Annotated in this window: 114 protein-coding genes and 3 tRNA genes (2 of these 117 only partly in view); 50 read left to right on the forward strand and 67 right to left on the reverse strand. The window is 67.4% G+C overall.

From position 1 onward, the window contains the following. The 7 genes from HL653_RS01280 to HL653_RS01310 all read right to left on the reverse strand — a co-directional run. A protein-coding gene (locus HL653_RS01280; RefSeq protein WP_171742898.1) for a [protein-PII] uridylyltransferase crosses the window boundary here: on the reverse strand, positions 1-577 show its 5' end (the start). The gene continues 2,222 nt to the left of window position 1, outside the view; only the first 577 of its 2,799 coding nucleotides appear in the window; the start codon lies at positions 575-577; its stop codon lies beyond the left edge, outside the window. Positions 578-666: 89 nt separating this feature from the next. Beyond that, positions 667-1,368, reverse strand: coding sequence for an SIMPL domain-containing protein (locus HL653_RS01285; protein WP_171742899.1), 702 nt, complete (start codon positions 1,366-1,368; stop codon positions 667-669). A gap of 65 nt (positions 1,369-1,433) precedes the next feature. After that, the gene (locus HL653_RS01290; protein WP_171742900.1) at positions 1,434-3,332 is read right to left on the reverse strand and encodes a response regulator; all 1,899 of its coding nucleotides are present in this window, start codon (positions 3,330-3,332) and stop codon (positions 1,434-1,436) included. Between the two features lie 46 nt (positions 3,333-3,378). Continuing rightward, on the reverse strand, positions 3,379-5,529 hold the full coding sequence (gene ligA / locus HL653_RS01295) for an NAD-dependent DNA ligase LigA (protein ID WP_171742901.1): 2,151 nt from the start codon (positions 5,527-5,529) through the stop codon (positions 3,379-3,381). Then, positions 5,516-6,529: an arginine N-succinyltransferase gene (locus HL653_RS01300; protein WP_171742902.1), complete on the reverse strand. Its 1,014-nt coding sequence runs from the start codon at positions 6,527-6,529 to the stop codon at positions 5,516-5,518. The genes ligA and HL653_RS01300 overlap by 14 nt, the downstream gene beginning before the upstream one ends. Continuing rightward, entirely contained in the window at positions 6,529-7,530 is a 1,002-nt protein-coding gene (locus tag HL653_RS01305; RefSeq protein ID WP_171742903.1) for a YdiY family protein, read from the reverse strand. Before HL653_RS01305 ends, HL653_RS01300 begins: the two co-directional genes overlap by 1 nt. Beyond that, on the reverse strand, positions 7,527-8,006 hold the full coding sequence (locus HL653_RS01310) for an RNA pyrophosphohydrolase (RefSeq protein WP_171742904.1): 480 nt from the start codon (positions 8,004-8,006) through the stop codon (positions 7,527-7,529). Before HL653_RS01310 ends, HL653_RS01305 begins: the two co-directional genes overlap by 4 nt. 151 nt (positions 8,007-8,157) lie before the next feature. Here HL653_RS01310 and HL653_RS01315 point away from each other — a divergent pair, with 151 nt between their 5' ends. Both HL653_RS01315 and HL653_RS01320 read left to right on the forward strand, forming a co-directional pair. After that, complete coding sequence (locus tag HL653_RS01315) at positions 8,158-8,571, forward strand: hypothetical protein (protein WP_171742905.1); 414 nt, start codon at positions 8,158-8,160, stop codon at positions 8,569-8,571. A gap of 228 nt (positions 8,572-8,799) precedes the next feature. Continuing rightward, positions 8,800-10,173: a deoxyribodipyrimidine photo-lyase gene (locus HL653_RS01320; protein WP_171742906.1), complete on the forward strand. Its 1,374-nt coding sequence runs from the start codon at positions 8,800-8,802 to the stop codon at positions 10,171-10,173. 126 nt (positions 10,174-10,299) lie between these two features. Here HL653_RS01320 and HL653_RS01325 read toward each other — a convergent pair whose 3' ends face one another. Beyond that, the gene (locus tag HL653_RS01325) at positions 10,300-11,010 is read right to left on the reverse strand and encodes an SDR family NAD(P)-dependent oxidoreductase (RefSeq protein ID WP_171742907.1); all 711 of its coding nucleotides are present in this window, start codon (positions 11,008-11,010) and stop codon (positions 10,300-10,302) included. Positions 11,011-11,167: 157 nt separating this feature from the next. Further along, entirely contained in the window at positions 11,168-12,637 is a 1,470-nt protein-coding gene (gene purF, locus HL653_RS01330) for an amidophosphoribosyltransferase (RefSeq protein ID WP_171742908.1), read from the reverse strand. A 213-nt stretch (positions 12,638-12,850) separates the two neighbouring features. On the opposite strand from purF, the gene hisI reads away from it, so the two are divergent. Next, positions 12,851-13,210 (forward strand): phosphoribosyl-AMP cyclohydrolase, encoded by a 360-nt coding sequence (hisI, locus tag HL653_RS01335; protein WP_171746709.1) that lies wholly within the window; start codon positions 12,851-12,853, stop codon positions 13,208-13,210. Between the two features lie 371 nt (positions 13,211-13,581). Here the strand turns inward: hisI and HL653_RS01340 are convergent, their stop codons facing one another. Further along, the gene (locus tag HL653_RS01340) at positions 13,582-15,639 is read right to left on the reverse strand and encodes a S9 family peptidase (RefSeq protein WP_171746710.1); all 2,058 of its coding nucleotides are present in this window, start codon (positions 15,637-15,639) and stop codon (positions 13,582-13,584) included. Positions 15,640-15,844: 205 nt separating this feature from the next. On the opposite strand from HL653_RS01340, the gene HL653_RS01345 reads away from it, so the two are divergent. Continuing rightward, entirely contained in the window at positions 15,845-16,741 is an 897-nt protein-coding gene (locus HL653_RS01345) for a dienelactone hydrolase family protein (protein WP_216599936.1), read from the forward strand. Between the two features lie 232 nt (positions 16,742-16,973). Continuing rightward, the gene (locus HL653_RS01350) at positions 16,974-18,767 is read left to right on the forward strand and encodes an aminopeptidase P family protein (protein ID WP_171742909.1); all 1,794 of its coding nucleotides are present in this window, start codon (positions 16,974-16,976) and stop codon (positions 18,765-18,767) included. Here HL653_RS01350 and HL653_RS01355 read toward each other — a convergent pair. Beyond that, positions 18,742-18,885, reverse strand: coding sequence for a hypothetical protein (locus HL653_RS01355; protein ID WP_171742910.1), 144 nt, complete (start codon positions 18,883-18,885; stop codon positions 18,742-18,744). The two genes, HL653_RS01350 and HL653_RS01355, sit on opposite strands and share 26 nt — an antisense overlap. Positions 18,886-18,984: 99 nt before the next feature. Here HL653_RS01355 and HL653_RS01360 point away from each other — a divergent pair. Then, positions 18,985-19,059 (forward strand) — tRNA-Thr (locus HL653_RS01360). A gap of 18 nt (positions 19,060-19,077) precedes the next feature. Here the strand turns inward: HL653_RS01360 and HL653_RS01365 are convergent. Beyond that, positions 19,078-19,521 carry a helix-turn-helix domain-containing protein gene (locus HL653_RS01365; protein WP_171742911.1) on the reverse strand — a complete coding sequence of 148 codons (444 nt, stop codon included), beginning with the start codon at positions 19,519-19,521 and terminating at the stop codon, positions 19,078-19,080. A gap of 73 nt (positions 19,522-19,594) precedes the next feature. On the opposite strand from HL653_RS01365, the gene HL653_RS01370 reads away from it, so the two are divergent. After that, positions 19,595-20,398 (forward strand): SDR family oxidoreductase, encoded by an 804-nt coding sequence (locus HL653_RS01370; RefSeq protein ID WP_171742912.1) that lies wholly within the window; start codon positions 19,595-19,597, stop codon positions 20,396-20,398. A gap of 124 nt (positions 20,399-20,522) precedes the next feature. On the opposite strand, the gene argC is transcribed toward HL653_RS01370, so the two are convergent. From argC to HL653_RS01405, 7 genes are all read right to left on the reverse strand, one after another. Then, positions 20,523-21,461 carry an N-acetyl-gamma-glutamyl-phosphate reductase gene (gene argC / locus HL653_RS01375; protein WP_171742913.1) on the reverse strand — a complete coding sequence of 313 codons (939 nt, stop codon included), beginning with the start codon at positions 21,459-21,461 and terminating at the stop codon, positions 20,523-20,525. Further along, complete coding sequence (locus HL653_RS01380; protein WP_367613584.1) at positions 21,458-22,246, reverse strand: NlpC/P60 family protein; 789 nt, start codon at positions 22,244-22,246, stop codon at positions 21,458-21,460. Before HL653_RS01380 ends, argC begins: the two co-directional genes overlap by 4 nt. Before the next feature lie 64 nt (positions 22,247-22,310). Continuing rightward, positions 22,311-22,643 (reverse strand): helix-turn-helix domain-containing protein, encoded by a 333-nt coding sequence (locus tag HL653_RS01385; RefSeq protein ID WP_171742914.1) that lies wholly within the window; start codon positions 22,641-22,643, stop codon positions 22,311-22,313. A gap of 146 nt (positions 22,644-22,789) precedes the next feature. Next, the gene (locus HL653_RS01390) at positions 22,790-24,196 is read right to left on the reverse strand and encodes a M17 family metallopeptidase (RefSeq protein WP_171742915.1); all 1,407 of its coding nucleotides are present in this window, start codon (positions 24,194-24,196) and stop codon (positions 22,790-22,792) included. A 135-nt stretch (positions 24,197-24,331) separates the two neighbouring features. After that, the gene (locus tag HL653_RS01395; protein ID WP_171742916.1) at positions 24,332-24,763 is read right to left on the reverse strand and encodes a cupin domain-containing protein; all 432 of its coding nucleotides are present in this window, start codon (positions 24,761-24,763) and stop codon (positions 24,332-24,334) included. 5 nt (positions 24,764-24,768) lie between these two features. After that, positions 24,769-25,308, reverse strand: coding sequence for a peroxiredoxin (locus HL653_RS01400; protein ID WP_171742917.1), 540 nt, complete (start codon positions 25,306-25,308; stop codon positions 24,769-24,771). A gap of 152 nt (positions 25,309-25,460) precedes the next feature. Next, positions 25,461-26,039, reverse strand: a complete 579-nt coding sequence (locus tag HL653_RS01405; protein WP_171742918.1) for a hypothetical protein — start codon at positions 26,037-26,039, stop codon at positions 25,461-25,463. 149 nt (positions 26,040-26,188) lie between these two features. Between HL653_RS01405 and acnA the strand changes: the two genes are divergently transcribed. Beyond that, positions 26,189-28,864 (forward strand): aconitate hydratase AcnA, encoded by a 2,676-nt coding sequence (gene acnA, locus HL653_RS01410; RefSeq protein WP_171742919.1) that lies wholly within the window; start codon positions 26,189-26,191, stop codon positions 28,862-28,864. Between the two features lie 276 nt (positions 28,865-29,140). On the opposite strand, the gene HL653_RS01415 is transcribed toward acnA, so the two are convergent. The 3 genes from HL653_RS01415 to HL653_RS01425 form a co-directional block, all read right to left on the reverse strand. Further along, the gene (locus HL653_RS01415; RefSeq protein ID WP_171742920.1) at positions 29,141-29,953 is read right to left on the reverse strand and encodes a PEPxxWA-CTERM sorting domain-containing protein; all 813 of its coding nucleotides are present in this window, start codon (positions 29,951-29,953) and stop codon (positions 29,141-29,143) included. Between the two features lie 271 nt (positions 29,954-30,224). After that, on the reverse strand, positions 30,225-30,956 hold the full coding sequence (locus HL653_RS01420) for a PEPxxWA-CTERM sorting domain-containing protein (protein ID WP_171742921.1): 732 nt from the start codon (positions 30,954-30,956) through the stop codon (positions 30,225-30,227). Positions 30,957-31,059: 103 nt separating this feature from the next. Continuing rightward, positions 31,060-31,809: a folate-binding protein YgfZ gene (locus HL653_RS01425; protein WP_171742922.1), complete on the reverse strand. Its 750-nt coding sequence runs from the start codon at positions 31,807-31,809 to the stop codon at positions 31,060-31,062. Positions 31,810-31,935: 126 nt separating this feature from the next. On the opposite strand from HL653_RS01425, the gene HL653_RS01430 reads away from it, so the two are divergent. The 3 genes from HL653_RS01430 to HL653_RS01440 all read left to right on the forward strand — a co-directional run bounded on the left by HL653_RS01430 (position 31,936) and on the right by HL653_RS01440 (position 35,227). Next, a complete protein-coding gene (locus HL653_RS01430) occupies positions 31,936-33,258 on the forward strand; it encodes a dihydroorotase (protein ID WP_171742923.1) in 1,323 nt (440 codons plus the stop codon). A gap of 193 nt (positions 33,259-33,451) precedes the next feature. After that, a complete protein-coding gene (locus HL653_RS01435) occupies positions 33,452-33,772 on the forward strand; it encodes a DUF3297 family protein (RefSeq protein WP_171742924.1) in 321 nt (106 codons plus the stop codon). Positions 33,773-33,910: 138 nt separating this feature from the next. Continuing rightward, positions 33,911-35,227: a cystathionine gamma-synthase family protein gene (locus HL653_RS01440; protein ID WP_171742925.1), complete on the forward strand. Its 1,317-nt coding sequence runs from the start codon at positions 33,911-33,913 to the stop codon at positions 35,225-35,227. Positions 35,228-35,350: 123 nt separating this feature from the next. On the opposite strand, the gene HL653_RS01445 is transcribed toward HL653_RS01440, so the two are convergent. The 8 genes from HL653_RS01445 to HL653_RS01480 all read right to left on the reverse strand — a co-directional run bounded on the left by HL653_RS01445 (position 35,351) and on the right by HL653_RS01480 (position 42,979). Further along, positions 35,351-36,892 (reverse strand): hypothetical protein, encoded by a 1,542-nt coding sequence (locus HL653_RS01445; RefSeq protein ID WP_171742926.1) that lies wholly within the window; start codon positions 36,890-36,892, stop codon positions 35,351-35,353. 55 nt (positions 36,893-36,947) lie between these two features. Further along, complete coding sequence (gene mltG / locus HL653_RS01450; RefSeq protein ID WP_171742927.1) at positions 36,948-37,940, reverse strand: endolytic transglycosylase MltG; 993 nt, start codon at positions 37,938-37,940, stop codon at positions 36,948-36,950. 140 nt (positions 37,941-38,080) lie between these two features. Continuing rightward, positions 38,081-39,340 carry a beta-ketoacyl-ACP synthase II gene (gene fabF, locus HL653_RS01455; RefSeq protein ID WP_171746713.1) on the reverse strand — a complete coding sequence of 420 codons (1,260 nt, stop codon included), beginning with the start codon at positions 39,338-39,340 and terminating at the stop codon, positions 38,081-38,083. Between the two features lie 232 nt (positions 39,341-39,572). After that, complete coding sequence (locus HL653_RS01460) at positions 39,573-39,809, reverse strand: acyl carrier protein (protein WP_171742928.1); 237 nt, start codon at positions 39,807-39,809, stop codon at positions 39,573-39,575. 97 nt (positions 39,810-39,906) lie between these two features. Next, entirely contained in the window at positions 39,907-40,647 is a 741-nt protein-coding gene (gene fabG, locus HL653_RS01465) for a 3-oxoacyl-[acyl-carrier-protein] reductase (protein WP_171742929.1), read from the reverse strand. Next, positions 40,640-41,086 carry a GxxExxY protein gene (locus tag HL653_RS01470; protein WP_171742930.1) on the reverse strand — a complete coding sequence of 149 codons (447 nt, stop codon included), beginning with the start codon at positions 41,084-41,086 and terminating at the stop codon, positions 40,640-40,642. The genes fabG and HL653_RS01470 overlap by 8 nt, the downstream gene beginning before the upstream one ends. Positions 41,087-41,129: 43 nt before the next feature. Beyond that, on the reverse strand, positions 41,130-42,065 hold the full coding sequence (gene fabD, locus HL653_RS01475) for an ACP S-malonyltransferase (RefSeq protein WP_171742931.1): 936 nt from the start codon (positions 42,063-42,065) through the stop codon (positions 41,130-41,132). Positions 42,066-42,145: 80 nt separating this feature from the next. Then, entirely contained in the window at positions 42,146-42,979 is an 834-nt protein-coding gene (locus HL653_RS01480) for an outer membrane protein (RefSeq protein WP_171742932.1), read from the reverse strand. A 283-nt stretch (positions 42,980-43,262) separates the two neighbouring features. Here HL653_RS01480 and rpsF point away from each other — a divergent pair, with 283 nt between their 5' ends. The 3 genes from rpsF to rplI are packed head-to-tail and all read left to right on the forward strand — an operon-like array spanning position 43,263 to position 44,528. Next, the gene (gene rpsF, locus HL653_RS01485) at positions 43,263-43,676 is read left to right on the forward strand and encodes a 30S ribosomal protein S6 (RefSeq protein ID WP_171742933.1); all 414 of its coding nucleotides are present in this window, start codon (positions 43,263-43,265) and stop codon (positions 43,674-43,676) included. A 15-nt stretch (positions 43,677-43,691) separates the two neighbouring features. Further along, positions 43,692-43,916, forward strand: a complete 225-nt coding sequence (rpsR, locus tag HL653_RS01490; protein ID WP_171742934.1) for a 30S ribosomal protein S18 — start codon at positions 43,692-43,694, stop codon at positions 43,914-43,916. A 12-nt stretch (positions 43,917-43,928) separates the two neighbouring features. After that, positions 43,929-44,528 (forward strand): 50S ribosomal protein L9, encoded by a 600-nt coding sequence (rplI, locus tag HL653_RS01495; protein WP_171742935.1) that lies wholly within the window; start codon positions 43,929-43,931, stop codon positions 44,526-44,528. A 189-nt stretch (positions 44,529-44,717) separates the two neighbouring features. Here the strand turns inward: rplI and rimO are convergent, their stop codons facing one another. Further along, positions 44,718-46,058: a 30S ribosomal protein S12 methylthiotransferase RimO gene (rimO, locus tag HL653_RS01500; protein WP_171742936.1), complete on the reverse strand. Its 1,341-nt coding sequence runs from the start codon at positions 46,056-46,058 to the stop codon at positions 44,718-44,720. 50 nt (positions 46,059-46,108) lie between these two features. Here rimO and HL653_RS01505 point away from each other — a divergent pair, with 50 nt between their 5' ends. From HL653_RS01505 to hemW, 4 genes are all read left to right on the forward strand, one after another. Next, positions 46,109-47,245 (forward strand): DUF3089 domain-containing protein, encoded by a 1,137-nt coding sequence (locus HL653_RS01505; RefSeq protein ID WP_171742937.1) that lies wholly within the window; start codon positions 46,109-46,111, stop codon positions 47,243-47,245. Between the two features lie 103 nt (positions 47,246-47,348). After that, positions 47,349-48,065: a ribonuclease PH gene (gene rph / locus HL653_RS01510; protein ID WP_171742938.1), complete on the forward strand. Its 717-nt coding sequence runs from the start codon at positions 47,349-47,351 to the stop codon at positions 48,063-48,065. A 2-nt stretch (positions 48,066-48,067) separates the two neighbouring features. Next, on the forward strand, positions 48,068-48,715 hold the full coding sequence (gene rdgB, locus HL653_RS01515) for an RdgB/HAM1 family non-canonical purine NTP pyrophosphatase (RefSeq protein WP_253718204.1): 648 nt from the start codon (positions 48,068-48,070) through the stop codon (positions 48,713-48,715). Positions 48,716-48,774: 59 nt separating this feature from the next. Next, positions 48,775-49,962 carry a radical SAM family heme chaperone HemW gene (hemW, locus tag HL653_RS01520; RefSeq protein ID WP_171742939.1) on the forward strand — a complete coding sequence of 396 codons (1,188 nt, stop codon included), beginning with the start codon at positions 48,775-48,777 and terminating at the stop codon, positions 49,960-49,962. Positions 49,963-50,096: 134 nt separating this feature from the next. On the opposite strand, the gene HL653_RS01525 is transcribed toward hemW, so the two are convergent. Further along, positions 50,097-51,284, reverse strand: a complete 1,188-nt coding sequence (locus HL653_RS01525; protein ID WP_171742940.1) for a penicillin-binding protein activator — start codon at positions 51,282-51,284, stop codon at positions 50,097-50,099. A gap of 10 nt (positions 51,285-51,294) precedes the next feature. Between HL653_RS01525 and rsmI the strand changes: the two genes are divergently transcribed. The 4 genes from rsmI (at position 51,295) to HL653_RS01545 (ending at position 56,021) form a co-directional block, all read left to right on the forward strand. Then, positions 51,295-52,146, forward strand: coding sequence for a 16S rRNA (cytidine(1402)-2'-O)-methyltransferase (rsmI, locus tag HL653_RS01530; protein ID WP_171742941.1), 852 nt, complete (start codon positions 51,295-51,297; stop codon positions 52,144-52,146). A gap of 10 nt (positions 52,147-52,156) precedes the next feature. Continuing rightward, entirely contained in the window at positions 52,157-52,510 is a 354-nt protein-coding gene (locus HL653_RS01535) for a YraN family protein (protein WP_171742942.1), read from the forward strand. 134 nt (positions 52,511-52,644) lie between these two features. Continuing rightward, complete coding sequence (gene gshB, locus HL653_RS01540) at positions 52,645-53,595, forward strand: glutathione synthase (RefSeq protein WP_171742943.1); 951 nt, start codon at positions 52,645-52,647, stop codon at positions 53,593-53,595. Positions 53,596-53,945: 350 nt separating this feature from the next. Then, the gene (locus HL653_RS01545) at positions 53,946-56,021 is read left to right on the forward strand and encodes a TonB-dependent receptor (protein WP_171746715.1); all 2,076 of its coding nucleotides are present in this window, start codon (positions 53,946-53,948) and stop codon (positions 56,019-56,021) included. Here HL653_RS01545 and HL653_RS01550 read toward each other — a convergent pair. The 3 genes from HL653_RS01550 to HL653_RS01560 all read right to left on the reverse strand — a co-directional run bounded on the left by HL653_RS01550 (position 55,999) and on the right by HL653_RS01560 (position 58,808). Continuing rightward, positions 55,999-57,522 (reverse strand): ABC transporter permease/substrate-binding protein, encoded by a 1,524-nt coding sequence (locus tag HL653_RS01550; RefSeq protein WP_171742944.1) that lies wholly within the window; start codon positions 57,520-57,522, stop codon positions 55,999-56,001. The two genes, HL653_RS01545 and HL653_RS01550, sit on opposite strands and share 23 nt — an antisense overlap. A gap of 241 nt (positions 57,523-57,763) precedes the next feature. Continuing rightward, positions 57,764-58,522 (reverse strand): ATP-binding cassette domain-containing protein, encoded by a 759-nt coding sequence (locus HL653_RS01555; protein WP_171742945.1) that lies wholly within the window; start codon positions 58,520-58,522, stop codon positions 57,764-57,766. Further along, positions 58,515-58,808 carry a 4a-hydroxytetrahydrobiopterin dehydratase gene (locus tag HL653_RS01560; protein ID WP_171742946.1) on the reverse strand — a complete coding sequence of 98 codons (294 nt, stop codon included), beginning with the start codon at positions 58,806-58,808 and terminating at the stop codon, positions 58,515-58,517. Before HL653_RS01560 ends, HL653_RS01555 begins: the two co-directional genes overlap by 8 nt. A gap of 50 nt (positions 58,809-58,858) precedes the next feature. Between HL653_RS01560 and HL653_RS01565 the strand changes: the two genes are divergently transcribed. The 3 genes from HL653_RS01565 to HL653_RS01575 are packed head-to-tail and all read left to right on the forward strand — an operon-like array spanning position 58,859 to position 60,494. Beyond that, on the forward strand, positions 58,859-59,275 hold the full coding sequence (locus HL653_RS01565; RefSeq protein ID WP_171746716.1) for a metallopeptidase family protein: 417 nt from the start codon (positions 58,859-58,861) through the stop codon (positions 59,273-59,275). Next, positions 59,272-59,850: a heme ABC exporter ATP-binding protein CcmA gene (gene ccmA, locus HL653_RS01570; protein ID WP_171742947.1), complete on the forward strand. Its 579-nt coding sequence runs from the start codon at positions 59,272-59,274 to the stop codon at positions 59,848-59,850. Before HL653_RS01565 ends, ccmA begins: the two co-directional genes overlap by 4 nt. Beyond that, positions 59,847-60,494, forward strand: a complete 648-nt coding sequence (locus HL653_RS01575; protein WP_171742948.1) for a heme exporter protein CcmB — start codon at positions 59,847-59,849, stop codon at positions 60,492-60,494. Before ccmA ends, HL653_RS01575 begins: the two co-directional genes overlap by 4 nt. A 57-nt stretch (positions 60,495-60,551) precedes the next feature. On the opposite strand, the gene HL653_RS01580 is transcribed toward HL653_RS01575, so the two are convergent. The 13 genes from HL653_RS01580 to coxB form a co-directional block, all read right to left on the reverse strand. Next, complete coding sequence (locus HL653_RS01580; RefSeq protein WP_171742949.1) at positions 60,552-61,310, reverse strand: THxN family PEP-CTERM protein; 759 nt, start codon at positions 61,308-61,310, stop codon at positions 60,552-60,554. A 37-nt stretch (positions 61,311-61,347) separates the two neighbouring features. Further along, on the reverse strand, positions 61,348-62,313 hold the full coding sequence (locus HL653_RS01585) for a class I SAM-dependent methyltransferase (RefSeq protein WP_171742950.1): 966 nt from the start codon (positions 62,311-62,313) through the stop codon (positions 61,348-61,350). Next, on the reverse strand, positions 62,310-63,539 hold the full coding sequence (locus HL653_RS01590; protein ID WP_171742951.1) for a pitrilysin family protein: 1,230 nt from the start codon (positions 63,537-63,539) through the stop codon (positions 62,310-62,312). Before HL653_RS01590 ends, HL653_RS01585 begins: the two co-directional genes overlap by 4 nt. Further along, positions 63,536-64,945: a threonine synthase gene (thrC, locus tag HL653_RS01595; protein ID WP_171742952.1), complete on the reverse strand. Its 1,410-nt coding sequence runs from the start codon at positions 64,943-64,945 to the stop codon at positions 63,536-63,538. Before thrC ends, HL653_RS01590 begins: the two co-directional genes overlap by 4 nt. A gap of 128 nt (positions 64,946-65,073) precedes the next feature. Beyond that, positions 65,074-65,694: an SURF1 family protein gene (locus tag HL653_RS01600; protein ID WP_253717448.1), complete on the reverse strand. Its 621-nt coding sequence runs from the start codon at positions 65,692-65,694 to the stop codon at positions 65,074-65,076. A 28-nt stretch (positions 65,695-65,722) separates the two neighbouring features. Beyond that, positions 65,723-66,544, reverse strand: a complete 822-nt coding sequence (locus tag HL653_RS01605; protein WP_171742953.1) for a cytochrome c oxidase subunit 3 — start codon at positions 66,542-66,544, stop codon at positions 65,723-65,725. A 32-nt stretch (positions 66,545-66,576) separates the two neighbouring features. Further along, entirely contained in the window at positions 66,577-67,143 is a 567-nt protein-coding gene (locus HL653_RS01610) for a cytochrome c oxidase assembly protein (protein WP_171742954.1), read from the reverse strand. After that, complete coding sequence (locus tag HL653_RS24440; RefSeq protein ID WP_293967586.1) at positions 67,143-67,265, reverse strand: hypothetical protein; 123 nt, start codon at positions 67,263-67,265, stop codon at positions 67,143-67,145. Before HL653_RS24440 ends, HL653_RS01610 begins: the two co-directional genes overlap by 1 nt. Further along, entirely contained in the window at positions 67,262-68,176 is a 915-nt protein-coding gene (locus HL653_RS01615) for a heme o synthase (RefSeq protein ID WP_171742955.1), read from the reverse strand. Before HL653_RS01615 ends, HL653_RS24440 begins: the two co-directional genes overlap by 4 nt. Before the next feature lie 397 nt (positions 68,177-68,573). Further along, positions 68,574-70,127, reverse strand: a complete 1,554-nt coding sequence (locus tag HL653_RS01620) for a methyl-accepting chemotaxis protein (protein ID WP_171742956.1) — start codon at positions 70,125-70,127, stop codon at positions 68,574-68,576. Then, complete coding sequence (locus HL653_RS01625; protein WP_253717450.1) at positions 70,124-70,429, reverse strand: hypothetical protein; 306 nt, start codon at positions 70,427-70,429, stop codon at positions 70,124-70,126. Before HL653_RS01625 ends, HL653_RS01620 begins: the two co-directional genes overlap by 4 nt. Positions 70,430-70,691: 262 nt before the next feature. After that, complete coding sequence (ctaD, locus tag HL653_RS01630) at positions 70,692-72,377, reverse strand: cytochrome c oxidase subunit I (protein ID WP_171742957.1); 1,686 nt, start codon at positions 72,375-72,377, stop codon at positions 70,692-70,694. Between the two features lie 10 nt (positions 72,378-72,387). Next, complete coding sequence (gene coxB, locus HL653_RS01635; protein ID WP_253718206.1) at positions 72,388-73,443, reverse strand: cytochrome c oxidase subunit II; 1,056 nt, start codon at positions 73,441-73,443, stop codon at positions 72,388-72,390. Positions 73,444-73,652: 209 nt separating this feature from the next. Here coxB and pyrE point away from each other — a divergent pair, with 209 nt between their 5' ends. The 5 genes from pyrE (at position 73,653) to HL653_RS01660 (ending at position 77,517) form a co-directional block, all read left to right on the forward strand. Next, the gene (pyrE, locus tag HL653_RS01640) at positions 73,653-74,237 is read left to right on the forward strand and encodes an orotate phosphoribosyltransferase (protein WP_171742959.1); all 585 of its coding nucleotides are present in this window, start codon (positions 73,653-73,655) and stop codon (positions 74,235-74,237) included. Beyond that, a complete protein-coding gene (locus HL653_RS01645) occupies positions 74,237-74,989 on the forward strand; it encodes a pyridoxine 5'-phosphate synthase (RefSeq protein WP_171742960.1) in 753 nt (250 codons plus the stop codon). Before pyrE ends, HL653_RS01645 begins: the two co-directional genes overlap by 1 nt. 121 nt (positions 74,990-75,110) lie before the next feature. Then, positions 75,111-75,512: a holo-ACP synthase gene (gene acpS / locus HL653_RS01650; RefSeq protein WP_171742961.1), complete on the forward strand. Its 402-nt coding sequence runs from the start codon at positions 75,111-75,113 to the stop codon at positions 75,510-75,512. 32 nt (positions 75,513-75,544) lie between these two features. After that, positions 75,545-76,438, forward strand: coding sequence for a signal peptidase I (gene lepB, locus HL653_RS01655; protein ID WP_171742962.1), 894 nt, complete (start codon positions 75,545-75,547; stop codon positions 76,436-76,438). Next, positions 76,435-77,517: an AI-2E family transporter gene (locus HL653_RS01660; RefSeq protein ID WP_171742963.1), complete on the forward strand. Its 1,083-nt coding sequence runs from the start codon at positions 76,435-76,437 to the stop codon at positions 77,515-77,517. The genes lepB and HL653_RS01660 overlap by 4 nt, the downstream gene beginning before the upstream one ends. A 303-nt stretch (positions 77,518-77,820) precedes the next feature. Here the strand turns inward: HL653_RS01660 and HL653_RS01665 are convergent, their stop codons facing one another. Both HL653_RS01665 and rpsU read right to left on the reverse strand, forming a co-directional pair. After that, positions 77,821-78,414, reverse strand: a complete 594-nt coding sequence (locus tag HL653_RS01665) for an FKBP-type peptidyl-prolyl cis-trans isomerase (RefSeq protein WP_171742964.1) — start codon at positions 78,412-78,414, stop codon at positions 77,821-77,823. A gap of 6 nt (positions 78,415-78,420) precedes the next feature. Next, on the reverse strand, positions 78,421-78,627 hold the full coding sequence (gene rpsU, locus HL653_RS01670) for a 30S ribosomal protein S21 (protein ID WP_171742965.1): 207 nt from the start codon (positions 78,625-78,627) through the stop codon (positions 78,421-78,423). Between the two features lie 295 nt (positions 78,628-78,922). Between rpsU and HL653_RS01675 the strand changes: the two genes are divergently transcribed. The 3 genes from HL653_RS01675 (at position 78,923) to HL653_RS01685 (ending at position 81,049) form a co-directional block, all read left to right on the forward strand. Beyond that, the gene (locus tag HL653_RS01675; RefSeq protein ID WP_171742966.1) at positions 78,923-79,483 is read left to right on the forward strand and encodes a (2Fe-2S)-binding protein; all 561 of its coding nucleotides are present in this window, start codon (positions 78,923-78,925) and stop codon (positions 79,481-79,483) included. A gap of 151 nt (positions 79,484-79,634) precedes the next feature. Next, positions 79,635-80,483: an RcnB family protein gene (locus HL653_RS01680; RefSeq protein WP_253717451.1), complete on the forward strand. Its 849-nt coding sequence runs from the start codon at positions 79,635-79,637 to the stop codon at positions 80,481-80,483. Between the two features lie 92 nt (positions 80,484-80,575). Next, positions 80,576-81,049 carry an RcnB family protein gene (locus tag HL653_RS01685; RefSeq protein ID WP_171742967.1) on the forward strand — a complete coding sequence of 158 codons (474 nt, stop codon included), beginning with the start codon at positions 80,576-80,578 and terminating at the stop codon, positions 81,047-81,049. 353 nt (positions 81,050-81,402) lie between these two features. Here HL653_RS01685 and HL653_RS01690 read toward each other — a convergent pair whose 3' ends face one another. The 3 genes from HL653_RS01690 to HL653_RS01700 all read right to left on the reverse strand — a co-directional run bounded on the left by HL653_RS01690 (position 81,403) and on the right by HL653_RS01700 (position 85,067). Then, the gene (locus HL653_RS01690) at positions 81,403-82,350 is read right to left on the reverse strand and encodes an isopenicillin N synthase family oxygenase (RefSeq protein ID WP_171742968.1); all 948 of its coding nucleotides are present in this window, start codon (positions 82,348-82,350) and stop codon (positions 81,403-81,405) included. A gap of 57 nt (positions 82,351-82,407) precedes the next feature. Then, positions 82,408-83,235 (reverse strand): DUF1796 family putative cysteine peptidase, encoded by an 828-nt coding sequence (locus HL653_RS01695; protein WP_171742969.1) that lies wholly within the window; start codon positions 83,233-83,235, stop codon positions 82,408-82,410. A 200-nt stretch (positions 83,236-83,435) separates the two neighbouring features. After that, the gene (locus HL653_RS01700) at positions 83,436-85,067 is read right to left on the reverse strand and encodes a helicase HerA-like domain-containing protein (RefSeq protein WP_171742970.1); all 1,632 of its coding nucleotides are present in this window, start codon (positions 85,065-85,067) and stop codon (positions 83,436-83,438) included. Between the two features lie 189 nt (positions 85,068-85,256). Between HL653_RS01700 and HL653_RS01705 the strand changes: the two genes are divergently transcribed. After that, the gene (locus tag HL653_RS01705) at positions 85,257-85,586 is read left to right on the forward strand and encodes a TonB family protein (RefSeq protein ID WP_171742971.1); all 330 of its coding nucleotides are present in this window, start codon (positions 85,257-85,259) and stop codon (positions 85,584-85,586) included. A gap of 51 nt (positions 85,587-85,637) precedes the next feature. Here the strand turns inward: HL653_RS01705 and HL653_RS01710 are convergent, their stop codons facing one another. The 3 genes from HL653_RS01710 to hflK form a co-directional block, all read right to left on the reverse strand. Next, positions 85,638-87,188 (reverse strand): Do family serine endopeptidase, encoded by a 1,551-nt coding sequence (locus tag HL653_RS01710; RefSeq protein ID WP_171742972.1) that lies wholly within the window; start codon positions 87,186-87,188, stop codon positions 85,638-85,640. A 222-nt stretch (positions 87,189-87,410) separates the two neighbouring features. Next, the gene (gene hflC / locus HL653_RS01715) at positions 87,411-88,277 is read right to left on the reverse strand and encodes a protease modulator HflC (protein WP_171742973.1); all 867 of its coding nucleotides are present in this window, start codon (positions 88,275-88,277) and stop codon (positions 87,411-87,413) included. Further along, positions 88,274-89,347, reverse strand: a complete 1,074-nt coding sequence (hflK, locus tag HL653_RS01720) for an FtsH protease activity modulator HflK (RefSeq protein ID WP_171742974.1) — start codon at positions 89,345-89,347, stop codon at positions 88,274-88,276. The genes hflC and hflK overlap by 4 nt, the downstream gene beginning before the upstream one ends. Positions 89,348-89,418: 71 nt before the next feature. On the opposite strand from hflK, the gene HL653_RS01725 reads away from it, so the two are divergent. Further along, positions 89,419-90,423 (forward strand): Mrp/NBP35 family ATP-binding protein, encoded by a 1,005-nt coding sequence (locus HL653_RS01725; RefSeq protein ID WP_171742975.1) that lies wholly within the window; start codon positions 89,419-89,421, stop codon positions 90,421-90,423. A gap of 113 nt (positions 90,424-90,536) precedes the next feature. Continuing rightward, positions 90,537-90,965 carry a CoA-binding protein gene (locus HL653_RS01730; protein ID WP_171742976.1) on the forward strand — a complete coding sequence of 143 codons (429 nt, stop codon included), beginning with the start codon at positions 90,537-90,539 and terminating at the stop codon, positions 90,963-90,965. 127 nt (positions 90,966-91,092) lie between these two features. Here the strand turns inward: HL653_RS01730 and HL653_RS01735 are convergent, their stop codons facing one another. From HL653_RS01735 to HL653_RS01745, 3 genes are read right to left on the reverse strand one after another with little or no spacing between them, the layout of a single operon-like run. Further along, positions 91,093-91,878 (reverse strand): inositol monophosphatase family protein, encoded by a 786-nt coding sequence (locus HL653_RS01735; RefSeq protein WP_171742977.1) that lies wholly within the window; start codon positions 91,876-91,878, stop codon positions 91,093-91,095. Continuing rightward, entirely contained in the window at positions 91,865-93,205 is a 1,341-nt protein-coding gene (locus HL653_RS01740) for a TldD/PmbA family protein (RefSeq protein ID WP_171742978.1), read from the reverse strand. Before HL653_RS01740 ends, HL653_RS01735 begins: the two co-directional genes overlap by 14 nt. Before the next feature lie 49 nt (positions 93,206-93,254). Then, complete coding sequence (locus HL653_RS01745) at positions 93,255-93,677, reverse strand: winged helix-turn-helix transcriptional regulator (protein ID WP_367613585.1); 423 nt, start codon at positions 93,675-93,677, stop codon at positions 93,255-93,257. Positions 93,678-93,775: 98 nt separating this feature from the next. On the opposite strand from HL653_RS01745, the gene HL653_RS01750 reads away from it, so the two are divergent. Next, positions 93,776-94,342, forward strand: a complete 567-nt coding sequence (locus tag HL653_RS01750; protein WP_171742980.1) for an FMN-dependent NADH-azoreductase — start codon at positions 93,776-93,778, stop codon at positions 94,340-94,342. 91 nt (positions 94,343-94,433) lie between these two features. Here the strand turns inward: HL653_RS01750 and ubiA are convergent, their stop codons facing one another. After that, entirely contained in the window at positions 94,434-95,345 is a 912-nt protein-coding gene (ubiA, locus tag HL653_RS01755; protein ID WP_171742981.1) for a 4-hydroxybenzoate octaprenyltransferase, read from the reverse strand. Between the two features lie 38 nt (positions 95,346-95,383). Here ubiA and HL653_RS01760 point away from each other — a divergent pair, with 38 nt between their 5' ends. From HL653_RS01760 to HL653_RS01790, 7 genes are all read left to right on the forward strand, one after another. Further along, positions 95,384-96,121 carry a 16S rRNA (uracil(1498)-N(3))-methyltransferase gene (locus HL653_RS01760; protein ID WP_171742982.1) on the forward strand — a complete coding sequence of 246 codons (738 nt, stop codon included), beginning with the start codon at positions 95,384-95,386 and terminating at the stop codon, positions 96,119-96,121. After that, a complete protein-coding gene (locus HL653_RS01765) occupies positions 96,118-96,996 on the forward strand; it encodes a DUF2268 domain-containing putative Zn-dependent protease (protein ID WP_171742983.1) in 879 nt (292 codons plus the stop codon). Before HL653_RS01760 ends, HL653_RS01765 begins: the two co-directional genes overlap by 4 nt. A gap of 57 nt (positions 96,997-97,053) precedes the next feature. After that, positions 97,054-98,430 (forward strand): glutamate--cysteine ligase, encoded by a 1,377-nt coding sequence (locus tag HL653_RS01770; RefSeq protein ID WP_171742984.1) that lies wholly within the window; start codon positions 97,054-97,056, stop codon positions 98,428-98,430. 188 nt (positions 98,431-98,618) lie between these two features. Further along, complete coding sequence (locus HL653_RS01775) at positions 98,619-99,068, forward strand: response regulator transcription factor (protein WP_171742985.1); 450 nt, start codon at positions 98,619-98,621, stop codon at positions 99,066-99,068. A 58-nt stretch (positions 99,069-99,126) separates the two neighbouring features. Beyond that, complete coding sequence (locus tag HL653_RS01780) at positions 99,127-99,453, forward strand: hypothetical protein (RefSeq protein ID WP_171742986.1); 327 nt, start codon at positions 99,127-99,129, stop codon at positions 99,451-99,453. A gap of 54 nt (positions 99,454-99,507) precedes the next feature. Then, entirely contained in the window at positions 99,508-100,044 is a 537-nt protein-coding gene (locus tag HL653_RS01785) for a hypothetical protein (protein ID WP_171742987.1), read from the forward strand. A 106-nt stretch (positions 100,045-100,150) separates the two neighbouring features. Continuing rightward, positions 100,151-100,432, forward strand: a complete 282-nt coding sequence (locus HL653_RS01790; protein ID WP_171742988.1) for a winged helix DNA-binding protein — start codon at positions 100,151-100,153, stop codon at positions 100,430-100,432. Between the two features lie 26 nt (positions 100,433-100,458). On the opposite strand, the gene HL653_RS01795 is transcribed toward HL653_RS01790, so the two are convergent. Next, positions 100,459-100,532: transfer RNA gene (locus tag HL653_RS01795), tRNA-Gly, on the reverse strand. A gap of 134 nt (positions 100,533-100,666) precedes the next feature. On the opposite strand from HL653_RS01795, the gene HL653_RS01800 reads away from it, so the two are divergent. Next, positions 100,667-100,752, forward strand: a tRNA-Tyr gene (locus tag HL653_RS01800). A 198-nt stretch (positions 100,753-100,950) separates the two neighbouring features. Here HL653_RS01800 and HL653_RS01805 read toward each other — a convergent pair. Beyond that, positions 100,951-102,183: a RimK family alpha-L-glutamate ligase gene (locus HL653_RS01805; RefSeq protein ID WP_253717452.1), complete on the reverse strand. Its 1,233-nt coding sequence runs from the start codon at positions 102,181-102,183 to the stop codon at positions 100,951-100,953. Between the two features lie 11 nt (positions 102,184-102,194). Then, positions 102,195-103,706 (reverse strand): pyridoxal-dependent decarboxylase, encoded by a 1,512-nt coding sequence (locus HL653_RS01810; protein ID WP_253717457.1) that lies wholly within the window; start codon positions 103,704-103,706, stop codon positions 102,195-102,197. Positions 103,707-104,013: 307 nt separating this feature from the next. On the opposite strand from HL653_RS01810, the gene HL653_RS01815 reads away from it, so the two are divergent. After that, the gene (locus tag HL653_RS01815; protein ID WP_171742989.1) at positions 104,014-104,760 is read left to right on the forward strand and encodes an RNA methyltransferase; all 747 of its coding nucleotides are present in this window, start codon (positions 104,014-104,016) and stop codon (positions 104,758-104,760) included. 165 nt (positions 104,761-104,925) lie between these two features. Here the strand turns inward: HL653_RS01815 and HL653_RS01820 are convergent, their stop codons facing one another. Next, positions 104,926-105,243 (reverse strand): 2Fe-2S iron-sulfur cluster-binding protein, encoded by a 318-nt coding sequence (locus HL653_RS01820; RefSeq protein ID WP_171742990.1) that lies wholly within the window; start codon positions 105,241-105,243, stop codon positions 104,926-104,928. Between the two features lie 74 nt (positions 105,244-105,317). Between HL653_RS01820 and HL653_RS01825 the strand changes: the two genes are divergently transcribed. Further along, the gene (locus tag HL653_RS01825) at positions 105,318-105,962 is read left to right on the forward strand and encodes a DNA-3-methyladenine glycosylase (protein ID WP_171742991.1); all 645 of its coding nucleotides are present in this window, start codon (positions 105,318-105,320) and stop codon (positions 105,960-105,962) included. Between the two features lie 101 nt (positions 105,963-106,063). On the opposite strand, the gene HL653_RS01830 is transcribed toward HL653_RS01825, so the two are convergent. Genes HL653_RS01830 through HL653_RS01840 form a run of 3 tightly spaced genes read right to left on the reverse strand, consistent with a single transcriptional unit; the run spans position 106,064 to position 108,608 of the window. Next, positions 106,064-106,855, reverse strand: coding sequence for an NTP transferase domain-containing protein (locus HL653_RS01830; protein ID WP_171742992.1), 792 nt, complete (start codon positions 106,853-106,855; stop codon positions 106,064-106,066). Then, positions 106,852-107,919, reverse strand: coding sequence for a CDP-alcohol phosphatidyltransferase family protein (locus HL653_RS01835; protein ID WP_171742993.1), 1,068 nt, complete (start codon positions 107,917-107,919; stop codon positions 106,852-106,854). The genes HL653_RS01830 and HL653_RS01835 overlap by 4 nt, the downstream gene beginning before the upstream one ends. Then, positions 107,916-108,608: a TetR/AcrR family transcriptional regulator gene (locus HL653_RS01840; protein WP_171742994.1), complete on the reverse strand. Its 693-nt coding sequence runs from the start codon at positions 108,606-108,608 to the stop codon at positions 107,916-107,918. Before HL653_RS01840 ends, HL653_RS01835 begins: the two co-directional genes overlap by 4 nt. 11 nt (positions 108,609-108,619) lie before the next feature. On the opposite strand from HL653_RS01840, the gene HL653_RS01845 reads away from it, so the two are divergent. The 3 genes in view from HL653_RS01845 to HL653_RS01855 are tightly spaced (at most 2 nt apart) and all read left to right on the forward strand, a layout consistent with a single transcriptional unit that may run on beyond the window. Continuing rightward, positions 108,620-110,056 (forward strand): efflux transporter outer membrane subunit, encoded by a 1,437-nt coding sequence (locus HL653_RS01845; protein ID WP_171742995.1) that lies wholly within the window; start codon positions 108,620-108,622, stop codon positions 110,054-110,056. Next, complete coding sequence (locus HL653_RS01850; protein WP_171742996.1) at positions 110,056-111,267, forward strand: HlyD family efflux transporter periplasmic adaptor subunit; 1,212 nt, start codon at positions 110,056-110,058, stop codon at positions 111,265-111,267. The genes HL653_RS01845 and HL653_RS01850 overlap by 1 nt, the downstream gene beginning before the upstream one ends. Positions 111,268-111,269: 2 nt before the next feature. Beyond that, positions 111,270-112,442, forward strand: partial view of a DHA2 family efflux MFS transporter permease subunit gene (locus HL653_RS01855; RefSeq protein WP_171742997.1) — the 5' portion only. The gene runs 360 nt beyond the window's last position; only the first 1,173 of its 1,533 coding nucleotides appear in the window; it begins with the start codon at positions 111,270-111,272; its stop codon lies off the right edge, out of view.

The raw sequence follows: 112,442 nt of genomic DNA on the forward strand, positions 1-112,442 counted from the left end.
CGTCATACAGCGCCTGATCGCCCCAGATGTAGCGCGCCTCCAGCAAAGCGGTGCGGATCGTGAGATCGCCGTTCGCCATCCGCACCATCTCGTCGATCGAGCGGCTCGAATGGCCCACCTTCAGGCCCAGATCCCACAGCGTGTAGAGCATGGATTCGATCACCTGCTCCGCCCACGCCGCCTGCTTCCAGGGGGTGAGGAAGGCGATGTCGATATCCGAATGGAGCGCCATCTCGCCGCGCCCGTATCCGCCCACCGCCGCCAGCGCGAGCCGCTCTCCCGCCGACGGGTGATGGTTCGGGAACAGCCGCTGCGTGGTGAAATCATAGGCGAGGCGCAGGATCTGATCGGTCAGGAACGCATAGGAGGCCGCGATCTCGTTGCCCGAGCTGGGGCTTTCGGCCAGCCGACGTGCGATCTCATCCCGGCCCGCCGCCAGCGCCTCGCGCAGCACGGGCGTCGCCGACAGGCGCAGCGTCGTGGCATCCGCCGTCGGCAATGCCTCCAGCGCATCGGCGATGGCGCGCCGATCGATGATGGCGCGGCGCGCGGGAAGATGATCGAAACGCGTCGTCATGGGAGCGCCCAGATAGGACCGATGCGGCGGAACGTCATCCTACCGCCGCACCTGTTTACGGATGATTGCGGTCCGGCCTTAGGCCCGCCTCACTGCAGCTCGAACGTGACCTGCAGCGTGATGCCCAGCGTTTCCTCGCCTGGCTCAACCGGGGTGGAATCCGCCTTGGCGCGCAGGCTCATCGCCATCATCGGGCGGATGGGAGACTGGACGTTCGTGGATTCGGTGATCGCCACGATCCGCTTCACGCTCAGGCCCGCCGCGCGCGCATAGAGGTCGGCGCGGGCCTTCGCCGTCGCCAGCGCCTGGGTGCGCGCCTCGTCCAAAGCGGCCTCGGGCTTGTCGACCGCGAAATTGGGCCCGTCGATCTGGTTCGCGCCCGCCGCGACCAGCGCATCGAGAATGCCGCCCGCCTTGGCGATCTCGCGGAAGCGCACCGTCACCTGATTGCTCGCCTGATAGCCGGTCAGCTGCGGCGGCTGATTGTCGACATAGCGATATTGCGGAGACAGGCGCAGCGAAGCGGTGCGGATATCGCGATCGGCGATGCCCGCCTTGCGCAGCGCCGCGATCGTCGCGGTCATGCGGCGCGCATTGTCGGCCATCGCCTGCGACGCCGTCGCCGCCTGCGTGACGACGCCCGCGCCGATCGTGGCCACGTCGGGCGCCCGCATCACCTCGCCCGTGGCCGTAATGTCGAGGCGGGTGCCCGTCAGGCGCGGGCCGTCCTCCGCGTGCAGCGCGGCGACGGGCGTCATCGCGGCGAGCGCGATCGTGGCGTAACGAAACATCCTTCCTCCTTGGCTGGCCGATCGTCCGGCCCCGATCTCCGGGCCCCTTCGGGCCGATGCCGTTTTTATGCGTTGCCGCCGCTGGCTGCCGCCTGAACGGCGTCCGGACCGGCCTTATCGAGCACATCGCGCAGCTTTTGTGCGAGCTGGGCCACGGTGAAGGGCTTCAGCAGCACATCCACGCCCGGCTCCAGCAGCCCCTCCCGCGCGATCGCCTCGTGGGCGTAGCCGGTCGTGTAGAGGATGCGGATGTTCGGCTGCTTCTCGCGGGCGGCCGCCGCCAGCTCGGTGCCGCCCATGCCGGGCATCACCACATCGGTGAAGAGGATCGCATAATCGGGCGACTGCTCGATCAGCGCCAGCGCGGCCACGCCGTCCGGGGCCGCCGTCACGACATAGCCCAGATCGGCCACCGCATCGCGCGAGAATTGGCGGACGCGATCATCATCCTCCACCAGCAGGATACGCTCCCCGCCGCGCACCGGCGCCGGGCCCGCCACCGGCGCCGGCTCGCGCACGATCGCGGGCGCCGCCTCGTGCCGCGGAAGGAACAGCCGGATCGTCGTCCCGTGCCCCACCACGCTCTCGATGCCGATGTGGCCGCCCGATTGCTTGACGAAGCCGAACACCTGGCTGAGCCCCAGCCCGGTGCCCCGGCCGACTCCTTTGGTGGTGAAGAAGGGATCGAAGGCGCGCGCCAGCACGTCCGGCGGCATGCCCGATCCGAAATCGCGCACCATGATCATCACATAATCGCCCGGCGCGGCATCGGGATGCGAGCGGATATAACCCTCGTCCAGCGTCGCATTGCCGGTGCGGATCGTCATGCGCCCGCGCCCGCCCAGCGCGTCGCGCGCATTGACCGCCAGATTGACGATCGCATTTTCCAACTGGAGCGGATCGACGAAGGTGGGCCAGATATCGCCGGCCAACTCCGTTTCCACCTCGATCCCCTCGCCCAGCGTGCGGCCGAGCAGGTTGGACATGTCACCCACCAGCCGGTTGGGATCCACCGCCGCCGGCGCGAGCGACTGGCGCCGCGAATAAGCGAGCAGACGGCTGACGAGCGAGGCGGCGCGCCCCGCGCCCTCCATCGCGCTCGCCAGGCTGCGCTGGAGCCGGTCCGGATCGTCGATCCGGCGCCGCGCCATATCCAGGCTGCCGATCACCACCGCGAGCATATTGTTGAAATCGTGCGCGATACCGCCGGTCAGCTGGCCGATCGATTCCATCTTCTGGATGTGGCGGAGCTGTTCCTCCACCTGTTCGCGCGCGCGCATCTCGCTCTCCGCCGCTTCGGCCGCAGCCCGCGCCTCGCGGTGCGCGGCCTCGATCGACAGGGAGCGGGCCTGCGCCTCCGAGATCGTCAGATAGGCGATCACGACGACCAGCAGCACGGTCGCCACCAGCCCGATCGACAGCAAGGCGGTGCGCTGCTGCGCCTGTTTCTGCCGCGCGGCCAGCAGCGCCGATTCCGTCGCGAACATGCGGCCCAGATGCTGGCGGATCGCCAGGATCAGGGGAAGGCTGCCCGGCTGCGCCGCGCTCAGGTTCATCGCGTAGAGCGGCTTGTGGTCGCGCTCGGCGGACATATGCTCGCCATAGATCAGGCGCTGGCGGATCAGCGGGGCGACCGCGTCGATCTCGCGCAGCTGCGGCTCGTTGTCGCGCAGCAGCTCGCGCAGCTCGGCCACGCGCAGCAGGATATCGTGGCGGCTGTCGCGCATATCGTCGCGCATCGCGGGCTCACGCGAGATCATGTAGCCGCGCAACGCTCCGTCATGCGTGGCCAGCCGCTCGCCCAGCTCCACGATGCGCGTCTGCACCTGCACCGAATGGTCCGCCCAGCGATTGCTGGACGAAACACCGCTGGCGATCAGCAAGGCGATCAGCCCGGCGACGATGACGATGCCAAGGCCCGCCAGCGACATCAGGGGGATCTTGCGCGGCGTCGCTTCGACCATGCTCCCGTTGTGGCTGGAGCGCGTGACGGGCGCAAGCGCGTCTCCGCTATATCCCGGCGGACCTTACGATTTCCGCCCAGCCCGCCTCGTCGATCACCCGCACGCCCAGATCGGCGGCTTTCTTCGCCTTCGATCCCGCATCGGTGCCCGCCACGACCAGATCGGTCTTGGCCGAGACCGATCCCGCCGCCTTGGCGCCGAGCCGCTCGGCCTGCGCCTTGGCCTCGTCGCGGCTCATCGTCTCCAGCTTGCCGGTGAACACCACGGTCTTGCCGGAGACGCTCGACGCCTGCGTCTCGACGATGAAGTCGGGCGGGGACACCTCGGCCAGCAGATCGGCCCACACCTGCACGTTATGCGGCTCGTGGAAGAAGTCCGCGAGCGCGTGGCCGACGGCCGCGCCGACATTCTCGACCCCGATCAGCTCCGCGATCGCCTTGTCCATCCGCGTGCGGAAGCGGCCATCCTCCTCGCCCAACGCGCGCAGGAAATTGTCCCGGAGAGCGATCAACTCGTCCGCCAGCGCCCGGATCGCGGGCAGGGTCGTGTATCGCTTCAGCAGATCGCGCGCGGTGACGATGCCGACATGACGGATGCCGAGCCCGAACAGCAGGCGTGCCGCATCGGGCGCGCGCTTGGCCTCGATCGCCGCCAGGAGATTGTCAACCGACTTCTCCTTCCAGCCCTCCCGCCCCAGCAATTCCTCGCGATGCGCGGCGAGACGGAACATGTCGGCGGGCTCGCGGATCCAGCCGAGCGCGAGAAATTCCTCGATCGTCTTCTCGCCCAGCCCTTCGATATCCAGCGCCCCCCGGCTGACGAAATGGCGGAGCCGCTCGAAGCGCTGCGCCCCGCAGATCAGCCCGCCCGTGCAGCGGATATCGACCTCGCCTTCCTCGCGCACCGCCTCCGATCCGCAGACCGGGCAATGATCGGGATAGACGAACGGCGCGCGATCCTCGTCACGCGTGAGATTGTCGACCACCTGCGGGATCACATCGCCCGCGCGCTGCAGCACGATCCGGTCGCCCGGCCGCACGCCCAGCCGCGCGATCTCGTCCGCATTGTGCAGCGTCACGTTCGAGACGACGACGCCGCCCACCGTGACCGGCACCAGCCGGCCGACGGGGGTGAGCTTGCCCGTGCGCCCCACCTGGATGTCGATCGCCTCCAGCGTCGTCTGCGCGCGTTCGGCCGGGAACTTGTGCGCGATCGCGAAGCGCGGCGCCTTGGCGACGAAGCCCAAACGCTGCTGCCAGTCGAGCCGATCGACCTTGTAGACCACGCCGTCGATATCGAACGGCAGATCGGCGCGCTTCGCCTCAATCATCCGATAATGGCCGACCAACGCTTCCAGCGTGTCGACGCAGGTGAGCAGCTCCGAAACCGGCAGCCCCCAGCGCTCGATCGCGCGCATCACGCCCGTCTGCGTCTCGGCCGGCAGCGCGCTCACCTCGCCCCAGCCGTGGGCCAGAAAGCGCAGCGGACGGCTGGCGGTGACGGCGGGATCCTTCTGGCGCAGCGATCCGGCGGCGGCGTTGCGCGGATTGGCGAAGCGGCGCGCTTTCTCAGGGTCCTCGGCCTCCGCCAGCAGGCGCGCATTGAGCGCGGCGAAATCCTCCTTCGCCATATAGACCTCGCCGCGCACCTCGAACATGTCGGGCACGTCGTCGCCGCTCAGTGTCTGCGCGATGTCCGCGATCGTGCGGACATTGGCGGTCACGTCCTCGCCGGTCGTGCCGTCGCCGCGCGTGGCGGCCTGCACCAGATGGCCCTTCTCGTAGCGCAGCGAGCAGGAGAGGCCATCGATCTTCGGCTCGGCGGTCAGCGCCAGTACGGCATCCTCGGGCAGCGCCAGATAGCGGCGCACGCGCGCGATGAATTCGGCGATGTCCTCGTCCGAAAAGCCGTTGTCGAGGCTCATCATGCGGACGGCGTGGCGCACCTTGCCCAGCGCCGAGGTCGGCTCCGCGCCCACCTGCGCGTTGGGCGAATCCGCGCGCACCAGATCGGGGAACGCCCCCTCCAGCGCCAGATTCTCGCGGATCAGCGCATCATAGTCGCCGTCCGAAATCTCGGGCGCGTCCTGATCGTGATAGAGGCGATTGTGATGCGCGATCTCGGCCGCCAGTTGCTCCAGCCGCGCTGCCGCCTTTTCGCGATCCGTCGACTCCAGGGGCAGCTCAACGGGCGACATGCAGCACCTCATGCCCCGGCCGCAGCGCCAGCGCCTCGGCCGCCTGCCCGTCAATCTCCAGCCCCGCCACCGTCTCCGCCAGCAAGGCGAAGCTCGCGCGGAAATCGCGCAGCCGCCCGGCGGCGAGGATCGAGCGCACGCCCCCGCCCTCGCCAATCGAAGCCACGCACGTTTCGCGCGCCTCGCGGATCGTCTTCAGCCGATCGACCATCACGGTCATCGTCGGCCCGCCTTCGAAAATGTCGACATAACCCTCGTCAATAAAGCCCTCATGCTCCAGCATCCGCATCGCCGCGCGGCCGGTGCCGTGCGGCACGCCGATCACCGCGCGCGCCGTTTCCGGCAGCATCGCCAGATAGATGGGATGGCGCGGCATCAGATCCGCCAGATGCTGGTTGCCGTTCACGGCGTTATAATCGTCCGCCTCGCGGAAGCTCATCTGGAAGAAGCGCCCGCCGACGCCGTCCCAGAACGGCGATCCGCCGCCTTCGTCGATCACGCCGCGCAGCTCCGCGATGAGCTTGTCGGCAAAGCGCGCGCGATGATGCTTGATGAACAGATAGCGGCTGCGCGCCAGCAGCAGGCCGAGCCCGCCGGCCCGGTAGCGCGGATGGAGGAACAGGCCGCCCACCTCGCTGCAGCCTTCCAGATCGTTCGTCATCACCAGCATCTCGGCGCGGAAGCTGCGGCCGAAGGCGGCGCTGTGCTGCGTCAGCGTGGTGCGGCGATAGGAATGGAACGAGCCCTTCTGGCCGGTGCGCGTGATGATCTGCGCGGTGCCGGCGATCCGCTTCGTCTCCAGATCCTCCAGCATCAGCAGATAGACGTCGTCGCCCAGCGCATCCTCGTCGCGCGCATAGGCCGCCTCGGACGCCGCCAGCCGCTCGGCCAGCGCATCGCGATCGGCGGGCAGGTTGGTGAAGCCCCCGCCCGTCAGCTTCGCCATCTCGTACAGGGATTCCAGATCGGCCGATCGCGCCGCGCGGACGACCGCGCGCATCAGAAACCGTAGACCAATGTCGCGCGCGTCACCGTATCCAGCTGGCGGCTGGTGGTGGGCGTCTCGCGCTCGAACTGGAGATTGTAGGAGAGTTTGGCCTTCAGCGCGCCGAGCAGCTTGGTCTCCAGCGCTGTGGTGTTCGATGCGGTCGCATCGTCGCCCTCGAAGAAGAAGGCCGCATCCTGCCGGAAGGTGAGCGTCGGCGAAATCTGCCACATCGCGGAGATCGAGGCACGACCGGCCAGCCGCGTCGTGTTCGCCTCGTCGATATAGACGGTACGGCGGATCGCCGGGCCGCCTTCCAGCGTGATGTTCAGGTTCGATCGGCTGGCGACGAGAAAGCCGACACCCGTACCGAAGGTGCCGCGCGCCTGGATGCCCAGAAAGCGGTCATGCTCATATTGGGCAAGGCCATATGCGTAGCGCGAATCGTTGAACTTGTAATTGGGCTGCCACGCGGCCAGCCAGCGCTCGGTCGTCCGCTCGTGATCCGTATCCTGGAAATCGAGGCGCGCGTTGAACTTCTGGCGCCAGCGTATGCCGTCGCGCTGCAGCTTGGCCGAGGCATAGATGCTGGTCGTGCGCGTGGTGCCGGTGGAGCGCGATCCGCCCGCTTCCAGCTCGCCCTTCCAGATCTGGAGGAAGCTCGCCGCCATGATGCGTGCCTGCTCCTTCTCCTGTGCTTCCTTGCGGACGCCGGCGAGCCTTTCGGCCTGCACCTGCGCCACGCCGTTGATCTCGGCGATATAGGTCGGGAAATTGTCCTTGGCCAAGCCGACCACGTCGCTGATCGTCTTGTCGTTGCCGGTCTTGTACGCCGCCTCGATCATCGTGCGCACGGGCGCGGGCAGGCCCGGCGGCGGCGGGGCGAGCACCAGCATCGGCTGCTCCACCACGGGAGCCTCCGGCGCATAGGGCAGGCGCGGCGCGGGCAGCGTTTCGAACGACAGCTCCGGCCCCAGCGCGCCGGCCAGCGCCATCATCAGGGCAGCACCGCTCATGCCGGCTTCGCCAGATGATCCGCGAACGCGGCCAGCACGTCACGATACAATTGCTGCTTGAACGGCACGATCAGCACTGGCAGCTCCGCCGGCTCCGCCCATTTCCAGGCGTTGAATTCGGGATGCTTGGTGTCGAGGTCGATCTCGTCGTCGCGTCCCAGGAAGCGCAGCAGGAACCAGTGCTGCTTCTGCCCGCGATATTTGCCGCCCCACACCTTCTTCTGCAGATCGGCGGGCAGATCGTAGAGCAGGGGCTCGGCCGCTTCCGCGATCACCGCCACCTTGTCGGCGGGGATGCCCGTCTCCTCCTCCAGTTCGCGCAGCGCGCCCGCCTGCGCGTCCTCGCCGGGATCGAGCCCGCCCTGCGGCATCTGCCAGGCCTCGGCGGTGGTATCGATCCGCCGCGCCACGAAGACCTTTCCCGCCTCGTTCAGGAGCATGATGCCCGCGGCCGGGCGATAGGGAAGATCTCTCATGAAAATGCGCTCTCGCTGACTGGCGTTCTCGTTCGCAGCCGACTTCCCCCATGTCGCCATCACGATCAAGGCCCGTGTCCAGCGGCTCATCGCGCCCGCCATTGCTGGTGGGAAGGCTCGGTCCTAAGGAGCGACGAAAGGAGGGCCGCTCATGCGTCCGGTCGATCTGCTCGCTTTCGTTTTCGCCGGTCTTGCCGCGCTTCCGGCCATTGCCCAGACGCCGCCCCCGGCACCCGTGCCCCAGCGCCGCCCGACCAATCTGCCCGGCGTCTCGCCGCAGGGCAATGCGATCCTCACCAAGCTGGATAGCCAGGGCGATCCCCAATATGCCCAGCTCAAGCATCAGCAGACCGGGCTGAAGGATCAGCTCTCCAACGCGATCATGGTCCCCACGATCGACGTGGACCGCGTCGCCGGCATCATGCGCCAGATGGACGTGGTGCAGGGAGCGATGCGGACCCGCGCGAGCGAGCGCGTGCTGGCCGCGCTGAAAGCCCTCCCCGAAGCCGATCGCGGCCCCTTCCTCCGCGCCATCGCCAAACAGGTCGGCCCGGCAGCGAACTAATCTTCTCCCCTCCCTGCATGACAGTGTTACGTAGTTCGTTCTTTAACTCCGTTTGCACTGAGCCTGTCGAAGTGCCGTTCTTCTTTCTCTCGTGCTTTTAAGAAGGACGGTGCTTCGACAAGCTCAGCACAAACGGGATCATGGCTTTGACGAATTTCGCAACGATCCCTTTCAGGGAGGGGAGGATAAAACCACGCATCCCCCGGCCCCCTCACCCGTTCAGCGCGCATGACAGCCCCCACACTCGTCTGGTTCCGCCAGGATCTCCGCCTTTCGGACCAAGCCGCCCTCGCCGCCGCCGCGAGCGAGGGCCCGATCGTCGCGCTCTACGTGCTGGACGATGACGGCCCCGGCGACTGGCGCATCGGCGGCGCCCAGCGCTGGTGGCTGCACCACAGCCTGACCGCGCTCGCGAAATCGCTCGGCCGCCACCGCATCCCCCTGATCCTGCGCCGGGGCGAGGCCGTCACCGCCGTCACCGCCGTCGCGAAGGAATCGGGCGCCACCCGCGTCCACGCCCTTCGCCATATCGAGCCGTGGTGGCAGGCGGCCGAAGAGGCGCTCGCCGGCACGCTCGATCTCGTTCTTCACCCCGGCCAGCAACTGGCCGACCCCGGCGAGATCCGCACGGGTGCGGGCGGCCGCTACCGCATCTTCACCCCCTTCTGGCGTGCACTCGCCGCCACGTTGCCGCCACCCAAGCCACAGCCCGCGCCGAAACATCTCCACGGCCATGGCGAGATCCGCTCGGATCGGCTGGAGGATTGGGATCTGCTCCCCACGAAGCCGGACTGGGCCAAGGGCTTCGACGTCTGGACACCCGGCGAGGACGGCGCGGCCGAGGCGATGGAGGATTTCGCGGATCGCGTGTCGGCCTACGATCACGATCGCAACATGCCCTCGATCGACGGCAGCTCACGCCTCTCGCCGCATCTGCATTTCGGCGAAATCTCCCCCGCCGCCGTCTGGCACGCCGCGCACGACGCCGCACCGCACTCGGCCGATCCGTTCCTGCGCGAGGTCGGCTGGCGCGATTTCACCGCCAACCTCGTCGATCAATATCCGAAGATCGGCCGCCAGAATGGCCGCGACGCCTATGATCGCCTGCCCTGGCGAACGGGTGCCGCCGCCGATCGCGATTTCCACGCGTGGACCGAAGGCCGCACCGGCTATCCGATCGTCGATGCCGGGATGCGCCAGCTCTGGGCGACCGGCTGGATGCACAATCGCGTCCGCATGATCGCAGCCAGCTTCCTCACCAAGCATCTCCTGCTCGACTGGCGGCGCGGCGAGCGCTGGTTCTGGGAGACGCTGGTCGATGCCGATTACGGCAATAACAGCGTGAACTGGCAGTGGGTCGCGGGCACGGGGATCGACAGCAACCCGTTCGGCCGGATCATGGCGCCGCTCACCCAATCGCCCAAGTTCGACGCCGCCGACTATATCCGCTTATGGGTGCCGGAACTGCGCGACCTGCCCGACACCACGATCCACGATCCGCACGGTGCCGGTTGCGCGCCGAAGGCCTATCCCGCCCCCCTGATCGGCCACCGCGAAGGCCGGGAGCGAGCCTTGGCCGCAGCGGCAAAGATCAAAACCTGAAGCGCGGCCGGCTCACACTCTCTCTCATTCTTTTTCTCCGCGCCTCCGCGTGAATCTCTTTTTTGTTCACGCAGAGACGCGGAGACGCAGAGGAGAGAAAAAGAAGGAATGAGCCGCTTCGCGGGCTTACCCCTCCACGCGCATCCGGTGTCCCGTCGCGAAATCGCTCGCGAGCAGCGCCGCGATCGCCCCGCCCACCACGTCCGGCGATTTCAGCGTCGCGGGATCCTCGCCCGGAAAGGCCTTGGCGCGCATCGCGGTGGCGGTGCCGCCCGGATCGACGATCGCCACGCGCAGATCGCCCAACGCCTGCATCTCCTCGCCATAAGAGAGAATGAGATTTTCCAGCGCCGCCTTGGACGATCCATAGGCGCCCCAGAAAGCCCGCGGCCGCGCGCCTACGCTGGACGTGATCGCCGCCACCCGCGCCCGCGCGCTCTTCCGCAGCAGCGGATCGAACGCCGCGATCAAAGCCTGCGGCGCGCCGACATTCAGCGTCAGCAGCTTTGCATATTCCTTGGGATCGATCGCGGGCACCGGGCTCAAGGTCCCGAGCGTGGCCGCGTTGATCACGAGCAGGTCGAGCTTCTCCCAGCGGCCCGCCACCGCCTCGGCCAGTCGGCCGATCGAATTGCCGTCCGTCAAATCCAGCGGCGCGATCGTCGAGGAGCCACCCGCCGCGTGGATCGCCTCCTCGGTCTCCTCCAGCCCCCCGGTGGTTCGCGCCACGAGCAGAACATGCGCGCCGGCCGCCGCCAGCGCCTTGGCGGTGGCAGCGCCGATACCCCGGCTGGCGCCGGTGACGAGGGCGATCTGGTTTTCGAGCGGACGGGTCATGCTCTTCTTTCCTCCCCTCCCTGGAAGGGAGGGGACTGAGGGGTGGGTCGCTGGAGGCGGACGACGGCGGCCGCAAGCGGATCCACCCACCCCCAGCCCCTCCCTTGCAGGGAGGGGAGCCGGTCAGGCTATGCGGGATTGGCCGGACAAGAAAGCCTCAGGCCAGCACGCGCTCGTCGAGCAAGGCGAACTGGTCCGGCACGGTCTGCGCGTCGTGATCCGTCAGCGGCGTGGGATAATCGCCGGTGAAGCAGGCGTCGCAGCGCGTGGGCTGCGCGGCATTGCGGCCTTCCTCGCCCAGCGCGCGGTACAGGCCATCGACCGAGATGAAGCCAAGGCTGTCCGCATGGATGAAATCCGCCATCTGCTGCACGGTCATGCGCGCGGCGAGCAGCTTGGCGCGCTCGGGCGTATCCACGCCGTAGAAGCAGCTGTGCCGCGTCGGCGGGCTGGCGATGCGCATATGCACTTCGGTCGCGCCCGCATCGCGCATCATCTGCACGATCTTCAGGCTGGTCGTGCCACGCACGATCGAATCGTCGATCAGCACGATGCGCTTGCCCTGGATCAGCGCGCGATTGGCATTGTGCTTCAGCTTCACGCCCAGATGGCGGATATTGTCCGCCGGCTGGATGAAGGTGCGGCCGACATAATGCGAGCGGATGATGCCCAGCTCGAACGGGATGCCGCTTTCCTGCGCGTATCCGATCGCGGCCGGCACGCCCGAATCGGGCACGGGGATCACGAAATCGGCGTCGACAGGGCCTTCCTTGGCCAGCTCCGCGCCGATCGCCTTGCGGACCGAATAGACCGAGGTGCCGTCCAGCACCGAATCCGGCCGCGAGAAATAAACATGCTCGAACACGCACGGCCGTCCGCGCGCCTTGCCGAACGGGCTGATCGAACGGACGCCCGCTTCGGACACCGTCACCAGTTCGCCCGGCTCCAGCTCGCGCACGAAATCCGCGCCGACCACGTCGAGCGCGACCGTCTCGGAGGCGAAGATCGTCGCATCGCCCAATTTGCCCATCACGAGCGGGCGGATGCCGAGCGGATCGCGGCAGGCGATCATGCCCTCGGGTGTCATGCAGATCAGCGAATAGGCGCCCTCCACGCGGCGCAGCGCATCGATGAAGCGATCGATGAGCGTGCGATAGGTGGAGGTGGCGACCAGATGGATGATCGTTTCGGTATCGCTGGTCGACTGGAAGATGGAGCCGGTGCGGATCAGATCGCGCCGCAGCTTCATCGCGTTCGAAATATTGCCGTTATGGGCGATCGCGAAACCACCGCTGGCCAGTTCGGCGAACAGCGGCTGCACGTTGCGCAGCGCCGTCTCGCCCGTCGTGGAATAGCGCACATGGCCGCAGGCGACGCGCCCGGGGAGCGCGCGGATGATGTCGTCGCGATCGAAATTGCCCGCGACATGGCCCATCGCGCGATGCGTGTGGAAATTGTGGCCGTCCCAGCTGGTGACGCCGGCGGCTTCCTGCCCGCGATGCTGGAGGGCGTGGAGGCCGAGTGCCGCGATCGCGCTCGCCGATTCGGCATCATAGACACCGAAGACGCCGCATTCTTCGCGCAGCGTATCGCCGTCGATCGTTTCAAAAGGATTGGTGGTCAGCATCGTCCGTTCCGTCGGTGCCCGATGCCCATAAGCGATCGATCGCCCTTTGTCGCCCCATCGGGAGGGCGACCGGCGCATTTCCTGTTTTCCGGCGTGCGGATCGGTATTTAGCCAACCGTTCGCGCCGGCATATGGGGGCGGATGGCGCGCGGCACCACCCCCACATCCGCCAGCCCGCTTCCGTCCGCACACGCCGCCCCCTACATGGCGCGCATGGACGATCGCGAAACCGGAACCACCCTGATGCCGCGCTGGGATGCGGCGGGCCTCGTCACCGCCGTGGTGACGCATGCCGAAACCGGCGAGCCGCTGATGCTGGCGCACATGAACGCGGAGGCGCTGGATCGCACGATCGAGACAGGCGAGGCCTGGTTCTGGTCGCGCTCGCGCGGGCGGCTCTGGAAGAAGGGCGAAAGCTCGGGCCATGTGATGAAGGTGGTCGAGCTGCGCGTCGACTGCGATCAGGACGCGATCTGGTTGCGCGCCGAGCCCCACGGCCCCGCCTGTCACACCAACGCCCCGACCTGCTTCTACAGGCGCCTGCAGGACGGCGCGCTCGTCCGGGTGGAGTAATCGTAGGCTGCTGAATGTGCGCCTGTCGGTGCCGCCTCGAAATGCGATCCTCCTCGCATTTCGCAAACAGCACTTATCCCCGTACATTTTCGGTTCATGCAACCGACCAGTCTTTCGCACGTTCGGAGCGGGCAAGGTTGGGTACAGCCTGTAAATGGCTTCATGCCGTGTGTGTTGCGTAAGCTTAGTACGAGTAGCGTTCCGTATCTTTTCGAGGCCGGCTGTCCCTGCCTTGCGCCTCTCCCCCGATCGAAGGGTCGCAGATTAAGCGACGGATCAGGCAGGAGCCCGATCCGTTAACCATATTTACTTGCGCTTTTGCAGGCAGAACGTCTCACACTGCCGTGTTCCTGCGAAAGCAGGAGCACGGATCACCCGCCCATCTGATCGATCACGAAGGCGAAGGCCTCCGCCCGCTCGCGCAGCGCCTCGTAGCGGCCCGATTTGCCGCCATGGCCCGCGCCCATGTTGATCTTGAGCAGCAGCAGCGCCTCGTCCGTCTTGGTCGCGCGCAGGCGGGCCGCCCACTTCGCCGGCTCCCAATAGGTGACGCGCGGATCGTTGAGCCCGCCCGTGATCAGCATCGGCGGATAGGCTTTCGCCGCCACATTCTCATAAGGCGAGTAGGACAGGATCAGCCTGAACGCCTCGGGATCGGTGATCGGATTGCCCCATTCGGGCCATTCGCCGGGGGTGAGCGGCAGGCTCTCGTCCTGCATCGTATTCAGCACATCGACGAACGGCACGTCCGCCACCACCGCGCCCCACAGATCGGGATCGGTATTGGCGACGACGCCCATCAGTTCGCCACCGGCCGAGCCGCCGTTGATCGCGATCCCGCCGGCTTTCGCGAAGCCTTGGGCGATCAGCCCCTTCGCCGCATCCGAGAAATCGTGGAACGTGTTCCAGCGCTCGGTCGCCTTGCCCTGCAGATACCAGGTGTAACCCAGATCATCGCCGCCCCGGATGTGCGCGATCGCATAGGCCCAGCCGCGATCCAGCAGCGACAGCCGCCCGGTGGAGAAGCTCGGCGGGATCGCATGGCCATACGCGCCATAGGCGTAAAGGAAGACCTTGCCCGATCCGTCCTTCGGAAAGCCCTTGGGATAGACGATCGAAACCGGGATCGCCTTGCCGTCGCGTGCCGGCACGCTCAGCCGTTCAGTCGCATAGCGCGAAGGATTGTAGCCCGAAGGCACCTCCTGCACCTTCAACACCTCCAGCCTGTGTTCAGCCGGGTGGTAATCATAGACGGTCGAGGGCGTGACCATCGACGAATAGCCGATGCGATAGGCGGCCGGATCAAATTCGGGATTGTTGCCCAGCCCCGCGCTGTAGCTCGCCTCGGGAAAAGCGACGCGGTGCGTGTCGCCCTCGTAGGTGCGGAGCAAAAGCTGATCGAGCCCGTCGATCCGCGCCGCGACCGCGATGTGGCGCGCGAAGCTGGCGATGCCCGTGAGATACGTATCGTCCGATCCGGCGATCACCGTCTCCCACGCGCCGGGCGTCGCCGGATCGGCGGAGGCCAGACGGAAGTTCACATGATCGTCGTTGGTGAGGATCCAGAAGATTCCATGCGCCGCATCGACCGAATATTGGCGTTTCACCTGCCGGGGGGAAACCAGCAGCGGTTCCGCCGACGGATCGCCCGCCGGCACCATACGGATCTCGCTGGTCTGATTGTCGCCGGTGGCGATCTGGATCCACTGGCGATCCTGCGTGCCGCCCACCGCGACGCGGAAGCCCTCGTCCGCTTCCTCATAGAGCGTCACCGCCTCGGCCGGATCGGCGCCCAGCCGGTGCAGCCGCGCGCGATAGCTGCGCCAATTGTCGTTCACCTCGGTGAAGACCAAAGCTTTGCTGTCGCTCGACCAGACCACGCCGCCATTGGTGACGGCGCTGACCGTCTCGACATCCGCCCCCGTCGCCAGATCACGGATGCGCAGCGTGAAGCGCTCGGCCCCGCTCTCGTCCGCCGACCAGGCGAGCAGTCGTCCGTCGGGGCTCACCGAGAAGGCCGCGAGCCGGAAATAGGCCTTGCCCTCGGCCTCCGCCGCCTCGTCCAGCAGCAGTTGATCGGGGCCGCCCGCGACGGGCTTCCGCCAGCGGCGCGGATATTGGCTGCCCGTCTCATAGGCCCACCAGTAGAGATACTCGCCATCCTTCTGCGGCACGGAGGATTCATCCTCCTTCATCCGCCCCTTCATCTCCTGGAAGATCGCCTCCACCAGATCGGCGCGCGGCGCCATCGCCGCCTCGAAATAGGTGTTCTCCTCCCGAAGATAGGAGAGAACCGCCTCGTCCTTCACCTCCGGATAGAGCGGATCCTTCAGCCAGTGATACGGATCGTCGAGCGTGATGCCGTGGACGGCCGTTTCATGCGGAATGCGGGTCGCGCGGGGCGCGGGCGGAAGGTCAGCGGGCGTCATCATCGTGCTTATCTGTGGGGATGCCGCCGTCCAGCCGCAAGCCGTGCCTGATATCCTTCCGCTGAAGGGTGAGGATTGGATCTCGCTCCGTCGTCATTCCCGCGAAAACGGGAACCAGCTTCTTCCGTCTGCCTCCAACCACTGTCATGAAGCGAAGTCTGGGTTCCCGCTTTCGCGGGAATGACGGGACAAGGAGGAGAGTGAAATGGCCGAGATGCCCGAAAGCACCGCCTTCAGCCGGGAGATCCTCGATCTGTTCGATGCGTTCGTCCATGGCGGCATCAGCCGGCGCGGCTTCATCGAGAAAGCCACGACGCTGACCGGATCCGTCGCCGCCGCCACCACGATCCTCTCCGCGCTCAGCCCCGATTTCGCCTCGGCGGAGGTGATCGCCCCCGCCGACAAGCGCATCACGGTGGAGACGGTCACGATTCCCTCTCCGCAGGGCGACGGCACGATCAAGGCCTATGTCGCCAAGCCCGCCGGCACATCGCCCAAAAAGAAGAAGCCGGTCGTGCTGGTCGTCCACGAAAATCGCGGCCTCAATCCGCATATCGAGGATATCGCCCGTCGCCTCGCCGTGGACGGCTTCATCGCGGTCGCGCCGGACGCGCTCACCTCGCTCGGCGGCTATCCGGGCACGGAGGACGAGGCCCGCGCGCTGTTCCCCAAGCTGGATCAGGCCAAGGTGCAGATGGATTTCCTCGCCGCCGCCGCTTACGCGCAGGCGCTGCCGGACGGCACCGGCAAGCTCGGCGCGGTCGGCTTCTGCTATGGCGGCGGCATCGTGAACATGCTGGCCACGAAAGTGCCCACGCTGCGCGCTGCCGTCCCTTTCTACGGCGCCCCGCCGAAGCTGGAGGACGTGCCCGCGATCAAGGCCGAACTGCTCGTCCAGCATGCCGGCAACGACACGCGGCTGGCCGGCACCTGGCCCGATTACGACAAGGCGCTGACGGCCGCCGGAGTCCGCCACGAGGGCTTCATCTATCCGGGCGTCGAACACGGCTTCAACAACGACACCACGCCCCGCTTCAACAAGGCGGCCGCTGATCTGGCGTGGAACCGCACGATCGCTTTGTTCAAGCGGACGTTGGCCTGAACAGAGGGAAGAAAGAAAAAGGATTCACGCAGAGACGCAGAGGCGCAGAGAGGGTGCGCCCGGCGCGAAGCGCTCTCATCATAAGCGAGCGATGATAGGAGGCCGCTACGCGGCGGCAGGACACACCATCTCTGCGCCTCCGCGTCTCTGCGTGAATCAAACTTACGTCTTCCTCCGCCACCTCGACGAAGGCCGGGATGACGAAGGAAATCGACGGGCCTACATTGCCCCCATGTCCAGCCACACCGATCGCCTCGCCGCCCTGCGCGACGAACTCGCCCGCCGCCGTCTCGACGGCTTCGTCGTGCCGCTCACCGACGAGCATATGTCCGAATATGTCGGCGCTTATGCCCAGCGCCTCGCCTGGCTGACCGGGTTCGAGGGATCGGCCGGATCGGCGGTCGTCCTTCCCGCCGAAGCCGCCATCTTCACGGACGGCCGCTACACGCTGCAAGTGCGCGAGCAGGTCGACGGCACCAACTGGTCCTATCAGTCCGTGCCGCAGACCAGCGTCGCCCAATGGCTCGGCGAGCATGCCAAGGAAGGCGCGCGCATCGGCTATGATCCCTGGCTGCACACGCGGGGCTGGGTGATCCAGGCCGCGAAGGCGCTCCGCGCCAAGGGTGCCGAGCTGATTGCGGTCGAAACCAATCCGGTCGACGCGGTGTGGCCGGACAAGCCCCTGCCTTCGGCCGCGCGCCTCGTCGTCCAGCCCGATGACCTAGCCGGCAAGAATTCGGTTGAGAAGCGCGCCGAAATGGCCGACTGGCTCACTGCGCAGGGCGCCGACGCCGCAGTCCTCTCCGCGCTCGATTCGATCGCCTGGACGTTCAACGTGCGCGGCGCCGATGTCGATCGCACGCCCGTCGCGCTCGCTTATGCGCTGGTCGGGGCGGACGGCACCGCCGATCTGTTCGTCGCGCCCGACAAGCTCACCGACGAGGTGCGCCAGCATCTCGGCAATGCCGTGCGCCTCCATCCGCGCCATGCCTTCGCCGACTATCTCTCCGCCCTCGGCGGCAAGAGGATCGTCGCCGATCCCGATCGCGCCGTCGCCGCCATCTTCGGCACGCTGGAGCAGGCCGGCGCCCGCATCCTGCCGCTGCGCGACCCGGCCGTCCTCCCCAAGGCGATCAAGAACGGCGCCGAAATGGCCGGCCACCGCGCTGCCCAGGCCCGCGACGGCGCGGCCCTCTCGCGCTTCCTCCACTGGCTCTCGGTCGAGGCACCCAAGGGCGGCGTCACCGAAATCTCCGCGCAGGAGAAATTGCTCTCCTTCCGCGAGGAGACGGGCCGCCTGCGCGATCTCTCCTTCGACACCATTTCGGGTGCAGGCCCCAACGGCGCGGTCGTCCATTATCGCGTGAGCGAGGAGAGCAACCGCCCGCTGGAAATCGATTCGCTCTATCTGGTCGATTCGGGCGGCCAGTATCAGGACGGCACCACCGACGTGACGCGCACCGTCGCGATCGGCACGCCAACGGCAGAGATGCGCGATCGCTTCACGCGCGTGCTGAAGGGCCATATCGCGCTCGCCACGGCGATCTTCCCGGAGGGTACGCGCGGCGGCCAGCTCGATACGCTCGCGCGGCAATTCCTGTGGGCGGCCGGTCTCGATTACGCGCACGGCACCGGCCACGGCGTCGGCGCCTTCCTCGCGGTGCATGAGGGGCCACAGCGTATCGCGCCCGTGGGCGGGGCCTTCGTGGGCGGGGACGAACCGCTGCAGGCGGGCATGATCCTCTCGAACGAGCCCGGCTATTACAAGACCGGCGAATACGGCATCCGCATTGAGAATCTGGTGCTGGTCGGGCCGCGCGAGGCGCCGGGCGCCGAGAAGAAGATCCTCGGATTCGAGACGCTCACCTTCGCCCCGATCGATCGCGCGCTGATCGATCTCGATCTGCTCACCCCGGCCGAGCGCGCCTGGATGGACGCCTATCACGCGAAGGTGGCGGAGGTGGTCGGCCCGCAGCTGGAGGGCGCAGCCGCCGAGTGGTTCAGTCGCGCGGTGGCGCCTCTGTAGGCGCCTCGCTCCCTTCCGTCGCCGCCTCGGCGTCCCGCGACTGCGCCTTGCGCCGGCGCAGATTCTGTCGGAGCGCCTCGGCCAGCCGGGCGGCGCGTGCGGGATCATCTTTCGCCATGAGCGGTTTCATAGCGAGGGAAGGTGCTGCTTGCCATTGACCTTCCGCGCGGGCTTCGCCATAGGCGCCACCTCCCGCAGGGGAGGCCATGCTGGCCGTGCTGCCGTAGCTCAGTGGTAGAGCGCATCCTTGGTAAGGCTGAGGTCGTGAGTTCAATCCTCACCGGCAGCACCAGCATCCCTCCCCTGCCGGTCAGGCCTGCGGGCTCTCCTCCGGATCGACCAGACTGACGCGAAAGCTCTCGATCGGGCGGCCCGTCTCGCGATCCACCACCACCGGCTCCAGCGTCCGCCCCGTCTCCGCATCCGCGATGCGGCGCGCGCCCTTCCCATGGTGGCGCCGGCCCCACGCGCCGATCACGAGCAGCACCGGCAGGAAATCCCGCCCGGCCTCCGTCAGCACATATTCGTCACGCGGGGGATGCTCGCTGTAGCGCCGTCGCTCCAGCAGGCCGGCGTCCGTCAGCGCCTTCAGCCGCCGCGTCAGGATATTGGGCGCGATGCCCAGGCTTGCGCGAAACTGATCGAAGCGCGTGATGCCGAGCCCGGCGTCCCGCAGGATCAGCATGCTCCACGCATCCCCCACCCGGTCCAGCCCGCGCGCGACGGGGCAGCGTTTCTCAAATTCCTCGATCATGTCCATTGCAATATGATAGTGACTACCTATCATTATGCAACCGACTCACGGTGGATAGTCAAGGACGAAGGACATGACGGACAAGGTTTTGGGTACGGCGCTGGTGACGGGCGCCTCTTCGGGCATCGGCGCGGTCTATGCGGATCGGCTGGCCAGGCGCGGCTATGATCTGATTCTGGTGGCGCGCGACGCCGCCCGCATGGAGGCGCTCGCGACGACGCTGCGCGATCAGACCGGCCGTGCGGTGGAGGTGCTTCCCGCCGACCTCACCCATGCCGCCGACGTCGCCAAGGTGGCCGATCGCCTCGCGACCGACGGCGCGATCACCTTGCTGGTGAACAATGCCGGCATGTCGCTGAACGGCGGCCTGCTCGACAATGAAGCACCAGCGATCGAGCGGCTGATCGCGCTCAACATCACCGCGCCGACCCTCCTCGCCTCGGCGGCGGGCAAGGCCTTCGTGACGCGCGGCGGCGCGATCATCACGATCGCCTCGGTTCTCGCGCTGGCGCCCGAGATGTTCGACGGCATCTATAGCGGCTCGAAGGCCTATGTGCTCAATCTGACGCTGGGCCTCGCCGCAGCGCATGCGGATACCAAGCTGCGCGTCCAGGCCGTGCTGCCGGGTGCCACGCGCACCGAAATCTGGGAGCGCTCGGGCAAGGACGTGAACGCATTCCCCGCCGAATGGGTGATGGAAGCGGGCGACTTGGTGGACGCGGCCTTGGTCGGCTTCGACAAGGGCGAGACAGTCACGATCCCGCCGCTGGCCGACGAGGACCAGTGGATCGCATTCGATACCGCCCGCAAGGCGATGGCGCCGAACCTGTCGCGCCGCGATGTGGCGGAGCGCTACCGGGTGGCGGTCGATGCCTAAGCGCCTTTAATCCCGATCGTCATTGCGAAGGGCGCAGCCCTGCGGCCATCCAGTTCCTCAGCGAGGGACTGGATGGCGTCGCTCCGCTCGCAATGACGACGGCACGTGAACGTGCCGATCGGCTCTACAGCCGCAGGCCGGCCGCTTCGGGCAGGCCCGCCATCAGGTTCATATTCTGGACGGCGGCCCCCGCCGCGCCCTTGCCGAGATTGTCGAGCGCCGCGACCAGCCGCGCCTGCCCGGCCTTCTCGTCGCCATAAACGAACAGATCGAGCCGATCCGTGCCCGCCAGTTGCTCCAGCGTCAGCAAAGGTGGGGCGTCGGCGATGACGCGCACGATCTCGCTGCCCGCATAGGCATCCGCCAGCGCCGCGCGCAGATCGGCCAGCTTCGGCGCGCCCGGCAGCGCGTGCAGATGCAGCGGCACCTCCACGATCATGCCGCGATAGGCGTGCGCCACCGCCGGCTGGAAGATCGGCGGATGGACGAGGCCCGCATGCACCATCATTTCCGGCACATGCTTGTGGCCGAGATTCATGCCGTAGGTGCGGAATGCCGTATCGGTCGCGCCGGGATCGGCCGGATCCTCGAATGCCGCGATCATGGCCTTGCCGCCGCCCGAATAGCCGGAGGTGGCGTTCACCGACAGCAAGGTCTCGGCCGGCAGCAGACCCGCGCGCACCAGCGGGCGGACGAGCGCGAGGAAGCCCGTTGGGTAACAGCCCGGATTGGCCACGCGCCACGAGGCGCCGATCGCCTGCCGCGTCGTGCCCGGCTCCAGCTCGGGAAAGCCATAGGCCCAGCCCGGCGCGATCCGGTGCGCGGTGGACGCATCGATGATCTTGGTCGACGAGCCTTCCAGCAGCGTGACGGCCTCGCGCGCGGCATCGTCGGGCAGGCAGAGGATCACGATATCGGCCGCGTTCAACGCATCGCCGCGCGCGGCCGGATCCTTCCGCCGCGCCTCCGGCAACGTCAGCAGCTCAAGCTCGGGGCGGCCGGCCAGCCGCTCGCCGATTTCGAGGCCGGTGGTGCCGACGGCGCCATCGACGAATATCTTCACTTCAGTCTCCGTCGTGCCAGAATGGGTGCGGGCTCCTGATGTAGTCGCGCCACCACGTCAACCAAGGGTTCGATCGTCACCGCCATCGCAAAGGCATTGGCGTGGATCAGCCGCTCGCCATCCAGCATCAGGCCGACATGGCCGGGAAAGAAAATCGCGTCGCCCGCGCGGACCGGCTCGTCGTCCGCCAGCGGCGTGCCGAGCGAGTCGCGCTGCATGTCGCTGTCGCGCGGGCAGGCGATCCCCGCGAAATCGCAGGCGACCTGCACCAGCCCCGAACAATCGATCCCCTCGCCCCCGCGCCCGCCCCACAGATAGGGCTGGCCGATCAGCGCGGCGGCCGTCTCCAGCGGATCGCGCGCGGCCCCGATCGCGCAGGCGTGGCGCTGGTGGATATAACCCGCCTCGGTCCGCAGAAACGCACCGTCCGCCTCGGCCGAGAAGCGCGCGCCGATCGGCCAGCGATCCAGCACCGGCGCCTTGATGTCGGGCGCCGAGAACATCAAGGCCACGGGCACCGAGACACGGTGCGTCGGCGCCTCGGGCCGCCCCAGCAGATCGGCCGGCAGATAGCCGACATAATCGTCATGGACGCAGCGCCCCCAGGCCCAGCCCGAGACGATGTCGAATATGTCGAACTCCTCGCCCAGCACCAGTTGCGAGACGGCGCGGGCATCCGTCGCGGGCCCAGCGAGGACAGGGGTGAAGCGTGCCGTCAGGCGGCACCGGATGGGCGCGGCATAATGCGGCGCGAACAGCCGCCCGGCGAGCGCGATATCCGCCACATCCTTTCGGAAGGCGTGGACGCGCGGATCGAGCGGGCGCGAGGGCCCGTCGAGACGAACCCGTTCAGGCCGAAGCGTGACGCAGCTGACGGACGATGGCGTGATCCGCGTCGCCGTCGATGAGACCTCCGAAGCCTTCAAGGAATTGAGCCCCTACATCCGTATGCGCGATGAAGATGTTGCGCCTGTCGGCCTCATCCCGTTCGCGCCGCAGATAGCCGAGCGCCCCGAGCGTGTTCAAGGCACGGGTGACGACCGGCTTCGACACGCCGAGCGCCTGGGCGAGCCCGCGCACCGTATGCGGGCCGGGCGTCAGATAAACGAGCATCAGCAGCGCCATCTGACGGTTGGTCAGATCGGGCCTCCCCGATCGGACATAGCCGACCAGCGTCTGCATCCACTCTGCCAGTGTGTGATCATGCATCATAAGCACGCCTCTCTACCGAAACGACCCACCTCCCGAACGGGCTTAACAACCCAGCGGCAGGATCGTTTCATCGCCGGGTCGATTGACGGCGAAGGCGGATGATGACCGGTGGCCGATTATCGGTCGGGCGAGAAGCGCGCTTTCAGCATGGCCCAGGCGGCGCGCAGACCGAGCGCCTCTCCGCCCTTGGGCCGGCCGGGCTTGGCGGCCGGGTTCCAGGCGAAGGTATCGAGATGCGCCCAGGGCACGCCCTTCACGACGAACCGTTCCAGGAACAAGGCGGCCGTGATCGATCCGGCGAAGCCGCCGGCGCCCGCATTGTTGATGTCGGCCACGTCGGACTTGAGCATATCGTGATAGGGTGCCCACAGCGGCAGGCGCCACAGCGGATCGCGCGCGGCGATACCCCCTGCCAGCAGCGCATCGGCCAGCGCATCGTCATTAGCGAACAGAGCGGGCAGATCGGGTCCGAGCGCGACGCGGGCGGCGCCCGTGAGCGTGGCGAAATCGATCACCAGCGCCGTGCGCGCCTTTTCCTCACCCTCGCAGGCGAGCGTCAGCGCATCGCCCAGGATCAGCCGGCCCTCGGCATCGGTATTGCCGATCTCGACGTGCAGGCCCTTGCGGCTCTTGAGAACATCGCCCGGACGGAAGGCATCGGCGGAGATCGCATTCTCCACCGCCGGGATCAGCAGATGCAGGAAGACCGGCAGGCGACTCTCCATCACCAGCCCGGCCAGTGCCAGCGCGTGCGCCGCGCCGCCCATATCCTTCTTCATCAGCAGCATGCCGCTCGGCGGCTTGATATCGAGCCCGCCCGAATCGAAACAGACGCCCTTGCCGACGATCGCGATGCGCGGGTGCGCGGGATCGCCCCACTCCAGCTCGATCAGGCGCGGTTCCCGGTGGCGCGCGGCGGCGCGGCCGACCGCGTGGATCATCGGGAAGCCTTCCAGCAGCGCGTCGCCCCGGATCGTGCGGCAGGCCGCCCCGTTCGCGCGGGCGAGCGCCTCGGCCGCCGCCTGCAGCTCGGCCGGCCCCATGTCGGCGCTGGGTGTATCCACCATATCGCGCACCCGCGCGACCGCGGTGGCGAGGCGGATCGCCTCGGGGATCATCGCCGCATCGCTCGTCAGCAAGGTGCGGACCGGCTCGGGCTTCGGGGCGCTGCGATAGGCATCGAACCGATGCTGGGCGAGCAGCCAGCCCAGCGCCGCCTCGCCCGGCTCCTCCTTGGCGGCGAGGCGATAGAGGCCTTCGGGCAGGCGCTGGGCGGCGGCCGCCAGATCCCAGGGTCCGCCTTCCTCGCTGACGCCGACCGCCGCGTTCCACTCGTCCACCTTGTCGCCCTGGAGGATGACGAGGCTGCCGGGCTCGGCCTTGAAGCGGGCGGCGGCGACGGCGGTGCGCGCGCGCTGGGGAAGCCCGGCCATCCAGGCATCGAAGCCGGATTTGGCGACCTTGTACAGGATGGTCGCGGGCTGGCCGCGATCGGCCACGAGAAGCGAAGCGAAATCAGTCATTCCACGACCTTAGAGCGATTTCGAAGCAGGTGGAATCACCTGCCGCTCCCGGAAATCGCAACAGATCAGAAATCTGGAGCGGACGATCCGATGTCAGCGGACCGAAGACCGCGCCAGCAGCGCCCGTCATGTGCCTTATGATCCCGGTCGCCACTCCGGCGGCGCGAGGTCGAAGCCCGAGAAACGGAAGCCGGGGCTGACGACGCAGGAAACGAGCGTCCAGCCCGCGCGCGCTTCGGCCGCCTGCCAGTGGCCGGTCGGGATCACCCCCTGCAGCGATTGCCCGGCCGCGACATCGGGGCCGAGAAGGATCGTCTCGACCGGACCGTCATCGCCGGGCGCGCGCAACAGCGCGAGCGGCGCCCCGCTGTGCCAGAACCACAATTCGGCCGCATCGACCGTATGCCAGTGCGATCTTTGCCCCGCCTCCAGCAGGAACAGGATCGCCGTGGCCGACGGCCGCTCACCCTCAGGCGCATCGGCCCGCCACGTTTCGCGATACCAGCCGCCCTCGGGATGGGGGGCGAGGCCGAGGGCCGCAATCAGCGCCGCGGCCTCGCTTGCCATCCGGATCAGCCCTTCGGGTGCGCGGCGCGCCAGGCCTTCACCGCCTGCATCGTGCCGGTGACATGGCCTTCCGGGCTCAGCGCCGAATAAGCGAAGATCACCTTGCCGTCGGGCGCGATCACATAGGAGGTGCGGTTCGAACGATCGGGCTTGGCCGGCAGCGTCACGTCATAGGCCGTGATCGTCGCGGCGGTGGCGGAGCCGACCGCGAACTTGTTGCGGCATTCCTCGACGGAGAATTTGTTGAGCGTCTCGATCGGATCGGCCGACATGCCGATCACGGTGGCGCCCGCCTTGTTGAAGTCGGCGGTCGCCTCGGCGAAATCATGCGCCTCGATCGTGCAGCCCTTGGTGAAGGCGGCCGGATAGAAATAGAGGACGACGGGCCCCTTCTTCAGCGCCTGCTTCAGATTGAAGGGCATCGGCTTGCCGGCGAGGCTCACCTGCGTCGAGAAATCGGGAGCCTTGGCGCCGACGGCGAGCGAGGCGAGCCCCGGCGTTGCGAGCAGCAGGGCGAAAGCGGAAGCGGCAGCCAGGCGTTTCATCAGGTCCATCTCCTCTGGGACGCGCGATCATATCGGCGCGGCCCCGGAAGCGAAATGGACATTCGAAGATGTCCGGTGGCGAAGATGTACGATGGCGAAGATGCCCGGCGACGCGCACGGCGGATTTGCCCGCAGCGCGCCTTAACGCTCTCTCAGCAACCGCTCCGGAGGATCGAAAGCACCTGCTCGATCCGCTCGGGCATGTGCGGAGCCAGGCGCACCATCGTCCGCCGCTGATCCTGCGGATGATCCTCGCAGATCAGATTGCCCACCTCGATAAGCTTATGGACGTAACGCAGCGCCGTCGTCGGCGGCACGCTGGCGGCATGGCAGAGAGAAGACACCATCATCCCTTCCTCACCCCCATTCGCATAGAGATCGAGCAGAATATCCCAGGCCGGATCACGGAAAAGTTCGACGCCCAGAAGTTCCGACCGGCGCGAGCGGGCGCGCAGCAAGGCCCGCGCCGTCACCTGGAGTTCACGCTCGCCATTTGGAGAGCGCCCGAAATGTCTTTCCAGCGCGCCTTCGACGCGATCGACCGTCTCGGAGAATGTCAGCCCGAACCGGCCACCGACCGACAACACTGTTGTGACGAGGCGGATGACCTCGTTGAACGATACTCGATTCATGTAGTCTTTCAGCGAAAACGGGGGAAAGCCGCCGAAAATTGGACAGGTATTATGACCATTAGCATGACGACCTGCCTCATCATAGGCATTTGCACCCAAACGGAGCGAAATCCGGCGTTAGCAGGTGCACGAATCCTTCGCGACAGGTGCAGGAATCAAAGCCTTGCCTCCTCTTTCCCCCGGCACCCCTCGTTGCTAAGGCGCCGCGCAAACATCGCAACGCAGCATCCACGAAGGAGCCCCGCCGCATGACCGCCGTTGGCCAGGACACGCTCAAGACACGTTCCACTCTCGAAGCGGCGGGCAAGACCGTTTCTTATTATTCGCTGGCGAAGGCTGCGGCGAGCATCGGCGACATTTCGCGCCTGCCCTTCTCGATGAAGGTGCTCCTGGAAAATCTGCTCCGCTTCGAGGATGGCGTGACCGTCACCGTCGAGGATATCGAGGCGATGGTGCAGTGGCTGGCCGACAAGACCAGCGAGCGCGAGATCCAGTATCGCCCGGCGCGCGTGCTGATGCAGGATTTCACGGGCGTTCCCTGCGTCGTCGATCTCGCCGCGATGCGCGATGCGATGAACGCGCTGGGCGGCGACGCGCAGAAGATCAATCCGCTGGTTCCCGTCCATCTCGTGATCGATCACTCGGTGATGGTCGACGAGTTCGGCACGCCCCAGGCGTTCGAAGACAATGTCGAACTGGAATATCAGCGCAATTCGGAGCGCTACGAATTCCTGAAGTGGGGATCCAAGGCGCTCGACAATTTCAAGGTGGTGCCGCCGGGCACCGGCATCTGCCACCAGGTGAATCTGGAGCATATCGCGCAGGCGGTGTGGACCTCGGTCGATGCGAATGGTGACACGGTCGCCTATCCCGACACCTGCGTCGGCACGGACAGCCACACCACGATGGTCAACGGCCTCGGCGTGCTGGGCTGGGGCGTGGGCGGCATCGAGGCGGAAGCCGCGATGCTGGGCCAGCCGGTCTCGATGCTGATCCCCGAAGTCGTCGGCTTCAAGCTGACCGGCACGCTGAAGGAAGGCATCACCGCCACCGATCTGGTGCTGACCTGCACCCAGATGCTGCGCGCGCGCGGCGTGGTCGGCCGGTTCGTCGAATATTTCGGCCCGGGCCTCGCCTCGCTCAGCCTCGCCGATCGCGCGACGCTGGCCAACATGGCGCCGGAATATGGCGCCACCTGCGGCTTCTTCGGCATCGACGAGAAGACGCTGGATTACATGCGCCTCACCGGCCGCGAGGAAGACCAGATCGCGCTGACCGAGGCCTATGCCAAGGAGCAGGGCCTGTGGCTCTCGGCCGACATGGCCGACCCGATCTTCACCGACACGCTGGAGCTGGACATCAGCAGCGTCGTGCCGTCGCTCGCCGGCCCCAAGCGCCCGCAGGACAAGGTGATCCTGACCGAGGTGGACGACGTGTTCAACGCCGACCTCGTCAAGACCTACAAGCATGACGGCGCCAAGCGCGTTCCGGTGGAGGGCAAGAGCCACGACATCGGCGACGGCGACGTCGTGATCGCCGCGATCACCAGCTGCACCAACACCTCGAACCCGAGCGTGCTGGTCGCCGCCGGCCTCGTCGCCCGCAAGGCGGCGGCGTTCGGTCTGAAGCCCAAGCCCTGGGTGAAGACCTCGCTGGCCCCCGGCTCGCAGGTCGTGACCGATTACCTCAACAAGTCGGGCCTGCAGGCCGATCTGGACGCGGTCGGCTTCAACCTCGTCGGTTATGGCTGCACCACCTGCATCGGCAATTCGGGTCCGCTCGCCGAGCCGATCTCCAAGGCGATCAACGGCAACGACATCGTCGCCGCCTCGGTCATCTCGGGCAACCGCAACTTCGAGGGCCGCGTCTCGCCGGACGTGCGCGCGAACTTCCTCGCCTCGCCGCCGCTCGTCGTCGCCTATGCGCTGAAGGGCACCGTCACCGAAGATTTCACGACCACCCCGATCGGCCAGGCGACCGACGGCACGGACGTCTATCTGAAGGACATCTGGCCCACCAACGACGAGATCCGCGCCACGATGGACGCGAACATCGATCGCGCAATGTTCTCGGCCCGCTATGCCCACGTATTCAAGGGCGACAGCAAGTGGCAGGCGATCGATGTCGCCGGCTCCGACACCTATACGTGGAACCCCACCTCCACCTACGTCGCCAACCCGCCCTATTTCGAGGGCATGAGCATGACGCCGAAGCCGGTGACCGACATCGTCGGGGCGCGGCCGCTGGCGATCTTCGCCGACTCGATCACGACCGACCACATCTCGCCGGCCGGTTCGATCAAGGTGGACAGCCCCGCCGGCCGCTATCTGAACGAGCATCAGGTCTCGAAGGCGGACTTCAACAGCTACGGCGCGCGCCGCGGCAACCACGACGTGATGATGCGCGGCACCTTCGCCAACATCCGCATCAAGAACGAGATGGTCCCCGGCATCGAAGGCGGCATGACCAAGGGCCCGAACGGCGACGTGCTGGCCATTTACGACGCCGCGCAGGAATATAAGGCGCAGGGCACCCCGCTCGTCGTGATCGGCGGCAAGGAATATGGCACCGGCTCCTCGCGCGACTGGGCGGCCAAGGGCACCAACCTGCTCGGCGTGCGCGCGGTGATCGTCGAAAGCTTCGAGCGTATCCACCGCTCGAACCTGGTCGGCATGGGCGTGCTGCCGCTGCAGTTCCCGGAAGGCGTCGATCGCAAGACGCTCAAGCTCGACGGCAGCGAGACCTTCACGATCGAGGGCGTCGCCTCGCTCCGCCCGCGCCAGATGGTGACGGTGGGCCTCACCCGCGCCGACGGCACCCAGGAGACGTTCGAGGCGCGCTGCCGCATCGATACCGTCAACGAGCTGGAATATTTCCTCAACGGCGGCATCCTGCCCTACGTGCTGCGCAAGCTCGCGGCCTGATCGGATTGCTCCGCCTTCGGGCGGGGCGTTCCCCGAGCGAACAGAAAAGGCGGCTCCCGGAAGGGGGCCGCCTTTTTCTTTGGGTACAGTCATGCGGCGCTTCTGATCGTCATCGCCGACTTGATCCGGGATCCCGCTCCTCTCGGCGCCCAGAAATGAGCGGGGCCCCGGATCAAGTCCGGGGTGACGACAGATAGGAAACTGTCTTTCGCATCAAAGAAAAAGGGCGGCCCCGCAGGACCGCCCTTTCGCGTCTCAGTTCGGATCAGCCGGCGATCAGCCGAACCGCACCATCTGCCCGCCCGTCGAACGGCGGCGGCGCAGCGCGCCGCCGACCAGGCCGAAGCCGCCGATGAACATCGCCCAGGTCGCGGGCTCCGGCACAACCGCTGCCTGCGGCGTGTAGTTCACCGTCAGCGAGGCGATCTTGAAGCCGTCGTTACGATCGGTCGCGAGGAAGCTCGCGCCGACCAGCCACACGTTCGAGGTCGGTACGGCGCTGCTGCCATAAACGTCGGAATTGCCGGTCAGCGTGCCCGTGCTCGCCCGGCTGCCCCCGGCGATGTCCGTCCACAGCTTTTCCGAAATGTCGTAATTCTGCAGCGCGATGGCCTTGGTCCAATCGGTGCCGAGGGTGCCGCGCGTATCGGCCCAATAGGCCGCGTCGCTGTCGATCGTCGAATTGCCGTCGAGCCGGAAGACGTTGCGATAGATGCTGGTGAGCGACACCGCCTGATCGAACTGCAGCAGCACGAAATCCACCGCGCCGCCGGTATTGTCGATCTGGTGGTCGTTGCCGTTGGTGCTCTCGTTCTTGCCGATCACGCCGAGGCCCGCATCCCACGCGCCGAGCTTGGCCGCACTGATATCGTCCAGATCCGTGTTGCCGCTCTTGTCGGTCGCCTGCCACGCGCTGACGCGCACGTTGAGCGTGGTGCCGCCGACGGTGTTCGAGCTGAACGTGGCGGCGCCGCTGGTGATGAAGCTGCCGGTGGTGTCGAACACGAAGCTCGCCGCCGAGGCGGGAGCAGCCATCGCGATCGCGGACGCCGTCACGGCGACCGCCAGACCCTGGATTCGAGACATCATTTACGCATCACCCTTTTGAATTACCGCCACGTCCGATCGAGCGATCGGACGTCAAATCTCGGCGAGCTCGCCCCCGCGCGCTCATTAACGGTCCGTAAAGGTTCATCTTGTTGCGGCGCAAAACAAAAGATGGTTAACGAACCGTTGTGATCATTGTTTACAATTCGCGCGGTCAGCGCGGCGCCCGTGGAAATTCGGGCGCAAAAAAGGGCGGTCGTTTCGGGACCGCCCTTTCGCGAGTGGCGCCCCCCGCAAGGGGGCATCTCCCTGATTAACCGAATATGGCAACCGTCTGGCCGGCGGGCTTTTTGCGGCGCAGCGTGCCGCCGATCGCGCCGAAGCCGACGAGCATCATCGCCCAGGTCGCGGGCTCGGGCACGGCGCCCATCACGCGATCGGCCGTGGCGCCCCACACCAGCTGCGTCTGGTTGTTGCTGTCCTTCAACACCGCGAGCGACAGGCTGGGATCGGCGATCCACGTGCCGTTATTGACGTTGGCGAGATAGGAATTGGCCAGCGTGACCGCCGAGCGATTGACGTTGGAGACGCTGAAATCGCCGGACGATACGTTGAGGCGGTTGCTGCCCTCGGTCACGATTTCCCAGATCGCGAGCTGCTCGGCAGCCGAGTGGTTGGCGTCGGTCACCAGCGCCTCGCCGTTCGAGAGCAGCGCGCTCAGCTGCGAAATCTGCGTGGCGGTGAGGCTCGTCGTGGTGATCGCGGCCGCATCGAACGTGCCGGTCGTGAGGCCGTGGAAGATATCGATGCAGTAGCTCAGCAGCGTATCGCCGGTGCTGGTCGTCAGCGCGAGCCGGCCGATATCGGTCCGCACCACATAATCCGGCCGCGGCGGCGTATAGGTCAGCGTGCCGGCGATGGCGCCGGGCGTATCGAATGCCACACCGGTGATCGTTACCGACGCATCCGCAGCAGATGCGATCGCGAGGGAGCCGAGGACGCCGGCCGCAACGAGGCCGAACTTGCGAATCTTCGAGAATGCCATGGGTACGCTCCGCTACTTTTTCGCGGAGAACTGCCCCGCTACAGGGGCTCGTTAACGGTCCGTTACATTCTCACCAAGGAAATTGAGGGTTAATAACGTAACGTTAACTCTCTTTGTGCGCCGCAGCGTCCGCCAGAGCGTCCTGGAGCCAGCGCGGGAGGATCGCTTGGGGGTCTCCGGCGATGTCGGCAACGCGCATCTGGACCACGGCGAGACCCAGATCCGGGTGGAAAATGCGCGCCGATTCGCCCGGATCGGCTTCCAGCCGCCGCACCACGAGGCGGCGATTGACCTTCTGGCGCCAGTTCATCCGCGCCGTATTCTCCTGCCCGACATAGCAGCCCTTGGTGAAGCTCACGCCGCCCAGTTCGGTCGCGTTGGTTTCCAGCCACAGCGTCTTGTCGCTGCCGATCTCCGCCACGCCCTCCGCCACGCCGAGCCCGAGCCGATGCGCGCGCCAGAGGGATTCGGCGCCGGGCCCTTCGCCCGCCGGGCCGATCCAGCGCCACCCCAGTTCGGGCAGGCGCGGATCGGGCACGCCCTGCCCCTCCGTCGCACTCCAATGCACGCCGAGCGCGAGATCGCGCGCGATCTCGATCTTGCGGCGCAGACGATAGAGGGTCAGCCGCCGCGCCAGCGCATCGGCCTGATCCGCCTCGCAATCGATCAGCAGATCGTCGCCGTCCGCCCAGACGAGAAAATCGAACAAGGCCTTGCCCTGCGCGGTCAGCAGCCCGGCCCAAACGGGCAGCGTGCCGGCAACGTCACTGGTGACGAGCCCTTGCAGGAATCCGCGCACATCCTCCCCGGACAGACGGATGAGGGCGCGGTCGGCGAGAAAAGTCATGGTCATCGCCAAAAGGTAGGGGATCGCTTGCCACACACAATCCGTTCGTGCTGAGCAAAAGCGACGCACGGGTGCCTGGCGCCCGACCAGCGAGCCCGTCCCTCGACAGGCTCAGGACGAACGGAGCGGCCCATGGCGACCTACGATCTCATCCTCAAGAACGGCACGGTCTGGACGCCGGGCGGCCCCGTCGAAACCGATGTCGGCATCACCGACGGCCGCTTCGCCGGCCTCGGCACGGGCGGCAGCGCGGGCGAGACGATCGATTGCACGGGGCTCACCATCCTGCCCGGCGTGATCGACAGCCAGGTCCATTTCCGCGAGCCCGGCCTTGAGGAGAAAGAGGATCTGGAGAGCGGCAGTCGCGCCGCCGTGCTGGGCGGCGTCACCGCACTGTTCGAGATGCCGAACACCAAGCCCAACACCGATTCGGCCGAGGCCATCGCCGACAAGCTCGCCCGCGCACGCGATCGCATGTGGTGCGATCATGCTTTCTATGTCGGCGCCACCGCTGCCAATGCCGAGCATCTGGGCGAACTGGAGCGGCTGCCGGGCACCGCGGGCGTGAAGATCTTCATGGGCGCCTCCACCGGCGATCTGCTCGTCTCCGACGACAAGGAGCTGGCGCGCGTGCTGGCCCATGGCCGCCGCCGCGTCGCGATCCATGCCGAGGACGAGCCCCGGATGCAGGCGCGCATGGGCGAGCGGATCGAGGGGGATCCCGCCAGCCACCCCGTCTGGCGCGACGACGAGAGCGCGATCCTCGCCACGCGCCGCATCCTCGCGCTCGCCCGCGCGTCACGTCGGCCGATCCATGTGCTGCACATCACGACGCCCGCCGAGCTGGAATTGCTCTCGCAGCACAAGGACATCGCCACCTGCGAGGTGACGCCCCAGCATCTGACTTTGGCCGGAGAGGAGGCCTATCCGCGCCTCGGCACCTTCGCGCAGATGAATCCGCCGATCCGCTCCGGCGCGCATCGCGACGGCTTGTGGTTCTGGCTCAATCAGGGCGTGCCCGACGTGCTGGGATCGGACCATGCGCCGCACACGCTGGCGGAGAAGGCCAAGCCCTATCCGGCCAGCCCCAGCGGCATGCCCGGCGTCCAGACATTGCTTCCGCTGATGCTGAACCATGTCGCGGAAGGCCGCCTGTCGCTCCAGCGCCTGATCGAGCTGACGTCGGCGGGCCCGCAGCGCGTGTTCGGCCTGACCGGCAAGGGCCGGATCGCGGCGGGCTATGATGCCGACGTCACGATCGTCGACCTCAAGGCGAAGTGGACGATCGAGGAAAGCTGGCTCGCCTCGCGCTGCGGCTGGTCGCCCTTCACCGGCATGTCGATCACCGGCAAGCCCGTCGCCACGATCATCCGCGGCCGTCAGGTGATGCGCGAAGGCCAACTGGCCGACCGCGCCGAGGGCCGCCCGATCCGCTTCGACAGCGCGGACTGGTAAGCGCCCACTCGCTTCCTACCCCCCGCCCCGTTTGGTTCGAGCTTGTCGAGAACCGGGCTAGGCTTCGAGCGAAGTCGAGAAGCCGGGATATGAAGCGCGGGCTCTCGACAAGCTCGAACCAAACGGGGGAGGACAAGAGGCCGCCCCAACTTCCAGATGACGCGCGAATGACGCGCGGCTAAAGGCACGGCCCATGACCGACAGCACCAACACCCCGCCCGATCGCCTTTCGACCGATCCGCGCAGCGACCATTATGATGCGGACGCGCTCCAGCGCGGCGTCGGCATCCGCTTCAAGGGCGTCGAGAAGACCAATATCGAGGAATATTGCGTCTCCGAAAGCTGGGTGAAGATGGCCGTCGGCAAATCGCGCGATCGGTTCGGCAATCCGATGACGATGAAGATGTCCGGTGCGGTCGAGCCTTATTATCGCGACATCGCCGGTGACGGCGAAACCACGGCGGCCGCCGAAAGCGACGCGCCCAAGACGGACGACGCGGAACAGGCGGACTGAGCCTTCGTTACACCGGCGATACGCTCAATGAAGGGCGATCGTGGAGGTGACGATGGGTAAGGCTTTGATCCTGTGGCTGCTCGGTGTGCCGGGCATTATCGTCATCCTGCTCTATTTCTTCGTCTTCCGGTAAGCGCGATGGCGGGCGGGGACGAGAATGAGGCTGATCTGACCGGCGGCTCGCAACGCCGCCGGCCCCGTCGGCAGCTTGAGGAGATTGGCGGGCGCAGGCTGTCACCCGCCACCCTCATGATGGGCCACGGCTTCGATCCGGCTCTGTCCGAAGGCGCGCTGAAGCCGCCCATCTTCCTCACCTCCACCTTCGTCTTCGAGAATGCGGCCGCCGGAAAGCGGCACTTCGAAGGCGTCACCGGCAAGAGGCCGGGCGGGGCGGAGGGCCTCGTCTATTCGCGCTTCAACGGGCCCAATCAGGAAATCCTCGAGGATCGCCTCGGGATCTGGGAAGGCGCGGAAGAAGCGCTGACCTTCTCCAGCGGCATGGCCGCGATCGCGACCCTGCTGCTCGCTTATGTGAAGCCGGGCGACGTGATCGTCCATTCGGCCCCGCTTTATGCCGCGACCGAGACGTTGATCGGCAAGATCCTCGGCCGCTTCGGCGTGACGTGGCTCGATTTCCCGGCGGGCGCCACGCGCGCCGAGATCGATGCGGTGCTGGATCGCGCGAAGGCGCAGGGCCGCGTCGCGCTCGTCTATCTCGAAAGCCCCGCCAATCCGACCAACGCGCTGGTCGATGTCGAGGCGGTCGTCGCCGCGCGCGATGCCGCGTTCGGCGAGGACAAGCCTCCGGTCGCGATCGACAACACCTTCCTGGGCCCCCTGTGGCAGCAGCCGCTGCGGCAGGGCGCGGACATCGTCGTCTACAGCCTCACCAAATATGCGGGCGGGCATAGCGATCTGGTCGCGGGATCGGCGGTCGGCGCGAAGGCGATGATCGATCCGATCCGCGCGATGCGCAACACGATCGGCACGATCACCGATCCGCACACAGCCTGGATGCTGCTCCGTTCGCTGGAGACGCTGGAGCTTCGCATGACGCGCGCGAGCGAGAATGCGGCGAAGGTCTGCGCCTATCTGCGCGATCATCCCAAGGTGGAGCAGGTCGGCTATCTCGGCTTCCTCGATCCCGCCAGCCGGCAGGCCGATATCTATCGCCGCCACTGCACCGGCGCGGGCTCCACCTTCTCGCTGTATCTGAAGGGCGGCGAGCGCGAAGCCTTCGCCTTCCTCGATGCGATGAAGATCGCCAAGCTGGCGGTCAGCCTGGGCGGCACCGAGACGCTGGCAAGCGCACCCGCCGCGATGACGCACCTCTCCGTGCCCGACGATCGCAAGGCCGCACTCGGCATCAGCGACAATCTCGTCCGGATCTCGATCGGCGTGGAGAATGCGGACGATCTGATCGCGGACATGGAGCAGGCGCTGGCGGCGGTCTGACGCCCTCCCGGCGCCATTCTCCCCCGCTCGTCCTGAGCGAAGTCGAAGGACGGGAGGCTGGGCAGAGCGTTTGTAGCCCGTGCTTCGACTTCGCTCAGCACGAACGGGATTAGGTGTAGCCCGTTAGCGCAACTCCAGCCCGATGATATCGATCGGCCCCGCCACGAAGCGCCCGGTGATCCGCCGGTCCCGCCGCAGCGCATTCAGGAACATGTCGCCCGGATCATAGGTCGTATTGCCCAGCCGGAGCAGCCACACGCGGCGCACCTGCGCGATCTCCGGCGCGCGCGCGATCGCCTCCAGATGCGGGCGGGGCAGCGAGATCACGCCCCGGCTGCCGGTGGGATGCCATCCATCCGCATCGAACGCCGGCACCGGCCTCGGCACCGCGATCACCCGCCAGTCGAGCCCCTTGTCCTTCAGCGCGCGCTCCAGCGGCAGCGCGCCCTCATTGGGATAAGCGAGGATCAGGTCGTCGGGCGCGTGCCGCTGCTGGAGCCACGCGACCGCGCCATACCAGTTCTGGAACGGCCCCGCCGCACGCTGCTGCCCGTCGACGGCCAGCATGTTCAGCACCAGCATCAGCGCGGCGCCCGCCCCGATCCACGCCGCCTTGTCGCGGGCGCCCGCCGCGCCCAGCGCGAGCAACACCAGCCAGGGCACCGCCACGGGCGTCAGCGTCCGTGTGATGAAGACGGGCGCCACCGTCATCGAGAGCAGGATGGAGAGCGCGGTCGGTACGATCGCCAGCACCAGCAGCATCGCCAGCAGGCGACGCCCTCGGACCTCCCGCGCCAGCACAGCGACGGCGAGGATCAGCAGCACGACCGCCGCCAGCCCCTGCCACCCCGGCACCGCATACAGCACCGGCAGATGATCGCTCAGGCCGCCGAGGCCGAATGTCAGCCAGGTCGATTTCACCCATGTCGGCGCCTGATCGAGCAGGATGTCGAGCGCGGGCAGATAAAAGAGCGCGACCGCCATATGGCCCGCGACGAACCAGCCCCCATCGGCCGGCCGGGCCCGGCTGGCGAGAAATGCCGCCAGGCAGGCCAGCCCCAGCGCCGCCGCCCACAAAGGCCCCAGATTGTGGAGCCACAGCATCCATTCGAGGCAGAGCAGATAGACACCGAAGGCCGGCCCCGCGAGCCGCCGCCCCTCGCTCCGCACCCGCGCGATGCCGATCAGCGCCCGCACCGCCAGCGCATAGACGAGGATCATCACCGGATAGGGCCGCACTTCGCGACTCATCTCGACGAGCGGGATCGCCAGTGCCGCCAGCGCGAAGGCGACGAAGGCGGCCAGGCGTTGCCGCCGCGGCTCCCAGCCGAGCCCCTCCGCTGCCGCGCCCGCACTCCACGCGATCACGAACGGCGCGATCAGCCCCGCCGCCAGCCCCAGCGCGCGCTCGGCCACCAACCCGTCGCCGAAGACCAGCGTCCAGAGCTTCAGCAGCGTGTAATAGAAAGGCGGATGCGTCTCGTAGCGCGGCACCACGACCCACAGAAAGCCGAAGCTCTTGCCGGCCGCATAGGCGCTATAGGCCTCGTCCAGCCACATCGGCGTGACGCTGACATGCCACAGCCGCACCACCGCGCCGAGGATCGCCAGCAGCAGACCGCCCGCCACGAGCAGACGGGCTTCCTGTGCTTCCTTCATTGCCATGCGCCAGCGCCGTCCAGCCCCAGCCGGGCGCGCGGCTCACGCAGCAAACGGAGCCTCAGCGCGTGCCCTGCGCGCGGCGCAGGCGATAATAACGCTGCACGTTGGCATTATGCTCGGCCAGCGTGTCCGAGAAGACGTGGCCACCCTTGCCGTCCGCGACGAAATAGAGCGCGTCCGTCTGCGCCGGCGCCAGCGTCGCCGCGATCGCGTCACGGCCCGGATTGGTGATCGGCCCCTTGGGCAGGCCGGTCATCGCATAGGTGTTGTAATCGTTCACCGCGCGCACTTCGGAGAGCTTGATCCGGCGGCCGAGCGGCTTGCCCTTCGTGATCGGGTAGATGATCGTCGGATCGGCCTGCAGCTTCATCCCCTGCCGCAGCCGGTTCGAATAGACGCCCGCCACCATCGGCCGCTCGACCGGAACGCCCGTTTCCTTCTCCACGATCGAGGCCAGCGTGATCGCCTCCTCCTTCGTGTTGACCACGGTGTTCGCCTTGCGCCGGATCCAGAGCTGGTCGAGCGTCTGCGTCATCGCATCCTGCATCCGCTTCAGCACGGCCTTGCGCGGTTCGCCCCGCTGGAAGCTGTAGGTGCCCGGCAGGACGGTGCCTTCCTCCGGAATCGGCAGCTTGCCGGTCAGCACCTTCTCCCTCGCCAGCCGCTCGAACACGAGGATCGAGGGCATGCCTTCGGGAATCGTGATCAGCCGCTGCACGGTGCGCCCGGTCTGCAGCAGCGCGAGGATGTCCTTCGCGCTCATGTGCGGCGCGACTTCATATTCGCCCGCGCGGATCGGCGCCGAATCGCCGAAGCGGCGGGCGAAGCGCAGGAAGCCGGTGGTCGAGCGCACCGCGCCCAGATGCTCCAGTTCGCGCGCCGTATCCGCCAGCGTCGATCCCTGCGGCACGATCAACGTGGTCGGGTGCGTCGCCGGGCCGGGTCCGCTCCAGTTGCGGTGGACGTACAGCCAGAAGAAGCCCCCGGCGACGAGCGCCACGAGCAGCAGAAAACCGAGGCAGCCGAAGCCGCGGGCGTTACGCTTGGCCATGTGCGAGCCTTAGCGCCTGTCCCCGTTCGCTTCGAGCGGAGATCGAGCTTGCCGAGATCGCAGTCGAGAAGGATTCTCGACGGTCGCTTCTCGGCAGGCTCGAAGCTGCTCGAACCGAGCGGGGCTGTGCCATGATGGCCTCAGAGCGCGCGCATCACGAGGCTGGCGTTGGTGCCGCCGAAGCCGAAGCTGTTGTTCAGCACCGCGCGCACCGGCCGCTTCTTCGCGACGTGCGGCACGAGATCGACGCCCACGCAATTGTCGCTCGGATTATCGAGGTTGATCGTGGGCGGGACGATCTGGTCGCGCAGCGCGAGGATGCAGAAGATCGATTCGACCGCCCCCGCGCCGCCCAGCAGATGGCCGATCATCGACTTGGTCGAGGACATCGAAACCGTATCCATCGCATCGCCGAACAGGCGGCGCACCGCGCCCAGTTCCAGTTCGTCGCCCAGCGGCGTCGAGGTGCCGTGCGCGTTGATATAGTCGATGTCCTTGGGCTCGAGCCCCGCCTTCTTCAGCGCCATCTGCATCGAGCGGAACGCGCCCGAACCTTCCGGGTGCGGCGCCGTCACATGATAGGCGTCGCCCGACAGGCCATAGCCCACCACTTCGCAATAGATCTTCGCGCCGCGCGCCTTCGCATGCTCATATTCCTCGAGCACGACGATGCCGGCGCCCTCGCCCATCACGAAGCCGTCGCGATCCTTGTCATAGGGGCGGCTCGCCTTTTCGGGCGTGTCGTTGAAATTGGTAGAGAGCGCGCGCGCCTGGGCGAAGCCGGCGATGCCGAGCGGGCAGATCGCGCCCTCGGCGCCACCCGCCAGCATGATGTCCGCATCGTCCATCGCGATCATGCGCGCCGCATCGCCGATCGCATGCGCGCCGGTGGAGCAGGCGGTGACGACCGCGTGATTGGGGCCCCGCAGGCCATATTTGATCGAGACCTGACCGGAGATCAGGTTGATCAGCCGCCCATGCACGAAGTGCGGGGAGACGCGGCTCGGGCCCTTCTCCTTGCAGACGATCGATTCGCTCTCGATGCCCGGCAGGCCGCCGATGCCCGCGCCGGTGGAGATGCCGGCGCGATAGCTCTGCTCCTCGGTCAGTTCCGTCAGGCCCGCATCCTCCAGCGCCTGACCGGCGGCGTCGATGCCATAGACGATGAACGGATCCACCTGGCGCTGCACCTTGTGGTCGACGCGCTTGGAGGGATCGAAGCCATATTCGTGATCGGCGGGCTTCACCTCGCAGGCGATCGTGCACTTCTGTCCCACGGGATCGAAGCGCGTGATGCGGCCCGCGCCGGATTTACCGGCCAGGATGTTCGCCCATGCGGTTTCGACGTCGGCGCCCACCGGCGTCACAAGGCCCAGTCCGGTTACGACCACGCGGCGCAGCATATCTTTGTCCTCTTCCCTGTTCGTCGCCCCGGTTCGAGCCGGGGCCTCGGGAGGGGGAGCGGCTCGGCTCCCTCGTGAGATCCCGGTCACAGCCGGGATGACGGGATCATCTTAAAAAGCAAAAACAGGCCCAACCCGTCCGGGCTGAGCCTGTCGAAGCCCCGTTCTTCTTCCCTTAGCTGAAGAAGGGCGGCCCTTCGACAAGCTCCGGGCCAACGGAAAAAGCCGATTACGCCTTGTGCGTATCGATGTAGCTGATCGCGTCCTTCACGGTCGTGATCTTCTCGGCCGCATCGTCCGGGATCTCGACGCCGAATTCTTCTTCGAACGCCATCACCAGTTCGACGATGTCGAGGCTGTCCGCGCCCAGATCATCGATGAAGCTGGCCTCCTCGGTCACCTTCTCGGGTTCGACGCCGAGATGCTCGACGACGATCTTCTTCACGCGCTCGGCGGTCTCGCTCATGAACACTGCCTTCCTTAGGGTCTGATTTGGCGCCGCCCTAGCGGCGTGGAATTATCCCTGCAAGCCTGAGCGTGCAGGGTCTTGTCGACACAGACGCTCAGATCATCGCCATCCCGCCATTCACATGCAAGGTCTGGCCGGTGACATAGCCCGCCTCGCGGCTGGCCAGATAGGTGACGGCGGCGGCGACATCGGCGCCCTCGCCCAGCGCGCCGGCCGGGATGCGGCCGAGAATCGCGCCCTTCTGCTGCTCGTTCAGCGCATCGGTCATCGCGCTGGCGATGAAGCCCGGCGCCACGCAGTTCACGGTGATGCCGCGCGACGCCAGTTCCTGCGCCAGCGCCTTGGACATGGCGGTAAGGCCACCCTTGGATGCCGCATAATTGGCCTGCCCCGGATTGCCGGTGGTGCCGACGACGGACGTGATCGTCACGATCCGGCCGAAGCGCGCCTTCATCATCGGGCGCGCGGCGGCGCGGATCAGGCGGAAGGCGGCCTCGAGATTGACCGAGATCACCTGATCCCATTCCTCGTCCTTCATCCGCATCACGAGATTGTCGCGCGTGATGCCGGCATTGTTGACGAGGATGTCGATCTTCCCGCCCAGCGCCTCCAGCGCGGCGGGGATCAACGCCTCCACCGACGCGGAATCGCCCAGATTGCAGGGCACCGCGACCGCGCCATTTCCGATCTCGGCGGCGAGCGCCTCCAGCGCCTCGATCCGCGTACCCGACAGCGCGACCTTCGCGCCCTGCGCCGCCAGCGACTTGGCGATGGCCGAGCCAATCCCGCCCGAAGCGCCCGTCACCAGCGCCGTCATACCTGTCAGATCAAACATTCTCGTCCCTCGAATCAGAAGAAGATGGTTCACGCGGAGACGCAGAGGCGCTGAGGGGGCGGTGATCGTTCACGACCCGCCGGATTCCCTCACGCAAAGTCGCGCCAGCGAAATTGATAAGCAGCCCCACAGGCTGCTTCGTCAATCTGAGATACGTCAGTAATTGCTTGGCGTGAACCGCGCTCAGCCGCTCGACAGACTTGATCTCGACGATCAGCCGATCATCGACGATGAGATCGACACGAAACGCGCCCTCGAAGCGAATATTGTCATGCTCGATATCGATCGCACGCTGACGGGCGACCCGATATCCCAATCGCTCCAACTTGGCCGCCAGCAGCGCCTCGTAGACGCTTTCGAGCCGGCCGGGACCGAGATCGCGATGCAGACGCAAAGCGGCATCGATCACGTCACCGCTGATCAGATCGATGTCGCGCACCGGTCTCTGCGCCTCCGCGTCTCTGCGTGAAACTCTTCCTTGCTTACAACCCCGCCGCGAACGCCTCGATGTCGGCCATAGTCACCAGGCTCGTCGTCGTCGCATCCGGCGCGATGCGCTTGATCATCGGGCCCAGTACCTTGGCGCCGAACTCCACGAACTCCGTCACGCCCGCCGCGACCATCGCCTCCACGCTCTCGCGCCAGCGCACCGTGCCCGTCACCTGCATCACCAGCAACTCGCGAATCTGGTCGGGATCGGCCACCGGCGCCGCCGTCACATTGGCATAGACCGGAACCAGCGGCGCGCGGATCGCGGCCTTGGCCAGCGCCTCCGCCATCGCATCGGCGGCCGGCTGCATCAGCGCGCAATGGAACGGCGCGGAGACGGGCAGCGGCAGAGCGCGCTTCACGCCTTTCTCCTTGGAAAGCGCCATCGCCCGCTCCACGGCCGCCTTGTGACCGGAGATCACGACCTGCCCGCCGCCATTGTCGTTCGCGGCCTGGCAGACCTCGCCCTCGGCCGCCTCGGCGCAGATCGCCTCGGCCAGCGCATAATCGGCGCCCAGCAACGCCGCCATCGCGCCCTCGCCCACCGGCACCGCCGCCTGCATCGCCTGCCCGCGCAGCTTCAGCAGGCGCGCCGTCGTGGCGAGATCGAACGCCTGCGCCCCGCACAGGGCGCTATATTCGCCGAGCGAGTGGCCCGCGACGAAATCGGCCTTGTCGACCAGCCGGATCCCGCCGTCCGTCTCCAGCACGCGCAGCGCCGCAATGGCATTGGCCATGATCGCCGGCTGGGCATTTTCGGTCAGCGTCAGATCGTCGGCGGGCCCTTCGGCCATCAGCCGCGCGAGATTCTGGCCGAGCGCATCATCCACTTCCTGAAAGACGGCGCGCGCCGCCGTCGATGCGGCCGCAAGCGCGGCGCCCATGCCGACGGCCTGGCTGCCCTGGCCCGGAAAAACGAATGCTCGCATGGTCTGGCTCCTTCAACCGGAGCCCGACTATTTATCGGGGGCGGCCGGCGCAAGCTCTGCGCACCGCCGCCCCCGTCCGCTCAGAAGCGGAAGTTCGCCGTCGCGCTGATATTATCGGTCGCGAAGCGCGAATGGCTGCGCTTGAAATCGGTGCCGTTCGCATTGACGAGGATGAAGGGATTGGTCGCCGGCTGCAGCCCGCGCGACACGCGCAGCCGCGCGCCATCATCCTTCAGGCTGGTGTGCAGATATTGCAGGCCGATCGACAGATGCTTGTGCACGCGCTGCTCCACGCCCGCACCCGCACGCCAGCCAAAGACCGTGTTATCGGACAGGTCCTGAAACGCGTTGGCGCGGTTGGACGAGCGGAAGCTGTTGTCCATCTTCGCCCAGACCACGCCGCCCGTGCCATAGACGAGCGTATTGCGCTGCGCGCCGAGCGCATAGCCGACGCGGGCGCGCAGCCCGTAATTCTCGGCCATCCGCCGCGTCCAGGTATAATTGGCGGGCGTGGTGGAGAAAGCGGTCACGCTATCCTCGGCATAGCCCATGCCCACTTCGGCGAGGCCACCGATCACGACCTTGCCGAGATCGAAATCATAGCCCGCGTGCAGCGCGAATTCGAGGCTGTCCTTGTCCTTGGTGCAGCCGTCCGCCGCCACCGCCGAGCGTGCGCCGCCGCCACAGAAACCCGGCGAGAAGGCGTTGGCGCCCGTCGTGGTGCGGACCGTGTCGCCGAAATTGCCGTCCAGATTATTGTCGAACAGCACGGTTTCGTCGCCGTCGCCCGGCTGGAAACTGTAGCCGGCGCGGCCGCCGACATAGAAGCCGGTCCAGTTGGTCGGCTCGGCGGACTGGGCGAAGGCCGGAGTCGCGGTCGCGATGACGGCTGCGGCGAGAATGAATTTCGACATGGATGCTCTCCCTGAAATCCGCACTCGATGCGGCGGATCAGGGCAGATACGTTTGGTAGGTCCGATTCGGCCGGATAGCAATGAAATGAAATATTTGAGTTGCTTGGCATTTTTCCGCCCAGTTCCCGCGGAGCAGGCTGGCCGCTTGCCTTCGGAGCCGTTTTCGGCCATAGGCCCGCGCTCCGGGCGAAGGCTCCTGCCTTGCGCCCGGTTTTATTTGGACGACAGGCCGGAGGGGCGACCGCATGGGGCGGCGTCAGCGATCGGCATGGAGATATGAAACATGGCTCTCTACGAGCACGTGTTCCTTGCGCGCCAGGATCTGGCACAGGCGCAGGTGGACGCATTGGCCGAAATGGTCACCAAGATCGTCGAGGAAGGTCAGGGCAAGGTCGTGAAGACCGAGACCTGGGGCCTCCGCAGCATCGCTTACCGCATCGCGAAGAATCGCAAGGCGCATTATGTGATGCTCGACATCGACGCCCCGACCGGCGTCGTCGCCGAGATCGAGCGTCAGCTCGGCATCAACGAAGATATCATCCGCTACATGACCGTCCGCGTGGACGCGCTGGAGCAGGGCCCGTCGGCGATGATGCGCCGCGGTGACCGTGACCGCGCCCGTGGCGAGCGTGGCGACCGCCCCGATCGTGGCCCGCGCGAGGATCGCCCGCGCCGTGACGACCGCGACGCGGCGTAAGGAAAGGAACAGACCATGGCCCGTGCCTTTTTCCGCCGCCGCAAGAGCTGCCCCTTCTCCGCGAAGGATGCCCCCCGGATCGACTATAAGGACGTCCGTCTGCTGCAGGGCTTCGTGTCCGAGCGTGGCAAGATCGTCCCCAGCCGCATCACGGCGGTGTCCGCCAAGAAGCAGCGCGAACTCGCCCAGGCGATCAAGCGTGCCCGTCATCTGGGCCTGCTGCCCTACCTCGTTAAGTAAGGAGCGCACCGCATGGACGTGATCCTGCTCGAACGCGTTGAAAAGCTCGGCCAGATCGGTGACGTCGTCACCGTGAAGAACGGTTTCGCGCGCAATTTCCTCCTCCCCCGCAAGAAGGCGCTCCGCGCCAACGAAGCGAACAAGAAGGTCTTCGAGGCGAACAAGGCGACGATCGTCGCCGAGAACGCCGCCCGTCGCGGCGAGGCCGAAGTGGCTTCGAAGGACATCGACGGCAAGACCATCACCCTGATCCGTCAGGCGTCCAACACCGGCCAGCTTTATGGTTCGGTTTCGGCACGTGATCTGGCCGAGCTTCTCGCCGAGGACGGCGCGAAGGTCGCGAAGAACCAGATCGTCCTCGACAAGCCGATCAAGGCGATCGGCCTGAGCGAAGTGAAGATCGTTCTTCATCCGGAAGTGACCGTCTCGATCAAGGTGAACGTCGCCCGTTCGCCGGAAGAGGCCGAGATGCAGGCGCAGGGCGTCGACGTCATGGCTCAGATGTTCGAGCGCGACGAAGCCGGCTTCATCGAGGATTACGATCCGAACGCGGAACCCGGCGCCACCGCCGATGTCCGTCCGGACGCCGAGGAGGAGCAGGAGGAGGCCTGAGGCCTTCCCCTCTCTCGAAGCCCAACAAAAAGGCCGTCCGGAGCGATCCGGGCGGCCTTTTTGTTTTACCTGAGCCCCTGCTCCACTCGCGCCACCCCGGCGAAAGCCGGGGGTCATGCTTCGCCTCCTCTCACGGAAGCCGCATGCCGCATGCTGGATCCCGACGTTCGTCGGGATGACGGGCGTGGATCAGGCCGGCACGCCGAACAGATCGTGTTCGTCGGCTTCCTCGATTTCGACCTTCACGATGTCGCCGGGGGACAGATGGCCCGCGTCGCGCAGGTGGACCTGACCGTCGATCTCGGGGGCGTCCGCCTGGCTGCGGCCGGTGGCACCGTCGCCGCCGACCTCGTCGATGATCACGTCCAGCGTGCGGCCGACCTTGGCCTCCAGCTTTTCGGCCGAGATGCGCGCGGTCAGCTCCATCAGGCGGGCGTAGCGCTCCTCCTTCACCTCTTCCGGCACCGGATCGGGCAGATCGTTGGCGGCGGCGCCCGCGACCGGCTCGAACCGGAACGCGCCGACGCGATCGAGGCGGGCTTCCTCCAGCCATTGGAGCAGATAGTCGAAATCGGCCTCGGTCTCGCCGGGGAAGCCGACCACGAAGGTCGACCGGATCGCGATGTCCGGCGCGATCTCGCGCCACTTGGCGATCCGCTCCAGCACCTTCGCCTCGTTGGCCGGGCGCTTCATGGCCTTCAGCACGGACGGCGCCGCATGCTGGAAGGGGATATCGAGATAGGGCAGCACCAGCCCCTCCGCCATCAGCGGGATCACGCGATCCACGTGCGGATAGGGATAGACGTAGTGGAGGCGCACCCAGGCACCCAACTGGCCCAGATGGCGCGCGAGATCGGTCATGTCCGAACGGATCTCGCCGCCGCCCTTCAGGGGATAGGAGGCATGGCGCAGATCGAGGCCGTAGGCGGACGTATCCTGGCTGATGACGAGCAGTTCGCGCGTGCCCGCCGCGACCAATTTCTCCGCCTCGCGCAGGATCGCATCGGGGCGGCGGCTGGCGAGATCGCCGCGCAAGGCCGGGATGATGCAGAAGCTGCAGCGATGATTGCAGCCCTCCGAAATCTTCAGATAGCTGTAATGCTTGGGCGTGAGCTTCAGGTCACCGCCCAGAGGATTGGCCGGCACCAGATCCAGATAGGCCGAAGGCGGAATCGGCGCCGCGTCATGCACCGCGCCCACCACCTGCTCATATTGATGCGCGCCGGTGACGGCGAGGACGGACGGGAAGCGCTCGCGAATCACCTCCGCTTCCTTGCCCATGCAGCCGGTGACGATGACGCGGCCATTCTCCGCGATCGCTTCGCCGATCGCCTCGAGGCTCTCTTCCTTGGCGGAATCCAGAAAACCACAGGTATTCACAAGAACGACATCGGCGCCCGCGTAATCGGGCGACATCGAATAGCCGTCCGCGCGCAGCTTGGTGAGGATGCGCTCGCTGTCCACAAGGTTCTTCGGACAGCCGAGCGAAACCATGCCGACTTTCGGCGGGGAGGGAAGTATCGTTGCCATGGGAGCCGCGCCACATAGGCGATCGGCTCCGATTTTACGAGGGGGCGCCTGTGCCGGGACGGTCTTTGTGGTTTGGTGTGACCGCGCTGCTGGCGATGATGCCCGTCGAGGCCCAGCCCGCGACCACGCCGCCACCCGCGATTGCCCGTCCCGACGACACCCCGCCCCCGCCCGTCGACTATGCGAATCCGGCCAGCTGGATGTGCCGCCCCGGCGTGGATGACGGCACCTGCTCGGCCAATCTGGACGCGATGACGGTGGATGGCGGCGGCACGCGCACGCCGAAGCCGTACAAGGCGGCGGCCGATCCCAAGATCGACTGTTTCTACATCTACCCCACCGCCTCGGGCGATTCGACGATGTTTGCGGATCTGCTGCCGGATGCGGGCGAGAAGCGCGCCGTGCACAGCCAGGCGGCGCGGCTGGGCGAGGCGTGCCGCCTGTTCGCGCCGCTCTATCACCAGTTCACCGGCGCGGCCCTGCGCTACGGCATGGCGGTGGAGAAGCGGACGGAAATCCCGGCCTCTTACACCGACATCCCGTTTCGCGACGTGCGGGCGGCGTGGCGGGCCTATCTGAAGAATGACAATCACGGCCGCGGCGTCGTGCTGATCGGGCACAGCCAGGGCGCGATGATGCTGAAGCAGCTGATCGCCGCGGAGATCGACGGCAAGCCCGCGCAGAAGCTGGTCGTCGGCGCCTATCTGGCGGGCAATCCCGATCTGACGACCGACAGCTTCAGGAGCCTCAAGCCCTGCGCGGCGCCGGGCCAGACGGGCTGCATCGTCGCCTGGTCCTCCTATCTCGATACCGTCACCAGCCCGCACATCTTCGGCGCGGCCAAGCCCGGCAAGACGGCTCTGTGCGTGAACCCGGCGGCGCCCGGCGGCGGACGCGGGATGCTGAAGGCCTATCTCAACCGCCCCGGCATCGCCCCCGAAACCGATCCGCCTTATGTCGAGACGATCGGCCAGATGTCGGCCGAATGCGTGGCCGATGCGGGCGGCACGGTGCTGCGCATCCATATCGAGCCGAGCCGCTATGCCGATCTGCTGACGGCCTCGCTCGGCCGCCTCTCCGCCGCTTCGCCCGCATGGGGGCTGCACACGCTGGACGTGAACCTAGTGCAGGGCAATGTGATCGACATGATCGAGGCGCAGGCGGCCAGCTGGACGAAAGGGCACTGAGCCCTCCGGCGGGCAGGAGCGGGAAGAATGGCGGCCCGCTCCCCTCGCTTCCTTCCCGCTCCGCAAAGGGCTAGGGCGGCGCGTGAACAATCAAGGAGCTTCCATGCGCCCCAGCGGCCGTGCCCCCGATCAGATGCGGGCGATCACCATCCAGCCGAACTTCACCGTCCATGCCGAGGGCAGCGTGCTCATCGGCTTCGGCGACACCAAGGTGCTCGTCACGGCATCGGTGGAAGAGCGCGTGCCGCCGTTCCTGCGCGGCAAGGGCCAGGGCTGGGTGACGGCCGAATATGGCATGCTGCCCCGCGCCACCCACACGCGCGGCAGCCGTGAGGCCGCCAAGGGCAAGCAATCCGGCCGCACGCAGGAAATCCAGCGCCTGATCGGCCGCTCGCTGCGCGCCGTGGTCGACATGGAATTGCTCGGCGAGCGCCAGATCACGATCGACTGCGACGTGATCCAGGCGGACGGCGGCACCCGCACCGCCTCCATCTCCGGCGCGTGGGTCGCGCTGCGCATCGCCGTGGACAAGCTCCTGGCGTCGGGCGCGCTGGTCGCGGACCCGATCAAGGCGCAGGTCGCCGCCGTCTCCTGCGGCATCTATGAGGGCAATCCGGTGCTCGATCTCGATTATATCGAGGATTCGAACGCGCATGCCGACGCCAATTTCGTCCTGCTGTCCGACGGCAACATCGCCGAGGCGCAGGCCACCGCCGAGGGCGCGACCTATGACGAGGAGGCGCTGCTGCGCCTGCTGCGCCTCGCCCGCATCGGCTGCGGCGAGATCTTCGCCGCCCAGCGCCTGGCTGTGGGCAAGTGAGCATCCGGCTGATCGACGACGAGCCGCCGGCCGTGCCGCATCGCCGGCTGGCGCCGGGCAAACTCGTCATCGCCAGCCACAATGAGGGCAAGGTGCGCGAGATCCGCGCGCTGCTGGAGCCCTATGGGATCGAGCCCGTCTCGGCCGCCTCGCTCGGCATTCCCGAGCCGGAAGAGACGGGCACGACCTTCTTCGCCAATGCCGAGTTGAAGGCACGCTATTCGGCCGACCTCTCCGGCATGGTCGCACTGGCCGACGACAGCGGCCTGTGCGTGGATGCTCTGGGCGGCGATCCCGGCGTCTATACCGCCAACTGGGCCGAAACCGAGGATGGCACGCGCAACTGGCCGATGGCCATGCGCAAGGTGGAGGACGCCCTGCAGGCCAAGGGGCCGGAGGCGGGCCGCGACGCGCATTTCGTCTGCGTCCTGTCGCTCTGCTGGCCGGACGGGCATGTCGAGAGCTTCGAGGGGCGCGCCGAAGGCACGCTGACCTGGCCGCCGCGCGGCACGGTCGGCTTCGGCTATGATCCGGTGTTCGTGCCGAACGGCGACACGCGCACCTTCGCGGAACTGGCGCCCGAAGAGAAGAAGGCGATCAGCCACCGCGCGGATGCGTTCCGCAAGCTGGTGGCGGCGTGTCTGGGGTAATCACTCTCCCCTCCCGCTTGCGGGAGGGGTCGAGGATGGGCCTGCGCGCACGATAGATCATGGCAACCCGCACACACTCACACGTTCGTCCTGAGCCTGTCGAAGGACGGGCTCCGGGCGAGTCGAGTGCGGCACAGGACGCCCTCGCCCTCTACGTCCACTGGCCGTTCTGCGTCTCCAAATGCCCCTATTGCGATTTCAACAGCCATGTCCGCGAGGGCGTGGATCAGGATCGCTGGCGGCAGGCCCTGCTCACCGATCTGGCGTTCGAGGCGGAGATCGGCCCCAAGCGTCCGCTCACCTCGATCTTCTTCGGCGGTGGCACCCCCTCGTTGATGCCGCCCGCCACGGTCGCCGCGATCCTGCGGGATGCCGAGCGCCGCTTCGGCTTCACGCCCGGCATCGAGATCACGCTGGAGGCGAACCCCTCCTCGGTCGAGGCGGCCCGCTTCGCCGATCTGGCGACGGCGGGGGTCAATCGCGTCAGCCTCGGCCTGCAGGCGCTCGATGACGAGGTGCTGCGCTTCCTCGGTCGCGCCCACGGCGTGGAGGAAGGTCTGAAGGCGCTGGAGACGGCGCAGGCCTGCTTCGATCGCGTCAGTTTCGACCTGATCTATGCCCGCCCCGGCCAGAGCGAGGCCGAATGGGCGATGGAGCTGGAGCGCGCGCTCGGCTTCGGCACCGGCCATCTCTCGCTCTACCAGCTCACGATCGAGCCCGGCACGCGCTTCGCCACGCTGGCGGCGCAGGGCAAGCTGGCGCCGGTCGATCCCGATCATGGCGCAGCCTTGTTCGAGCTGACGCGGGAGATGACGGCGGCGGCGGGCCTGCCCGCCTATGAGGTGTCCAACCACGCCCGCCCCGGCGAGGAGAGCCGCCACAACCTGACCTATTGGCGCTACGGCGATTATCTGGGCGTCGGCCCCGGCGCGCATGGTCGGCGCGAGGGCGTGGCGACGGTGCGTGCGAAGAAGCCCGAAAACTGGCTGTCGCGGATCGATTCGCAAACCAGCGGCATCGCGGAGGAGGAGCGGCTCGATCCCGCCACGCAGGCGACCGAGGCGCTGCTGATGGGCCTGCGGCTGGAAGAGGGCGTGAGCCTCGCCCGCTGCGCGCCCGCGATCGATCCGGCCGCGATGGCGCGCCTGATCGCGCAGGGGCTGCTGGAGCGAAAGGACGACAGGCTGCGCGTGACGCCCGGCAACGTGCTCGTGCTGGACGGGATCTTGGGCGCCTTGGCCATCTGATCCTCCCCTACAAGGGGAGGTGGCATCGCGAAGCGATGACGGAGGGGTGGCTGCCTGCCACGAACCGAACCGCCTCTACCCCCTCCACCATCCTTACGGATGGCCCCCCTCCCCTTGCAGGGGAGGATGCTTGTTCAGAACCCCGTCGGCGGCGCCGAAACCACCGTGCGCCCACCCGCACCCAGTTGGTGCACCGCCAGCGAGCGTTCGGCGACATGGTTGGCACCGAAGCGGAAGGCACCATCGACGCCCGCGAACCCGCCCTCGTCGGACAGGCGATCCGTCGGGAAAGCCGCGCCCGGCTTCCAGTCGCGCGCGATGCGCACGGCCAGCAGCACCGCATCATAGCCGAGGCTGGCGAGGCGATAGGGCGTCTTGCCGTAACGGGCGCGGTAACGCGTCTGCAGCTGGCCGAACATGCGATCGTCGACCGACGCGAACCAGGCGCCGCTCATCGCCGCGACCGCATTCAGGCCCGGCTCCGCATTCCACAATTCGGTGCCCATCACCTGCCCTGTCGCGCCCTGCTTGCGAAGCAGGGGCACGGCGAGGACGGCGATGCGCCCGCTGTCCGCGATCAGCACGGCGTCGAATTTCTGCTTGGCCAGCGCCGCCACCGCCGCCGTGATCCCGGCCGAGCGGTCATAGCTCTGCATCGTCACGACGCTGCCGCCCGCCGCTTCCGCCACCCGGATCAGCGTACCCGAGGCGGTACGCCCGTAAGCGCCCTGCGGCACGAGCCCGGCGAAGCGCGTCATCCCCTTGGAACGGGCGAAGCGCACCACGCGCTCGATCGACTGGGCGGGCTGGAAGCCCAGCAGCCAGACATTGTCGGCCGAGGCGGCGATGTCGTTGGAGAAGGACACGACCGGCACGCCGCGCGCCGCCGCCGGCCCGGAAACCGCGCGCACGTCATCGCCCAGCAATGGCCCGAGGATCAGCGCATTGCCCTCGGCCAGCGCCTTGGCGGCGGCGGGGCCTGCACCGGGGCCGGTATCGTAGGTCGTCACGCGCAGGCTGCGATCCTTGGTGTCGGCCAGCGCCAGCACGGCGGCGTTGGCGATCGACTGGCCCACGCCCGCATTCGGCCCCGTGAGCGGCACCAGCAGGGCGACACGGTGGCGTTCCTTGTCTTCCGGCAGGCCCTCCTGCTTCGAAGGCGCGGTGGCTGTGGGCGGCGCCTTGGTCGGCACGGGCGCGCTGCGACGGGGGCCGCCGGTGGTGGTGCAGGCACCGAGCAGCATCGCCACCAGCAATGCGAGGAAGGTGGCCGCGCGATTCCGCCGGCCTCCGATTTGCGCCCGGTGGCCGGGGTCTGCCATGGTTGCCATCATGTCTTTCAGCGATCCCGAACCTCTCGAACCCGGCCTGTACATCGTCGCGACGCCGATCGGCAACCTGAAGGACCTGAGTCCGCGCGCGGCGGATATCCTGTCACGGGCCGATGCGATCGCGGTGGAGGACAGTCGCGTCACCGGCGGGCTGCTGCGCCATATCGGCGTGAAGCGGCCGATGATCCCCTATCACGACCACAGCACGGAGCGGGTGCGCGAGGATCTGGTCGCGCGGCTGGGAACGCAGGCGATCGCGCTGGTGTCGGACGCGGGCACGCCGCTCATTTCCGATCCGGGCTTCAAGCTGGTCCGTGCCGCGCGTGCGGCGGGCTATGCCGTGACGACCCTGCCCGGCCCCTGCGCGGCGGTGGCGGCGCTGACGTTGGCGGGGCTGCCGACCGACCGCTTTCTGTTCGCGGGCTTCCTGCCCTCCAAAGCCAAGGCGCGCGACGAGGCGATCGACGAACTGGGCGCGGTCCGCGCGACCTTGCTCTTCTACGAATCGGGCCCGCGCCTCGCCGCGAGCCTTTCCGCGCTGGCCGCACGGCTGGGTGATCGCGAGGCGGCGGTGGCGCGCGAGATCAGCAAGATGTTCGAGGAATGCGTGACGGGCACCCTCTCCGAACTGGCCGCGCGCTATGCCGGGGCCGCGCCCAAGGGCGAGATCGTGATCGTCGTCGCCCCGCCCGGCGAGGCCGAACCCGCAAGCGAGGCGGATGCCGACGCCCTGCTGGCCGAGGCGCTGGAACGGCTGCCGATCGGCAAGGCCGCCTCCGAAGTGGCGCAGGTGACGGGCCTCAACCGCCGCGATCTTTATGCGCGCGCGCTGGCGCTGAAGGGCGAGGCGTGAGGGGCGCAGGATGAGGGATCGCCGCGCGTCCGAGCGGAGTGGCCGCGTGGCCGAGACGGCGGCGGCGTGGTGGCTGCGGCTCAAGGGCTGGCGCATCCTTGCGCGCCGCGTGCGGACGCCGGTGGGCGAGGTGGATCTGATCGCCACACGGGGCGATCTGGTCGCGTTCGTCGAAGTGAAGCGCCGCGCGACGGCCGCCGAACTGGATTTCGCGATCGACGAGCGCAGGCTGGCGCGGGTCGCGGCGGCGGCCGGCTATCTGGCGCCCCGCTTCGCCGGCGAGGGGCAGGACATCCGCATCGACGTGATCCTGATCGCGCCGGGCCGCGCGCTGCGCCACATCGAGAATGCGTGGATCGGCTAGACTTTCTCGCCCCTCGTGAAGCCCCGCTTCCTTGTCCGCCGTTCGTGCTGAGCGTAGTCGAAGCACGTGCTTCATCACCGCACGCTGCCCCCCGTCCTTCGACTTCGCTCAGGACGAACGGAGAACCAGATCGAATGTCACTGACCGTAGCCGTCCAGATGGACCCGCTGGAATCGATCAACATCGGGGGGGATTCCACCTTCGCGATCATGCTGGGCGCGCAGGCGCGCGGCCATGCGCTCTGGCATTATGCGGCGGGCGATCTGTCCTATTGCGACGGTCGGCTGACCGCGCCCGCGCGCCGCATCCGCGTGCAGCGCGTGGCGGGCGATCATTTCGCAGTGCTGGAGACGAAGACGCTCGATCTGGGCGCGGATGTCGACGTGATCCTGATGCGGCAGGATCCGCCCTTCGATCTCGCCTACATCACCGCGACGCACCTTCTGGAGCGGATCCAGCACCAGACCCTGATCGTCAACGATCCCGCCTCCGTCCGCAACGCGCCCGAAAAGCTGTTCGTGCTGGATTATGCGGAGTTCATGCCGCCCACGCTGATCACGCGCGGGCTGGAGGAGGCGCGCGCCTTCCATGCCGAGCATGGCGAGGTGGTGGTGAAGCCGCTTTACGGCAATGCCGGCTCGGCCGTGTTCCATGTCGCGCGCAAGGACGCCAATCTGGCCGCGCTCACCGAATTGTTCGGCCAGGTGTGGCGCGAGCCCTTCATGGTGCAGGCCTTCCTCCCCGACGTGTCGAAGGGCGACAAGCGGATCGTGCTGGTGGACGGCAAGCCCACCGGCGCGCTCAACCGCCTGCCGCGCGAGGGCGAGATACGATCGAACCTCGCCGTCGGCGGATCAGGCGCGCAGGCGGACCTGACGCCGCGCGAGCTGGAGATCTGCGCCGCAATCGGCCCGGAACTGGCGAAGCGCGGGCTGCTGTTCGTGGGGATCGACGTGATCGCCGGCTATCTCACCGAGATCAACGTGACCTCGCCCACCGGCATCGTCGCGATCGACCGCTTCAACGGGACGGACACGCCCGCGATCATCTGGGACGCGATCGAGGCGAAGCTGGCGGAGCGCTGAGGCTGCATACCCGATCACCGGCCTGTTCCCTGCCCGTCACCCCGGACTTGATCCGGGGCCCCGCTGCCTCATGCCGGGCCTGAGAAGAAAGAAGCAGGATCCCGGATCAAGTCCGGGATGACGGAAGAGCATATTCGGCGGCGCGCGTCCTTCCAGTGACGCATGCCCTTCCCATCGCCGATGAGGCGTGCGCAGCGCGCGGCGCCATTCCGTTCAGCCCCCGTCTAGGCTGACACCCCGAAGACACACTCCCGCCCCACCTCGCCGCGCGCCACAAAAAGTCACTTGATACAATATATCATCCCCCTATGAAGCGTCGCCGAGCGATAGGGAGTTTTTGAATGCGGATGATGAAGGCGGGCTTGTTGGCGGGTGCTGCGCTGATACCGACCACGGCGGCGCTGGCCGAGGATGCGACGCCGCCCTCGGGCAACGACATCGTCATCACCGCGCCGCTCTCGCGCAGCCGCGAGGATGTGATTGCCGGTGTCTCCGTCATGTCCGGCACCGATCTGGTGCGCAATATGCGCTCCACCGTGGCCGAGACGCTGGCGCGCACGCCGGGCGTGTCCGCCAGCTCGTTCGGCCCCAGCGCCTCGCGCCCGATCCTGCGCGGCTTCCAGGGCGATCGCGTGCGCGTGCTGACGGACGGCATCGGCAGCATCGACGCCTCGGGCGCCAGCGCCGACCACGCGGTGGTGATCAATCCGCTGCTGGCCGAGCGGATCGAAGTCGTCCGCGGCCCTTCCGCGCTGCTTTATGGTTCGGAGGCGATCGGCGGCGTCGTCAACGTGATCGACACGCGCATCCCGCGCAGCATCCCCGAAAACGGTTTCCGCATCACCGGCCAGGGCACCTATGGCAGCGCCGCCAACGAGCGCTCGGGCGGGCTCGCGGTGGACGTGAAGGCGGCCGAAAATCTCGTGATCCACGCCGACGGCAGCTATCTGAAGACCGGCAACATGGACATTGGCGGCTATGCGCTGACGCCGGCGCTGCGGCGCACCGCGCTGGCGACGGCGGCGGCCGGCGGCGATCCCACCGGCGAGATCGATTTCGCGGGCAATGCGGCGGTGAAGAACACGCTGCCCAACACGCGGGCCAAGACGTGGGATGCGGCGCTCGGCGCCACGCTCATCACCGAGACGGGCAGCCTCGGTTTCTCCTACAGCCACTATGACAGCCTCTACGGCGTGCCGATCCGCTATGCGACGCAGCTGGGCGAGGGGCAGGAAGCGCCCCGGCTCGACGTGAAGCAGGATCGCCTGGATGCGCGCGCCGAGATCGACGCGAACGGATCCGTGATCGAGAAGATCCGCTTCCGCATCGGCGGCGGCCGCTATCGTCACTACGAGCTGGAACAGGACAATTCGATCGGCACCGCTTTCTACACGCAGGGCATGGAGGGCCGGCTGGAACTGGTGCAGGCCCAGCATGGCGGCTGGCGCGGCGTGGTCGGCGGCCAGTTCCTCTATCGCGACTTCAACGTGGTGGGCGACGAGGCCTTCCTGCCGCGCAACCAGACCGACCAGCAGGGCGTGTTCACGCTGCAGCAGCTGGAGATGGGCAAGCTGAAGCTGGAGGCGGGCGCCCGCTTCGAGCATGCGGTGGCGGCGTCCAAGCCGCGTGACGACCAGCCGCAATTCACGCGCGGCAAGCGTGGCTTCGATCTCGTCTCGGGATCGATCGGCGCCTCCTATGCGATCACGCCCGGCCTCCGCTTCGGCGTGAACCTCTCGCACAGCGAGCGCGCGCCCTCCGCCGAGGAATTGTTCGCCAACGGCCCGCATGGCGGCACCGAAGCGTTCGAGATCGGCGATCCGGGCCTGAAGAAGGAAAGCGCGAACGGCGCCGAGGCCGTGCTGCACGTCCACGGCCGCGGCTTCGACCTCGAAGCCTCGGCCTTCTACCAGCGCTTCAACAACTATATCGACGACTTCCCCACCGGCGAGATCGAGGACGGCCTGCCCGTCTATCAGTCCGCGCAGGCCGATGCCCGCTATTACGGCTTCGAAGTGCAGGGATCGGTGGACCTCGCCCATATCGGTGACACCACCTTCGCACTCGATGGCCTGGCCGATTATGTGAACGCGCAGGTGATCAGCCAGAGCCCCGTGCCCCGCATCCCGCCGCTGCGCGTGCTGGCGGGGATCGAGGCGAAGAATGGCCGCATCTTCGGCCGCGCCGAGGTGGAGCGCGTGATGAAGCAGGATCGCATCGCCGCGTTCGAGACGGAGACGCCGGGCTACACGATGGTCAACGCCTCGATCGGCGTGCATCCGTTCGCGGACCATCAGGGCACCAGCATCATCCTGTCGGCCAACAACCTGACCGACGTGGTGGCGCGGCGCGCGACCTCCTTCCTGAAGGATTATGCGCCGCTGGCCGGGCGCGACATCCGCATCACCGCGCGCTTCCAGCTCTGATCCGACCGGCAAGCCAGGAGGCGGCGTCTTCGGGCGTCGCCTTTCCGGCATCCCGATCGACGCGGTAATTGGCCTCTCGCATCGCATCGACGGGGATCGCGTTCACCAGCGGGCGCAGCGCGGCGAGGAAGCGCGCGTCGTGCGCGCGGGCGGGGCTGGCGAGCAGCAGCGCATCGTAGCGCGGCACGGCGCCCTTCGGATCGCTCAGCACGACCAGCTTCTCCGCCGCGATCCGCCCGTCCGACGAGAAAGCCGAAATCACGTCGGCCTGCTTGCTCGCGAGCGCGCGATACATGAAGGTGGGGTTGTAGGCCCGCTGCGTGCGGAAGCGCAGGCCATAGGCCTCCCGGATCGCGCGCCATTCGGGCCGATCGAGAAATTCGAGGTCGGCGCCCAGCGCGAGGTTCGGCGCGCGGGCGGCGAGATCGGCGAGGCTGGAGATCCCCGCCCCCGGCCGCATCGCCAGCGCATAGGCGTTCTCGAAGCCGAGCGGGCCGACGATCGCGGTCTTGGGACCTGCCGCCATCCACCGCCCCATATCGGCCAGCATCGCGGCGCGGGGCTTCGTGTCGGTCCGTCCCATCGCGCCGGTCCAGAGCGTGCCCGCATAATCGACATAGACATCGACATCGCCCGCCGCGAGCGCGCGGAAGGCGACCGCCGAGCCCAGCCCCTCGCGATAGGAGACGCGGTAGCCCGCCGCCTCCAGCCGCGCGCCGATCAACCGGGCAAGGATGAACTGCTCCGAGAAATTCTTGGCGCCGACCACCACGGTCTGCGGGCGCGGCGCGACGCTGGGGGCGAGCGCGGCGGCGAGGCCCGCCACCAGCAACGCGATCCCGGCCAGCAGAGGTGCACGTCTCCGGCGGGAGAGGCCGCGCTCGATCAGCGCCAGTACCGCGTCGGTGGCGATGGCGAGCCCCGCCGCACCGATGCAGCCCGCCAGCACGAGTGACCAATTCTCGGTCTGAAGACCGGAGAAGATCGGATTGCCGAGGCTGGGATAGCCAATCGTGGTGGAGAGCGTGGCCGCGCCGATCGTCCAGACGGCGGCGGTGCGAATCCCCGCCATCGCCACGGGGGCGGCGAGCGGGAGTTCGACGAGGCGGAGCTTCTGGCGCGACGTCATGCCCACGCCGTCGGCCGCCTGCAGCACGGCGGGGTCGATCCCCTGCAGCCCCGCCACCACGTTCCGGATGATCGGCAACAGCGCATAGAGGGTGAGCGCGAGCAGAGCGGGCAGGAAGCCCAGCGCCGGGATCGCACCGCCCGCGAAGGACGAGAGCCACAGCAGCACCGGGTAGAACAAAGCGAGCAGCGCGAGGCCGGGAATCGTCTGGATCAGCCCCGCCACCGCGAGGATCGCGCCACCCGCGCGGGGCCGGCGCGCGGCGAACAGGCCGAGCGGAAGGCCGATCGCCAGCGCCAGCAGCATCGCCGCGCCCGCCAGCAGCAGGTGGCTGGCGATCAGGGGTGGGAGCTGGGCGAGCGCGGCGGTCATTTCCCTGCTCCCGCTGGGGCGGGAAGAAGAAGGGGATTCACGCGGAGACGCGGAGGCGCGGAGAAGAATGAGAAGATACTTGATGGCCCTCGGCCGAAGGCCGATTTTGTACCATTCCGCTGAGGGGGCACACCGCGTCGATCACATGCGAAACCTCTCTGCGCCTCTGCGTCTCTGCGTGAATCTCTTGCCCTTCCGCCCCCTTCGGATGAACGGATACGAAGCAGGCGATCCCCGCCCGTCATCCGCCCAGCGCCCGCAGGCGGTCGGCCTGTTCGCGCGGCACCGCCACCAGAGCCGCCGCCTCCGGCCCGGCCCCGCCCGCCAGCATGGCCGTGGGCGTCGCATCGCCCGCCACGCGGCCCCTGGCCATCACCACCACGCGATCCGCCAGCAGCAGGGCCTCGGCCATGTCGTGTGTCACCAATATCGTCGTGAGGCCCAGCGCGTCGTGCAGGTCGCGCACCGTGCGCCCCAGCCGATCGCGCGTTACCGGATCCAGCGCGCCGAACGGCTCGTCCATCAGCAGCAGTTTCGCCTCGTTGCCCAGCGCGCGGGCGATCCCCACCCGCGCCTGCTCGCCGCCCGAAAGCTGCGCCGGCATCCGCCTCGCATAAGCAACGGGAAGCCCCACCCGCTCCAGCGCGGCCGCCACGTCCACCGCCCCCTGCCCCGCCAGCCGCGCGGGCAGCGCGATATTCTCCGCGACCGCCATGTGCGGGAACAGGCCGACATTCTGGAAGCTGTACCCCGTGCCGCGCCGCACCTGCACCGGGTCCAGCGCGGCGATATCCTCGCCATCCCGCAACACCCGCCCCGCATCGGGCGCCTCCAGCCGGTTCGCCATCCGCAGCAAGGTCGACTTGCCCGAACCCGACGCGCCGACCAGCGCCACGAACGATCCCGCCGCGATCGCCAGCGTCACGCCGTCGACAGCCGCCTGTCCCGCATAGACGCGGCTGACGCCCTCGTAAGAAAGCGCGGGCGGCGCGTCAGCCAAGCAAGGCGTCGATCTGCGCGGCGAGCGTCACGTCGCGCTGGGACAGGCCGCCCGCATCATGCGTGGTGAGCAGCACGTCCACCCGGTTCCACACGTTCGACCATTCGGGATGATGATCCGCTTTCTCCGCCAGCAGCGCCACCTTCGTCATGAAGCCGAAGGCCGCGACGAAATCGGGGAAGGTGAAGCGGCGGCGAATCCCGTCCCGCTCCCCGTCCATCGCCCATTCGGGCAGATCGGCCAGCGCCAGCGCGCGCTCCGCCTCGTTCAGTCGCTTGATCGTCATGCCACTCTCCCACGCTGGCGCCCGGCAAACCCTTGGCCTATCTCGCGCAGATGGCGAGGCAAGGTCAAACCATCGCGCCCGATGCCGGGATGATCGAGCGGATCGCGCGCGACGCGATCGCGCGGCTGCCCGAGGCGTTCCGCGCGCATCTCGACAATGTCGTGCTCCAGATCGAGGATTTCGCGGACGACGAGACGCTGGATGCGCTCGGCCTCGAAGATCCGTTCCAACTGTCCGGCCTCTATTCGGGCCGGCCGATCGGCACCAAATCGATCGACGACAGCGGCACCCTGCCCGACATGATCCACCTCTATCGCCGCGCTTTGCTCGACGAATGGGCCGAGGGCGGGGAAACGCTGGAGACGCTCGTGTCGCATGTGGTGATCCACGAGATCGGCCACCATTTCGGCCTGTCCGACGCGCAGATGCACGCGCTGGAGCAAGAGGCGGGGCACGCTCCCGAATGAGCGAATCCGCGCGGCTGGTGCTACATGACATCGCCTGCCTGCGCGGCGATCGCCTGTTGTTCGAGGGGCTCGGCTTCGCGCTCGGCCCCGGCGAGGCGCTGTTGGTGACGGGACGCAACGGCGCGGGCAAATCCAGCCTGCTGCGGATGATCGCCGGGCTGCTGCCCCCCGCCGCCGGACGGATCGAACGCGAGGGGCGCGTGGCGCTGGCGGCGGAGGCGGCGGCGCTCGATCCCGATCGCGCGCTGGGCGCGGCGCTGCGTTTCTGGGCGGGGCTGGACGGGGCGAACGACACCGTGCTTCCCGCCGCGATCGGCACGATGGGACTGGAGGCGCTGGAGGACGTGCCCGTGGCGATGCTCTCGACCGGCCAGCGCAAGCGCGCCGTGCTGGCGCGCACGATCGCGGGCGGCGCCGATATCTGGCTGCTGGACGAACCGGGCAACGGCCTCGACACCACGGCGCTCGACCGGCTGGCCGGGGCCATGGCCGCGCACCGGGCGAAGGGCGGCATCATCGTCGCTGCCAGCCACCAGCCGATCGGCCTCGTCCCCACGCGCGAGATCGCGTTGTGAAGGCGCTCGTCGCGGTCGGCGCGCGCGATCTGCGGATCGCCTGGGCGCAGGGCGGCGCGGTGCTGCCGCTCGTCTTCTACCTGCTCGTCGCCACCCTCCTTCCCTTCGCGATCGGGCCGGACAAGGCCTTGCTCGCGCGGATCGGCGGGGGGCTGCTGTGGACGGCCGCCCTGCTCGCCGCCCTGATGCCGGTGGAGCGGCTGGTGGCGCCCGATCTGGCGTCCGGCACGATCGACCAGTTCGTGGTGCGGGGCATGAGCGAGGAGGCGATCGGCGCGGCCAAGCTCGTCGCGCACTGGATCGCGTTCGGCCCGCCGCTGATGATCGCCACCCTGCCCGCAGCTGCTCTGCTGGGGCTGGACGGGCCGACGGTGCTGCGCCTCGAGGTCGGGCTTGCGATCGGCACCCCCGGCCTCGCCGCGCTGGCGCTGGCGACGGCGGCGCTGACGGCGGGCCTGCGCGGCGCGAGCGCGCTCTCGGGTCTCATCATGCTCCCTCTGGCGATCCCGCTGCTGATCTTCGGCGCGGGCGCTCTGGGAGAGGCGGGCGCGGGCGCCACGAAATTATTGGCCGCGACCAGCCTGCTGCTCGTGGCCGGCACCCCCTTCGCCGCCGGAGCCGCGCTGAGGGCCGGGCGCGGCTGAGAGAAAAAGAGGCGGGGAGGCCGCTGGTTTTCCTCCCCGCCCCGAGGTGCCCTCCGGTTACACCGGGGAGCGGACCGTTTTGAACCGTATGCGGCTGCCGCTCCGGCGCATCGCGCCGCCGAGGATGCCGAAACCCGCGACCAGCATGGCCCAGCTCGCCGGCTCCGGCACGGGCGATGCGAGATCGAAATGCGCGACGAGCGTGGCCGTCGTGCTTTCCTGTTCCTGCGCGATGAAGCTCGACTGCGGGACCAGCTGCGCATCGAGGAAGCCATCGATATACAGGGTCAGCGTCTGATCCCCGAGCTGGAACACCTGCGTGGCGGCGCCCGTCTTGATGCTGATCTTGTCCGAACAGCCGATATTGGACGGATAGGGGCAGGTGGCCGGATTGTTCTGGTTGGGCGTCTCATCCACGCTGATCAGAAAGGTGAAAGGCCCCGTCGCCAGCGGCGCACCGTCCACGGTCAGGCCCGGGCTGACGCTGAAGCTGACCGCATTGATCGCGTCGAGCACCGGATTATTGTAATAGGTCAGCGTTCCGAGCGTGAATGGCGTGCCCTGCACGATCGCCTGCGCGGGCGCGTACGAAAAACGCAGGCCCGATTGCCGGTCTACCCGATTGGGCGAACCCGGATCGCCCCAGCGTATCTCCTCGCTGCCGGGCCGGCCGTCCGTATCGAGATAATGGTAAAAGCTGCTGTTGCCGCCGACGGGATCGGAGAAATCCGCCGAAACCGACGACAAGGTGGTGGCGGCCGACGCCGGTGCCACGATGGAACAGGCCGCCCAAGCCGCAAAAATCGCAAGCCGCATACGATACTCCCCTTACACAGGGGACCGGACGATCAGGCTATGCGAAAAGCCCCCGCCCCATCGTTCCGACCCCGTAAAGATGGTTAACGTAACGTTTGCCATTGCTGGAAGTGGCTTTGGACTGGCTTTGGCCTGTTATCGGCTCCACCGTGCAAAAAATCGCGGTGGGCAGAAGCAGATCGCGCGATTCCTCGCGCACGGCCATCTCGCCGACCTCGATCGTGCCGCCCAGATCGCCCAGCGCCTGCTCCAGCAGCGCACCGATCGCGAGCGCCGACATGCGCACGGCATAGACGGTGAGGACGAGGAAGCGCGACTCGGAGTCGAGCAGCTGGCGGCAATGCGCGATCAGGCCGGGCAGATGCTCCTCCAGCCGCCACACCTCGCCATCCGGCCCGCGCCCGAACTTGGGCGGATCCAGCATGATGCCGTCATAGCGTCGCTCGCGCCGCACTTCGCGCGCGGCGAACTTAACCGCATCGTCCACCATCCAGCGGATCGGGCGATCGGCCATGTCCGACAGAAAGGCATTGGCCTTGCCCGCCTCGACCGACTTCTTCGACGCATCGACATGCGTGACCTTGGCGCCCTTCGCCGCCAGTGCGAGGCTGCCGACGCCGGTATAGCCGAACAGGTTCAGCATCTCGCTGCCCTCGGTCGTCCGCTCGCGCATCCATTCCCATTGCGGCGCCATGTCCGGGAAGAAAGCGAGGTGGCGGAAGGGCGTATTCTGGGCGAGGAAGCGCACCTCCTCCCAGCGCATATGCCAGCCGCCGCGCGGCACATCGCGCGAGAGATGCCATTTGCCGCCGCCCTCGTCATCGGAGGCGGCGATGAAATCGCCATCGGCCTCCCAGCTCATCGAGGCGGGCGCCCACATCGCTTGCGGCTCCGGCCGGATGAAGCGAAAGCGACCATAGCGCTCCAGCTTCCGACCATGGCCGGAATCGATCAGACCATAATCGGGCCAGGGTTCGGTGACGAGGGTGAGGAGGTCCTTCATGCCGCCTTCGCCAGCTTGCCGCCGACGGTGGCGAGCGCCTCGCCGCCGGACAGCGCCGCAGCACCCGCCGCGCGCGCCTGCGCGACCGTCACCGCATCCAGCAGCGCGACCGATTCGGACGGCGGCACGATCCGCCCGTGGATCTGGATCTGGCGGGCGAGATGGTCGGCACGCGTGGCGACGCTTTCCAGCCCCATCAGCAGCCCGGCCTTGGCCTGCGCGCGCGCGCGATCCAGCTCGGCCTGATCGAGCGTCTCGGCCGTGCGCGCCAGCACCTCGCGGGTCAGCGCCAGCGCGCGAGCCGCATCGCGGCGCCCGGCCGCGCAATAGACGCCGAACAGGCCCGTCTCCGCATAAGCATGCGCCCAAGCGTAGATGGAATAAGCGAGGCCGCGCTCCTCGCGCACCTCCTGGAACAGGCGCGAGGACATGCCCCCGCCCACCGCGCTGGAGAAGAGCGACAGCGCATGCAGCGACGCATCATGCAGGCCGACGCCGGGGAAGCCGAGCGCGACATGCAGCTGATCGAACCGGCGCACGTCATGATGCGTACCGCCGCCGAACGTGGCGGCCGCGGGCTGAGGCGCGGCGCCGGGCGCGAGATCGCCGAAGCGCGCCTCGGCCAGCGTCAGCAGCGCATCCTCGTTCACCTTCCCCGCCGCCGCCAGCACGAGGCCCTCGGGGCGATATTGCCCGTCCAGCCAGCCCTTCAGCGCGGCGGTGTCGATCGCGGCGATCGTCTCCTCATGGCCGAGCACGGGCTCACCCAGCATCTGATCGGGGAAAGCGGTCGCCTGCAGATGATCGTAGATGATGTCGTCGGGCGTATCGCGCGCCTCGCCCAGCTCGGCGAGGACGACGCCTTTCTCCCGCTCCAGCTCGTCGGCATCGAAATGGGGCGCGCGGATCAGATCGGAGATCACCTCCAGCCCCAGCACCATGTCGTCCGCCAGCATCCGCGCCTGGAACGCGGTGTTGTCGCGCGTCGTCCAGGCGTTGATCGAACCGCCGCGATCCTCGATCACTTCGGCGATCTGGCGCGCGTTGCGACTGCCCGCGCCCTTGAACACCATATGCTCGACCATGTGGGCGAGCCCGGCGAGCCCCTTCTCCTCCGAGCGCGAGCCCGCGTCGGCATAGAGGCCGACCGCGACCGTCTCGACCCCCGCCATCGGCTCCACCGCGACGGTGAGGCCGTTGGCGAGGCGATGGACGCGCGCGCTCATGCGTCGGCCGTGATCGGCACCGCGCGCTCGGCGATATAGGCCTCGACCGCCTCCAGCTCGGCGGGGAGCGTCTCGTAGCGTTCCTCGCGATCGAACAGATCGCCGATACGCGCGGGCAGCTGCGGGCGCTGGCCGGTGCCGCGCTCCACCGCATCGGGGAATTTGGCGGGATGCGCGGTGGCCAGCGTCACGATCGGCACGTCGGCGGGCAGATCGGCGGCGTGGGCGGCGGCGAGGCCGATCGCGGTGTGCGGATCGAGCAGCTGGCCCGAATTCTCCCACGCGCCGCGCATCGCCAGCGCCATGCTGTCCGGATCGATCCGCGCGCTGGTGAACAATTCGGAGGCCTGGCCGATCATCGCTTGCGGGATGGCAAGCCGCTTCGTCTCCTCGAAACCGCGCATCGTAGCAGCGAGCGCGAGGCCGTCGCGCCCGTGCAGATCGAACAGCAGCCGCTCGAAATTGGAGCTGACCTGAATGTCCATCGAGGGCGCGGCGGTGGGCGTGACCGTGCCGACCGAATAATCGCCGGCCGAGAGCGCGCGGTGGAGGATGTCGTTCACGTTGGTGGCCACGATCAGCCGAGCAACGGGCAGACCCATCCGCGCCGCGACATAGCCCGCGAACACGTCGCCGAAATTGCCGGTCGGGACCGAGAAGGCGACCGGACGGCCCGGCGCGCCGAGGCGGACGGCGGCGTAGAAATAATAGACCACCTGCGCCATCAGCCGGGCCCAGTTGATCGAATTGACCGCAGAAAGCTGGAAGCGACCCGAGAAGCTCTGGTGCGCGAACATCGCCTTCACCATTGCCTGCGCGTCATCGAAGCTGCCCTCGATCGCGATATTGTGGACGTTGGGCGACAGCACCGTCGTCATCTGGCGGCGCTGCACCTCCGAGACGCGGCCCGCCGGATGGAGCATGAAGATGTCCACCTTGGCGCGGCCCGCCAGCGCGTCGATCGCGGCCGAGCCGGTGTCACCGCTGGTGGCGCCCACCACGGTGAGGTGCGTGTCGCGCGTCGACAGGAACCGCTCGAACAGCAGGCCGAGCAACTGGAGCGCGACATCCTTGAAGGCGAGCGTGGGCCCGTGGAACAGTTCCAGCAGCCAGTTCGAGGGATCCAGCTGCACCAGAGGCGTGACGGCGGCGTGATCGAAGCGGCCATAAGCGGCCACGCACAGCTCGCGCAGGTCCTCCGGGGTCAGCGCCTCGCCCACGAACGGCGCCATCACGGCGGCGGCGGTGTCGGCATAGGAAAGGCCGGCAAGGCCCGCGATCTCGTCGCTCGACAGGCTCGGCCAGGCGGCCGGGACGTAGAGTCCGCCATCGCTGGCGAGGCCCGCCAAGGTTGCGCCTTCAAAATCGAGCGCCGGCGCGCTCCCTCTGGTGCTGATATAACGCATGGGGCGCGGTGCTTAGAGCGTGCGGGCCCGAAGGGGAAGCTTTTCGGATTCCCGGGTGAACGGCATGCTCACAACCCGACGTCATCCTGAACTTGTTTCAGGATGACGGTTGGGAATTGTGACGGGCCTCAGCGCCACCGCCGCCGCAGCGCCACCGCGTAGATCACCAGCGCCACCCCCGCGAACAGGAACCATTGCACCGCATAGGCCAGATGATTGTTCGGCACGCTCTCCGGATCGGGCGGCGCGGTGGGGGTAAGGCCGGGCGCCGCGCCATCGCTCACGATCAGCGGCGTGCGCGGCGCCCGGGCCGTGAACAGGTGCGCGATCAGGGGTTGGCCGTCCGGCAGCCAGACGATGCGGCCGCGCACGGGGCCGCCCGTCCAGCCCTTCGGCGCCTCGGGCGATGGCGAAACGCCCATGTCCACATGCAGCCCCGGCCCTTCCGCGCCGGTGCGGCAGGCGGCGATATGGCTCCAGCCGGTGCGGCCGTCGGCGGCGTGGCCGGCTGCCGTCGTCCAGCCCGTCACCTGCCCGCAATCGGCGCTGACGGCACGGAACAGGCCCGCATCGTCCAACGGCAGCAGCGCGGACACGGCGACAGGAAGCCGCGCGATATTGGCGGCGTACAGCGCGAGCAAAGCTTCCTTCTCGTGCCGGCGCTGGAGCTGCCACACGCCCAGCCCGATCATCGCCGCCACCGCGAACAGGACGAGGATCGTCGCCACGACGGGAACGCGCCGCGTCACGCTTCGCGCGCCCCTGCTGTGTCTCAAATCAGCCCGCGTGGATCGGCGCGCCCCAGCCGCCCCAGACGTAGATCGTCACGAACAGGAACAGCCACACGACGTCGACGAAATGCCAGTACCAGGCCGCCGCCTCGAAGCCGAAATGCTGCTTGGGCGTGAAATCGCCCTTGTAGGCGCGCACGAGGTTCACGATCAGGAAGATCGTGCCGACCAGCACGTGGAAGCCGTGGAAGCCCGTCGCCATGAAGAAAGCCGCGCCATAGTTCAGCCCTTTGAAGGCGAAGGGCGCATGGGCATATTCATAGGCCTGGATGGTCGAGAAGAGCATGCCGAGCAGGATCGTGCACCACAGACCCTGGATCAGCCCCTTGCGATCGCCGTGCAGCAAGGCGTGATGCGCCCACGTCACGGTGGTGCCCGAGCAGAGCAGGATCATCGTGTTCAGCAGCGGGAAGGCGAAGGGATTGATGACCTCGATCCCCTTGGGCGGCCAGACGCCGCCGACGGCCTCCACCGGGGAGGGGAAGAGCGAGAAATCGAACCACGCCCAGAACCAGCCGACGAAGAACATCACCTCCGAGGCGATGAACAGGATCATGCCGTAGCGCAGATGCAGGCCGACGACGGGGGTGTGATCGCCCGCTTTCGCCTCGCGGATCACGCGACTCCACCAGCCGGCCATGCACAGCAGCACGCAGCCGAGGCCGGCCAGCGCGACGAAGCCGCCATAGGCCGCCGAATGCATGTACATGATGCCGCCCGAGGCGAGGATGAGCGCGGAGAAGGCCGACAGGATCGGATAGGGATCCGGTGGCAGGATGTGATAATCGTGGCTCTTCGCGCCGGCCATCTGCAATCCCCTCGTTTCTTGTTGCCCTTACCTTAGCTTGACCCTTCCGGCGATGCTACGGGGAAGAAGGTGTAGCTCAGCGTGATCTCGCTGATGTCCTTCGTGTCCGGATCCTTGGCGAATTGCGGATCGACGAAGAAGATCACCGGCATGCGCACGCGCTCATGCGGCTTCAGCGTCTGCTCGGTGAAGCAGAAGCACTGGATCTTCGTGAAATATTGCCCGGTCTGATCGGGGCTGACGTTGAACGAGGCGCGGCCCGTGATCGAATGATCGGTGGTGTTCACCGCCGTGAAGAAGGCCATCTGCCGCGCGCCGACCGCCACGCGCTTCACGCGATCGTCCGGCTCGAACGTCCAGCCCATGCCGGGCTTCACATTCGCATCGAAGCGGACGTTGACGATCTTGCCCACCACCTCGCCCGGCGCGGTGGCGTTCAGCGCCTTGCGCGCCGTGCCGTTATAGCCGGTCGCCTGGCAGAACATCCGGTAGAGCGGCACGCTGGCGAAGCCGAGCGCCGTCATCGCCACCAGCATCAGCAGCGTTCCCGCCACCGTGCGCGCCTTGCCGCGCGGGAGCAGCGGCGCGGCACCTGCCATCAGGCCATCTTCGCGATCGAGATGGCGAAGAACAGGATCACCAGCGCACCCAGAATCAGGGCCATCACCTTGGCCCGCGCCCGCTGGCGTGCCTGATATTCGCGCTGATGCTCGGGCGTCATGCCAGCAGCATCCGATCGGCGACGAGCGCGCCGAAGATCACGAACAGATAGAGGATCGAATAACCGAACATGCGGCGCTCGGCGCGCATCTCGGCCTGATCCTCGATCCGGCTGAGCCCGACGCGCGCGGCGAAGCCCACGAACAGCAAGGACAGGATCGTGGCCGTCGCGCCATAGATCGCGCCGGTCAGCCCCAGCGGCCAGGGCGCGATCGCCACCACCGCCATCGGCAGGCTGTAGAGAAACACCTGCGTCCGCGTGGCCCTGGCACCCGCCACCACGGGCATCATCGGCACGCCGGCGGCGGCATAATCGGTGCGGACGAACAGGCCCAGCGCCCAGAAATGCGGCGGCGTCCACAGGAAGACGAGTGCGAACATCAGCACCGGCAGCAGATCGACCCGGCCGGTGGCCGCCGCCCAGCCGATCAGCGGCGGGAAAGCGCCGGCCGCACCACCGATCACGATATTCTGCGGCGTGCGGCGCTTCAGCCAGACGGTATAGATCAGCACGTAGAACAGGATCGATCCGGCCAGGATCACGGCCGACAGCAGATTGACCGCCAACCCCATCAGCAGCACCGAGAAGGCGCCGAGACCCACGCCGAAATGGAGTGCGGCCTGCCGGTCCATCCGGCCCGCCGGCAGCGGACGCTTGGCGGTGCGCTTCATCACCGCGTCCAGATCCGCCTCATACCACTGATTGAGCGCGCCCGACGCGCCCGCGCCCAGCGCGACGCAGAGGATCGCGGTGAAGCCGATCACGGGATGGACATGGCCGGGCGCCGCCAGCATCGCGCACAGCCCGGTAAACACGACGAGGCTCATCACGCGGGGCTTGGTCAGCGCGAGGAAATCGCGCCAGTCGGCGGGCAGTGGCTGCGCCGTGGCGAAAGCAGGGGACGACATCATCGGCCCTATACAGAGGCGGCGGGATTCGGGGAAGGCCGACGGGGTGGGACGTTATGTCCTACCCGACTGCAGCCCGCCTGCTCTCCAGCGCTTCAACCACCATCGTCATCCTGAACTCGTTTCAGGATCCATGTCCCGTCTTCGCTTCAAGCGTATCGCTGGAGGAGAGGGCATCGCATGGATGCCGAAACACGTTGGTGGGCATCCCGTTCGAACATGTACCCCGATCTGACCTTCACCGTATTCCGGCGAAAGCCGGAATCCAGGGAGGCTGGGCGATGCGCCTGCAGCTCTGGGCTCCTGCTTTCGCAGGAGTACGATCGATACATGTTCGAGCGGAATAGGCTCCGCGTTCAGGATGGCGGGAGTGGGGCAATGGCAGCCGGTCGGCCGAGCCTCACGCCGCCTTGATCTTCTCCACGAAGCGTTCGGTCGCCTGCTGGAGGGCGCGCGCCGTTTCGGACAGGCCCGAGGCCGCGCCCGTCACCTGCGCGGACAAAGCGGCGGTGGTCTCCGCCGCGCGCGCCGCGCCGCTCGCCTCGGCCGCGATATCGGCGGCGCTCAGCGCGGTCTGGTCGGCGATCGATTCGGCGGCGAGCGCCGTCAGCCCGTGCCGCTCGACATCGGCGCTGATCGCCAGCGCCGTGCCGGAGAGCTGGGCGATGCTATCCTCGATCGCGGCCAATGTCTTGTTCACTTCGCCCGCCCCGCTATCGATCGCGGAGGCCAGCGCCTGGATCTCGCTGGAGGCGCCGCCGGCCTGACGCGCGAGCGCCTTCACCTCCTGCGCCACCACCGCGAATCCGCGCCCCGCATCGCCGGCATGCGCCGCCTCGATCGTGGCGTTGAGCGCGAGCAGATTGGTGCGCCGCGCGATCTGCTGGATCGACTGGACGAAGCCGCCGATCGAGGCGCTGTGATCCGATAGCCCCGCCACGGTGCGGTGGCTGGAGGCCGAGGCGGCGCGCGCCTCCCCGCCCAGCCGCGCCTGCTCCGAAACGCGGCCCGATATGGCCGAAACCGATCCGGCCAGTTCGCGCACGCGCATCGCCAGATCGCGCGCATCCTCCAGCGAACGGCGCGCTGTGCGGGCCATCGCCTCGCTGTCGCGCGTGGCGGACTGGGCGATCCCGTCCAGCGAGCGCGCCGAGGCGTCCAGATCGGCGGAGGCGACGCCGACCGAGCGGACCGCCTCCAGCACCGACGCCTGGAACGTCTCGGCCAGCGCCAGCATGTCGCCCCGGCGCCGCTCGCCCGCCGCAGCCTCGACCGCGTGGCGGCGCTGGCGCTCGTCGGACACGGCCTGCTCGGCCGCCTGCGCCTTCAGCATCGCCTCCTGCAGTTCGTCCCGCGCCTCGATCGCCTCGGCCGCCAGCGCCTCGCTGTGCGCGCGCGCCGCCGTCTGGCGGATCATGAGGAGGCGGAGCTTTTCCACCACGTAGACCAGAAAGCCCGTTTCGAAGATGACGGCGACGGCGTGAAACAGCACGCGGCCGATATTGCCCCCGCCCGTAAAAACCCACGCCGGGACGATCGCCTCCAGCAGCAGATGGTGCGCCGCGATCAGCCCCGCCGCCAGCACGATCGGGCGCCAGTCGCACAGCACCGTCAGCGCGGCGAGCGTCGCCAGGAAATAGAGATGGCTGTCCAGCTGCCACGCCGTGCCGCGCAGCAGGAAGACGCCGAAAGCGGGATAGGCGAAGGCGAGCGTGCCCACCAGCAGCCGCGTCGTCGCGTCATGATCGCCACGCCACGCCGCCCGCGTCGGCAGCAGATTGGCGACGAAGCCGGCCACCAGCACGACGCCGGCGCCGTCCACCCCCGCGATCCAGCCTCCCACCGAGAGGATCAGCAGCAGGCCCCATGCCGCGCCGACCAGCGCCCGGACGCCGACGCGCCGGAGGGTCGCGACCTCCTTGGGTACATCCTGCATCGCGGCGACCTGATTCACTGACCGCAGCCTGCGGCCGGAGCGGCGAGCAGGGCGATGCCGTGGCGGACGAGGCCACGCACCAGATCGGCCCGCCGGCCATCGACCACGAACGAGCCCGGCAGCGGCCCCGGCCCCACCAACGTCGCCCCCCGATCGATCGCCATCGCCACCAGCCCATGCGCCGCGTCGGCGGAAAGCGGCACGAGCATGATCCGCCCGTTCGCCGGCGGGGCCGCGACCATCAGGCCGACCGCGCCGACGATCGCCAGCAACTGGATCAGGAGCGCTGCGGCGCGCGGATACGGGAAACGACCGGACATGCCTCACCCATTACGGACGAAGCGGTTACTGCGACGTAAACCTTGATCGGCCTTCGGACGCGCATCGCGGCGTGGCCCGCATCCCCCGATCGGACGCCCTTCTCTCCGCTGCGTTTCCGGCCCGGAAAAGCCCGTCTTTGCCGCCGGCGGGGACCCTGGCAGACAGTCCCGCCGGGAAGAGCAACGGAGCTCGATGCGCCGAAACCTTCGACCGCGCCGAAAACGCCCGCGTCGAAAATTCGCGAGGGCGATCGCCCCCGGATCAGTCGATTCGGGGGAGCTGCTCGAACTGGTGGTAGGGCGGCGGGCTGGAGAGCGTCCATTCCAGCGTGGTCGCGCCTTCGCCCCACGGATTGTCCCCGGCCTTCCTGCCCGCGAACAGCGACCAGAAGACGTTGACGAAGAAGATCACCATGCTGGCGGCCATGATCTCGTAGCCGTGGCTCGCCACCGCATTCCACGTCGCATAGGCATCCGGATAATCCGGGTAGCGGCGCGGCATGCCCTGCATGCCCAGGAAGTGCATCGGGAAGAACAGCACGTTCACGCCGACGAAGAAGATCCAGAAATGCAGCTGGCCCAGCACCTCGTTATACATGCGGCCGCTCATCTTCGGGAACCAGTAATAGAAGCCCGCGAACAGCGAGAAGACGGCGCCAAGGCTCAGCACATAGTGGAAATGCGCGACGACGTAGTAGGCATCCTGGAAATAATTATCGATGCCGCCATTGGCCAGCAGCACGCCGGTGACGCCGCCCACGGTGAACATGAAGATGAAGCCGATCGCCCACAGCATCGGCGTCTTGAAGGAGAGCGATCCCTCCCACATCGTCGCGATCCACGAGAAGATCTTGATGCCGGTCGGCACCGCGATCACCATCGTCGCGGCGGTGAAATACATCTTCGTGTTCACGCTCAGGCCGGTGGTGTACATGTGGTGCGCCCACACGATGAAGCCCACCACGCCGATCGCGACCATCGCATAGGCCATGCCGAGATAACCGAAGATCGGCTTGCGGCTGAACGTGGAGATCACGTGGCTGACGATGCCGAAGCCCGGCAGGATCATGATGTAGACTTCGGGGTGGCCGAAGAACCAGAACAGATGCTGGTACAGCACCGGATCGCCACCGCCCGAGGCATCGAAGAAGGTGGTGCCGAAATTGCGGTCCGTCAGCAGCATCGTGATCGCGGCGGCCAGCACCGGCAGCGACAGCAGCAGCAGGAACGCCGTCACCAGCACCGACCAGGCGAACAGCGGCATCTTGTGCAGCGTCATGCCCGGCGCGCGCATGTTCAGGATGGTCGTGATGAAGTTGATCGCGCCGAGGATCGACGAGGCGCCCGCGAGGTGGAGCGACAGGATCGCCATGTCCACCGCCGGCCCTGACGAGCCCGTCGTCGACAGCGGCGCATAGACCGTCCAGCCCGTGCCCGCGCCCAGCCCCGTTCCGCCCGAGACGAAGGTGGAGCCCAGCAGCAGGATGAAGGACGGGATCAGCAGCCAGAACGAGATGTTGTTCATGCGCGGGAACGCCATGTCCGGCGCGCCGATCATGATCGGGACGAACCAGTTGCCGAAGCCGCCGATCATCGCCGGCATCACCATGAAGAACACCATGATCAGGCCGTGCGCCGTGATCAGCACGTTCCAGTGATGCAGCGCCTCGTCCATCGTCGCGACCGAGCCGACGCCCAGCGGCCACGCCATCGTCAGGATCTGGATGCCCGGCTTGGCGAGTTCGGCGCGCATGACGCCCGAGATCGCGCCGCCGATGATGCCCGCCACGATCGCGAAGATCAGGTAGAGCGTGCCGATATCCTTGTGGTTCGTCGACATGAACCAGCGCGCGAAGAAGGGCGGCTTGTGATCGGCATCATGATGATGGCCATGCTCATGCTCGTCTTCGGCATGGAAGTGGCTCGGATGCGCGGCGATGTCGGTCATGCTGGGAGCCTCAGTTCTGCGCGACGGTGAGCGACGAGGAAGGCGTGGCGGCGGCAGTCTTCACGGCGGCTGGTTTGGCGCCGGGCATCGTGCCGCCCTTGGAGGCGACCCACTGCGCATATTGCGCCTTGCTCACCACTTCCACCGCGATCGGCATGTAGCCGTGGCGGGCGCCGCACAGCTCCGAACATTGGCCGAAATACACACCCGGTCGATCCACCTTGAACCATGTTTCATTCAGGCGCCCCGGTATCGCATCCATCTTCACCCAGAAAGCCGGCATCGCGAAACTGTGGATCACGTCGTTCGAGGTGGTGATGACCTTCACGACAGCGCCGGCCGGGACCACCATCCGCTCGTCGACGGCGAGCAGGCGCGGCCCGTCCGCATCGGTGCGGAAGCGCGCGCCGGGCTTCACCTCGCTCTTTTCCTTGAGCAGGTTGGACACGACCTCGAAGTCGCCATTGTCCGGATATTGGTAGGTCCAATACCATTGGTTGCCGATCACCTTCACGGTGAGATCGGCCTTGGGCGGATGATATTGATGCGCGAGCAGCCGGATCGACGGCACCGCGATCGAGACCAGCACCAGCACCGGGAAGAGCGTCCAGATCACCTCGATCACGGTGTTGTGCGAGGTGCGCGAGGGCGTGGGGTTCGCGGCGGCGCGATAGCGCAGCACCACCCAGATCAGCAGCAGCAGCACGAAGACGGACATCACGACCATCATCGGCACGAGAATGATATCGTGGAAGCGCACCGCCTCCTCGCCGATCGGCGTCATCTGCGTCTGCAGGCGGATGGAGTCGGTCGGCTGGCCGATGCCCGGCGTGGGCGCGGCATGGACGATGTCCGGCACCTTGGCGACAGGCTCCGGGGCTGGAGCCGGCGCTGCGGCGGCCTCGGCGGGGGCGCCCGCAGGCGCCGGCGCGGCAGCAGGCGCGGCCGATGCCTCGGCCACGGGCGGCACGGCAGCGGCGGGAGCCGGAGCGGATTGGGCAAAAGTGGGAGCGGCGCCCGCAAGGACGGCCAGCAGAGTGAGAATCAAGGCCCGAACGGTCTTCAGCAGCACTCTCTTTCCCCCCCGGTGACGCGCATGGCTCAGCGGCGAAACCGAAACATCACGCCGAGGTGCCCCCTCAGCGCCCTTCCGGCCGATTTTCCCTATCCCAACACCTGTTCGCGCAGAAATGCAAGCCGTTGAGCAACCTTGTTGAGAGCCGGGCCCGCTGCGTCTATCTGCCGCGCGATCGGGCCACGCGAGGAGACAAGGGCATGACCGAAGACGAGGTGATCGCCGAATTCCGTGCGGCCGACGCATTGCTGGAGGGGCATTTCATCCTCTCCTCCGGGCTGCGGAGCCCCCGCTATCTGCAGTGCGCGCGCGTGCTGATGAACCCGGCCCGCGCCGCGAAGCTCACCGATGCGCTCGCCGCGCGCATCCCCGCCGAGATTCGCGATCAGCTGGACGCCGTCGTCTCGCCCGCGATGGGCGGCGTGATCGCCGGGCATGAAATGGGCCGCGCGCTGGGGCTGGACGCGATGTTCGTCGAGCGGCCGACCGGCACGTTCGAGCTGCGGCGCGGCTTCGCGCTGACGCCGGGCGCCAAGGTGCTGATGATGGAGGATGTCGTCACCACCGGGCTGTCCTCGCGCGAGGCGATCAGGGCGATCGAGGCGGCGGGCGGCACCGTGATCGTCGCAGCGTCGCTGGTCGATCGCTCGAACGGGCGCGTCGATCTGGGTGTGCCCTTCTTCCCGCTGATCCGCCTCGACGTGCCGAGCTACGAGGCGGACGCGCTGCCGCCGGAGCTGGCGGCGATCCCGGCGATCAAGCCCGGCAGCCGGGCCGCCGCCTGATGGCTCTGACGTCGCCCCTGGGCGAGCCGGGGCGCCTGCGCCTCGGCGTCAATATCGATCATGTCGCCACCGTGCGGAATGCGCGCGGCGGGCTCACGCCCGATCCGCTGCGCGCCGCCGAGATCGCGCAGGCGGCGGGCGCGGACGGCATCACCGCGCATCTGCGCGAGGATCGCCGCCATATCGTGGACGCCGATATCGCCCGGCTGATCGGCGGCATCGCCCTCCCCCTCAATTTCGAGATGGCCGCGACCGAGGACATGGTCGAGATCGCGCTGCGCCACCGCCCCCACGCCGCCTGCATCGTGCCCGAACGGCGCGAGGAAGTGACGACCGAGGGCGGGCTGGACGCCGCCGGGCAGCATAATCGGCTGAAGCCGCTGATCGCGCGCCTGAACGACGCGGGCATCCGCGTGAGCCTGTTCATCGAGCCCGACGCGCGCCAGATCGAGGCGGCGATCCATCTCGGCGCCCCCGTCGTGGAATTCCACACCGGCGCCTATGCCCATGCCGAAGGCGAGGCGCTGGCGACCGAGCTGCGCCGCCTGGCCGATGCCGCCGCGCTCGCCGCGCGCAACGGGATCGAGCCGCATGCGGGGCACGGCCTCACCTACGACAATGTGATGCCCGTCGCCGCGATCCCGCAACTGGCGGAGCTGAACATCGGCCACTTCCTGATCGGCGAGGCGATCTTCGTCGGGCTGGACGCCAGCGTGCGCCGGATGCGCGAGCTCATGGACGCGGCGCGATGACGCCCCTCTCCCCTTGGGTGAGAGGGAGGGCCCCGCTCGGCGCAGCCGAGTGGGCGGGAGAGGGTGTGGCCGCATCGCACACCGCCCGCTCTCACCCTCTCCCCCATAGGGAGAGGGTTGCATGATCATCGGTCTCGGCTCGGACCTCTGCAATATCGAGCGGATCCAGCAGTCGCTCGATCGCTTCGGCCAGCGTTTCACGCACCGAGTCTTCACCGATATCGAGCGCGCCAAGGCCGAACGCCGCACGCTCACCCGCGCCGGCACCTATGCCAAGCGCTTCGCCGCCAAGGAGGCCTTCTCCAAGGCCGTCGGCACCGGATTCAAGGCGGGCGTGTTCATGCACGATATCGGCGTGGTGAACCTGCCCTCGGGCGCGCCCACGCTCGCGCTCACGGGCGGAGCGAAGGCGAGGCTTGACGCGTTGACCCCGCCGGGCCACGCGGTCACCATTCATTTGACGCTCACCGACGATCATCCATGGGCGCAGGCGTTCGTCATCCTCGAAGCCCGGCCGCTGTAGGCCAGGTCGAGGGCAGAGTTTAAGGACCGGACTTGAGCGATACCTCTCCCGATCTCGCCGCCCCGCCGCCGCTCGCCAAGAGCAAGCCCGATCCGAAGAAGACCGACTGGTGGGCGGAACTGCGCGGTATAGTCTGGCTGGTGCTGGGCGTGCTCGCGGTGTGGAGCTTCATCGCCAAGCCCTTCTACATCCCCAGCGAATCGATGATGCCGACCCTGATCAAGGGCGACCGGCTGATCGTGACGAAATATCCGTACGGCTGGTCCTACGTTTCGCCCTCCTTCCATGTGCTGCCCTTCATGAAGGGCCGCATCCTCGGCCGGATGCCGGAGCGCGGCGACGTCGTGATCCTGAAGCCGCCGACCGAGAACAGCGATTATATCAAGCGCGTGATCGGCCTGCCGGGCGACACGATCGAAGTGAATCGCGGCATCCTCTCGCTCAACGGCAAGCCGGTGAAGCGCGTGTCGATGGGCGTGAAGATGCTGCCGATCGACGACAATGTCCCGTGCGCCTCCCCGCTGGAATCGCAGGCGCGCAAGACCGGGCCGGACGGCAAGGATTATTGCGAGCTGCCGGTCTTCCGCGAGACGCTGCCGAACGGCGTGAGCTACGACACGGTCGATTTCGGCTACCAGCCCGGCACCGGCGACGATTACGGCCCCGTGACCGTGCCCGCCGATCATGTGTTCGTGATGGGCGACAATCGCGACGAGAGCGCGGACAGCCGCTACGAGACGTGGCAGCTCGGCCTGGGCGGCCCGGTCGCGTGGGAGAATCTCGGCGGCCGCGCCGATTTCATCACCTTCTCCTATGACGGCTCCACCAAGATCTGGAACCCGCTGACCTGGTTCACCGCGCTGCGCGGCGGCCGCGCGGGCATCAACCTGCACCCGAGCCACGACGCCGGCGCTCCCGCCAAGTGAGCGATGGCGCCGGCACGCGCGAGGAAGCCCCCGGCCCGACGGACAATAGCGATCCGCTGACGCTGCGCGAGTTCAAGCGCGCGATCGTCTGGGTCGCGGTCGTCGTCGCGGTGCTGCTGCTGTGGTTCCTGTCGGAGCCCCTGCTGCTGATCATCGGCGGTATCGTCGTGGCGCAGATGCTGGACGGCGGCGTGCGCCTGCTCGGCCGCATCCTGCCGGTCGGGCGCGGCATCCGTCTCGCGATCGTGGCGACGCTGGTGGCGGCCGCGATGGTCGCCTTCCTCGCCTTCGCCGGCACCCAGCTGACCGGGCAGGCGCAGGCGCTGCAGAGTGTCGTCACCCACCAGCTGCAGAGCTGGATGGACTGGGCCCACGAGCGCGGCTTCCTCCCCGCCGGTTCGGGCGTGAGCGAGATCGGCCAGCAGCTGATGGGCTCGTTCGGCAAGGTGACGGCCGCGCTCGGCACCGCGCTGGGCGCGCTGTCCAGCATGGCGATGATCCTCGTCCTCGGCCTGTTCATCGCGATGGAGCCGCGCCTCTACGAGCGCGGCATCGCCTGGATGCTGCCGATGGCGAATCGCGAAAGCTTCTACGAGACGACCAAGGAAATGGGCTCCACGCTGCGCCGGCTGATGGCCGGGCGGCTGCTGGGCATGGCGCTGGAGGGCGTGTTCGTCGCGATCGCGCTGGAGATCGTGGGCGTGCCGATGGCGACCCTGCTCGGCATCCTGACGGGCCTGCTCGCCTTCCTCCCCAATATCGGCGCGATCGTCTCGGGCGTGCTGATCGTGCTGGTCGGTTTCTCGGCGGGCACCGATACGGGCATCTGGGCGATCGTCGTCTATGTCTCGGTGCAGACGTTCGACGGTTATGTGGTGGTGCCGATGGTGGCGCGCCGTTCGGTCGATCTGCCGCCCGCTCTGGTGCTGGGCTGCCAGCTGCTGTTCGGTGCGCTGTTCGGCATTCTCGGGCTGGCGCTCGCCGATCCGATGGTGGCGATGGTAAAGGTGCTGCTCGAGAAAAGCTCCGCGCTGAAGGCGGAAAAGGCCGAGGCTGCGGCCGCCGAGGAAGCGGCCTGAGGAGACGGCGCGGCTTCGCGCCCTGACTAACGTATCTGGCTCCGACAACCTCTTACGAAACTCCCGTCATTGCGAGCGCAGCGAAGCAATCCAGTCCCGCACCGTCGGATCTGGATTGCTTCGCTGCGCTCACAATGACGATGTCTGACGCCCCCAAGGCTCCATTGGCACCTGCCGTCGCGGATCGAACCGCACGGCGGATGCGGAAATGACGGAAGCACCCAAACAGCCGCACACATAAAAAAAGCGGGGCCGAAGCCCCGCTTTGATCGCTCTACCGAGCTGCCCGAATGACCGGCCAGATTACTGGATCGTCGTGGGCGGCGGCGTGCCGGGCGTCCCGTCGGCATGCGGCGCGCTCATCATCTCGGCATTGGGTTGCGGCACGGCGGCGAATTCGTGCATCGTGATGTCGAACACCAGCACCGAATTGGCCGGGATCGGCCCCGCCTCGCGCTCGCCATAGCCAAGCTGCGGCGGGATCCAGACGCGATATTTGGCGCCCTTCGGCATCAGGGTCAGCGCCTCGGCGAAGCCGGGGACGACCTGCCCGATCTGCATCGGCACCGGCTGGCCGGGCTTCGACGCATCGAACACCTGGCCGCTGGTGAGGCTGCCCTTATATTCGACGAGCGCGGCATCGGCCAGCGTCGGCGTGGGGCCATCGCCCGCCGTCAGCACCTGATATTCGAGGCCGGAGGCCGTCGTCTTCACGCCCGAGCGCTTGGCGTTGGCCGCCAGGAACTCGGCCGGCGGCATCGCCAGCATCACGGGCGCCTTCGTCGTGGCATAAGCGCTGCCGATACCGACAACGATCAGCACGCCGATGCTGGTGAAGAGAGCCGCGAGCCCGGCCTTGTTGACCGGGCGCAGCGGAACGGCGGTGACCTCCGACATCAGGCCTTACCGGGCCTGATCGCGCTCGACGCGCTTGCGCTCCAGCTTGCGGGCGCGGCGGATGGCGGCGGCACGCTCGCGCGCGCGCTTCTCCGACGGCTTCTCATAATGCCGGCGCAGCTTCATCTCGCGATAAACGCCTTCGCGCTGCAGCTTCTTCTTGAGCGCGCGCAGCGCCTGATCGACATTATTGTCGCGAACGATGATCTGCATAAACCGAACGATCTCCACATGCCCGACGCGTCCGTCGGCGTCATCATGATGTCTGAAACGATTCGGCGCGGGCGCGTGAACACCTTTGCCGGAAGGCGCCGCCCCTAGCAGCGACGGGACGAGTCTTCAACCCAGCGTTTTTTATTGGGCCTGGCCCGGATTCTCCGATCCTGGCACCGCACCGACCCGCACGCCCACCCCACCTCCCAACGGAAGTATCATATGGGGAGGTCGGGTGGGGCTGCGGGCCGGTGCGGGTTTCAGCGCAGCTGAAACTCACACTATAGGCATTCCCATGACCAGCTTCACCGTCAATGGCGATCCCGTCCACTATAAGCTGGACCCCGCGACTCCGCTTTTATGGGCGTTGCGCGACGCCTCGAATCTCACCGGCACCAAATATGGCTGCGGCGCGGGACAGTGCGGAGCCTGCACGGTGCATGTCGATGGCGTTGCCCGCCGTTCATGTCAGGTGCCGATCGGATCGATCGAGGGCAGCTTCGTGACGACCATCGAAGGCCTCACCGCCGATCGCGGCCATCCGGTGCAGCAGGAGTGGGTGGCGGCGCAGGTGCCGCAATGCGGCTATTGCCAGTCCGGCATGATCATGGCCGCCGCCGCCTTGCTCGCCAGGACCCCGCGCCCCAGCGACGAGCAGATCGACGAGGCGATCACCAATCTCTGCCGCTGCGGCACCTATCCCCGCATCCGCGCCGCGATTCGCCGCGCGGGCGAGGCGCTGGCGGGCGGCGATCCGATCTCGGCCGCGCCCCCGCCCAAGATCGACCCGGCCGATGCCGCCGCCGCCGTGCCGGCCTTGTCGCCCCCCGCGCCGGCCGCCCCGCCGAAGCGCTGAACGACGCGCTTCGCCGCCTGAATGAAGGTAACGAAACCGTTCATGTACCTTTCTGCACGCTGAAGGACGGATTCAGCAACGGCTCACCGCGAATCGTGCAAACCTTCTCTCACGCTCCCGGCATCGGCCGGCGAGCCTTGGAGTGAGGGTGATGCAGAGGATCGGAAAGCTGCTTCTCGCCGCCGCGGTCGGCGTCAGCCTGCCGGCGATGGCCGTGGCACAGCGTGGCCCGGACGATCAGGACCGGGGCGGACGTCAGGAGCGTGGGCCCGACCAGCAGCGCCCCCAGCAGCAGCAGCAGGGCCAGCGCGGCTTTCAGGGCGCCCGGCCGGACCAGCAGCAGCGGGGCCCGCAAGACTGGCAGCGCAACCGCCAGGATCCGCAGCGCGCGATTCAGGAGCCGGATCGCACCGGCCGCCCCGATCGCCCCGAGGGATTCAACCGCGACGGCGGCCCCGGCCGCTTCGGCGCGGGCAATCCGCAGCCGGGCGGCAATGATCGCCGCGACGACGGCCGCCGCTTCGATGGGCGCCCCGGCGACAATCGCGGGGAGTATCGCCCCGGCTTCAACGGTCGCCCCAACGATCCCCGTTTCGGCAATCGCCCCGGCTTCGACAATCGCCCCGGTTTCGACGGCCGCCGCCCCGACGACCGCCGCTGGGACAATGGCCGCCCGAGCAACGATCGCTGGGTGGGCAGCAACTGGCGACAGGACCGGCGCTACGACTGGCGCGGCTATCGCGACTATAACCGCAACCAGTTCCACATCGGCGGCTACATCGCGCCGCGCGGCTGGGGCTATGGCTATCGCCGCTACTCGGTCGGCGCCGTGCTGCCGAGCCTGCTGTGGGGCTCCGGCTTCTGGCTGAACGATCCCTATGCCTATCGGCTTCCGCCCGCTTACGGCCCCTATCGCTGGGTCCGCTATTATGACGACGTGCTGCTGATCGACACCCGCACCGGCCGCGTCGTCGATGCCATCCCGGGCTTCTTCTGGTGATCCGCCGGAACTGACCCGAGACACCGGCGGCGTCCTCCCCACCCTCCCCCGATCGGGGAGCGCCGCCGGATCCTGATGAAAGGAGTGAAACCATGCGTAAGCTCATTATCGCCGGCCTGATGGCCGCCACCTTGGTGCCCACGATCGCCTCGGCCCAGAATCGCGAGCTGCGGCACGATCGGCAGGACATTCGCGAGGAACAGCGCGACGTGAACCGCGCGATCCGCAACGGCGCGCCGCCGCATGTGGTCCGCGATCAGCAGCGCGACGTGCGCGAGGCCCGCCGCGAATATCGTGAGGACTGGCGCGATTATCGCCGCGGCAACCCGAACGTGTTCCGGGGCCCGGCCTATGTCGGCCCGCGCGGCTATGCCTATCGCCCGATTGCGCCCGGCTATCGCTTCGACCGGCTCTATTATGATCGCCGCTACTGGATCGATCCCGTCCGCTATCGCCTGCCCGCCGCCGCTTATGGCCGCCGCTGGGTCCGCTACGGCAACGATGTCGTCCTGGTCGACGTCCGCACCGGCCGCGTGGTGACGGTCTATAACAGCTTCTTCTTCTGATCCGGGACGCCGGATCCGGAACGGACGTTCAGTAGCGTGGCGTAAAAAAAGCCCGGGCGGGAAACCGTCCGGGCTTTTTCGTGGGAATCGACCGAAAGCCAGCCTCGCACGCCCCTCAACCCGTTCGTCCTGAGCGAAGTCGAAGGACGGGCTTCAGGGGACATCGCTTGTAGCACGTGCTTCGACTTCGCTCAGCACGAACGGTTTTGGGGTGGGCTCTTCTCGGATGCTGACCTCACCAACCGCCTCACTCAAGCCCTGCCGCTATTCCGACCACAATCGCAGCCGCCTTGGGTGCACCCTGCGCCACCGCAGCGGCGAGATATGCAGACGCCGCGAAAGCCGGAGCCGGATCACACCAGTTTGATCTCGCGCAGCCGCTCGTAGAGATAGTCGTGCGCGGTGATCGGCGCATAGAGGTTCGGCCGATCGGGGCCGACGCACTGGGGCAGCGTTTCGATCAGATAATCCGGCCGGAAGTGCAGGAAGAAAGGCATCGAGTAACGCGCGAAGCCGCGCCGCTCGGGCGCCGGATTCAGCACGCGGTGCGTGGTCGAGCGCAGCACATTGTTGGTCAGCCGCTGGAGCATGTCGCCCACGTTGATCGCCAGTTCGCCCGGCTTGGGCTGGACGGGTAGCCAGTTGCCGTCGCGATCCAGCAGCTCCAGCCCCGCTTCCTCGGCGCCGAGCAGCAACGTGATCGTGTTGATATCCTCGTGCGCGCCCGCACGGATGCTGGGGCCGTCGGGGCCCATCGGCGGGTAATGGAGCAGGCGCAGCACCGAATTGCCATTCTCGATCGTGGCGTCGAAGAAATCGGCGGGCAGGTTCAGATAGCGCGCGATCGCGGTGAGAAGGCGCCGCCCCGCATCCTCCAGCGCATCGTAGAGCGCGAGCTGGGCGCGGCGGAAATCCTCGATCTCGGCGGGCCAGACATTGTCGGGCATCACGTCGCGCAGCGGATCGCCCGCCGGCAGCTCGCGCCCGACATGCCAGAATTCCTTCAGGTCGTGCGCCTTGGCGCCCTTCGCCGTCTCGATCCCGAACGGGATATAGCCGCGCTGGCCGCCGCCGCTGGCATTCGCATATTGGCGCTTCACGTCATCCGGCAGCGCGAAGAAGGCCTTGGCCGTCGCATCGGCCTGCGCGATCACTTCAGGCGGCACGCCATGATCGGCGACGATCGCGAAGCCATAGCGCTCGAACGATCCGCCAAGTGCCTGTGCGAACCCGATCGGATCGCGCGCCTCATCGGCAAGGCTGACGGTAGGGACGGTGGGGGTTTCGAGGGTGGTGGCCATCTGGACAATGTATCGGAGCTGCCTGGTGCTCTCAATCGCAGGATGCGACTGACGAGCTTATATCTCGCTCTGGAGCAAAGCTCTGATCATCAGATTGTCGATCGGCCTGGGGAATTCGAGGGGGCCGAGGGTAGAATTCGGACGGTAAAGCAGCGATTTGTGACGACCCCGGCCTGCCAGATCCGAAAAGCCGATGCGGCCGATCTCATCGGGCGGCAAGACGGAAACCATCAAGAGCGATGCATGGGGAGCCCTCTGGTCGAGAAGGTCGGCCAACGCTTCAAAGCGAGAGGGGGCCGCCTTATCGATTGATCCAAGCATAAAGAGCAGCGAACCGGTTCCACCATAGACATCTTGCCGAAATCTCGCGACGCCCCGCCGGTAATAATCGTACCCTCCTTCAACGAGCGGGCTACGATGATTGAAAAGTCGGTGCTCTCCATATGCCTCCATGTAGAATCGGTGGCTGCATGCCTGGCCGTCTATGTCTGCATAGTGTGCCGCATCGAGAAAGGTTTCAAAATCATCCTGAAGGCAATGGAGCACGATATCTGCACTCGAGAAGATCCAGTCGAAGGGATACGAGGCCTGCTTGAGTTCGGCTGATTTTATAGCCCACGCAGCGGCACAATGAGTTCCCAGCGACAGAACCCGAACATGGGTCGGTTCGCGACAACCAGCAAGGGCCCGCTTCTGCTGAGCCTCGTCCGAATGGAGAAAATTGATCGCCATATCCGCAGCAAGCGAAAAATCGACTGACCCTTCCAGTATTTTAGTATTTACGGCCAGACCAGCGGCATCCGGCGCCCGCCCTAAAATACCGTAGTACAGCGCCTCTACAAGCCTTTCCGCTCCCGTTTGCTGAATCACCTGAATTCCGTCCACTTTGTCTTCTTACCAAATTGCGATTGTGGGCGAGTGCGCGACGGCGAGCAAGACCTATAGAGGTGCGGGTGCGATGCGACCACCAATAGGTTCGCGCTGATCGACGGATGCGTTTGGCCTCCGCCCTTGTCGGCTGCATGAACCGGCAGCTTAGCCCTTGCACCACAATCGGCCTACCCCGCGATACTGGCACCCTCGTCTTATCGTTTGAACAATCCCCCCAGCAGCCCGCGCAATAGCTGGCTGCCCAGCTGCCCCGCCACCTGACGGCCGACGGACGACGCCACCGATCGCGCGGCCGACTGGATCATCTTGTCGGTGAGCGTGGGCTTGGCCGCCTCGCGCTCGGCGGCGATGCGGGCGCGCTCCTCGGCCTTGGCCTGCGCGGCGGCGGCGCGCTCGGCCTCCTTGTCGCGCCGCGCCTGTTCGGCCGCGTCGAGCTTGGCCTGTGCGGCGGCCGCCTTGGCCGCCTCGGCCTGCTGTTTCGCCAGTTCGGCATCCGCCTTGGCTTTCTCGACCGCAGCCTTCGCGTCGCCGGCCTTCTGGGAAAGAATCTCGGCCGCGCTCTCGCGATTGACGGGCGTGTCATACTTGCCCGCCACCGGCGAGGTGGAGATCATCACCGCGCGCTCCTTGTCGGTGAGCGGCCCCGCGCGCGAGCAGGGCGGCCGGACGAGCGTGCGCGAAACCGGTGCGGGCGCGCCGTCGGGCTGGAGCAGGGAGACGAGCGCCTCGCCCACCTTCAGCTCGGTGATCGCGGTGGCGACATCCAGACCGGGGCTGGCGCGGAACGTCTGCGCGGCGGAGGTCACCGCTTTCTGCTCGCGCGGCGTGAAGGCGTTGAGCTTGTGCTGCACACGATTGCCGAGCTGGCCGGCCACGTCATCCGGCACGTCGATCGGATTCTGCGTGATGAAATAGACGCCGACGCCCTTCGACCGGATCAGGCGCACCACCTGCTCCACCTTGTCGATCAGGGCCGGTGCCGCATCGTCGAACAGCAGATGAGCCTCGTCGAAGAAGAAGACGAGCTTGGGCTTGTCCGGATCGCCCACCTCGGGAAGCGTCTCGAACAGTTCGGACAGCAGCCAGAGCAGGAAGGTGGCGTAGAGCTTCGGCGCCGCCATCAATTTGTCGGCCGCCAGCACGCTGATCGTGCCGCGCCCGGCCTCGTCGATCAGCATCATGTCCTTCACGTCCAGCGCCGGCTCGCCGAAGAAGCCGTCGCCGCCCTGCGCCTCCAGCTGGAGCAACTGGCGCTGGATCGTGCCCACCGTCGCGCGCGTGACATTCCCGTATCTGGCGGAAAGATCGGCCGCATTCTCCGCCGTCCAGGCGAGCATCGCCTGCAGATCGGAGAGGTCCAGCAGCAGCATCCCCTGCTCGTCCGCCACCTTGAAGACGAGGTTCAGCACGCCTTCCTGCACGTCGTTCAGCGCCATCAGCCGCGCCAGCAGCAGCGGCCCCATCTCGGAAATGGTGGTGCGGACGGGGTGGCCCGCCTGGCCGAACAGATCCCAGAAAATCACCGGATTGTCGGCATAGGCCCAGTCGCTCATGCCGATTTCGGCCGCGCGCGCCGTGAACGCCTCGTTCGTCTTGGCGGTGGGCGATCCGGCCATGGCAAGGCCGGCGAGATCGCCCTTCACGTCCGCCACGAACACGGGCACGCCCGCCTTGGAAAAACCCTCCGCGATCCCCTGCAGCGTCACCGTCTTGCCGGTGCCGGTCGCGCCCGCGATCAGGCCGTGGCGGTTCGCGCGCTTCAGCTCCAGCATCTGCCGCTCGCCCGCCGCCGTCGCGCCTACGAAAAGACCGGTGGGATCGCTCATCGCATGCTCCTTGTTGCCCCCGCAGCCTTTGCGCCGGAGACGGGGCCAAGTCGAGCGGGACGATGGCGACTTTCACACCCGTTTACGATCAGCCGGATCCGGGATGCGGCGGCGATCGTTGATCATGCTGAACGGTGATTAACCCTGTTGCCGCATCGGGTGTTTACCGATGCCGCCTAGGATGTCGGCATGGTGTCTGTGCTTGCCCTGCTTCTGGCGACCGCCGCCCCCGGATCCTCTGCGGATGCGGTGCGCGAACCGCATCCCGTCACCGCGAACACGGCCGCCGCCCGTCCGGGCCGCATTTCGCTCCACAACAACGATGCCGGCGTGGTGCGCGTGCGTCTGTCCCTCGGCCCCAATGGCGTGCCGACCAGCTGCACGGTGGTGAAAAGCGTTGCCCCCGCGCTGGATCAGGCGACGTGCGAAGGCATGATGGATCGCGCCCGCTTCGAGCCGGCCCCGGAGGAGATGCGCGGAGCGCTCGTCACCGAACGCTCCGTCACCTGGTGGCGATAGAAAAGGCGGCGGCGACGGGCTCTCCCGTCACCGCCTGACGACCCGACGGGCTTATTTGCCCGTCAGATCCACGCCCAGATATTGCGCCGGACGCGTGCCGCGCTGGACGAGCAGCAGCACCGTCTTCATCCCGGCCTTCTTCGCAGCTTCCACCGCCGCCGCCGCTTCCTGAACGGTCGCGACGCGACGCTGACCGACCGCGACGATGATGTCCTTGGGCTGCAGGCCCTTGGTCGCCGCGTCGCTGGAGGGATCGACCGAGGTGATGACCGCGCCCGTCGTCGTCTCCGGCACGCCGATCTGGCGGGCGATACCGGGGCTCATCGACTGGAGCGTGACGCCCAGCGCGTTCTTGACCGCGGGCGTGTCCTGACCGTTGCCGATCGGGCCGTCCTCATCGTCATCGCCGACGGCGCTGGCGAGCTGATCCTCGGACGGACGCTGGGTGACGACCGCCGTGGTGGTCGCATGCTTGCCGTTGCGGATATATTCCACCGGCACGCGGCTGCCGACCGGCAGGCCCGCGACGATGTAGGACAGGGTATTGTCCGGCGTCACGTCCGTGCCGTTGACCTTCACGATCACGTCGCCCTGCTGGATGCCGGCGCGCGCGGCCGGCTGGCCGGGCTCCACGCGCGCGACGATCTCGCCCACGTCCTTCGGCAGGCCGAGGCCGGCGGCGATATCGTCGTCCATCGGCTGGATCACCACGCCGAAATAGCCGCGCTTCGGCGGCGTACCCTTCATCAGCTGCTGGATGACGGGCTTGGCCTGCTCGGCCGGGATCGCGAAGCCGATGCCGACATTGCCGCCGGTGGGCGAATAGATGGCGGTGTTGATGCCGATCACGTTGCCGTTGAGATCGAACATCGGGCCGCCCGAATTGCCCTGGTTGATCGCCGCATCCGTCTGGATGTAGCGGTCATAAGGGCCGCTGCCGATGCTGCGGTGGATCGCCGAGACGATGCCGGCGGTCACGGTGCCGCCCAGCGCGAACGGATTGCCGATCGCGATCACCCAGTCGCCGACGCGCGACTTGGTGGAATCGCCGAACTGCACGAAGGGGAGGTTCTTCGCGTCGATCTTCAGCACCGCGAGATCGGACGTCGGATCCTTGGCGACGACGGTGGCCGTATATTCCTTGCGATCGGTGAGCGTCACCTTGATCGACGAGATCGTGACCTTGCCCTGATCGGTCGGCACGCCCGAAATCACGTGATTGTTGGTCACGATGAAGCCGTCGGCCGAAATGATGAAGCCCGAGCCCAGCGACACGGCCTCGCGCGTCTGCGGGGTCGCGCCGCCGCCCTGGCCACCCTGACCGCCGAAACGGCGGAAGAATTCATCGAAGGGCGTGCCCGCGAACGGATTCTGCTGCTGCTGCTTGAGCTGCACCTTCTGCGTGGTGGAGATGTTCACCACCGCCGGCTGCAGCTTGGCGGCGAGATCGGCGAAGCTCATCGGCGCGCCGCGCGGCGCGACGGCGGCCATCTGGGACGGCGCATTCTGGGCGACCTGCGCGCCGACCGGCTGCTGCAGGGTTACCGTGGCAGCCGCACCACCGAGAAGCATGGCGGCGGTGATGGCATAGGCATAGCGCACGTGGGCAATCCTCCTGGGAAAAATACGCCCGGCCGAGAAACGGGAGCGTCGGGCGACGTGATCAGACTGTTGCTTTTGCCCTGAACGTATTTTGAACAGCGAAGGTCCGCTCTGTTACGTTATGCGACCTGATATTGCCACGCCGGCAGGAGCAGCATCGCACGCGACGGCCCAACCGGCCGCCGCGCCCGACCGGGTCTTCCTTGCGTCGACCGCTGCGGATTACTTCCCGCCCCGGAACTGACGCAGATATTCGCTGTCCGGCGAAAGGATGATCTGGCTGCTGCCGCGCGGCTGATCGTCATCCGTGCCGAACGTCGCCCGATAGCTCTGCATCGCGCGGTAGAAATCGTAGAAGCCCGGATCCTTGCCATAGGCCTCGGCATAGGTGCGCGCGGCATTGGCATCCGCCTCGCCCATCAGGATCTGCGCCTCGCGGCGGGCGCCCGCCTCGATCGACTTGGCCTCCTGCTGGCGCGCGGTGCGCATCCGGTTGAACGCGCTCTCCAGCGGCGCGCCATCGGGCAGATCGGCGCGCTTGATCCGCACGTCGACGATCTCGGCGCCATATTGCTTGGCGACGCGCGCGACGGCGGTCTTGATGTCTTCCATCATCTCGCCGCGCTCGGGGCTGAGCAGATCGCGGAAGGGGCGCTTGCCCAGCTCGTTGCGCAGCGCCGAGCCCAGGATCGGCTTCAGCGCCTCGCCCACGCGCCGCTCGCTGCCGGCCGAGACATACATCCGCACGGGATCGACGATGCGATAGCGGGCGAAGGCGTCCACCTCCAGCCGCAGCTGATCGGTGGAGAGCACCGCCTGGCGCTGCATGTCGAAATCCAGCACGCGCTTGTCGACCCAGACGACCGATTCCATGCCCGGAATGCGCCAGACGATGCCCGCGCCGGTGCGCCCGAACTCTTCCTTGGAATCATAGCCGTTGGCGATCCGCTTCGGCATGCCGAAGCGCACGATCAGCGCCTGCTTGGTTTCCGGAACGACCAGGAACACGCTGAACAGGACGCCCAGCACCACCAGCACCAGCCCGCCCCAGAAGATCGGGTTGCGGCGGATCGAATCGAAGCCGTTCACTTGGACGCCCCCTTCGGCGGGATGGGCAGATAGGGGGTGACGCCGGGTGCCTCCAGCACCGTCTTGTCGGTCTTGGCCAGCACCTTCTCCATCGTCTCATAATAGAGGCGACGGCGCGTGACCTCGGGCGCGAGCTTGTACTGCTGATAGACCGAATCGAACGCGGCGGCCTCGCCCTGCGCCTGCGCGGTCTTCTGCGTGGCATAGGCCCGCGCCTGGTTCAGATAGGATTGCGCCTGCTGCTGAGCGGCGGACACTTCCTTGAACGCGTCCATCACCTCGCCCGGCGGATCGGCCTGCTTGATCGCCACGCCCTGCACGGCGACGCCGGCGCGATATTCGTCCAGCAATTCCTGCATGCGCAGCGCCACGCGCTGTTCGATGATCGCGCGCTGGGGTCCGATCGCGGCATTCAGCGTCACGTTCGAAATCTGCTCGCGCATCGCGCTTTCCGCCACTTCGCGGATCGTGCCCTCGGGATCGGACAGTTCGAACATGAAAAGTTCGGGATCGCGGATGTTCCAGCGCACCGAATAAGCGAGATCGATCAGATTCTCGTCGCCGGTCAGCATCAGATTCTGGCCGCTGGCACCGGCGGCCCCGCCGTCGATGTCGACGACATGGATATTGTCGACGTCGATCTTCGTGACGATGTCGATCGGTGCCGGCAGCGAGAAGCGCAGGCCCGGCTGCAGCATGCCGACATATTTGCCGAAGCGCGTGACCACGCCGCGCTGCTGCGGGCCGATCGTGTGCGTGCTGGTGAGCGCCATCCAGAGCAGGACGAGGCCGAGTATGCCCCACGCCCAGATCGCGCCGGGCAGCTGCGGCAGGCCATTGCCGCCGGCACCGCCGCCCCCGCCGCCGAAGCGCGCGCGTCCACGCCGCACCAGCGCGTCCAGCGCGGACGGGCCGGGCTTTCCGGACGGCTTGCCGCCTCCGCCCCAGGGATTGCGACCGGGACCGCCGCTTCCGCCGCCGGCACCATCGCCGCCACCGGAACCGCCGCCCCAGGGGCCGCCCTCGTTCAACACCGCTCCGGCCTCTTCCAGCCGCCCACTTGCATCCATGCGCGGCCTTATAGGGTCCGTCCCTGCGGAAAAACAGTGCTTGCCCGGCCGATTGGTTCTAACCGCGCGGCATGAGCGATCTCCCCCTCCTTGCCGCCGCCCTCGATAGCGTTTCCGATCCCGTCAGCGGCCGTGGGCTGCTCGCCTCCGGCCGCGCCTCCGCGCCCCGCCTCGAAGGTGGGCGCGCCGACGTGATCGTGGATGTGGCCGGGCTGGCGGCGGTCGATCGCACGGCGCTGGAGGCGGCCGTGCGCGCGGCGCTGCTGGCCGTGCCCGGCGTGTCCGAGGCGCGCATCCTGCTCACCGCCGATCGGCCGCAGCGGCGCATCATCGCGGTCGCCAGCGGCAAGGGCGGAGTCGGCAAATCGACGGTCGCCGCCAATATCGCGGTCGCACTGGCCCGGCGCGGCGTGAAGGTCGGCCTCGTCGATGCCGATATTTACGGCCCCTCGCAGCCCCGCCTGTTCGACGCGCACGATCGGCCGGATGCGAAGGACAAGATCATGTTCCCGGTGCCCACGCGCTGGGGCGTGCCGATCCTGTCGATGGGTCAGCTGATCGAGCCGGGCAAGGCGATCGCCTGGCGCGGACCGATGGCGGCGGGCGCGCTCAGCCAGCTGGTCGACGCGCATTGGGGCCAGACCGACGTGCTGATCCTCGATCTGCCGCCGGGCACGGGCGACGTGCAGCTGACCATGATCCAGAAGCATCGTCCGGTCGGCGCGGTCATCGTCTCCACCCCGCAGGATCTGGCCCTGATCGACGCGACGCGCGCGATCGATCTGTTCTTCAAGGCCGAGATCCCGATCGTCGGCCTCGTCGAGAATATGGCGGGCTATGCCTGCCCCCATTGCGGCGAAATCTCCGATCCGTTCGGGCAGGGCGGTGCCGAGGCGGAAGCGGCGGCCTTGGGCCTCCCCTTCCTCGGCCGCATTCCGCTCGCGCGCGGCATCCGCACCGCCTCCGATGCGGGCATGCCCCCCGCCGCCGGCGACGGGCCGGACGCCGCCCCCTTCCACGCCATCGCCGCGCAGATCGAAACCTGGCTGAACCCTTCGGCCTCGCCGGTGTTCTGATTCCGAACCGACCTCTCCTCCGTTCGTCCTGAGCGAAGTCGAAGGACGGGCTTCGCACTCAGCCCGTGCTTCGACAGGCTCAGCACGAACGGAGCGTGCAGAAAGGACCGGACATGCCGCTCACGACCGACGCCGATATCGCAGCTTTGCTCGCCGAAACCCGCACGATCGCGGTGATCGGCGCCTCCGATCGGCCCGACCGGCCGAGTTGGGGCGTGATGCGCGTGCTGCAGGATTGGGGCTATCGCATCCTGCCGGTGAACCCGCAGATCACGGGCGAGCATGTCCACGGCGAATATGTATGGCGCGATCTCGACCAGATCGGCGAGGAGATCGACATGGTCGATATCTTCCGCCGCCCGCAGGCGGCGGGCGAGGCGGTGGATCAGGCGATCGCGATCGGCGCCAAATCGGTGTGGCTGCAGATCGGCGTGATCAACGAAGAAGCCGCCGCCCGCGCCGAAGCCGCCGGCCTGAAGGTGGTGATGGACCGCTGCCCCGCGATCGATCTGCCAAGGCTGGGCGTGCCGAAGAAGGGGTAGGGTCGGCCGCCCGCCTCATTCCAACATCCTCGTCATTGCGAGCGCAGCGAAGCAATCCAGTCCCAAACGCGAGGAACTGGATTGCTTCGCTGCGCTCGCAATGACGATATCGGGACGGATTTAATCCCTACCGGTCAGCCGCCTGCGCGCGTTCGGCCAACCGCTCCAGCGCCACCGGATGCAGCGCCCGTCCGCTCGCCAATATGCCGAACACCTCCGGCACCGGCTTGTTGAAGCGGATCGGCCGGCCCAGCGGATCTGTGACGGCGGCGCCCGCTTCCTCCGCGATCAGGGCGGCGGCGGCGATGTCCCATTCGCTGCCCCAGCGCAGGCTGGCGCACAGATCCACCTCGTCATTCGCCACCATCGCGATGCGCAGCGCGATCGAATTGGGGCGCGGCATCGCCACCAGATCCTGATCCACCTTCGGCAAGGTATCCGCCGGCACCCGCGCACCCGCCAGCGTCGTCCGGTCACCCGCACGCAGCGTCGCACCGTTGAGGGTCGCGCCGAGGCCCTTGGCCGCGATCCACGTCTCGCCTCGCTCCGGCGCTTCCAGCACGCCCACGATCGGCTGCCCGCGCTCCACCAGAGCCACCGAGACCGACCAGCCCGGCCGCCGCCGCAGATAATCGCGCGTGCCGTCGATCGGATCGACCACCCACACGCGCTCAACGCCCAGCCGCTCGGGGCTGTCGGCCGTCTCCTCGGACAGCCACGCGGCAGAGGGATCGATCCTCTTCAGCCGATCGAACAGCAAAGCATCGACCTCCAGGTCGATCTCGCACACCGGATGGCCCGGCACCTTTTCCCATTGGCGATAGGCATCGCTGGAACGACGCGCGGCGAGCGCGCCCGCCTCGCGGGCGGCGTCCGCGATCGCGGAAATCAGATCGGCGTCAGGCGCCGGCAACGGTCATCCCGTCCACGCGGAGCGTCGGCACGTCATGCGCGCGGCGGAACACCAGATCGTCGGCCGCCGTCATCTGCAGGAACATCTCCTTCAGATTGCCCGCCGCCGTCACTTCCGCCACCGGCTCGGCCAGCTGGCCGTCGCGGATCGCGAAGCCCGACGCGCCCCGGCTGTAATCGCCCGTCACCATGTTCACACCCTGGCCGATCAGCTCGGTCACGAACAGGCCCGTCTTGATGTCCCCGATCAGCTCCGCGACCGACAGCGCGCCCTTGTCGAGATAGAGGTTGCTCGTCCCCGCGCCCGGCGCGCCCGAACCGCCGCGCGTGGCGTGGCCGGTCGGCGCCAGATCCAGCTGACGGGCCGAGGCGCTGTCGAGCAGCCACGTCGTCAGCACGCCATCGTCGATCAGGTCTATCGCCTGCGTCGGAAGCCCCTCGCCATCGAAGGCGCGGCTGCGCAGGCCTCGCGGGCGATGCGGATCATCCCGCAGGAAAAGCCCGCGCGCGAACACCTGTTCGCCCAGCATGCCGAGCAGGAAGCTCGTCTTGCGGGCGATGGCCGATCCCGTGACGGAAGCGGCAAGATGCCCGATCAGGCTGGAGCCGACACGCGGATCGAACACCACCGGCATCGGCCCCGAAGGCAGCTTGCCCGGATTGAGGCGCGCGACGGTGCGCTCGCCCGCGCGCCGCCCGATCGCCTCGGGCGCCTCCAGATCGGCGAGATGGCGCGTCGAATGATAGGCGTAATCGCGCTGCATCGAGGCGCCCTCGCCCGCGATCACGCTGGCCGACAGGCCGTAACCGCTGGAGGAGAAGCCGCGCACGAAGCCGGTGCTGGTCGCCAGCGCCATCGCCGTGCGGCCCGCACTCGCGCCCGCGCCCTCGCTGTTGGTGACGCCCGCCACCGCCCGCGCGGCTTCCTCGGCCACCAGCGCCAGCTCGCGCAGACGATCCGGCGCGGGATCCGCACCGTCGTCGCCATCGATCTCGGGCGCCGCACCGGTCAGCAGACGATCGGCCGGAGCCAGCCCGGCATAGGGATCCTCGGGCGCCTCGCGCGCCATCGCCACCGCGCGCTCCACCAGCGCCGCGATCGCATCGTCGGTCAGGCTGGAGGAGGAAACGCTCGCCGAACGCTGGCCGACGAACACGCGCAGGCCGATCTCCTCGCCGTCCGAACGCTGCACATCCTCCAGCGCGCCGAGCCGAACCTGCACCTGGGTGCTCTCGCTGCGATAATAGACGGCGTCGGCGGCGTCGGCGCCGGCGCGCCGCGCGGCTTCGACAAGGGCGGCGACGCGATCTTCGGAAACGGAGGTCATGCCCTGCCCTTAGGCACTCAAACCGACGAACGAAAGCACGGGCTACCCCTCATGCCTCCTTTTCCCCGCGATCGAACCGCGCGCGCGCATCCTGGATCGTGTCGTAATGCTCGTTCGCCCAGGCCCCGATCGTCATCATCGGCGCGCGCAGGGACATGCCGAGTTCGGTCAGCGCATAATCCACGCGCGGCGGAATCGTGGGCGTCACGTGGCGCGACACCAGCCCGTCCCGCTCCAGCCCGCGCAGAGCGAGCGTCAGCATGCGCTGCGATATGCCGCCGATCTGCCGCTTCAGCTCGTTGAAGCGGCGCGGGCCGCCCGCCAGCGTCATCACGATCAGGATGCTCCATTTGTCGCCGATACGCTGGAGGATGGGCGCGACGCGGCTGCACGCGGCGGGGTTGTGATCCGCCGCGCCCTCCGGTTCGGCTGGCGCCGACACTTCGACGATCCGCTCGCGTTCGATGGTCACATCCATGTGCCCGGGTGACAAAATTGTGCCTCCTTGTGGACCACGGGGGTGGTCACATATCGATCCTCGGTCACTTATTTATACCGGGACACGACAGAATGAAACTGCTCCACATCGATTCCAGCATCCTCGGCGAAGGATCGGTCAGCCGTCAGCTCACCGCCTCGATCGTGGAGCAGTTCCGCAAGGCCGATCCCTCGATCGAGGTGATCACGCGCGATCTGGTGGCGGAGCCGGTTCCGCACATGACGATCGCCACCCTGCCCGCCGCCAATCCCGATCTGCGCGACGATCTGAAGCAGCTCCAGTCCGCCGACATCGTCGTGATCGGCGCGCCGATGTACAATTTCTCGGTGCCGACCCAGCTGAAGGCGTGGATCGACCGGATCGCGATCGCGGGCGAGAGCTTCCGCTACACCGAAACCGGCCCCGAAGGCCTGCTGGGCGGCCGGCGCGTGATCGTCGCTCTGTCGCGCGGTGGCCATTACGGCGCCGGCACGCCCGCCGAGAGCCTCGAGCATACCGAAACCTATCTGCGCAGCGTGTTCGGCTTCATCGGCATCACGCCGGAATTCATCGCCGCCGACGGCATCGGTCTCGGCCCGGACGCGCGCACCGCCGCGATCGAGAAGGCCTTGGGCGACGTGTCGGCGCTGGCCGCCTGACCCCTCGGTGCTCCTGCGGAAGCAGGAGCCCAGAGCTGCGGGCGTCCCGCTTTCAACCCTGGGCTCCTGCTTTCGCAGGAGTGCGACGGGATCAAAGCGAAGTCGTACCCACTACCAGACAGGCGAGAAACATCAGCAGACCCGCGAACCGATTCGATCGGAAGCGGGCGAGCGCGTCGGCCGGGTCTTCCTTGCGAAGCCCGGCCACCTGCCACAGCAGATGCGCGGCCATCGGCAGCAGCCCGACCAAGGCGAGCGGCTCGGGCCGGACCCGCCACAACGCCATCGCCCAGCAGGCGAGCGCCACCGCATAAAAGCCCGTCACCCCGCCACGCGCATGCGCGCCGAGCGCCCGCGCCGAACTCTTCACGCCGGCCAGCGCATCATCCTCGATATCCTGCAGCGCGTAGATCGTGTCGTAGCCGATCACCCACGCGATCGATCCGCCATAGAGCCACAGCAACGGCGCATCGATCGATCCCGTCACCGCCGGCCAGCCGACCAGAGCCGCCCACGAAAAGACGATTCCCAGCCACGCCTGCGGCCACCAGGTGATCCGCTTCATGAAGGGATAGGCCGCGACCGGCGCGATGCTGGCGAGCGCCGCGATCTGCGCTGTCCGCTCCAGCTGGAGCAGCACGATCAGCCCGACCAGCGAGAGCGCGAGCAGCCAGCCCCAGGCCAGCTTCAGCGACAGTCGCCCGCTCGCCAGAGGCCGCGCCGCCGTGCGCGCCACGCGCTTGTCCAGATCGCGATCGACGATGTCGTTATAGACGCAGCCCGCCCCGCGCATCGCGACCGCACCCAGCGCGAACCACAGGATCAGATCCCAGCGCGCCACCGCCTGCCCCGCCAGCGCGATCGCCCAGGCGCCGGGCCAGAAGAGCAGCCACGCGCCGATCGGCCGATCGAGCCGGGCGAGCTGGATCAGATCGCGCGCCCGTCCGGGCAGGCGGGCGAGCAGGCCGCGGCCCTCGCTGTCGGGAACGATCATATCGGGCATACTTCTCGCCCATGGCCGCCAAAGCTACAGACGGCAATATGCCTGCCACCCCCGCCTGGCCACCCGCCAGCACGCCCCGCCTGTTCCTCGACCAGCCGCTCTCCGACGGCGCACTGCTGACGCTCGACGGCGCGCAGGCCAATTATCTCGCCAATGTGATGCGGCTGAAAGCGGGCGACCCGGTCCGCCTGTTCGACGATCGCACCGGCGAATGGCTGGCCGAAACGAACGACGCAGGGCGACGCAGCGTGAGGCTGCGCATTACGGCCAAGCTGCGCGAGCGCGAGGCCGTGCCCGATATCTGGCTGCTGTTCGCGCCGCTGAAGAAAGATCGGCTGCATTATCTGATCGAGAAGGCGACCGAACTGGGTGCCGCGCGACTCCAGCCGGTGCTCACCCAGCGCTCGATCGTCGACAAGCCGAATCCCGAACGGTTGCGCGCGCACATGATCGAGGCGGCCGAGCAATGCGACCGCACCGCACTGCCGGAGCTGGCGGATCAGGAAAAGCTTACGGCGGTACTGGCGAACTGGCCCGAAGATCGCGCTTTGCTGTTCGCGGATGAGGCCGGCGGCCAGCCGATCGCCAGCGTCGCGCCCGGCGCCGCCGCGATCCTGATCGGCCCCGAAGGTGGCTTCACCGACGAGGAGCGCGCCCGCATCCGCGCGCATCCCAAGGCCGTTCCCATCTCGCTCGGCCCCCGCATCCTGCGCGCCGAGACGGCCGCCGCCGCCGCGCTGGCGGCCTGGATGACGCTTTATGGCGACTGGCGATGATCCCGCTGCTCGCCGGGCTCGCGCTGGCAGCCGCTCCCAGCCCAACGATCGTCACGACCGACGTCGATCGCTTCTTCCGCATCTACGGGGCCGCCCAAGGCCATCCCGGTGTCGCCGATCTCCAGGCCTATGTCGACGACGGCTCGCCCGGCCTCCACGATTTCGCCAGGCTCCGCGCCCTGAGCGGTGAGACGATCGAGAAGGCCATCGCCAGGAAACCCGCCGTCTACGAACGCGCCCGTTCCTGCGCGCCCGTTCTGCCCCGCGTTCGCCAGCGCCTCTCGGCCGCGCTTGAGCGATTGGCGAAACGGTATCCGCCCGCCACGTTCCCACCGATCACGATCCTGATCGGCCGAAACAGCACCGGTGGCACTACCAGCCCGACCGGCGTCCTCATTGGTCTCGAAATGCTCTGTTCGGCGGATTATCTGGAGCCCGATATCGAAAGCCGCTTCGTCCACGTGATCGCGCATGAATATGCGCACGTTCAGCAGCCCGGAGCGGCGGTGGAATCGCCCGACGTCCCGCTCCTGTTCGTCGCGATGATCGAGGGCGGCGCGGAGTTCGTCGGCGAACTGACGTCGGGCGGCGTTTCCTATCAGCACCTCCGGCGTTGGACGAAGGGCCACGAAGCCGAAATCCTCGCCCGCTTCGCCGCCGAGCGGTCCAAGACCGACACGAGCGACTGGCTCTATAACGGCCCCGGCGACCCCGCTCATCCCGGCGACCTTGCCTATTGGGTCGGCTATCGCATCGCCAAGGCCTATTACAGCCGCGCCGCCGACAAGAAGCGCGCGCTGGCCGAGATCATCGCCGTAACGCCGTCGACCGCCGAAACGATCTACCAAGCGAGCGGCCTCGCGCCCGGCCAATGATCACTCCCTCCGCAAGCCGCTAGCGGAACGACCCCGGCGTCGCTATCTGCGCGAGCCATGACGACGCGCGCAGCCGACACGGGCCATGACCCTCTCATCGAAGGGCGCGCCGATCTGATCGGCGTGTTCGCCAGGGGCGAGAAGCCCAAGGCCGACTGGCGGATCGGCACCGAGCATGAGAAATTCGTCTACTGGAACGACGCCACCCACCGCGCGCCTTCCTATGCCGAGAAGGGCGGCATCCACGCCTTGCTGATCGGCATGACCAAGTTCGGCTGGGAGCCGGTCTATGAGGGCGAGAATATCATCGCCCTCTCCGGCCCGGACGGCGCGATCAGTCTGGAGCCCGCCGGCCAATTCGAGCTGTCGGGCGCGCCGCTCGACAACCTGCACGAGACCTGCGCGGAGACGGGCCGCCATCTCGCCCAGGTGAAGGAGATCGGCGAGAAGCTGGGGATCGGCTTCCTCGGCCTTGGCTTCTGGCCGGACAAGACCCGCGCCGAGCTGCCGATCATGCCCAAGGGTCGCTACGACATCATGCTGCGCCACATGCCGCGCGTCGGCCAGCTCGGCCTCGACATGATGCTGCGCACCTGCACCATCCAGACCAACCTCGATTATGCGAGCGAGGCGGACATGGTGAAGAAATTCCGCGTGAGCCTGGCGCTGCAGCCGCTCGCCACCGCGCTCTTCGCCAATTCACCCTTCACCGAGGGCAAGCCCAATGGCTTCCTCTCCTATCGCAGCCACATCTGGACGGACACCGATCCGCACCGCACCGGCATGCTGCCCTTCGTGTTCGAGGACGGCTTCGGCTACGAGCGTTACGCCGATTACATGCTCGACGTGCCGATGTACTTCGTGTTCCGCAACGGCGGCTATATCGACGCGGCCGGCCTTTCGTTTCACGATTTCCTCGATGGCAAGCTCTCCGTCCTGCCGGGCGAGACGCCGCGGATCGAGGATTGGAAGGACCATCTCTCCACCGCCTTCCCCGAAGTGCGCCTGAAGAGCTTCCTCGAAATGCGCGGCGCCGATGGCGGCCCGTGGAACACAATCTGCGCGCTCCCGGCCTTCTGGGTCGGCCTGCTCTACGACGATCAGGCGCTGGATGCCGCGTGGGACGAGGTGAAGCACTGGACGATCGAGGATCACAATCGCATCCGCGAACAGGTGCCCAGGCTCGGCCTCGCGACGAAGGGTCCGCGCGGGCGCACCTTCCAGGAACTGGGTCGGCGAATCCTCGACATCGCCCATGCCGGGCTCGCCGCGCGCGGACGCCTCAACGCCTCCGGCGACAATGAGACGGGCTTCCTCGATCCGCTGCGCGAGATCGTCGCCTCGGGCAAGGAACCGGCGCGTCGGCTGCTGGATCTCTACGAGGGCGAATGGTCAGGAGACCTGTCGCGAATCTATCAGGACATGAGCTTCTAACGCCCGATCCGCACGCGATCCGGCCGGATCGCGTGCGGGGGTTCGCCCGCACGCCGCGATCGTGCCCTGAAAACCGCGCTTTTCGATAATCCACTGTCCGCGCTTGTTTTTCGAAACAATGCATTGCCATTCTGTTCAGCATGAAGTCACCGAAACCGCTGGGGCTGAGCCCCCGAGAAGTCGAGATCATGCATCTCGTCGCGGAGGGAATGGAAACGAAGGAGATCGCGCGCGCGCTGAATATCTCGCCCGCGACGGTCAACAATCAGGTGCAGACCGCCAAGACCAAGATCGGCATCAGCGACCGCTGGGCCGCCGCGCACGCCCTGCGCCGACACCTGGAATCCTCTGATGATCGGCTCACTAATGAGCCGCAAACCCTTTCCAAAATGGGCGAATTCCTGCCTCCTCAGGTCGTCAGCAACCAGGGGGCGCGGCAGCCGGACTCGATAGTCGACACCCTTCCCAAGGAGAATGTCGCCTTCGTCACTTCCGTACGGGATTGGCCGGAGCCGTCCCCCGAACAGGGGAGACGCAACCAACACGACACTTACGAGCGCATCAGCATGCTGCTCGTCCGGACCGTCCTGCTGCTCGCGGCGACGGTCGCCCTGCTGTGGGTCTACGGCAGGCACTGATTTGACGATCCATCAACCCTAGATGACGCGGCGACAGCTTCGCCGCGAAGGAGAAGCCATGTCCTCGTTCATCGCCACCGACATCGCCGTCGCCCGCGCCATCCGCGACGTGGAATCGGCCAGCACCGCCACGCTGCGCAAGTCCGCCCACCTGATCACGATCCTCGTCGACGCGAGCGAAGCCCGCTCGCTCAGCCCGATGCAGGATCAGGATACGCTGGCCCGCGCCGGCCGCCTCGTCACCGAGGCGCTCGCCTTCCGCGCCGAGAGCCTGAATATTCACCGCCAGATGGCCGAAATGGGCCAGCAACTGGGCCTGCCGGTGGTAAGCGTGGGGGACGTGTGTCAGGAATATCTGACCTCGGGCGCGCTCAAGGCTGCCTGATCGTGGGCCGATCGATCCTTGACCGGACGGTCGGCCTCGTGGTCGATCAGGTTCATGTCTCCGCTGCTCCGCTCAGTGCTCGCGCTTTGCACCTTCCTGCTCGTCTGCGCCTATGCGCTGCGGCGGGGCGGCAAGCCCGAGCGCTGGGCGGCGTCCATCCTTCTCGCCGGCATGGTCCTCACCTGGGCGCTGATCCGGCATTCGGCGCAACGCTATCACGCGCCGGAGATCGGCGTCGCGGTGGCGGACGGCCTCACGCTGGTGGCTTTGGTCTGGCTGATGCTGCGCGCCGATCGCTACTGGCCGGGCTGGCTCGCCGCGATGCAGGCGATCGTGGTGCTGTCGCACCTCGCCATGCTGCTCCGCGTGACGGACATACCGGGCTATTACAAGAACACGATCCAGCTCTGGATCTATCCGCAACTCGCGGTGCTGGCGACCGGGGTGCTGCGCCACAGGCTGCGGACCGCGCCCGGCCCGGCGGAACGGACCATCGGCCGCGCGGCCGCTTCATTATGGCGGCGCGCCCGTGACGGCGCGATCGGAACGGCCCTCCGCCGCCTTCACCACGTCCGGCCCGGAACAGACTGACCGCGGGATCGAGCCGCGCGCCCACGGCGAAAACGACGACGGCGCCCCCCGGAGGCCGGGCCGCATCGCCCGCGAGATCCTGGCCTTCCGGCGCAAGCGCGAGACCATGCTGCCCGATCAGCTGTTCGCGGACCCGGCCTGGGACATGCTGCTCTATCTGGTCGTGGCCGAGGAGGAGGGGCGACGCAGCTCCATCTCGCGTCTGTGCCGCGCCGCCGCCGTGCCGACGACGACGGCGCTGCGCTGGATCGGAGTGCTCGAATCGCAGGATCTGGTGCGGCGCACGCCGCATCCCAGCGACGGGCGCATCTTCGTCGTCTCGCTGACCGAAAAGGGCTCGGCCGACATGCACGGGCTGCTCGCCACCTATCGGCTGCGGCCGGCATGAGGAAACGCGATTCGAAGGGACGGGAATGGAGCGGGTAGCGGGAATCGAACCCGCGTATGAAGCTTGGAAGGCTACCGCTCTACCATTGAGCTATACCCGCACCGTGTGCGCTCCCCTGCCATCGGGAGCGCACCTTCGTCAACGTGCGTCGATATGTTTCAAAGATGCAGCCGACACGGGGTTGACGCGCCGCGACCGCTTCGCCAATGAGCCGCCTCCCTACGGGACGCCTCTGGACAGGTGGCCGAGTGGTTAAAGGCAGCAGACTGTAAATCTGCCCGTGCAAGCGTACGCTGGTTCGAATCCAGCCCTGTCCACCATCCTTCCCCATTGCGGGCACGATGCCACCTCTGGCGAGCCACGCTCTCGCGCCGCCGCGCATGTTCAGCATCGTCGAGATGATTCGATACGGCAGGCCCCACCCAGCCTCATTCTTGGCGGAGAATGATCAATCCGGCGCGGAGGTCCGCCCACTGATTTCGCAGCCGATCGGCCATCCGATGCATCTACGATCGGGATCAGGCGGCGTACTCCAGGACCGGCAAACGCCTGGCTTCGGCTGCCGCGACGAAGCCGTCGAACAGCGCCTGCATCGCCGGCTTCTTGTAAGGAAAGACGGTGACGTCATCCATATCGTGGACGACCATCGCGACGTCGAGTTCGAACACCAGCAGGCGGCCGTCAGGAAGTTCCGCGCAATCGATCCCGAAATAATCGAGCCCGATGCGGCGATAGAGCGCCTCGAATGCGGCGCGATGGCGAACGGCAAAATCGTCGTCGAATCTCTCCATCCAGTCCGCTTCTATGGCCCGCTTGCGCGCGTTCTCCATCATCCCGGCATTGAGATAATGGACCATCCAGTGGTCCGAGAGTGCCAGGTGGCTGGGATAGGGCTTGCCATCGATCAACACGATGCGCTGCTTGCTGAACCAGCCCTCCGCCCCCCGATAATCGATGAACGGCGCGGCATAGAAATGCGTGGAGCCCTCGCCGTCCAGGTAACGCGCGATGGCGGCCTCATCGTCCAGCTTGTCCATGCCATGGCCCGCATGCGTGCCGATCGGCCGCACGATGAGCGGAAAAGCGCTTCCCAGCACCTGCATAGCGTCAGCGCCCGCCGCCACGGCCGCAAGCGCATCGCGCGGGAAGCGGCGATTGGCGGGCACGAGGATCGAGGGTTCGTCGTCCAGCAGCGCGCTCACACCGTCGCGCGTCAGGCCGGCAATTAGCGTCGGATCATTGTTCATGATCGGTCCGTCCCAACCGGCCAGCAGCTCCGCCATGCGCGTCAGAACGGGACCATGGTGATTGGCCTCGCCGATCGCGAAGAAGGCGACGTCATGGGCCGGCAGATTGCGGAGATCGGCCGTATCGCCATCGACGAAATGGAGCCACAGGACGGCGTTCGATCCGTTGAGCAGGAAATCCAGCGGCGTATTGGCCATGAAGTCACCGGGCGTGACGAAGGCCAGCAGGCGAATGCCGCTGCCGTCGCCATGCACGATGCAGAAATCCTTTTGTATGCGTGTGGCCTCGTCGAGCAGAGAGCGTGCCTGATCGGCGAAGCTGTGAGCTTGCAGCAGCATCGACATGTCCATCATCGCCGCAGCGTCGCGCGCGTCGACGACGATGCGGTCGGCCAGCGCCTGCAAGTGTCCGGACACATCGATCTCGTTGAATGCCATCGGCAGCACGCGGTGCAGCCCAAGGATCTCGCTCCGTGCGTCGATTGCGGGAATCGCGTCTTGCAAAATCAAGCTCCTCAGGCGCGGGATAAAAGGTCGCCGCCGGCGGCCAGCACAGACTCGACCAGCCGGTCCACATCCGCCTCGGTCGTGCGGTGATTGACGAAGGCGGCGCGGATCGCGGGCTTGCCGCCGATCGTCGTCAGCGAAGGCGCAACCTCCCCAATGGCGTGAAGCCGCTCGACGATCCGCGCGTTGATCGCCCCGTCATCCAAAGCGTCGCGCGATGCATAGCCGAAGCAAACGATGTTCAGTTCCACCGGCGCGAGCAGCACCAGATCCGGCTCATGCGCGATCCGCTCGGCCAGAGAGCGGGCGAGACGACAGCTCGCGGCCATGGCATGGCCCAGCGCGCGCACGCCGTAGGTCTTGAGCGTGAACCACGTCTTGAGCGCCCGGAAACCACGCGAGAGATCGGGCCCGGTATCGCAAGGCCACCATTCGCCAGCCGCAAGCCCTGTTTTGGCGCGCGTCAGATAGGCGGCGGGCGACGCAAACGTTTCGCGCTGCCATGCGCCGTCGCGCACCAGCAGGAAGCCGGCGTCGTAAGGCACCTGCCCCCATTTATGGAAATCGAAGGCGAGGCTGTCGCACAGTTCGATCCCATCGAAGAGCGGCGCGAGTTCGTCGGAAAGAATGCCGAGCGCGCCGAGCGCGCCATCTATATGAAAATGGATCCGATGCTCGGCCGCAATGCGCGCGAGACCTGCCAGATCGTCCACGGCCCCAACGTTCACCGTGCCGGCCGTACCGACGATGAGGAAGGGCCGAAAACCGTCCGCCTCGTCACGAACGATCTGGCGACGCAGCGCCGCGAGATCGATCTGGCCCCGCTCGTTGGTCAGCACCCGCCGGAGATTGTCGCTGCCGATACCGGCCATTTCCATAGCGCGCGGCACGCAGCCATGCACGCCCTCGGAGGCATAGGCGACCAGCTTGTCGCCAGCCCGCACGCCCCCTGTCCGCACACCGCTCCCGCAGACCCGCGTGCGTGCGATCAGCAGCGCGACGAAATTGGCCTGCGAGGTGCCCGTCAGAAAGAGGCCGTCGGCGGTGGAGGGGAAGCCGAATATCTCGCGCATCCAAGCAACGATCTGCTGCTCGACGGCGATCGGCATATGGTCGCGACCGCCCAGATTGGCGTTGAGGCCGCCCGCCAGCATTTCCGCGAGCATGCCCACCGGCGTGCCTCCGCCCTGCACCCAGCCCATGAAGCCCGGATGGATATTGCCGCTGCCATACGGCAGAATCGTCTCGCGGAAGCCGGCATGGACCTCTGCCAGATCGACCGGCTCGATCGGCAATGGCGCGCGCATCGCCGCACGAATATGATCGGGAGCGCACTGCCACACCGGCTGCTGGGCCAGCCCCTCCAGATGATCGAACATGTCGTCGAGCATGCGATGGCCCTGTCGCCGCACCGCGCCCCAATCCTGCGGATCAAGGGTCGCCGATGGCGTGGTCGCCTCGGGGGAGAGCGCTGGAACCGGGCGCGAACGCGCGACCGTCTCGCCTTCGCGATCGAGCACCGACGGAACCCGGCTTTGTAGCGACATCATAGTCCTTCACGTATCCGCACGACAGCGCCTCTTCGTGAGGTTGCGTTTTGCCGTGTCGGCAAACCCGAACCCTGCCTCATCCTAATGCGGCGAAGATGGTTAAGCGGGATTTAAGGGCATAACTTTGCAGTGCGCGGGCGCGTTGGGAGACGTTACGCCCACACCCATCCGCATGTCTTCCGGGGTCGTTCGGCCCGCCATGCATCCACCCGTCGCTATTTTCCGTCGCGACGAGCGGGGCTCGCGCTTGTCACGCGGAGGCGCTAATCGACCCCGCATGCGCCGTGGTCATCGCCCCTCCCAGCCCGTTTCCGGCAAGCCCCGTTTCTGGGGCCGTCATGCCGTCGCTTCCGCTCTCGCCAATCCCGAGCGGACGATTCGCCGCATCTGGGTGACGCGTGAAGCGGCGGCGGCCTTCGGCGGATTTCCCGACCATATCCCGACGAGCTTCGCCGAAGTGACCGATCTCGCGCGGCTGGTTCCCGGCGATGCGCCGCACCAGGGCATCGTGATCGAGGTGGATCCGCTCGACGACATCTGGCTGGCCGACCTGCTGGAGCGCGGCGAGAGCAACCAGCGCCCGCTGATCGTGCTGGATCAGGTGACCGATCCGCACAATGTCGGCGCGGTGCTGCGCTCGGCCGCCGCCTTCGATGCGCTGGGCATCGTCACGCAGGACCGCCACGCCCCGCCGGAAGGCGGCGCGTTGGCCAAGGCCGCCTCGGGCGCGCTGGAATTCGTGCCGTGGGTGCGCGTGGTGAACCTCGCCCGCGCGCTCGACGAGATTGGCGAGGCGGGCTTCTGGCGGATCGGGCTGACGGGCGCCGGCAAGCGCACCTTCAACGACGCGATCGGCACGGCGCGCGTGGCCGTGGTGCTGGGCGCCGAGGGCGAGGGCATGCGCCAGAATACCGAGGCGCATTGCGACGAACTCGCGCGGCTGCCGATCAGCCCGCGCGTGGAAAGCCTCAACATCTCGAACGCCGCCGCCATCGCGCTCTACGCGCTGGCGACGCGGGGCTAACCTTCGACCATTCTCCCTTTATCCGTTCGTGCTGGGCGAAGTCGAAGCACGGGCTTCACGCGCGGCGCTTGCGGCACGTTCTTCGACTTCGCTCAGAACGAACGGATCCTGGGCGTTTCGAAATAAAGGGGGGCTTGAGCCTGCGGGCCAAACCCCACCCCTTCCTCAATCCTCTTCGGCGATCCGGATCGCCAGACCGTCCACCGCCGCGCTGAAGGGCACCTGGCAGGACAGGCGCGAGGTTTCGTCGCGCGTGTCGGAGCTGTCGAGCAGATCGCTCTCATCCTCGCTCATCGGCGGCAGGCGATCGGCGAAGGCCGGATCGACATGGATGTGGCAGGTGGCGCAGGAGCAGCAGCCGCCGCACAGAGCGAGCAGTTCGTCGATCCCGGCGTCGCGGATGACCTCCATCACCGACAGGCCGTCCTCGCCCTCGATCTCCTGCGTGCTTCCATCGCGCAGGGTGACGATCAGCTTGGGCATTTGCGGGCTCCGGACTAGGTAGGATGCGGGCGCTCCTATGGCGCGGACTAACATGATGCAAGCAGGGGCGCGGGATGGGACTGAGCGAAGGCGACCTGCGGCGCGGGCTGGATGCGCTGGCGAAGGTGGAACCCGCCTTCGCGGCGGGGCTCGCCTTGCACGGCTATCCCGCCCCCCGCACCGGCGTGCGCGGCCATGTCGCCTTGCTGCGGACGATCGTGGGCCAGCAGGTGTCGACCGCTTCGGCCAATGCCATTTACGGGCGGCTGGAGGCGCTGATCGGGCCGACGATGGACGTGGCTGTGATCGTCGCCACGCCGGACGAATCGATGCGCGCGGTGGGCCTGTCGCGCCAGAAGATCTCCTACGTGAAGAGCCTCGCCGAGTTGATCGCGAACGGCGAGCTGGATCTGGCGCACCTGCCCGAGGATGACGAGGAGGCGATCGCGCAGCTGACCCGGATCAAGGGCATCGGCCGCTGGTCGGCGGAAATCTATCTGCTGTTCGCGGAGGGTCGGCCGGACGTGTGGCCGGCGGGCGACCTCGCCGTGCAGATCGAGATCGGCCACCTGCTGGGCCATGACGCGCGCCCGGCCGAGAAGCTGGTGCGGAGCCTGTCCGGCCCCTGGAGCCCGCATCGCGGCGCACTCGCCATCTTCGCCTGGCACCATTACGGGCGCCGCCTTTCCGCCAAGGGTGCCGACAAGGCGCCGATCTGAGCTACGCGGGCGAACGACATCTTGCCCGCCCTTGCGAGCGAGGCGACGCACTCCGGATTCCCGCGTCGGGAAAGGATGCGTCGCTCGCAGAGGTGATCCGGTCAGTGCACCTCGCGTGCGGCGAGGATCGCCTCGGCCAGTTCGTGATCGCTGACCTTGTCCACGTCGATCCCGGCTTCCGCGAAGGGCAGAGCCACGGGCCTGGCCGTCATGCCGAACTTGCGGCCCACGGCCAGCATCGCCGCATCCAGCGTGATCGTGCGCGTGATCGCGCGCACGGCCAGCCAGGGGCCGAAATGGGAGATCAGCTTGATCGCCTTCTTGCGATCGCGCTCCACCTCGCTCCAGAGTTTCAGCGCCACCTGCGCGCGATCCGATTGCAGCGCGAACAGATTGGCGCCCGACCAGGCCTCGCCCGCGAATTTCAGCCAGGTGCGGCGATTGTCGGGATAGGCGGCCAGAAGCGTACGCCGACCGACCACGCCGACCGCGACATCCGCATCGCCGGCACCCGCGATCATCGCCTCGATCATCGGCACGGTGAGCAGGGGATGATCGGCGGTCGTCACCAGCACCGGCCAGGGCGCGGCGGCCGTACCCGCCACGGCGGCGACGCTGGTGGCGATGCCGCTGTCCGAATGGACCGTGCCGATGCGCGGCTCCTCCGCCATCCACGCGCAATCGCCGTCGAACAGGAATTCGGGCGTCTGCGCCATCACGACCACGCGGCCGATGGCCGGGGCCGCCAGCAGCGTCTTCGCGACGCGGCTCAGCATCGCCTCGCCGCCCACCTTCACCTTGGCCTTGCGGCTTTCGCCGAGCGCATGGGCGAGAGGATCGATGCCGGGCCGCTGACCGGCGAGCAGGATCGCGGTCCAGCTCGCCTCGCTCATTCGAGCCAGCTCTTCACCGGGCGCCCACGCGCGCGATCAAACATGGCCTGCGCCAGCTGCACGAGATGGACGACGAGCGAGATCACTGTCCACCACGCCACCGCCAGCAGCCCCCAGTCGGGCCGGCCGATGGCGAGCAGGGCGGTGAGGATCACCATGTTCGGATTGCGCCGCGCGGTGATCAGGCGGAACCAGCTGTCGAAGCGACGCCAAACATGGATGTGGATGCCGAACAGAGCGATGAACGCGCCCTCGATCAGCCGCTGGATCACATAGCCGCCCATGATCGCCACCATGCTCAGCCAGAAATCCGTCTCCGATAGCGGGCGGCCATAGGCGATCAGCCCGACGCCCCAGCCATACCACCAGAAGGGCGGATGGACGAGATCCATGCCATGATCGAACACATTGCCCCAGGCGGACGAGGTGATCGTGCAGCGCGCGAGCTTTCCGTCGACCGTATCGAGGATCATCATGAACAGGCCGGCGGCGAGGCCGGGCCAGTAATCGCCGGTGAAGAAGCACCAGGTGGCGATCACGCAGAAGACCGCGCTGATCGTGGTCACCTGATTGGGCGTGATCCCGAAGCGCGCGGCGATGCGCGTCATGTGGAACGCCCATTCGGGCCACATATATTTGGTGAGGATATCGGTGACGCCCTTGTAGGCGCCCCAATAGCTCGCCCGCTCGATCAGGCCGACCGTGGCGGGGGTGAGCCGCTCCATGAAGGGACGCTCGCGCTTGCGGAGCGTCTGATTCTCGACCTCGGTCGTCTCCTGCGGGATCGCCTCCAGCCGGGCGGGATCGGGGCGGCCCGGCGTGACGTGCGCGATCACCGGCACGCCATCGCGCGTAATCGCCGTGCCGGGCCGCGCGGCCGCATATTTCAGCCACAGAGGATCGAACACATACGCGAGATCGACGATCAGCGCCTCGCCTCCCCCGGCGCTTTCGGCCAGCGCGAAGCCCTGCGCCGCGGCGATGCGGCGCAGTCTCTCCCGTGTGGTCATGCCCCAGATCAGCGTATCGGTGTCGCCGGCAGGAACCAGCGGCGGCAATGTCATTCGGTCGTGCCCCAAATTCGCAGGAAGCCCTCCACCGCCAGATCCACATCCGCTTCCGGGGTGGAACTCGGTCCACCCGCGCGATGCCAGATCATGTCGGAGAAGCAGCCCGCCTGGCACAAGGACAAAAACTGCCGCGCCGCAACCTCCGAATCCCCCTGCCGCAAATGTCCGGCCGCCATTTCGCTGGCGATATAGATGGCCAGCCGGGCGCGCGTCCGCTTGGGGCCGCTTTCATAGAAGACCCGAGTCATCTCCGGAAAGCGATGCCCCTCGGCCGCGAGCAGGCGCTTCAAGCCGAGCGACTCGGGCGACAATATCTTGGCGACGAAAACGCGGCCGAAGCGTCGGAGCGCCGCCTCCGTGCCGCCGCCGATCAGCAGCGCCTCATCCAATGCGCCCGCGAAATCGCCGACGAGCTTGTCGACGAACGCCTGAAACAGATCCTCCTTCGAGGGGAAATGACTCCACAGGGTCGTCTTGGAGCCGCCGCATTGCGCCGCTATCCGGGACATGGACGTTGCCGCGAACCCATGTTCGAGGAACGCACGTTTGGCGATCTCGATAATGGCTTCGCGACGGCACTCCTTCCGTTCGTCGCGTTTGGTCCTGGCAATCGGCTCGCTCATAACAATACTATATAGTACACTTTCTTGTTGACAACCCGCCCGACCGGGAGCAGGCGCCAAAACCGTACTCTATGGTATCACAACTCTCCCCCTGGCGTGCCGCTGCCGCCCTCCTCGCCACGACGCCGCTGCTTGCGGCGTGCGTTCCCAATGTCGGGCCTGCGCCCCAGCCGCGCTCGGCCGGTTCGCTCGCCAGCGCACAGGCGGTCCCCGCCTCGACCGGCCAGTGGCCGGGCGAGGGCTGGTGGCAGGCCTATGGCGATCCGCAACTGGATGCGCTGATCCGCGAAGGTCTGGCGGGATCGCCGGACATCGCGACGGCGGCCGCGCGTGTCGCCCGCGCCGAGGGCATGGCCCAGGCGGCCGGTGCCGCGCTCGGGCCGAACCTGACGGCCAATGGCCGCGCCGGCGGCACCAAGCAGAGCTACAATAACGGCATCCCCGCCGAATTTGTGCCCAAGGGCTGGAATTCGACCGGGGATCTGTCGCTGGGGCTCGGCTGGGATCTCGACCTGTTCGGCCGCAACCGCGCCACCCGCCGCGCCGCTCTGGACGAGCGCGACGCGGTGCGGATCGACGCGACGGCCGCGCGGCTCACGCTCGCCGCCTCGATCGCCAGCGCCTATGCCGATCTCTATCGCCTCTATGCCGAGCGCGACGTGACGGAGCAGGCCTCGCGCATCCGCACGGACAGCGCGAAGCTGGTCGCCGATCGCGTCGCCAACGGTCTCGATACCGAGGGCGAGCGCGCGCAGGCCGATTCGCAGGTGCCCGCAACCCGCGCCGACATCGCCGTGTTGGACACGTCGATCGAGCTGGTCCGCCATCAGATCGCGGCGCTCGTCGGCGCCGGGCCGGATCGCGGCCTGACGATCGCGCGGCCGCAACTGGCCGGGCTCGGCATGGCGGCTTTGCCCGCCAATATCGGCATCGATCTGGTCGGCCGTCGCCCCGATGTCGTCGCCGCCCGGCTACGCGTGGAAGCGTCGAACCAGCGGGTGAAGGCGGCCAAGGCGGCCTTCTATCCGGACGTGAGCATCTCGGCGCTGATCGGCTTCCAGTCGCTCGGCCTGTCGAACCTGCTCAAGCAGAACAGCTATTATGGCAACGCGGCCCCGGCCGTGTCGCTGCCGGTATTCGATTCCGGCCAGCGCGCGGGCGATTATCGCTCGCAGCGGGGCGATTATGACGCGGCCGTCGCCGATTATGATCGCACCTTGCTGACGGCGCTGCGCGAAGTGGCCGATGCGGTGAGCAACCGCGCCGGCCTGCAGCGCGAGGATACGGATGCGCGCACCGCGCTCGCCCGCAGCGAGACCGCCTACAAGATCGCCCGTCTGCGCTATGAAGGCGGGCTCTCCACCTATCTGTCGGTGCTCACCGCCGAGGATGCCGTGGTCGCGGCCCGTCGCCGCGTCGCGGATCTTCAGGCACGCGCCTACACGATCGACATTGCATTGATCCGCTCGCTCGGCGGCGGCTTCGCCAGCGAACAAGGAAAAGGCTGATGGCCGAAGATAATCCCAAGATCGACGCGTCCGAAATTCCGCCCGAAGTGAAGCGGCAGGAAGAAGCGTCCAAGCCCGCCGCGCCCGCGAAGCCGGAGCAGAGCCAGCCCGATCCGGCCGAGCAGAAGGCCAAGCGCAAGCGCCTGCTGACCATTCTCGGCATCGTCGTCGGCGTGATCGCCGTGATCCTGCTCCTCTATCATTTCCTGATCGGCGTGCGTCACGTCTCGACCGACAACGCCTATGTCGGCGTCGATTCCGCGCAGATCACGCCGCTGGTCGCGGGCCAGGTGGCCGAAGTGCGCGTGTCGAACACGCAGTTCGTCCATCGCGGCGACATTCTTCTCGTGATCGATCCGGCCGATGCGCGCATCGCCGCCGATCGCGCCGCCGCCGATCTCGCCCAGACGCGCCGCCAGCTGACGCAGACCCGCTCGACCGGCAGCTCGCTCTCCGCCGAAGTGACGGCGCGCGACGCCGATATCGAGCGCGCCCGCGCCGAGCGCGTTTCCGCGCAGGCAGATTTCGCCAAGGCCCAGACCGATCTCTCCCGCCGCGAGAAGCTGGCCGGGGCGGGCGCCGTCTCGGGCGACGAACTGACGACCGCACGCAACGCCTTCGCCACCGCCCAGGCCCGTTTGCTCGTCTCGGGCGCGGCCATCAATCAGGCGCTCGCCAACAAGAAGGCCGCGCTGCAGCGTCTGGCCGCCAACGAAGCGCTGACCGAGGGCCCGACCGAAGAGAATCCGGACGTCGCCTCCGCCCGCGCCCGCTATGACGCGGCCAAGCTGGACCTGAGCCGCACCGTGATCCGCGCGCCGATGAGCGGCATCGTCGCCCAGCGCAACGTGCAGGTGGGCCAGCGCGTGGCGCCCGGTACGGCGGTGATGATGGTCGTCCCCTCCGCCTCGATGTATGTCGATGCGAACTTCAAGGAAGGCCAGCTGAAGAAGGTCCGCGTGGGCCAGCCGGCCACGCTGAGCGCCGACATCTATGGCGGCAGCGTGGACTATCACGGCAAGGTCATCGGCTTGGCCGGCGGCACCGGCTCCGCCTTCGCGCTGATCCCGGCGCAGAATGCCACCGGCAACTGGATCAAGGTGGTGCAGCGCCTGCCCGTCCGCATCGCGCTCGACCCCAAGGAACTGGCCGATCACCCCCTGCGCGTCGGCCTGTCCATGGACGTCGACATCGACGTTTCGGAGCACTGAGCATGGCAAGTGCGGCGGCCACCGCGCCGCAGGCCAGGCCGGCGGTGAACCCCTGGCTGGTGGGCGTGATCCTCGCGCTCTCCAACTTCATGGTGGTGCTCGATATCTCGATCGCCAACGTGTCCGTGCCGCATATCGCGGGCAGCCTCGCCATCTCGCCCGATCAGGGTACGTGGGTAATCACCTCCTATTCGGTGGCGGAGGCGATCTGCGTGCCGCTCACCGGCTGGCTCGTCGCCCGCTTCGGCACGGTCCGCACCTATCTCGTCGCGATGACGGGCTTCGGCATCTTCTCGGTGCTGTGCGGCCTGTCGACGACGCTGGGCATGCTCGTCGCCTGCCGCATCGGCCAGGGCATTTGCGGCGGCCCGATCATGCCGCTCACCCAGACTTTGCTGATGGCGGTGTTCCCGCCGGAGAAGCGCGGCCAGGGCATGGGCCTGTGGGCGATGACCACCGTGGTCGCGCCGATCGCGGGCCCTTTGCTGGGCGGTCCGATCAGCGACAACTGGTCGTGGCACTGGATCTTCTTCATCAACATCCCGATCGCGATCATCTGCGTCGGCGGGTCCTTCATCAACCTGAAGAGTTTCGAGACGCCGACGCGCGCCGCGCCGATCGACAAGGGCGGGATGATCCTGCTCGTCATCTGGGTCGGCGCGCTGCAGATCATGCTCGATATCGGCCGCGACCATGACTGGTTCTCGTCCGATCTGATCAAGGTGCTCGCCGTGGTCGCGGCGATCGGCTTCGTCGCCTTCGTCATCTGGGAGATGACCGAGGAGCAACCGGCGGTGAACCTGCGCGTGTTCCGGCACAGGGGCTTCACCATGTCGGTGATCTCCCTCTCGCTCACCTACGCGATCTTCTTTTCGGCGATCGTGGTGACGCCGCAGTGGCTGCAGGGGGCGATGGGCTATACCGCCACCTGGTCCGGCTTCGTCGTGGCGTGGCAGGGGCTGTTCGCGGTGATCATGTCGCCCATTGTCGGCAAGCTGGTCGCCAAGACCGATCCACGACGGATCTACACGATCGGCGTGCTGTGGATGGGCGTGACGATGCTGATCCGCTCGCACTGGTCGACCGATGTGGATTATTTCCACCTGATGCTGCCGCATCTGCTGCTGGGCATCGGCATGCCGATGTTCTTCGTGCCCGTCACGATGATCGCGCTG

Source organism: Sphingomonas sp. AP4-R1 (assembly GCF_013113735.1).
In the GTDB taxonomy this organism is placed as follows: domain Bacteria; phylum Pseudomonadota; class Alphaproteobacteria; order Sphingomonadales; family Sphingomonadaceae; genus Sphingomonas_I.

Coding starts and splice junctions, on each gene's coding strand:
- HL653_RS01750 (WP_171742980.1), top strand. CDS start 93,776: ATGAAACTGCTCCACATCGATTCCAGCATCCTCGGCGAAGGATCGGTC.
- HL653_RS01725 (WP_171742975.1), top strand. CDS start 89,419: ATGAGCGATCTCCCCCTCCTTGCCGCCGCCCTCGATAGCGTTTCCGAT.
- HL653_RS01610 (WP_171742954.1), bottom strand. CDS start 67,143: ATGGCAGGTGCCGCGCCGCTGCTCCCGCGCGGCAAGGCGCGCACGGTG.
- HL653_RS01525 (WP_171742940.1), bottom strand. CDS start 51,284: ATGGCAGACCCCGGCCACCGGGCGCAAATCGGAGGCCGGCGGAATCGC.
- ligA (WP_171742901.1), bottom strand. CDS start 5,529: ATGTCGCCCGTTGAGCTGCCCCTGGAGTCGACGGATCGCGAAAAGGCG.
- rph (WP_171742938.1), top strand. CDS start 47,349: ATGCGCCCCAGCGGCCGTGCCCCCGATCAGATGCGGGCGATCACCATC.
- HL653_RS01645 (WP_171742960.1), top strand. CDS start 74,237: ATGGCTCTGACGTCGCCCCTGGGCGAGCCGGGGCGCCTGCGCCTCGGC.
- HL653_RS01700 (WP_171742970.1), bottom strand. CDS start 85,067: ATGAGCGATCCCACCGGTCTTTTCGTAGGCGCGACGGCGGCGGGCGAG.
- HL653_RS01835 (WP_171742993.1), bottom strand. CDS start 107,919: ATGACATTGCCGCCGCTGGTTCCTGCCGGCGACACCGATACGCTGATC.
- HL653_RS01825 (WP_171742991.1), top strand. CDS start 105,318: ATGGGACTGAGCGAAGGCGACCTGCGGCGCGGGCTGGATGCGCTGGCG.
- HL653_RS01355 (WP_171742910.1), bottom strand. CDS start 18,885: ATGGCGAAAGATGATCCCGCACGCGCCGCCCGGCTGGCCGAGGCGCTC.
- gshB (WP_171742943.1), top strand. CDS start 52,645: ATGTCACTGACCGTAGCCGTCCAGATGGACCCGCTGGAATCGATCAAC.
- HL653_RS01690 (WP_171742968.1), bottom strand. CDS start 82,350: ATGGCCACCACCCTCGAAACCCCCACCGTCCCTACCGTCAGCCTTGCC.
- HL653_RS01705 (WP_171742971.1), top strand. CDS start 85,257: ATGGTGTCTGTGCTTGCCCTGCTTCTGGCGACCGCCGCCCCCGGATCC.
- HL653_RS01310 (WP_171742904.1), bottom strand. CDS start 8,006: ATGAGAGATCTTCCCTATCGCCCGGCCGCGGGCATCATGCTCCTGAAC.
- mltG (WP_171742927.1), bottom strand. CDS start 37,940: ATGGCCAAGCGTAACGCCCGCGGCTTCGGCTGCCTCGGTTTTCTGCTG.
- HL653_RS01850 (WP_171742996.1), top strand. CDS start 110,056: ATGGCCGAAGATAATCCCAAGATCGACGCGTCCGAAATTCCGCCCGAA.
- HL653_RS01605 (WP_171742953.1), bottom strand. CDS start 66,544: ATGGCCGGCGCGAAGAGCCACGATTATCACATCCTGCCACCGGATCCC.
- HL653_RS01435 (WP_171742924.1), top strand. CDS start 33,452: ATGACCGACAGCACCAACACCCCGCCCGATCGCCTTTCGACCGATCCG.
- HL653_RS01325 (WP_171742907.1), bottom strand. CDS start 11,010: ATGACCCGTCCGCTCGAAAACCAGATCGCCCTCGTCACCGGCGCCAGC.
- HL653_RS01740 (WP_171742978.1), bottom strand. CDS start 93,205: ATGACCTCCGTTTCCGAAGATCGCGTCGCCGCCCTTGTCGAAGCCGCG.
- ctaD (WP_171742957.1), bottom strand. CDS start 72,377: ATGACCGACATCGCCGCGCATCCGAGCCACTTCCATGCCGAAGACGAG.
- HL653_RS01480 (WP_171742932.1), bottom strand. CDS start 42,979: ATGTCGAAATTCATTCTCGCCGCAGCCGTCATCGCGACCGCGACTCCG.
- rplI (WP_171742935.1), top strand. CDS start 43,929: ATGGACGTGATCCTGCTCGAACGCGTTGAAAAGCTCGGCCAGATCGGT.
- HL653_RS01785 (WP_171742987.1), top strand. CDS start 99,508: ATGTCTCCGCTGCTCCGCTCAGTGCTCGCGCTTTGCACCTTCCTGCTC.
- rimO (WP_171742936.1), bottom strand. CDS start 46,058: ATGGCAACGATACTTCCCTCCCCGCCGAAAGTCGGCATGGTTTCGCTC.
- HL653_RS01340 (WP_171746710.1), bottom strand. CDS start 15,639: ATGACGCCCGCTGACCTTCCGCCCGCGCCCCGCGCGACCCGCATTCCG.
- HL653_RS01350 (WP_171742909.1), top strand. CDS start 16,974: ATGTCCAGCCACACCGATCGCCTCGCCGCCCTGCGCGACGAACTCGCC.
- HL653_RS01770 (WP_171742984.1), top strand. CDS start 97,054: ATGACGACGCGCGCAGCCGACACGGGCCATGACCCTCTCATCGAAGGG.
- HL653_RS01415 (WP_171742920.1), bottom strand. CDS start 29,953: ATGATGTCTCGAATCCAGGGTCTGGCGGTCGCCGTGACGGCGTCCGCG.
- HL653_RS01305 (WP_171742903.1), bottom strand. CDS start 7,530: ATGAGCGGTGCTGCCCTGATGATGGCGCTGGCCGGCGCGCTGGGGCCG.
- HL653_RS24440 (WP_293967586.1), bottom strand. CDS start 67,265: ATGACGCCCGAGCATCAGCGCGAATATCAGGCACGCCAGCGGGCGCGG.
- HL653_RS01730 (WP_171742976.1), top strand. CDS start 90,537: ATGCCGCTCACGACCGACGCCGATATCGCAGCTTTGCTCGCCGAAACC.
- HL653_RS01300 (WP_171742902.1), bottom strand. CDS start 6,529: ATGCGCGCGGTCGTCCGCGCGGCGCGATCGGCCGATCTGGAATCCCTG.
- HL653_RS01365 (WP_171742911.1), bottom strand. CDS start 19,521: ATGATCGAGGAATTTGAGAAACGCTGCCCCGTCGCGCGCGGGCTGGAC.
- rsmI (WP_171742941.1), top strand. CDS start 51,295: ATGTCTTTCAGCGATCCCGAACCTCTCGAACCCGGCCTGTACATCGTC.
- HL653_RS01665 (WP_171742964.1), bottom strand. CDS start 78,414: ATGTCGGAGGTCACCGCCGTTCCGCTGCGCCCGGTCAACAAGGCCGGG.
- HL653_RS01420 (WP_171742921.1), bottom strand. CDS start 30,956: ATGGCATTCTCGAAGATTCGCAAGTTCGGCCTCGTTGCGGCCGGCGTC.
- HL653_RS01775 (WP_171742985.1), top strand. CDS start 98,619: ATGCATCTCGTCGCGGAGGGAATGGAAACGAAGGAGATCGCGCGCGCG.
- HL653_RS01585 (WP_171742950.1), bottom strand. CDS start 62,313: ATGAAGGACCTCCTCACCCTCGTCACCGAACCCTGGCCCGATTATGGT.
- rpsF (WP_171742933.1), top strand. CDS start 43,263: ATGGCTCTCTACGAGCACGTGTTCCTTGCGCGCCAGGATCTGGCACAG.
- HL653_RS01400 (WP_171742917.1), bottom strand. CDS start 25,308: ATGAAACGCCTGGCTGCCGCTTCCGCTTTCGCCCTGCTGCTCGCAACG.
- HL653_RS01315 (WP_171742905.1), top strand. CDS start 8,158: ATGCGTCCGGTCGATCTGCTCGCTTTCGTTTTCGCCGGTCTTGCCGCG.
- thrC (WP_171742952.1), bottom strand. CDS start 64,945: ATGCGTTATATCAGCACCAGAGGGAGCGCGCCGGCGCTCGATTTTGAA.
- acnA (WP_171742919.1), top strand. CDS start 26,189: ATGACCGCCGTTGGCCAGGACACGCTCAAGACACGTTCCACTCTCGAA.
- HL653_RS01625 (WP_253717450.1), bottom strand. CDS start 70,429: ATGTCCGGTCGTTTCCCGTATCCGCGCGCCGCAGCGCTCCTGATCCAG.
- HL653_RS01460 (WP_171742928.1), bottom strand. CDS start 39,809: ATGAGCGAGACCGCCGAGCGCGTGAAGAAGATCGTCGTCGAGCATCTC.
- HL653_RS01430 (WP_171742923.1), top strand. CDS start 31,936: ATGGCGACCTACGATCTCATCCTCAAGAACGGCACGGTCTGGACGCCG.
- HL653_RS01290 (WP_171742900.1), bottom strand. CDS start 3,332: ATGGTCGAAGCGACGCCGCGCAAGATCCCCCTGATGTCGCTGGCGGGC.
- HL653_RS01820 (WP_171742990.1), bottom strand. CDS start 105,243: ATGCCCAAGCTGATCGTCACCCTGCGCGATGGAAGCACGCAGGAGATC.
- HL653_RS01565 (WP_171746716.1), top strand. CDS start 58,859: ATGGCGAGGCAAGGTCAAACCATCGCGCCCGATGCCGGGATGATCGAG.
- rpsU (WP_171742965.1), bottom strand. CDS start 78,627: ATGCAGATCATCGTTCGCGACAATAATGTCGATCAGGCGCTGCGCGCG.
- HL653_RS01545 (WP_171746715.1), top strand. CDS start 53,946: ATGAAGGCGGGCTTGTTGGCGGGTGCTGCGCTGATACCGACCACGGCG.
- HL653_RS01425 (WP_171742922.1), bottom strand. CDS start 31,809: ATGACCATGACTTTTCTCGCCGACCGCGCCCTCATCCGTCTGTCCGGG.
- HL653_RS01590 (WP_171742951.1), bottom strand. CDS start 63,539: ATGAGCGCGCGCGTCCATCGCCTCGCCAACGGCCTCACCGTCGCGGTG.
- HL653_RS01765 (WP_171742983.1), top strand. CDS start 96,118: ATGATCCCGCTGCTCGCCGGGCTCGCGCTGGCAGCCGCTCCCAGCCCA.
- HL653_RS01685 (WP_171742967.1), top strand. CDS start 80,576: ATGCGTAAGCTCATTATCGCCGGCCTGATGGCCGCCACCTTGGTGCCC.
- HL653_RS01560 (WP_171742946.1), bottom strand. CDS start 58,808: ATGACGATCAAGCGACTGAACGAGGCGGAGCGCGCGCTGGCGCTGGCC.
- pyrE (WP_171742959.1), top strand. CDS start 73,653: ATGACCGAAGACGAGGTGATCGCCGAATTCCGTGCGGCCGACGCATTG.
- fabD (WP_171742931.1), bottom strand. CDS start 42,065: ATGCGAGCATTCGTTTTTCCGGGCCAGGGCAGCCAGGCCGTCGGCATG.
- HL653_RS01445 (WP_171742926.1), bottom strand. CDS start 36,892: ATGGCAATGAAGGAAGCACAGGAAGCCCGTCTGCTCGTGGCGGGCGGT.
- purF (WP_171742908.1), bottom strand. CDS start 12,637: ATGCTGACCACCAATCCTTTTGAAACGATCGACGGCGATACGCTGCGC.
- HL653_RS01675 (WP_171742966.1), top strand. CDS start 78,923: ATGACCAGCTTCACCGTCAATGGCGATCCCGTCCACTATAAGCTGGAC.
- acpS (WP_171742961.1), top strand. CDS start 75,111: ATGATCATCGGTCTCGGCTCGGACCTCTGCAATATCGAGCGGATCCAG.
- rpsR (WP_171742934.1), top strand. CDS start 43,692: ATGGCCCGTGCCTTTTTCCGCCGCCGCAAGAGCTGCCCCTTCTCCGCG.
- HL653_RS01760 (WP_171742982.1), top strand. CDS start 95,384: ATGCCTGCCACCCCCGCCTGGCCACCCGCCAGCACGCCCCGCCTGTTC.
- HL653_RS01790 (WP_171742988.1), top strand. CDS start 100,151: ATGCTGCCCGATCAGCTGTTCGCGGACCCGGCCTGGGACATGCTGCTC.
- HL653_RS01780 (WP_171742986.1), top strand. CDS start 99,127: ATGTCCTCGTTCATCGCCACCGACATCGCCGTCGCCCGCGCCATCCGC.
- HL653_RS01615 (WP_171742955.1), bottom strand. CDS start 68,176: ATGATGTCGTCCCCTGCTTTCGCCACGGCGCAGCCACTGCCCGCCGAC.
- HL653_RS01385 (WP_171742914.1), bottom strand. CDS start 22,643: ATGCAGACGCTGGTCGGCTATGTCCGATCGGGGAGGCCCGATCTGACC.
- HL653_RS01815 (WP_171742989.1), top strand. CDS start 104,014: ATGCGCCGTGGTCATCGCCCCTCCCAGCCCGTTTCCGGCAAGCCCCGT.
- HL653_RS01370 (WP_171742912.1), top strand. CDS start 19,595: ATGACGGACAAGGTTTTGGGTACGGCGCTGGTGACGGGCGCCTCTTCG.
- HL653_RS01680 (WP_253717451.1), top strand. CDS start 79,635: ATGCAGAGGATCGGAAAGCTGCTTCTCGCCGCCGCGGTCGGCGTCAGC.
- HL653_RS01535 (WP_171742942.1), top strand. CDS start 52,157: ATGAGGGATCGCCGCGCGTCCGAGCGGAGTGGCCGCGTGGCCGAGACG.
- ccmA (WP_171742947.1), top strand. CDS start 59,272: ATGAGCGAATCCGCGCGGCTGGTGCTACATGACATCGCCTGCCTGCGC.
- hisI (WP_171746709.1), top strand. CDS start 12,851: ATGGACGATCGCGAAACCGGAACCACCCTGATGCCGCGCTGGGATGCG.
- ubiA (WP_171742981.1), bottom strand. CDS start 95,345: ATGCCCGATATGATCGTTCCCGACAGCGAGGGCCGCGGCCTGCTCGCC.
- HL653_RS01580 (WP_171742949.1), bottom strand. CDS start 61,310: ATGCGGCTTGCGATTTTTGCGGCTTGGGCGGCCTGTTCCATCGTGGCA.
- HL653_RS01830 (WP_171742992.1), bottom strand. CDS start 106,855: ATGAGCGAGGCGAGCTGGACCGCGATCCTGCTCGCCGGTCAGCGGCCC.
- HL653_RS01320 (WP_171742906.1), top strand. CDS start 8,800: ATGACAGCCCCCACACTCGTCTGGTTCCGCCAGGATCTCCGCCTTTCG.
- hemW (WP_171742939.1), top strand. CDS start 48,775: ATGGCAACCCGCACACACTCACACGTTCGTCCTGAGCCTGTCGAAGGA.
- HL653_RS01345 (WP_216599936.1), top strand. CDS start 15,845: ATGGCCGAGATGCCCGAAAGCACCGCCTTCAGCCGGGAGATCCTCGAT.
- HL653_RS01285 (WP_171742899.1), bottom strand. CDS start 1,368: ATGTTTCGTTACGCCACGATCGCGCTCGCCGCGATGACGCCCGTCGCC.
- fabG (WP_171742929.1), bottom strand. CDS start 40,647: ATGTTTGATCTGACAGGTATGACGGCGCTGGTGACGGGCGCTTCGGGC.
- HL653_RS01550 (WP_171742944.1), bottom strand. CDS start 57,522: ATGACCGCCGCGCTCGCCCAGCTCCCACCCCTGATCGCCAGCCACCTG.
- hflK (WP_171742974.1), bottom strand. CDS start 89,347: ATGGATGCAAGTGGGCGGCTGGAAGAGGCCGGAGCGGTGTTGAACGAG.
- HL653_RS01440 (WP_171742925.1), top strand. CDS start 33,911: ATGGCGGGCGGGGACGAGAATGAGGCTGATCTGACCGGCGGCTCGCAA.
- HL653_RS01395 (WP_171742916.1), bottom strand. CDS start 24,763: ATGGCAAGCGAGGCCGCGGCGCTGATTGCGGCCCTCGGCCTCGCCCCC.
- HL653_RS01390 (WP_171742915.1), bottom strand. CDS start 24,196: ATGACTGATTTCGCTTCGCTTCTCGTGGCCGATCGCGGCCAGCCCGCG.
- HL653_RS01845 (WP_171742995.1), top strand. CDS start 108,620: ATGGTATCACAACTCTCCCCCTGGCGTGCCGCTGCCGCCCTCCTCGCC.